Consider the following 113507-nt stretch of genomic DNA (forward strand, 5'->3'; position numbering starts at 1 on the left):
CTTCAGGCCGAGGCGGTCGAAGATCTTGATGTACGCGGCGCGGTGCAGCGCGTACGACTCCGCCAGGCCCTCGTCCGTGGTGTCGAAGGAGTACGAGTCCTTCATCTGGAACTCGCGGCCGCGCAGGATGCCGGAGCGAGGACGCGCCTCGTCGCGGTACTTCGTCTGGATCTGGTAGAGGATCACCGGCAGGTCCTTGTAGGACGTGCACTGGTCCTTGACCAGCTGGGTGAAGATCTCCTCGTGCGTGGGGCCCAGGAGGTAGTCGCCGCCCTTGCGGTCCTGGAGGCGGAACAGCTCGGCGCCGTACTCGCTCCAGCGGCCCGTGGCCTCGTACGGCTCCTTGGGCAGCAGCGCGGGCAGCAGGACCTCCTGCGCGCCGATGGCGTCCATCTCCTCGCGCACCACGCGGGAGACGTTCTCCAGGACCTTCATGCCCAGCGGCAGCCACGACCAGATGCCCGCGGCGTTGCGGCGGACATAACCGGCGCGGACGAGCAGCTTGTGGCTGAGCGTCTCGGCGTCCGCCGGGTCGTCGCGCAGTGTCTTGACCATCAACCGGGACATGCGCTGGACCTGGGCCATGGGGAACTCTCCTGCGGTGAAAAGTGTGATGGCTAGGAGGTTAGCTCCGGGGCGGCTGCCGAAGGAAATCAGTTCGGCCGGGGCAGCGGCAGCGGAGCGCCCATCACGGCGTACGGCTTCGCGGCGCTGGGGAAGTGCACCCGGCGGGCCAGGTCCTGGTAGCCGAGGGTCCGGTAGAGGGACCGGGCCGGGTTCTCCACGTCGATCGCCGACAGGATGGACCGCGGCTGGTCGGCGGCGTCCGTGATGGCGGTGATCAGCGCGCGGCCGATGCCCCGGGACTGGAAGCCGGGGTGGACGTGCAGCTCGGTGATCACGAAGGAGTCGTCGAGCCAGGAGACGTTGCCCTCGCGGACCAGGTAGGGCTGCACGACCGTCGACCACCAGTGCGTACGGTCGTTGGGCATCCCGTACACGAAGCCGGCGAGCCGCCCCTCGGGGGTGAGCGCGCCGTACGCGAGGGCGCCCGGGTTCTGGAGGTGGCGCAGCACGATGTGGCGGCGCACCGCGATCTCGTCCTCGGTGAGCCCGAAGGCGAGGGCCTGTACGGCGAGGGCGTCGTCCACGCGTGCGGCGAGGTCGACCGGCCCGATCACGACGTCGTCCATGCGGTGCTCATCCATGCTCGGACCCTACAAGCGGGGCGCCGCGCTCAGAACAGCACGCTCATGAACGTCCCGGTCTCCTGGAAGCCCACCCGCCGGTAGGCGGCCCTGGCCGGGAGGTTGTAGTCGTTGACGTACAGCGAGACGACCGGCGAGACGTCGGCGAGCGCGTACCGCAGCACGGCGGCCATCCCCGTCTCGGACAGCCCGCGCCCCCGGTACTCGGGCGCGACCCACACGCCCTGGATCTGGCACGCCTGGGGCGTCGCGGCGCCGATCTCCGCCTTGAAGACGACCTTGCCGTCGTCGATGCGGGCGAACGACCGCCCGGCGCCGACCAGTTCGGCGACCCTGGCCTGGTACAGCAGGCCGCCGTCCCCGGCCATCGGGGAGATGCCGACCTCCTCGGTGAACATCGCCACGCACGCGGGCATGATCACTTCCATCTCGTCCTTGCGGATGCGGCGGACGTACGGGTCGGGGGCGACGTCCTCGGACGGCCGGTCGGTGACCATCAGCGGCTGGTTGGGGCGGACGTCGCGGGCGGGGCCCCAGCTGGGTTCGAGGAGCCGCCACAGCCTCGCGGTCGGCTCGGCGGGGCCGACGATGGACGAGCAGCGGCGGCCGGCCCGGCGGGCGCGGTCCGCGAAGGCGCGGATGGCCTCGGGGGTGGCGCAGATGGGGACGAGGTTGGCGCCGGAGTAGCAGAGCGAGCGGAGCCGGCCGTCGGTGTACCAGCCCCACATCTCGCCGCCGAGGCGCCAGGGGTCGAGCCCGGCGACCTGGACGCGGGAGGTGACGAACGCGTTGGCGACCGGCTCGCTCTCCAGGATGGCGAGCGCGGCGCCGAGGTCGCTGGGCTCGAGGACCCGGGTGGTGGTCTGCGTCAACACGAAGGGGCCTCACCATGCGTTCCATACGGGTCCTGGCACTGTACCCGCCGGCCCCCCGAAACGGAGCGGCCCGCCCCCGAAGGCCGGGCGGCGGGCGGTGCGTTTGCGGGCGGTGCGTGGTGGGGCGGGCGCTCGCCGGTCGCGGTTGCGGGTGGTGCGTGGTGCGTGGTGCGGGCGGTGCACCCCGGTGGGGGTGGGGCGGGGCCCCTCCGGGCTCACCTCCTCGCGGTCGGCGGGGCACCCAGCCGGAAAGGGTGCCGTTACTCGCCGCCGATCCGCTGCGGGGGCGACCCTGCACGGCCCCACCCCGGCGCGTCGCCGACGCGGGCCGGTGGGGACAGGGGCACGGCCCCGCCCCGGCCGTCGGCCGACTGCGGCACGGTGGGTGTAGGGGCACGGCCCCACCCCGGTGGTACGCCGACTGCGGGCCGGGAAACGCGAACGCCCCGCGGGAGTCGCGGGGCGTTCGGGGACCGGGGGCGTCAGCTTACGGAGACCTCGGGCTCGCCCGACATCACGCCGTCCTTCTCCATCTGCTCGGCGATCTTCATCGCCTCCTCGATCAGCGTCTCGACGATCTTCGACTCGGGCACCGTCTTGATGACCTCGCCCTTCACGAAGATCTGGCCCTTGCCATTGCCGGACGCCACACCAAGGTCCGCCTCGCGGGCCTCGCCCGGGCCGTTGACGACGCAGCCCATGACCGCGACGCGCAGCGGGACCTCCAGGCCGTCGAGGCCGGCGCTCACCTGGTCGGCGAGCTTGTAGACGTCCACCTGGGCCCGGCCGCAGGAGGGGCAGGAGACGATCTCCAGGCGGCGCTGGCGGAGGTTCAGGGACTCCAGGATCTGGATGCCGACCTTGACCTCCTCCGCCGGCGGGGCGGAGAGGGAGACCCGGATGGTGTCGCCGATGCCCTCGGAGAGCAGCGCGCCGAAGGCGACCGCCGACTTGATGGTGCCCTGGAACGCGGGGCCGGCCTCGGTGACGCCGAGGTGCAGCGGGTAGTCGCACTGGGCGGCGAGCTGGCGGTAGGCGTTGACCATGACGACCGGGTCGTTGTGCTTGACCGAGATCTTGATGTCGCGGAAGCCGTGCTCCTCGAAGAGCGACGCCTCCCAGAGCGCCGACTCGACGAGCGCCTCGGGGGTGGCCTTGCCGTACTTCTCCAGGAGCCGCTTGTCGAGGGAGCCGGCGTTGACCCCGATGCGGATCGGGGTGCCGGTCTCGCCGGCCGCCTTGGCGATCTCCTTGACCTTGTCGTCGAACTGCTTGATGTTGCCGGGGTTGACCCGGACCGCGGCGCAGCCGGCGTCGATCGCGGCGAAGACGTACTTCGGCTGGAAGTGGATGTCCGCGATGACCGGGATCTGCGACTTCCTGGCGATCGTGGGGAGGGCGTCGGCGTCGTCCTGGGTGGGGCAGGCCACGCGGACGATCTGGCAGCCGGAGGCGGTCAGCTCGGCGATCTGCTGGAGCGTGGCGCCGATGTCGGAGGTGCGGGTCGTCGTCATCGACTGCACCGACACGGGCGCGTCTCCGCCGACGGCCACCGAGCCGACCTGGATCTTCCGGCTGACGCGCCGGTCGGCCAGCTTGGTCGGAACGGACGGGATACCGAGAGAAATCGCGGTCATCTGCTGTGCAACCCCAAGGTGTGGATCGAGGTCCCGAGATCGGCGGGCTCCGCCTTCGAGATTACAGGCCCCCGACGACACGGCCGGACACCGCGGGGTGTCCGGCCGTGGTCGTTCACGCGTACGTACGCCGTGGGTCTACGAGATTTTTACCGGGTTGACGATGTCGGCGACCAGGACGAGCAGGGTGAAGCAGATGAAGATGCCCGCCACGACGTAGGCCACCGGCATCAGCTTCGCCACGTCGAACGGGCCCGGGTCGGGGCGCCGGAAGACCTTGGCCACGTTGCGGCGTACGGACTCCCAGAGCGCGCCGGCGATGTGCCCGCCGTCCAGGGGCAGCAGGGGCAGCATGTTGAAGAGGAAGAGGGAGAGATTGAAACCGGCCAGGAGGGTCAGGAAGGTGGCGATGATGTTCTGGGTGGGGATGTCCAGGTTCATCACCTCGCCGCTGATCCGTGCGGCGCCGACGACGCCCACCGGGGAGTCCGCCTTGCGCTCGCCGTCGCCGAAGGCCGCGTTCCACAGGTCGGGGATCTTGGACGGCAGGGCGACGAGCGACTCGGCGCCGTTCTGGATCATGTCGCCCATGCGGTCCACGGACTGGCCGAAGGTGAGCGGGAGGATCTCCGTCCTGGCGGCGAAGCCGAGGTAGCCGGCGGGGACGTACTTGCCCTCGACGACCTCGCCGTCCGCGTCCTTCTGGACGACCTCGTTCTTGATGAGGGTGGGGTGGAGGGTCAGCCGCTCGCCGTCGCGGACGACGGTCAGGTCGGCGGGGCCGATGGTCTCGCGGATGCGCTGGGAGAGGGTGCCCCAGTCGTCGACGGGCCGCCCGTCGAAGGCCACGATCCGGTCGCCGGGCCTGAGGCCGGCGGCGTGGGCCGGGGAGACCGGGTCGCCCTTGGCGCAGGTGTCGCGCTGCTCGCTCTGCTCGATGACGCATTTCTGCACCCCGGCGACCTCGGTGGTCTGGGTGGCGAACCCGAAGGTCATCGCCACCCCGAGGAAGATCACGACCGCGAGGACCAGGTTCATGAACGGGCCGGCGAACATCACGATGACGCGCTTCCACGGCTTGCGCGTGTAGAACAGCCGGGTCTCGTCGCCGGGCTGGAGCTCCTCGTACGCCGCCGACCTGGCGTCCTCGATCATGCCGCGGAACGGGGAGGTCGAGCGGGCCTGGAGGCGGCCGTCGTCGCCGGGCGGGAACATCCCGATCATGCGGATGTAGCCGCCGGCGGGGATGGCCTTGATCCCGTACTCCGTCTCGCCCTTGCGCCGCGACCAGATGGTCGGGCCGAAGCCGACCATGTACTGCGGGACGCGGATGCCGAAGAGCTTGGCCGTGGAGAGGTGGCCGAGCTCGTGCCAGGCGATGGACAGGAGCAGCCCGACCGCGAACAGCGCGATGCCGAGGATCGTCAGCAGAATCGTCATGCGCGCGCCTCCGCGGTCGCCTTCGCCGTCAGTTCACGGGCCCGGGCGCGTGCCCAGGTCTCGGCCTCCAGGACGTCCGCCATGGTGAGGGAGGTTCCCGCGGTGGGGGTTCCGTGCTCGGTGACGACCGCCGTGACGGTGTCCATGATGCCGGTGAAGGGCAGCCGGCCGGCGAGGAACGCCTCGACGCACTCCTCGTTTGCGGCGTTGAACACGGCCGGGGCGGTGCCGCCCAGCTCGCCGACGTGGCGGGCGAGCCCGACCGAGGGGAACGCCTCGGTGTCCAGCGGGAAGAACTCCCAGGTGGACGCCTTCGACCAGTCGAAGGCGGGCGCGGCGTCCGGGACGCGCTCGGGCCAGCCGATGCCGATGGCGATCGGGCCGCGCATGTCGGGCGGCGTCGCCTGGGCGAGGGTGGACCCGTCGGTGTACTCGACCATCGAGTGGACGTACGACTGCGGGTGCACGACCACCTCGATGCGGTCGAAGGGGATGTCGTAGAGCAGGTGCGCCTCGATGACCTCCAGGCCCTTGTTGACGAGCGTGGCGCTGTTCACCGTGATGACCGGGCCCATGGCCCAGGTGGGGTGCGCCAGGGCGTCCTCGCGGGTGACGTGGGCCAGTTCCGCCTTCGTACGGCCGCGGAAGGGGCCGCCGGAGGCGGTGACGACCAGCTTGCGGACGTCGGCGCGGGTGCCGGCGGCCAGCGCCTGGAAGAGCGCGGCGTGCTCGGAGTCCACCGGGATGATCTGGCCCGGTTTGGCGAGCGCCTTGACCAGGGGGCCGCCGACGATGAGCGACTCCTTGTTGGCGAGGGCGAGGGTGCGGCCGGCCTCCAGGGCGGCGAGGGTCGGCGCCAGGCCGATGGAGCCGGTGATGCCGTTGAGCACGGTGTGGCAGGGGGAGGCCGCGAGCTCGGTGGCCGCGTCCGGCCCGGCGAGGATCTCGGGCAGCGGCTCGGAGCCGTACCGCCCGGCCAGCGCCTCCCGCAGCGCGGGCACCGCCTCCTCGCGCGCCACGGCGACCGTGCGCACCCGCAGCCGGTGCGCCTGCTCGGCGAGGAGCCCGGGCCGGCCGCCGGCGGCGGACAGGGCGGTGACGCGGAAGCGGTCGGGGTTGCGCAGCACCAGGTCGATGGCCTGGGTGCCGATGGACCCGGTGGAGCCGAGGACGACGATGTCCCGGCGGCCTTCGGAGGGGTCGAAGGCGATGTGCGGGTCTGCGAGGGGGGCTGGGCTGTCGCTCATGCCCCCCATTCTTGCCGCATCCGCGCCGCGGGCGGACCCCGGAGTCCCTATGCGGGGGACGTGAACTGCTCCCAGTGGGCGTGGAAGTCCGGGAACGTCTTGCGGACGCAGCCGGGGTCGTCGAAAGAGATGCCGGGGGTGCGCAGGCCGGTGACGGCGAACGACATCACGATGCGGTGGTCGCCGTGGGTGGTGATCCGGGCGGGTGCCGGGGTGCCGGGGTGGATCTCGATCCAGTCGGGGCCGGTGGTGGCGGTGATGCCGAGGCTCCGGAGGTTGTCGGCGCACGCCTGGAGGCGGTCGCACTCCTTGACGCGGGTATTGCCGACGTCCTCGATGCGTACGGGGCCGTCGGCGTAGGGCGCGAGGGCGGCGAGGGTGGGCATGGTGTCGGAGATGTCGCGCATGTTCACGGTGAGGCCGTGGAGGCGGCCGGTGCCGCGGACGGTGGTGGCGTCGGCGGTGGTGGTCACCTCGGCGCCCATCCGGCGCAGGACACCGGTGAAGGCGAGGTCGCCCTGGAGGGCGCCGGTGCCGAGGCCGGGGACGGTGACCTCGCGGCCGGTGAGCGCGGCGGCGGCGAAGAAGTAGCTCGCGGTGGAGGCGTCGGGCTCGATGGCGTAGGTGGTGGCGCGGTAGCCGGTGGGCGGGACGGTGAAGACATGGCCGTCGCGGGTGGGTTCGGCGCCGAAGGCGCGCATCATCGCGAGGGTGATCTCGACGTACGGCTGGGAGACCAGTTCGGTGACCGTGATCGTCAGGCCCTCGGCGGTGAGCGGGCCGAGCATCAGCAGGGCGGTGAGGTACTGGGAGGACTGGCCGGCGTCGAGGGTGAGCGTGCCGCCCTTGATGCCGGTGGCGGTGATCCGCAGCGGGTGGTGGCCCTCGGCGTCCTCGTGGTGGACGCCGGCGCCGAGCGCGCGCAGGGCCTCGGTGAGCGGGCCGAGGGGCCGGCGGCGCATCTGGGCGGAGGCGTCGAACCGGTAGTCGCCGTGGCCGGCGGCGGCGAGCGCGGGCAGGAACCGGGCGGTGGTGGCGCCGTCGCGGCAGTAGACGTCGGCGGTGGTGACCGCGGGCCCCGCGGGGCGCCCCTGGACGCGCCAGGCGCCGGGGGCCCGGTCGACGGCGTACCCGAGGGCGGTGAGCCCCTCGGCGAAGCCCTCGGTGTCGTCGGACACCAGCGGGCGCTGGAGCGTGGTGGTGCCGTCGGCCGCGGCGGCGAGGAAGAGGGCGCGGGCGGTGACGGACTTGGAGCCGGGGATGTCGATGGCGGTCACGGCGCCCATCCTGCCGTCCGGGGCGCGGTCGGCCGCGGGGTGTCTCACGGGCTGGGCGGCGCGTGCCCGCCCCGCCGGGCGGGCGGGGCGGGCACGGGGCGCGCGGGGCGGGCGGTCAGCGGATGGGGCGGTGGACGTTCTCCCGGGCGCTGGGGCCGGGGGTGGCGTCGGCGATCCAGGGGGCGTCGCCGCTGGGGTCGATGACGCCCTCCTCCAGCCAGGTGTACGTACCGGACAGGACGCCCTTGACGACCTTGCCGTCGATGTCGTCGGTGTTGGTCCAGAGCCGGCCGAACAGCTCCTCGACCCGGATGCGGGACTGGCGGCAGAAGGCGTCGGCGAGCTGGTACGCCTCGCGGCCGTGGTCCTCGGTGGTGCGCAGCAGTTCGGCGCGTACGCAGGCGGCGCTCATCGCGAAGAGTTCGGCGCCGATGTCGACGATCCGGCCGAGGAAGCCCTGCTTGGTCTCCATGCGGCCCTGCCAGCGGGACATGGCGTAGAAGGTGGAGCGGGCGAGCTTGCGGGAGGTGCGTTCGACGTAGCGGAGGTGGGTGGAGAGGTCGGCGTGCCCGGCGGGGTGGAAGTCGGCGTACGCGCGCGGCAACTGGCCCGGTCCGGCGACGAGTTTGGGGAGCCAGCGGGCGTAGAAGACACCGGCCTGGGCGCCGGCCTTCGCCTTGTCGCCGAGGGTCTTGTCGGGGTCGATGATGTCGCCGGCGACGGCGAGGTGGGCGTCGACGGCCTCGCGGGCGATCAGCAGGTGCATGATCTCGGTGGAGCCCTCGAAGATGCGGTTGATCCGCAGGTCGCGCAGGAGCTGCTCGGCGGGGACGGCCCGCTCGCCGCGGGCGGCGAGGGACTCGGCGGTCTCGTAGCCGCGGCCGCCGCGGATCTGGACCAGCTCGTCGGCGATGAGCCAGGCCATCTCGGAGCCGTAGAGCTTGGCGAGGGCCGCCTCGATGCGGATGTCGTTGCGGTCCTCGTCGGCCATCTGGCTGGCGAGGTCGACGACGGCCTCCAGGGCGAAGGTGGTGGCGGCCATGAAGGAGATCTTGGTGCCGACGGCCTCGTGCCGGGCGACCGGCTTGCCCCACTGCTCGCGGACGGAGGTCCACTCGCGGGCGATCTTCAGGCACCACTTGCCGGCGCCGACGCACATGGCGGGCAGGGAGAGCCGGCCGGTGTTGAGGGTGGTGAGCGCGATCTTGAGGCCGGCGCCCTCGGGGCCGATGCGGTTGGCGGCGGGGACGCGGACCCGGTGGAAGCGGGTGACGCCGTTCTCCAGGCCGCGCAGGCCCATGAAGGCGTTGCGGTTCTCGACGGTGACGCCCTCGGAGCCGGCCTCGACGATGAACGCGGTGATGCCGCCCTTGTGCCCCTCGGACTTCGGTACGCGGGCCATGACGACCATCAGGTCGGCGACCACGCCGTTGGTGGTCCACAGCTTGACGCCGTCGATGACGTACTCGTCGCCGTCCGGTACGGCGGTGGTGGCGAGGCGCGCCGGGTCGGAGCCGACGTCGGGCTCGGTGAGGAGGAACGCGGAGATGTCGGTGCGGGCGAGGCGCGGGAGGTAGGTCTCCTTCTGCTCGTCCGTGCCGAACTGCTTGAGGGGCTGCGGCAGGCCGATCGACTGGTGGGCGGAGAGGAGGGCGCCGACGGCCGGGTTGACGGAGCCGACGAGGGCCAGGGCCTTGTTGTAGTACACCTGGGTGAGGCCGAGGCCGCCGTACTTGGTGTCGATCTTCATGCCGAGGGCGCCGATCTCCTTGAGGCCGTCGATGACGGCGTCGGGGATGCGGGCCTCGCGCTCGATCAGGGCACCGTCGATCTTCGTCTCGCAGAAGTCGCGGAGCTTGGCGAGGAACTCCTCGCCGCGCTGGGCCTGTTCGGTGGCGGGCATCGGGTGCGGGTGGATCAGGTCGAGCCGGAAGCGGCCCAGGAACAGCTCCTTGGCGAAGCTGGGCTTGCGCCAGTCCTGTTCGCGGGCGGCCTCGGCGACCTGGCGGGCCTCGCGCTCGGAGACTTTGGGCTTGGGGTGGGGGCCGGACATGGTGGGCTCACCTCGCCGCGTTCGGGGGCGGCCGGCCGGTGGGTCCTACCGACCGGTACTTCCCCGACCGTATTACCCGATCGGAGCGGGTCCCAAAAGGCGGCCACCGCCTGGTGTGCGGGGGCCGCGGGCCGGTCCGCCGGCCGGTGGGCCCGCGCTGACCTGCGAGGACGCCCGGCGGGCGGGGGGTGGTGCGTTCCCCCGGCCCGGCTCGGCCGCCCGGGCAGGGCCGGGGGGCGGGGCGCGTGCCGGGCGGTGGGGCGGTCGGGCGCGCCCGGGCGGCTCGGTGGGGGCTTCTTGCGGGCGGCGGGCGGTGCGGTGCCGCGAGGACCGGGGCCTTCGTACGCGGTCGTACGCGGCCGCCGGCCGGGCGTCGCCCGCCTCACCGCCCGGTGGGGCGGGGGTCGCCGTCACCGCCCGGTGCGAGCCGGGCGGCGAGGCCGTCGAGGATCCGGTCGAGTCCATAGGCGAAGCGGTCCTCGCGCACCTGTTGCGGGTCCGTCTCTTCGCCCTCGTCGCCCTCTTCGCCGGAGTCCGGGCCGTGGGCCGAGAGCCACTCGCGCTCGGAGACACCACTGCGGGCGATCAGCGAGAGGTACGCGGCCTCGCTGGTGGCGATCCCGACGACGTACGCCATGAGCGCCCCGGCGGCCCGGTCGTCCTCACCCGCGGGGAAACCGGCCGCCCGGAACTGTGCGAGGAGACCCGAGGTCACGCGGACGGCGTTCGGGCCGACGTGGAGCAGCCCGACCTGGCCGAGTTCGGGGCCGACCCAGGTGTGGCGCAGGACCATCGCCCGCAGGTCGGCGGCCACGCGGGAGACCGCCGTGCGCCATGTCCCACGGGTGGCGGCGACCGGCGGGTCCAGCTCGCCGAACACGTCGTCCACGGCCAGCTGGATCAGCTCGTCCCGATTAGCCACGTGCCGGTAGAGGGACGTGGCACCGGCCTCCAGACGGGTGCCGAGCTTGCGCATGCTGAGCGCCTCCACCCCCTCCGCGTCCAGCAGCTCGATCGTCGCGGTCACGATCTGCTCCCGCGTCAGATGCTCCCGCTGCGGGCGTTGCGGACGTGTCCACACCGAGGTGATCGGCTTGGCGTCGTGAGGCATGGGTGGCCCACTCCTGTCGGTCGAGTCTGCGTGCCGGTCGGCCCTGATCGTACCGACACCGTACGCGTATTGCGTACGGCGATCGCAGCTGCGTACAGTGTTCGCATCGGGGGTTGCCGTACGCAGCCGTACGCCATGAGGGGAGTCGACCGTGCTGAACCGCATGAACTATGACGACAAGGGCGACTGGAGCGCCGAGGGACCGTGGGGCGCCCGGAATTCGGCCGGACGGCAGCTGGACCTCGCCCGGTGGCAGGCCCGCCTCGACCGGCTCTGCGCCGTACACCACGTGCCGGGAGCCTCCCTGGCCGTCCTCGCCGGCGGGACCGTCCACGAGCTGGCGAGCGGTGTGCTGCATAGCGGCACGGGCGTGGAGACGACGACCGAGTCGGTCTTCCAGATGGGCTCGATCGCCAAGATCTACACGGCCACCCTGGTCATGCGGCTCGTCGAGGACGGCCTACTGGACCTGGACGCGCCGGTCACGGACGTGCTGCCGGAGTTCTCCGCCGGTGGTCCCGCGGCGACCGCGATGATCACCGTCCGCCGGCTGCTCAGCCACACCAGCGGTCTCACCTGCGACTTCAATTACGACAGCGGGCGGGGGGACGACTGCCTCGCCATGTATGTCGAGGCCGCGAAGGACGTGGCGCTCGACTGCCCGCCCGGCAGCGCGATCTCGTACAGCAGCGTCGGCTACAACGTGCTCGGCCGGATCATCGAGGTGGTGACCGGCAAGGTCTGGGACCAGGCCCTCAAGGACCTGCTCCTGACCCCGCTCGGCCTCACCCGCACCATGACGCTGCCCGAGGAGGCGCTGCGTTTCCGCGCGGCCATGGGACACCTGGGCGAGCCCGGCCAGGAGCCGGACCCGGCGCCGGAGTGGGACATGATGCCGCGATCGGCTGGCCCGTACGGCAGGGTCATCGCCACCGCCGGCGACCTCGCCCGGCTCGCCCGCATGCACCTCGCCGGCGGCGTTGGCGAGGACGGTACCCGCGTGCTCTCCGAGGAGACCGTCGCCCTCATGCAGCGCCGGGTGGTCGACTGCCCCGACAAGTGGACGGTCAGCTCGGACGGTTGGGGCCTGGGCTGGGCCCTGTACGACTGGAACGGCGTCGAGGGCTACGGCCACGACGGCGCCTCCATCGGGCAGTACGCCTACCTGCGCGTGGTGCCCTCGGCCGGCGTCGCCGTCGCGCTGCTCACCAACGGCGGCGGCGCACGTGAGGTGTACACCGCGCTCTACCGCGAGCTCCTCGCCGACCTGGCCGGGGTGACCGTGCCGGAGCCCTTCGCCCCGGCCGCCACGCCGCCCGCGGTGGACTGGGCACCGCTCATCGGCACGTACCGGCGCGAGGGCGTGATCATCACGGTGACCGAGAAGGACGGCCAGGGGCAGGCGCTCTATGAGTTCGTCGACGGCATGAAGGACCTCTCCAAGCCCCTGCGGATCGACCTGCTGCCGGTCACGGAGACGGCCTTCGCCGGCACGGGCGTGGGCTCGGCCTTCAGCACGGACTACACGCCGGTGATCTTCTCCGCCCTGCCCGACGGCACGCGCTGCGTCTACATCGGCATGCGGTGCGCCCCCAGGAACGGCTGACCGGCCGCGCCGGCCGGGCGGTGCGACCACGCGCCGGCCGGGCGGTACGACCACGGGCCGGCCGGGCGCTGCGACCACGGGCCGGGCGGGCGGTGCGACCACGGGCCGGGCGGCCACCCCGTCGGCGTCGCAGCGATGCGGCGGACGCCGCCGGTTCGTGATCCCCTGTTGCCGGGCGGCCCCGCCGGTCCCGCCGGCCGGCCGCGCCCGTCACTCCCCCGGGCCCAGCGCCCGCCGCACCAGGTACCGCAGGTGGTCGTCCACCTCGCGCCGGGCGTCCCCGCCGGCCGCGTCCAGCGCGTCCAGTGCCCGCGCCACGAGCCCGGCCAGCTCCCGCCGCACGTCCGCCCACGCGCCGGGCGCCGCTCCCCCGGGCGGGGCGGCTGCGAGCGCCCCGGAGAGGGCGTCCGCGACCCTCCCCATGTCGCCGCAGAGGGTGAGCAGCCGCAGCAGACGCGGATCACCGGCCGTGCCCGGGCCCTCCCCGGCCGGCCGCGCCCCCCGGTCCCGGAGCCGCGCCTCCAGGACCGCCCGGCCGCTGCGGCCCTGGTCGTCGCCGTGGTCGTCGCCGTCGCCGTCGCCGAGGGAGGCCAGCGCGACCATCGCCGTCACGACGACGTCCGCCAGCTCCTTCCGGGCGTCCTCCCAGGTGTGGGAGGCACCCTTGCGGGGGTTGGCGCCGAGGGCCCCGTGGACGGCCTCGGCGACCTCGCCCAGCTCCTCGGCGACCTTGAGCACCCGCAGCAGCCGGGTGTCGGCGCCCGTGGCCGGCGCCGCCTCCACGTCCAGCCACCCCCGCAGCCGCTCCACCCGGTCCCAGGTCCCACCGTCCACGCCGCCTCCTCGGTTCCGGGGCAGGAGGCCGGCCCTCGTCCGCCCCACGCCCCGATGATGACCGGCGCCGACCCGACCGGGCAGGCGAACGCTGGTCCGGCACCCGGCAGGTCGTCCTCTCCGACGCGACCTTCCACACCTGCGACTTCGCACAACTCCGCGCCGAGGACACCTCGCTGGTACGGGCGGTGCTCGCGTCCCGCCGCGTCACCGGCTCCTCCTGGAGCACGAGCCACCTCCTGGACGTCCGGGTGGTGAACTGCCGCGGCGACATGTCCCTGTGGCGGCACTCCACGTTCAAGGGCGTCGTCTTCGAGCAGTGCAACCTGCGCGCCGCCGACTTCCAGTGGGCGGAGATGCGCGACGTCCTGTTCACGGGCCGCGACCTGAGCAGTGGGCGAGCCGCCGCGGATGCCGTCTTCGGCGGGCTGTTGAACGGGCAAACAACTGTGCCGTTTCGCAAGCCGAGTTGCGGGGTGCGCCGGCGGGGCGAAGAATTTGATCTGGAGTGCCAGTGCACCGTTGAGCCTTTCGCGGTTCCGGTGGCCAAGGGCCCGTTCCCGGGTCACGCCCACAACGGCAGAGCCGTACCCCACAAGCGCATCTGGAATTGTCATGGCCAAACTTGCCCGGCGAAGGATTTCCCGCGTGCTCGGCGCCTCTTGTCTGGCCGCCTCTCTGGCGGTTCCGGTCGGCGTGGGCACCGCTGTCGCCGCACCGGCCGCCGCGCCCGCGCAGGCGGCGTCGGCCGCGCAGCCCGATCCGCCGGACCCGCCGCCGCAGGAGGAGGAGCAGCAGCCCCCGCCGCAGGAGGAGCAGCCGCCGCCTGAGGAGCAGCAACCGCCGCAGGAGGAGCAGCAGCCGCCCCAGGAGGAGCAGCAGCCGGAGCAGCAACCCGAGGAGCAGCAGCCGCCGCAGGAGGAGCAGCAGCAGGAGGACGGGCAGCAGCTGATAACCCCTCAGCAGCAACAGCAGTTGCAGCAGCAGGCCGCGCAGGCACCGGATCAGGTGAAAGCCGACCTGAACGCCGCGCTGGCCGAGGCGCTGAAGGTGATCAACGACCCGAACGCCTCCGCGGAGGACAAGGAGGTCTACGGCTTCATCGTGGCGGACATCAGCAAGACGCTGAACGCCATCGACAGCCCGAACACGTCCGCGGCGGACAAGGCCACGTACACGAAGTTCCTCGCCGGGATCACCGGAGCGCTGAAGCTCGCCCAGGCCCCGAACCAGTCGGCGGACCAGAAGGCGGCGTACCGGGACATCGCCGACGACCTGGCCTACTGGGTGACGCGGATGCAGAGCCCCACCATCTCGGCGGCGGACAAGGAGTACTACAAGACCAAGGTGGAGCTGCTGAGTGACGCCATGATCGCGCTGTCGAAGCCGCAGGGCCCGCCGAAGCCCCCGGAGGAGAAGGCGAAGATCGAGAAGGGCGTGCAGAAGAACCTCGGCGCCCTGAAGGCGAGCCAGAACCCGAACACCAAGCCCAAGGACCCGAAGGACCAGGAGCAGATCAAGCAGGTCATCGAGAAGAACAGCCAGGCGCTGGTGACGGTTCAGGACCCTGACGCGTCGGAGCAGGAGCGCAGCGACGCCCAGCAGACGATCGACGCGCTCGACGGGGCCACGCAGAACTCCCAGTACCAGGAGTTCCTCGAAGAGGTGAAGCGCCTCGGCGCCTCGGGCGAGTGCGTGAGCTCGATCGAGGACCGCACCAACGAGGCGGGCTGGCCGGAGGGTTCGCTCTGGGGCCTGTCCAACTCCGCCTGTCAGGACACGGTCGCCGCCGGTGCCGACGACGACACCAAGTGGGCCCCCGTGTTCGAGTGTGTGGCCAACAAGCCGTTCTCGGAGTGCGTGGCGACGATCCCCAAGGAGTGACGCGAGGAGTGACGCGAGGAGTCACCCAGCGGATCGCCCTCGGTCCGCCGTGGGCACGGAGGGATGAGAAAGGCGGCCGGAGCCCCCGCACAGTGGGCTCCGGCCGCCGGTCGTGGGCCGTACGTGTGACGTACGGTCAGAGAGCGAGGCCCGTGAGGACCAGGACCCGCTCGTAGGTGTAGTCGTCCATCGCGTACCGGACGCCCTCGCGGCCGACGCCGGACTGCTTGGCACCGCCGTACGGCATCTGGTCGGCGCGGTAGGAGGGGACGTCACCGATGATCACGCCGCCGACCTCCAGGGCGCGGTGGGCGCGGAAGGCGGTCTGCAGGTCGTGGGTGAACACACCCGCCTGGAGGCCGAACTTGGAGTCGTTGACCGCGGCGAACGCCTCGGCCTCGCCGTCGACCTTGTGGAGGGTCAGGACCGGGCCGAAGACCTCCTCGCAGGCGAGGGTGGTGCCGGCGGGCAGGTTCTCCAGGACGGTCGGGGCGTACGTGGCGCCCTCGCGCTTGCCGCCGGTGAGGAGCCTGGCGCCGGCCGCGACGGCCTCGTCCACCCAGCTCTCGACGCGCTTGGCGGCGTCCTCGCTGACCAGCGGGCCGACGTCGGTGGCGTCGTCCGACGGGTCGCCGGTGCCCTGGGCCTCGACGGCCGCGGTGACCTTGGCGACCAGGCGGTCGTACACGGAGGCGTCGGCGATGACCCGCTGCACCGAGATGCAGGACTGGCCGCCCTGGTAGTTGGAGAAGGTGGCGATACGGGTCGCCGCCCAGTCCAGGTCCTCCTCGGAGGACCAGTCGCCGAGGACGACGGCGGCGGCGTTGCCGCCCAGCTCCAGGGTGCAGTGCTTGTGCGGCACGGACTCCTGGATGGCGTAGCCGACCTTGTCGGAGCCGGTGAAGGAGATGACCGGCAGGCGCTCGTCCTTGACCAGGGCCGGCATCCGGTCGTTGGTGACCGGCAGGATCGACCAGGAGCCGGCCGGCAGGTCGGTCTCGGCGAGCAGCTCGCCGAGGATCAGGCCGGACAGCGGGGTGGCGGGCGCGGGCTTGAGGATGATGGGGGCGCCGACGGCGATGGCCGGGGCGACCTTGTGGGCGCACAGGTTCAGCGGGAAGTTGAACGGCGCGATGCCGAGGACGACGCCCTTGGGGAAGCGGCGCGTCAGGCCCAGGCGGCCGGTGCCGCCGGCGTCGGTGTCGAGGCGCTGGGCGTCGCCGCCGTTGAAGCGGCGGGCCTCCTCGGCGGCGAACCGGAAGACGGACACGGCCCGGCCGACCTCGCCGCGGGCCCACTTGATCGGCTTGCCGTTCTCGGCGGAGATCAGGAGGGCGATCTCCTCGGTGCGCTCGGCGAGCCGCTTCGACACGTGGTCGAGGGCGGCGGCGCGTACGTGGGCCGGGGTGGCGGCGAACTCGTCGGTCACCGCGTGGGCGGCGGCCACGGCCTCCTCGACCTGGGCCTCGGTGGGCACGCTCACCCGGCCGACGGTGCGGCCGTCCCACGGGGAGGTGACGTCGAAGGCGGTCTCGCCGGTGGCCTCGCGGCCGGCGACCCAGAAGGCGGTGGCAGTCATGAGTGGATCCGGCCCTTTCGAAGCTGTGCGGGGTGGGGGGTTCCTCTGCTCACACGGTAGGGCCGGTCGGGCGCACGGTCGCTTGTCCGGGATGGAGTGGTGCCTCGCGTCAGTTTCGCCGTTCCGTACTGACAATGAGGCACACCCCGGCCACGACGACCGCGCCGCCGAGCGCGATCGGCCAGGTGACGGCCTCGCCGAGGATCAGCGCGCCGAGGGCGACGGCGACGACCGGGTTGACGTACGCGTAGGTGGCGACGAGCGAGAGCGGGGCGCTCTGGAGCAGCCAGGCGTACGCGGTGAAGGCGACCAGCGACCCGAAGACGACGAGGTACGCGAAGGCGGCCCAGGAGCGGCCGGAGATCGCGGCCGCGTCCAGCCCGTGGTGCTCGCCGCGGAGCAGGCCGAGCAGCAGGCAGCCGAGGCCGCCCGCGACCATCTCGTACGCGCTGGCCGTGAAGGGGTTGGCCGGCATCGGTACGCGCGAGGCGGAGAACGAGCCCGCCGACCACAGCACGGAGGCCACGACGACGGTCAGGACGCCGCCGATGCGCACGTCACCGCTGAGGCCGGGGAGGGTGAGTACGGCGAGGCCGGCCAGGCCGAGGAGGACACCGGCGTACGCGCCCGGGCCCGGCCGCTCCCCGAACGCGGTCCGCAGCACGACGACCCAGGCGGGCACGATCGCCACCAGCAGGGCGGCGAGGCCGGACGGGACGGAGGTCTCGGCGAGGACGACGAGCCCGTTGCCGCCGAGCAGCAGGAGCAGGCCGACGACGGCGGCGGAGGTGAGCTGCGCGCGGGTGACCCGGAGGACGCCGAGGCCCTTGCGGGCGGCCAGCAGGGCGGCGAGCAGCACCCCGGCGAGGACGAAGCGGACGCCGGCGGAGAGGAAGGGCGGCATGGTCTCGACGACGACCCGGATGCCGAGGTAGGTGGAGCCCCACACCACGTACACGATCGCCAGCGCGGCCCACACGGCGCCGGTGATACGGCGGGGGGCACTCTTCACGAGGCGGCCGCCCTCCACGAGGCGGCTGCCCTTCACAAGGCGGCCGGCGGGGGCGGGGGCCTGGTCGGAGGCGGGGACTGGGGCCTGGTCGGCGGGTGCTGGGGCTTGGTCGGCGGGTGCTGGGGCTTGGTCGGCGGGGGCTGGGGCGGCGGGGGCCCGGTCGGCGGGGCGGCTTGTCATGCTCCGGAGGCTAGGGAGGGGCGTTCGGGCGCGGCAATGTCTTTACGACGGTGGGATGCCGGTGTCACGAGGCCGGCGCGCCGCCCGTCGCCTTGAGGGCCAGCCACAGCTCCATGCGGACGTCCGGGTCGTCCAGCGAGCGGCCCAGGATCTCCTCCACGCGGCGCATCCGGTACCGCAGGGTGTGCCGGTGGACGCCCAGGTCCGCGGCGGCGGCGTCCCACTGGCCGTGGCGGGAGAGCCAGGCGCGCAGGGACGCGACCAGGTCGCCGCGGCCGGTCGCGTCGTGCTCGTGCAGCGCCCGCAGCATCCCGTCGGCGAACGCCCGTACCGCGTCGTCGGCCAGCAGGGGCAGCACCGACCCGGCCGCCAGTTCCTCGTGTTCGACCAGGGCGCGACCGCGCCGGCGGGCGACCGACAGGGCCTGCTCGGCCTGCTTGTAGGCGGTGCCCGCGGCGATCGGGCCGGTCGGGGCGGACAGCCCGACGACGACCCCGGCCTCCTCCGCCTCCTTCTCGGCGTACGCCCCGCAGGCGTCCGCCACCGCTCCCCCGTCGCCGGCGAGCACCACCAGCCGCTCCTCGCCCTCGGGCACCGTGAGCACCGCCTCGCCGGTACGGGCCGCCGCGGCCTCCAGCGACTCGGCCAGCGCGGGCAGCGGGGCCTCGGCGGCCGGGTCGCGGTCGCCGGCCGCCGGTTCGGCGATCAGCAGCCGGAACGGGGCGTCCAGCAGCTCTCCGTACAGGTCGCCGGCCACCGCCCGGGCGTGGTCCGGCTGCCCGGCGAGCATCATGCGGAGCACCGCCACGCCGAGCCGCTGCTCGGCCGCCTGGAGGGAGCGCGACCGCTCGGTGGTGAGCGTCAGCAGGGCGATGGCCGAGTGGACGGCGTACCGCTCCGCCGTGCCGAGCGGCGCCCCGGTGCCCACCGCCAGCGCGCCGCGCACCCGCCGCCCGCTGCCCAGCGACTGCAGCTCCACCCGGTCGTCGGTGCCGCCGACCACGGCGCTCGCGGGGGCGGCCCGCTCCCGGAGGCGCTGGACGTCGGGGGTGAGCCGGCCGGCCCGGCGCGCCGCCCACTCGGGCGCCGCCGCGAGCACGGCGCCGGACGCGTCGTACAGCGCCGCCCAGCCGTCGACGTGCGCGGCGAGCCGGGCGATCACGGCGGCGGGGCCCTCGGCGAGGGCGGCCCGGGTCATCTCGCGCTGGGCCTCGAAGCCGGCGGTGACGGCGCGGTACTGGTCGGCGGCGACGGCCGCCGAGACCGCTTTGGAGATGGCGAGGAACGGGGTGCGCCGCGGTACCTCCAGGAGGGGGAAGTCCTCGTCGCGGGCGGCGTCCACGAGGGCCTGCGGGGTCTCGTCGTAGTTGACGCCCACGGCGAAGCCGAGGCCGACGACCCCGGCGTCGGACAGCCGCTTGACGTAGCGGCGCATGGCCTCGGGGTTCTCCGCGTCGAGCTTCATCGCGGTGACCATCAGCAGCTCGCCGCCCTCCATGTAGGGGACGGGGTCGGCGAGCTCGCTGACGTGTGCCCAGCGCACGGGGGTGTCGAGGCGGTCCTCCCCGGCGCGGACGGTGAGCTTCAGCGCCGAGTGCTGGACGAGCGAGGCGAGCGTGAGCGGCATGGCGGGGACCGTCGGACTTTCGGAGGCTGCGGCGGCGCCTGGGCGGGGCGCCCGGACACGGGGCGGGGCGGTGTCGGGGGCGGAGCCGGCGGAACTTTGCGCCGTCCCGTAGGAACGACTTCCCTCAATTCTGCCAGGTTGTACGGTGCCGCCTCAGGTGCGCAGGTCCACAAGAAGCGGAGGGACGTGTTCCCCCCGGACGCCCGTCAGGGACAGTACGGCATGCCCGGGCGGGACCGCGTGGGCGAGGTCCGAGGCGGACCAGCGCTGCCGCTCGACCTCCCGGACGGTCACCGCCTCGGCCGTGGCCGCCTTGCCGGTGACCAGGCGGCGCAGGAAGTGCAGGGCCTTGGTGAGCGGCTCGTCGGCGATGATCTGCCGGTTGGTGACGTCCCGGGTCTGGACCCACTCGGTGCCCCAGGTCTCGGCGAACCGGCCGCCGTCCCAGGACGCGATCCCGGCGAACGCCATCCGGCACCCCACCGCGCCCAGCAGGGGCCCGCGCAGGGCCTCGGGCACGTCCTCCAGGGTCCGCAGCGCCAGGACGACGCCGGCGTGGGCGGAGCGCAGCCGCTGGACGGCGCGTACGGAGTCGGCGGTGACGGTGTACGTGGCGTCGTCCAGCACCAGGCAGGCGAACAGCGAGCGGTCCGCGCGGGTCAGCGCCGCCTCGGTGAACTGGGCCATCAGCAGCCGGGCCACGATCCGGGACGCCTCGGCGTGGCCGCGCTCGGGCAGGTCCACCCGGACCCGCAGCGGGTGCTCGACGGCGCGCGGCGAGAACCGGCGCCCCTCCTCGCCAGTGCGGAAGAAGCGGGCAAAGGCGGGCCGGTCGAGGAAGGCGATCCGCTCCGCGAGCAGCACCCCGACCTCGTCGCCGCGCTCGGCCTGCCGGGCCCGGGCGTCCAGCTCGCGCAGCTGGGCGGGGTCGTGGGCGACGGCCGCGCGCAGCTCGGCGAGCGCTCCGGGCGCGCCGCCGAGCAGCTCGCGCAGCTCCGGTACGGCCGGGAAGTGGCCGTGGGCGGCGCGGTAGGGGCCGATGAGCTGGGCCAGGGCGGTGGCGGCACGGCGGCTGTCGGGGACGAGGTCGCCGACGAGGGCCTCGGCGAGCATCCGGGCGGCCTCGTCCGGGTCCTCGGCGCCGCCGTACAGGTCGAGGTCGTGCGTGGAGTCGGGGCGGCCCACGGAGACGATCACGTCGAACGCCTCGTCGGGGGCGAGCGCGGTGCCGTGGGCGGTCACGGCGATGACGGCGGCGCGGTTGGCGAGGGCCTGGAGGCACAGGGACTCCACGACGGGGCGGATCAGCCGGACCGTCTTGCCGGACCCGGCGGGCCCGACGGCCAGCAGGGAGGTGCCGAGCACGGCGGGCTCCAGCGCCACCCCGGTCGTCCGCCGGGCGTACGGGTTGCGGGGGTGGTCGGCGGCGGTGCCGATCCGCACCTGGGCGGTGGCCAGGTCGTGCGCGGCGGTACGGACGGGCAGGTCGCGGACGCCCGAGGGATGGGCACAGGCGGCGGGCCCGTGGGCGCGCACGGCGTCGGTGAACGCGGCGAGCCGGTCCGGGTGGGTGCGTACGCCCTGCCACGCGCGCCGGATGCGGGCGTAGTCCACGTCGCGCAGCGCCCCGGAGCGGGTGGCGTCGGCCAGCCGCGCCGCCGCGTCCCCGAGCCCGGCGTCCCGCAGCTCGGGCCAGTCGACCGGATCGGCGTCCGGGGGCGGCGGCGGGGGCGGGGCGTCCTTCTTTTTGGCGTATCGGCGCCAGATCTCGGGGATGTGGCCGATCCGGGCGAAGAAGACCAGGAACCCGCCGCCGACGATCGCGTAGTAGACGTAGCTGGCGGTGGCCCAGGTGCCGGGCTGGGTGCGCCACTCGTCGGGGGTGAGGACCAGCAGGGGCCACAGCCAGTAGTACCCGAGGTACCCGTTCCACAGGAGGGACCACAGGAGCCAGCCGCTGAGCAGGGCGATCAGGGCGCCGGCGAACAGCCTGCGCGCGGGCACCGCCTCCGGCTCCTCCTTGGGGCGGGGCCGGTGGCCGAGGCGCCAGACACCCGGCTCGGCGGGGGGCCGGGGGGTGCGCAGCCACGCGGCCGTCCCCCCGGCGGCGGGCGCCGGGGCATGCCGGGGCGGAGGCGGCACGGCCGGCTTCCCGACGTGGCTGCGCCGTGCCTCGTACGTACCGTCCGTCTCCATGAACCCCTGCCCCCTGACCAGCCGGGTCGCGCGTGCCTGTGCATCCGTCAATCTAGTGCGTGGACCGCCGTCTTGGCCCGGGAGCCGGGGGCGCGGCTCGTGCCGTGCGCCCGGCGGCACGGGTCACAGGTACTGCGCGACCCAGGGTTCCCGGTCCGCCGCCGCGGCGGCCAGCCGGAGCGCGCCGCGGGCGACCACCGTTTCCGGGTCCTCGATCCGGGCCACGGCACAGGCGTCCCAGAGCTGGGGCAGCGCGTGGGCACCGGCGGTGGCCAGGGCGGCGTCCCAGTAGCCGGGGTAGCCGAGGGTGCCGCCCGCCGTCCGGAGCGTGCCGGGATTGAGGCTGTTGACCAGCGTGGCCATGGCGAGCTCGAGCGCCTCCCCGGCCGCGTCCACGGCCGCGCGGACGGCGGAGTCCCCGGCGGCGAGCGCCGAGTGGATCTCCGCGGGCTCGAGGCCGGTGGCGCGGACGAGGGCGGCCCCGCCGGCCAGGTCGTCGAGCCGGCGGATGCCCCGTGGCGTGGGAAGCGGCATGTACCCGATCTCGCCCGCCCAGCCGCGCGAGCCGCGCAGCACCCGCCCTTCGTGCAGGCAGGCCGAGCCGACGGCCGTCCCGCAGAGGAGGACCGCGACGGTCGGCGTCCCGTCGACCCCGGCGGCCTCCTCCGCCAGGGCACCGCGGATGTCGTTGACCAGGACGCGGGGCACACCGGAGGCGGCGGGTCCGGGCCAGCCGGTCAGCCCGGGCAGGACGTCGCAGACGGTCACACGGCCGTTCTCGACGAGGCCGGGGACGGCGACGCCCAGGGAGGCGGGCGTCAGCCGGTGGTCCGCGAGGAAGCGCCCGACGGCGGTCCGGACGGCCTCGGGCGTGGTTCCGGGTCCGGTGTCGGCGCGGCGGGTCAGAAGTTCGTCCCGGCCGGCCGGGCGGGCGACCATGAGCAGCTTGGTCCCGCCGATGTCGATGCCCACGGCAGCGGACGTCACCTGTCGCCTCCCCGGTGCGCGGTGTGATCGCCACCCTACCGGCGGGCCGCCGTCCCGGCCGGAGGGGCGGGCTATGTCCGTCCCGGACAAGGACACGGCACGAACCACTCCCTAACGGAGCATGCCTGCACCCCTCCCCCGCGCCTAGCCTGCGGAAGAAACACCAGCTGCGTCCGAAAGACCCCACCCCCAGGAGCCCCGCATGACCGAAATCCCGCAGGAGCGCCGCGTCGTCACCGCCATTCCCGGCCCGAAGTCGCAGGAGCTTCAGGCCCGCCGTCTGTCCTCGGTGGCGGGTGGCGTGGGCTCCGTGCTGCCGGTCTTCACCACCCGTGCCGGTGGCGGTGTCATCGAGGACGTCGACGGCAACCGTCTGATCGACTTCGGTTCCGGTATCGCCGTGACCTCCGTGGGTGCCTCCGCCGAGGCCGTCGTGCGCCGGGCGAGCGCCCAGCTGGAGCAGTTCACGCACACCTGCTTCATGGTCACGCCGTACGAGGGGTACGTCGAGGTCTGCGAGGCGCTCGCCGAGCTGACGCCGGGCGACCACGCCAAGAAGTCCGCGCTGTTCAACAGCGGTGCCGAGGCCGTCGAGAACGCGGTCAAGATCGCCCGTTCGTACACCAAGCGCCAGGCCGTCGTCGTCTTCGACCACGGCTACCACGGCCGTACGAACCTGACGATGGCGCTGACCGCCAAGAACATGCCGTACAAGCACGGCTTCGGCCCGTTCGCGCCCGAGGTCTACCGGGTGCCGGTGGCCTACGGCTACCGCTGGCCCACCGGCCCGGAGAACTGCGGCCCCGAGGCCGCCGCCCAGGCCATCGACCAGATCACCAAGCAGATCGGCGCCGAGAACGTCGCCGCGATCATCATCGAGCCGGTGCTGGGCGAGGGCGGCTTCATCGAGCCGGCCAAGGGCTTCCTCCCGGCGATCGTGAAGTTCGCCAACGACAACGGCATCGTCTTCGTCGCGGACGAGATCCAGTCCGGCTTCTGCCGCACCGGCCAGTGGTTCGCCTGTGAGGACGAGGGCGTCGTCCCCGACCTCATCACCACCGCCAAGGGCATCGCGGGCGGCCTGCCGCTCGCCGCCGTCACCGGCCGCGCCGAGATCATGGACTCCGTGCACGGCGGCGGCCTGGGCGGCACCTACGGCGGCAACCCGGTGGCCTGCGCCGGTGCGCTGGGCGCCATCGAGACCATGAAGGAGCTGGACCTCAACGGCAGGGCCAAGCGCATCGAGGAGGTCATGAAGGGCCGCCTCGCCGCGATGCAGGAGAAGTACGAGATCATCGGCGACATCCGCGGCCGCGGCGCCATGATCGCCATCGAGCTGGTCAAGGACCCGGCGACCAAGCAGCCGAACCCGGAGGCCGCCGCCGCGCTCGCCAAGGCGTGCCACGCCGAGGGCGTGCTGGTGCTGACCTGCGGCACCTACGGCAACGTGCTGCGCTTCCTGCCGCCGCTGGTCATCGGCGAGGACCTGCTCAACGAGGGTCTCGACGTCATCGAGAACGCGTTCGCGGGCGTGTGACGCACCGCTTGTGAAGAACCCGTGGGGGGCCCATGGCGGGATGGAGATCCGGCTGTCGGGCCCCCTTTCCCTGCCGTACGGTTTCCGCAGATGAGAGAAACACCCCGCCCGCAGGGGACTGCGGGCGGCTCCGGGACGGAGCCTCCCCAGCCCTGTCCTGGTCGTGCCCTCGCGCACACCGCCGGTGCCTCTGGCTCCGGTTCTCCTCACCGATCGGACAGCCGCCCGCCCCACACCCCCCGGGGCGCGCGGCGCACCGGTCCTGACGGCCGCCCCGGAACCACCCCCCCTGTTCCGGGGCGGCCGGCTTTTCTCTTCCGGCTCCTCTGGGCGCTGCCGGTCCTGTTCGGGCTGATCACCTGGCAGGTCGTCGCCGGCGGCCCCCTCGCCCGCCTGGACGCGCGCGTGAGCCGCGCCCTGGCCGGCCGGGGGCCCACCGGGCTGACCGAGTTCCTCGCCGACCTGGGCGGCCTGCCGGTGGCGCTCCCCGTCCTCGCGGCGGCCATGGCGTACGCGGTATGGCGCGGCCGGCGGGCCCGGGCGCTGTACGCGGGGCTCGCCATGGCCCTCGTACCGGCGCTGGTCGTACCGCTGAAGCTGCTCACCGACCGGCCCGGGCCGCTCACCCCGGAGACCGGCTACTACCCCTCGGGGCACACGGCGACCGCGCTGGTGGCGTACTGCGGGGCGGCGCTGCTGGTGCACCGGCGCCTGGTGCCCGTCGCGCTGCTGCTCACGGCGGCGACGGGCACCGGTCTGGTGCTGCGCGGCTACCACTGGCCGCTGGACGTGCTGGCGAGCGCCTGCCTGTTCGGGTCCCTGGCGCTGGTCAGCTCCACCGGTAGGCGTCGAAGTTCCGGGAGAACTCCCAGCCGCCGAACCGGTCCCAGTTGACCGACCAGGTCATCAGCCCGCGCAGCCCCGGCCAGACGCCATGGGTGCGGTACGTGCCGCAGCCCACCGCCCGGGTCAGGCAGTCGAGCGCCTTGTTCACCTCGGCGGGCGGGGTGTGGCCGTTGCCCGCGTGGGGCGAGGCGGGCATCCCGATGGCGACCTGCTCGGGGCGCAGCGCCGGGAAGAACCGGTTCGCGTCGCCGGCGACGGGGAAGCCCGTGAGGAGCATGTCGGTCATGGCGATGTGGAAGTCGGCGCCGCCCATGGAGTGGTACTGGTTGTCGAGGCCCATGATCGGGCCCGAGTTGTAGTCCTGGACATGCAGCAGGGTGAGGTCGTCGCGCAGGGCGTGGATCACCGGCAGGTAGGCGCCGGCGCGCGGGTCCTGCCCGCCCCAGGGGCCGGAGCCGTAGAACTGGTACCCGAGCTGGACGAAGAAGGTCTCGGGCGCCATGGTCAGGACGAAGTCCGGGCCGTACTTCGCCTTCAGGGTCCGCAGGGCCGAGATCAGATGGACGATGACCGGGCTGGTGGGGTTGCGGAAGTCGGTGTCGCCGGTGTCGAGCGAGAGCGAGTGGCCCTCGAAGTCGATGTCGAGGCCGTCGAGGCCGTACTCGTCGATGATCTTCGAGACGGAGGAGACGAAGGTGTCGCGGGCGGCGGTGGTGGTCAGCCGGACCTGGCCGTTCTGGCCGCCGATGGAGATGAGCACCTTCTTGCCCGCGGCCTGCTTGGCCCGGACGGCGGCCTTGAAGTCGGCGGGGGACTCGACGTTCGGGCATTCGCCGGCCGGGCAGAGGCGGAAGCGGATGTCGCCGGAGGTGACGGAGGTCGGTTCGCCGAAGGCGAGGTTGATGACGTCCCAGGAGTCGGGGACGTCCGCCATGCGGGTGTAGCCGGAGCCGTTGGCGAAGCTGGTGTGGAGGTAGCCGACGAGGGCGTGGGCGGGCAGCCCGTCACCGGGGCCGGGGCCGGGGCCTTCCGGGGCGGTCGTCGCGGTGACGGCCGCCGACCGGGCGGACTCTCCGGCGGCGTTCACGGCGGTGACCTCGAAGCGGTACGGCGTCGAGGGCGCGAGGCCCGTCACGGTCGCCGAGGTGCCGGTCACGGTGAGGGCCCGCTGGGTGCCCCGGTAGACGTGGTAGGAGGTCGCGTCCGGCACCGGGGACCAGGAGAGCGGCACGCTGGTGGGGCCGGGGCGGCCGGCGGTCAGGCCGGCGGGGGCGGCCGGGGGCCGGGCGGGGTCGCCGGCCGGCCCGAGGAGGGAGACGTCGTCGGCGTGGTAGGCGCCGGTCCCGTACCAGCCGTGGGTGTGGACGGTCACCGAGCGGGTGGCCGGGCCGGTGCGGAAGGTCGTGGTCAGCCGCTGCCAGTCGGGGGCGGCCTGGGTCCACGCGGTGGCGTCGGCGGTGCCCGTCCCGGTCGCCCCGAGGTGGACGTAGCTGCCGCGCACCCAGCTGCTCAGGGTGTACGTGGAGTCGGGCCGGACGGCGACCGTCTGGGCGCACTTGGCGTGGTCGCCGCCCGAGGGCGTGGCCTTCAGGGCCCGGGTGCCGGTGCGCACGGGCTCCGGGGCGGAGACGGCCGCCCCGCTGCCGGCCGCGCAGCTCCAGCCGTCCAACCCGGCCTCGAAGCCCCCGTTGCGGGCCAGTTCGGTGTCGGCGGCGGCCCCCACACCGGCGGACGCGGGACCGGCCGCGGGACCGGACGCGGAAAGGGACACGGAATCGGACGCGGGAACGGCCGCGGGAACGGACGCCGGAGCGGCGGTGGCCGCCCCCGCGGCCCCGCCGAGGGTGAGCAGGGCCGCCATGACGAGGGCGAGCGGTCTGGGCGAGGTGCGGTCCACAACTGCCTCCGGGAGTGGGGGAATCGAGGTGGAGCGCCGCACAACTTGGTCCAGACCAATTCAGTTGTCAACCCTCCGGGCGTCCCGCCCCCGCACCATGCCGGCCACCGCCTCGTGCATCGCCAGCTCCAGCAGCCCCGGGTCGTTGAGCGTGCCGCGCCCGTCGGGGAGGACCAGCCAGCGCGCCGCGCCCGTGACGCGGCCCGGGTAGGGGACGGCGATCCAGGTGCCGCGCCCGGCCGCCCGTATCCCGGTGCCGACCCAGCGGGTGGCGGTGCCCGCCGGGACAAAGAAGCCCAGGCGGGCGTCGCCGAAGTCGGCGAGCACCGGGCCCGGCCGGTCGACGAGGCGGCACAGGACGTCGAGCGTGGCGTGGCCGAGCTCGGCCGGAGTGATCAGCACGTCCCAGCGCCGCCCCGCGGGCAGCAGCGCGACCCCGAGGACGCTGCGCTCCCACTCCCACCGGCAGGCACCGGGATCCGGCGCCACCGCCGCCAGCCACTCCACCGCCGCCTTGGCCCCCGAACCAGTCATCGCCGTCCGCCTCCATGTCCGTCTCCGTGACTGCCTCTCCGGGCAGTGCGTTCACGCGGAAGGAGACGACTGGATGCGGGTCATGACGCGAGTACGCCCCTCGCATTGGTGGTGAAGTGGAGTGCGAGGGGCGCACACCCGGCGCATACGGGGTTCGCACGGTACGCGTCGGCGGTGGTCCAGCGGGACCAGCGGCCGGTGGGACCAACCCGTGGGACTAGTGGGACTAACTGTCGAAGCCGAGCCCCAGGCGGTCCATCGTCCGCAGCCACAGGTTCCGCCGGCCGCCGTGGGCGTCGGCGCGGGCCATCGACCACTTGGTGAGCCCGATGCCCGCCCAGGCGAGCGGCTCCGGAGGGAAGGGCAGCGGCTTGGTGCGCACCATCTCCAGCGCGGTGCGCTCGGTCCGCTCCCCCGCCAGCAGGTCCAGCATCACGTCCGCCCCGAACCGGGTCGCGCCCACGCCGAGGCCGGTGAAGCCCGCCGCGTACGCCACCCGGCCCTGGTGCGCCGTGCCGAAGAACGCCGAGAAGCGCGAGCAGGTGTCGATGGCCCCGCCCCAGGCGTGGCTGAAGCGGACGCCCTCCAGCTGCGGGAAGCAGTGGAAGAAGTGCCCGGCGAGCTTCAGGTACGTCTCGGGGCGGTCGTCGTGCTCGGGGCTCACCCGCCCGCCGAAGGGGTAGACGGCGTCGTAACCGCCCCACAGGATCCGGTGGTCGGCGGACAGCCGGAAGTAGTGGAACTGGTTGGCGCTGTCCCCGAGGCCCTGGCGGTTCTTCCAGCCGATGGACTCCAGCTGCGCGTCCGTCAGCGGCTCGGTCATCAGGGCGTAGTCGTAGACCGGGACCGTGTAGGCGCGGACCCGCTTCACCAGGGACGGGAAGACGTTGGTGCCGAGGGCGACCCGCCGGGCGAAGACCCGGCCGTAGGGCGTGCGCACCGCCATCCCGGCGCCCGCCCGGGCCAGTTCCAGGCCGCGGGTGTTCTCGTAGATCCGTACGCCCAGGTCGGCGCAGGCGCGCTTGAGGCCCCAGGCGAGCTTCGCGGGGTGCAGCATGGCGACCCCGCGCCGGTCCCACAGCCCGCCCAGGAAGGTCGGCGAGTTCACCTCGGCCCGTACCTCGTCCCGGTCGAGGAGTTCCAGCCCGCCGGCGAGGCCGAGCCGGCCGGCCTCCTCGTACGTCTCGGTCAGCTCGTCGAGCTGGTGGGACTCGGTCGCCACGTCGATCTCGCCGGTGCGCTCGAAGTCGCAGTCGATGCCGTACGCGGCGACGGCCGCCTCGATGGCGTCCAGGTTGGCCGCGCCCAGCTCCTCCAGGGCGGCCAGTTCGCCGGGCCAGCGGGCGAGACCGTTGCCGAAGCCGTGGGTGAGGGAGGCGGCGCAGAAGCCGCCGTTGCGCCCGGAGGCGGCCCAGCCCGCCTCCCGGCCCTCGATGAGGACGACGTCCCGCCCGGGGTCGCGCTCCTTGGCGAGGAGCGCGGTCCACAGGCCGCTGTAGCCGCCGCCCACGACCAGCAGGTCGCAGTGCTCGGTGCCGGTGAGGGCGGGCAGCGCGGCGGGCTTGCCGGGGTCTTCCAGCCAGAACGGGACGGGCTGGGCGTCCGAGAGTGATCGTGCGGCACTACGCATGGCGGCTGGGGCCATGGTTTTCAGCTCCCTCAGATTCTCATGGTTGTGCGGCGGCGCGCCTGCGCCGGGCGGCCGCGACCTGCCCGGCGACGACCACCAGGACCGCGATGACGAACATCGCCGTGCCGATGACGTTGATCTGCACGGGCGTGCCGCGCTGCGCCGAGCCCCAGACGAACATCGGGAAGGTGACGGTGGAGCCGGCGTTGAAGTTGGTGATGATGAAGTCGTCGAAGGACAGGGCGAAGGCGAGCAGCGCGCCCGCCGCGATGCCGGGGGCGGCGATGGGCAGGGTGACCCGCAGGAAGGTCTGGACGGGACCGGCGTACAGGTCCTTGGCGGCCTCCTCCAGGCGGGGGTCCATCGACAGCACCCGCGCCTTGACCGCCACCACCACGAAGCTCAGGCAGAACATGATGTGGGCGATGAGGACGGTCCAGAAGCCCAGCTCGGCGCCCATGTTGAGGAACAGGGTGAGCAGCGAGGCGGCCATCACGACCTCGGGCATGGACATCGGCAGGAAGATCAGCGAGTTGACCGCGCCGCGCGCCCGGAAGCGGTAGCGGACCAGCGCGAAGGCGATCATGGTGCCGAGGACCGTGGCGCCCAGCGTCGCCCAGGCGGCGATCTGGAGCGACAGCGCGAGCGACCCGCACAGGTCGGCCACCCCGCAGGGATCGCGCCAGGCGTCGGTGGAGAACTCCCGCCACGAGTAGTTGAAGCGCCCCGCCGGCCTGTTGAACGAGAACACCATCACGACGACGTTCGGCAGGAGCAGGTACGCGAGGGTCAGCAGACCCGCGACGACGACGAGGTTCTTGCGGAGCAGGCGCATCAGACCAGGTCCTCCGTTCCGGCCCGGCGGATGTAGACGGTGACCATGATCAGCACGATGGCCATCAGGATGAAGGACAACGCGGCCGCCGTCGGGTAGTCCAGCACCCGCAGGAACTGCGACTGGATGACGTTGCCGACCATTTTCGTGTCCGTGGAGCCCAGGAGTTCGGCGTTGACGTAGTCGCCGCTCGCCGGGATGAAGGTGAGCAGGGTGCCCGAGACCACGCCCGGCATGGACAGCGGGAGGGTCACCTTGCGGAAGGTGGTGGCGGGCGAGGCGTACAGGTCCTGCGCCGCCTCGTGGAGCCGCCCGTCGATGCGCTCCAGGGACGTGTAGAGCGGCAGGATCATGAAGGGCAGGAAGTTGTACGTCAGGCCGCACACCACCGCCATCGGCGTGGCCAGGACGCGGTCGCCCTGGGTCCAGCCCAGCCAGTTGGTGACGTCCAGGACGTGCAGGGCGTCCAGGGCGCCGACGACCGCGCCGCCGTCCGCGAGGATCGTCTTCCACGCCAGCGTACGGATGAGGAAGCTGGTGAAGAACGGCGCGATCACCAGGACCAGGAGCAGGTTCCGCCAGCGGCCCGCCTTGATGGCGATGAGGTACGCGAGCGGGTAGCCGAGCAGCAGGCACAGCACGGTCGCGGTGCCGGCGTACAGCAGGGACCGGACGAACTGCGGCCAGTACTCGCCGAACGCCTCCCAGTAGGTGGCGAAGTGCCAGGTGACCTGGAAGCCCTTCTCCAGGGAGCCGGTCTGCACCGAGGTCGACGCCTGGTAGACCATCGGCAGCGCGAAGAAGACGACCAGCCAGAGGATGCCGGGCAGCAGCAGCCAGTACGGGACCAGCCGCTTGCGGGCGCGGGGCCTGCGCGGGGCGGGCGGTGTGCCCGCGCCGCCCTCGGCGGGCCGCCCGGGCGCCTCGGGGGCGTCGGTGAGGGTCACGCGGCGTCCTCCACCTTCTCCACGCCCGCGGTGATGTCCTGGCCGGCGTCCAGGCCGAAGGTGTGGGCCGGGTTCCAGTGCAGGACGACGTCGGCGCCGGGGGCGAGGCGGGAGTCGCGCTCGACGTTCTGCTCGTACACCTGGAGGCCGGTGCCGGCGGGGCCGTCGACGACGTACTGGGTGGAGACGCCGATGAAGGAGGTGGCGGCGATCCGGCCGGTGACACGGTTGCGGCCGGCGTCGATGGTGTCCGCCTCGTCGGCGTGGGCCAGCGCGATCTTCTCCGGGCGGACGCCGACGAGGAGCTTGCCGCCGGTGCGTATGCCCTCGCCGCACCGGGCGGCCGGGAGCCGGAGCGTGCCGCCGCCCGCTGTGACGGTGACCTCGGCGCCCGCGGCGGTCACCTCGGCCTCGATCAGGTTGGAGGTGCCGAGGAAGTTGGCGACGAAGGTGGTGCGGGGGTTCTCGTAGAGGTCGGCGGGGGCGCCGAGCTGCTCGACCCGCCCGCCGTTCATCACCGCGACCGTGTCGGCCATCGTCATGGCCTCCTCCTGGTCGTGGGTGACATGGACGAAGGTGATGCCCACCTCGGTCTGGATGCGCTTCAGCTCCAGCTGCATCTGGCGCCGCAGCTTGAGGTCGAGCGCGCCGAGCGGCTCGTCCAGGAGCAGCACCTGCGGGTGGTTGATGAGCGCGCGGGCGACCGCGACGCGCTGCTGCTGGCCGCCGGAGAGCTGGTGGGGCTTGTGCCCGGCCTTGTCGCCGAGCTGGACGAGATCGAGCATGTCGCCGACCTGCTTCTTCACCGACTTGATGCCGCGCCGCCGCAGGCCGAAGGCCACGTTCTCGTGGATGTTGAGATGCGGGAAGAGCGCGTACGACTGGAAGACGGTGTTGACCGGCCGCTTGTACGGGGGCAGGTCGGTGACGTCCTTGTCGCCGAGGAACACGGTGCCGGTGCTGGGGTCCTCCAGGCCGGCGATCATGCGCAGGGTGGTGGTCTTGCCGCAGCCGGACGCGCCGAGGAGGGCGAAGAAGGAGCCCTGCGGGACGGTCAGGTCGAGCGGGTGGACGGCGGTGAAGGAGCCGTAGGTCTTGCTGATCCCGGACAGGCGGACGTCGCCACCGGTGTGCGTGCTGTCGGTCATGGGTTGCGGTCCCGGGGGGTCGAGGCGGGCGGGGGCGTCGGCTCAGGCACCGATGAGCTTGGCGAACTTCTCCTCGTAGGCGGACTCTTCCTCGCTGGTGAGGGAGCGGAAGGCGCGGGACTTCGCGGCCATCGCCTTGTCCGGGAGGATCAGGGGGTTCGACGCCAGCGCCGGGTCGATCCTGGCGAGTTCCTCGCGGACGCCGTCGACCGGGCAGACGTAGTTGATGTACGCGGCGAGCCGGGCGGCGTTGGGCGGCTCGTAGTAGTAGTCGATGAGCTTCTCGGCGTTGGTCTTGTGCCGGGACTGGGCGGGGACCAGCAGGTTGTCGCTGGAGGTGATGTAGCCGGCGGACGGGATCGCGAAGGCGATGTCGGGGTTGTCGGCCTGGAGCTGGATGACGTCCCCGGCCCAGGCCAGGCAGGCGGCGATGTCGCCCTTGGCGAGGTCGCCGGTGTAGTCGTTGCCGGTGAAGCGGCGGATCTGCTGGGTGTCGACGGCCTTCTGGAGGCGGCCGATCGCCGCGTCGAAGTCGGCGTCGGTGAACCGGCCCGGGTCCTTGCCCAGGTCGAGGAGGGTCATCCCGACGGAGTCCCGCATCTCGGAGAGGAACGCGACCCGCCCCTTGAGCCGGGGGTCGTCGAGGAGCTGGGTCACGGAGTCGACCTTGCGGCCGCCGGTGGCCTTCCTGTTGTACGCGATGACCGTCGATATACCGGTCCAGGGGTACGAGTGGGACCGGCCCGGGTCCCAGTCGGGGCGCCGGAACTGGGCGGAGAGGTTGGCGTACGCGTGCGGGAGGTTGGCCGGGTCGAGCCGCTGGGCCCAGCCCAGCCGGATGATGCGGGCGGCCAGCCAGTCGGTGACGCAGATCAGGTCGCGGCCGGTGTCCTGGCCGGCGGCGAGCTGCGGCTTGACCTTGCCGAAGAACTCGACGTTGTCGTTGATGTCCTCGGTGTACTTGACCGTGATCCCGGTCCGCCTGGTGAAGCCGTCCAGGGAGGGGCGGGTCTTCTCGTCGTCGCCGATGTCGATGTACTGGGTCCAGTTGGAGAACGCGAGCCGCTTCTCCCGGGCCGAGACGTCGATGGAGGCGGTGCCGTCGCCCTCCCGCTTGGCGGGCGGGATCCCGCAGGCGCTCAGGCCGGCGAGGCCGCCGGCCGTGAGCGCGCCGACGCCCGCGGCGCGCAGCATGGAACGGCGGGTGAGGGCTCCCCGGCCGTTGGTCAGGCTGCGCCGCATCGCGGCGAGCTGTGCCGCGGAGAGGCTGTCGGGCTGGTGCTGCTCCATGCGGTGTGCCTTTCGGTGCGGGCCGTCGAGGGCTATCGGTCCCGGAAGACCGTGCGGTGCCAGTCCTTCCGGGCCACCGCGGTGTTGTCGAACATGACGTGCTTGACCTGCGTGTACTCCTCGAAGGAGTACGCGGACATGTCCTTGCCGTAGCCGGACGCCTTGTAGCCGCCGTGCGGCATCTCGCTGATGATCGGGATGTGGTCGTTGATCCAGACGCAACCCGCCTGGATCTCCCGGGTCGCGCGGTTGGCGCGGTACAGGTCGCGGGTCCAGGCGGAGGCGGCGAGGCCGTACGGCGTGTCGTTGGCGAGGGCCAGGCCCTCGTCGTCGCCGTCGAAGGGCAGGACGACCAGCACCGGGCCGAAGATCTCGGCCTGGACGATCTCGCTGTCCTGCGCGGCGCCGGTGATCAGGGTGGGCCGGTAGTAGGCGCCGTCATTGTGCGGCGCCACACCGCCGGTGACGACGGTGGCGTACCCGCGGGCCCGGTCCACGAAGGCGGCGACGCGGTCCCGCTGGGCGTGGCTGACCAGCGGTCCGAGGTCGGTGTCCTCCTGGAAGGGGTCGCCGATCCGGATGGTCGCCATCAGGTCGGCCACCCCGGAGACGAACGCGTCGTACAGCGGGCGCTGGACGTACGCGCGCGTGGCGGCGGTGCAGTCCTGGCCGGTGTTGATGAGCGCGCCGGCGACCGCGCCGTGCACGGCGGCCTCCAGGTCGGCGTCGTCGAACACGACGAACGGCGCCTTGCCGCCCAGCTCCAGGTGGAGCCGCTTGACGGTGGAGGTGGCGATCTCGGCCACCCGCTTGCCCACGGCGGTGGAGCCGGTGAAGGACGTCATGGCCACGTCCGGGTGGCCCACCAGGTGCTCCCCCGCCTCCCGGCCGGAGCCGGTGACGACGTTGACCACCCCGTCGGGGATGCCCGCGTCGGTGGCGGCCTGCGCGAACATCAGGCTGGTGAGCGGGGTCAGCTCGGCGGGCTTGAGGACGATGGTGTTGCCGGCCGCGATGGCCGGGAGGACCTTCCAGGCCGCCATCTGGAGGGGGTAGTTCCAGGGCGCGATGGAGCCGACGACCCCGATGGGCTCCCGGCGGACGTACGAGGTGTGGTCGCCGCTGTACTCGCCGGCCGACTGGCCCTGGAGGTGGCGGGCCGCCCCGGCGAAGAAGGCGGTGTTGTCGACCGTGCCCGGTACGTCGAACTCGCGCGAGAGCCTGATCGGCTTGCCGCACTGGAGGGACTCGGCGTGCGCGAGGTCCTCGGCGCGTTCGGCCAGACGCGCCGCGAAGCGGTGCATCGCGTCGGAACGCTCGCCCGGTGTGGCGCCCGCCCAGCCGGGCAGCGCGTCCCGGGCGGCGCCCACGGCCGCGTCCACGTCGGCGGTGGAGGCCGGCGCGTAGTCGAGGACCTTTTCCCCGGTGGCGGGGTCGATGACGGTGTGCCCGTGCTCCGAGGTGCCGGCCCGCAGCCGCCCCCCGATGTACTGCGCCCCGGCCGCGAAGCGGTCGAGTCCCTGGAAGCCGTTGCCCATGACGCTCTCCGTTGTCCCGGCTGGAATTGACTGCCGATCCTGGCAGAGGAGAACCTGAGCAACAAGCGATTCCGTGGTTGCCTTTTGGTTAAGCGACGGATTCGGTCGACCATGTGTCGGGTGGGCGGCGGTATATCGGTACGGAGTGTCGGTGGTGGCTGCCAGACTGGCGTGCATGGAAATGGTCCACGCGCTGATCGAGCAGGTCAGCAGGGGTGAGCGGGTGAAGTTCCTGCACTTCTGGGGCCACACGCCGAGGCGGGACGGGACGCTCGGGGCGAGCTGTCTCAGCCAGTGGTGGCCCTCGCCGTTCACGGTCGGCGGTGTGGAGTACGCGACGGCCGAGCACTGGATGATGGCGTCCAAGGCCCGGCTCTTCGGGGACGCGGAGGCGGAGCGGAAGGCGCTCGGCGCGGCGAGCCCCGCGGAGGCGAAGAAGGCGGGGCGCCTGGTGCGCGGCTTCGACGAGACGGTCTGGAAGCGGGAGCGGTTCCGCGTGGTGGTCGAGGGCAGCCGGCACAAGTTCGGCTCCGACCCGGAGCTGGGGGCGTTCCTGCGGGGCACGGGCGAGCGGGTGCTGGTGGAGGCGAGCCCGGTGGACCGCGTGTGGGGCATCGGCCTCGCGGCGGACGACCCCCGGGCGCAGACCCCGGCGCACTGGCGGGGCCTGAACCTCCTGGGCTTCGCCCTGATGAAGGCGCGGGAGTCCCTGCACTGACGGCAGCGGCGGCGCCGGCCCCGGACCGGTGCGCTCCCCCGTTGTGGGCAATCGTCCCGGTGCGGCGCGTTTCCCCGTTGTGGGCAATCGTCCCGCAGGGCGATGGGGGTCCCCCCTGCTCGAGCGAAGCCGAGAGCTTGGGGGAGGGTGGGCACAACGGGGCCCCGCGTTGTGGGCAATCGTCCCGCAGGGCGATGGGGGTCCCCCCTGCTCGAGCGAAGCCGAGAGCTTGGGGGAGGGTGGGCACAACGGACCGGGGCGGTGCCCGTTCTAGGGTGCGCCCCGGTGCGGTGCACCCCGGTGGGGGTGGGGCGGGGCCCCTCCGGGCTCGCCTCCTCGCGGTCGGCGGTTTGCCCTACCGGTCGGGTGACCGTGCGACGCCGCCAACCGCTGCGGGGGCGACCCTGCACGGCCCCACCCCGGCCGTCGGCCGACTGCGGACCGGTGGGTGGGGGCGTCAGGCCCGCGGCTGTGCCACCAGCACCGTGTTGAACGTGCCCTCGTCCCGCGACGGCGAGCCGTCCCTCTCCTGCGTCACCTCCGTGATCATCAGCGCCAGCACCACACCGCCCACCACGATCGCGATCGATCCGAGGATGATCCCGGCCAGCGCCATGCCGTGGTTGTCCGCCTCACCGCGCCGGGCCTTGCCGCGCCCGATGATGCCGAAGATCAGCGCCAGGACGCCCAGCACGATGCCCAGGCCCCAGAGGCAGAACAGGACCACGCCGAGGATGCCGAGCACCAGCGCGGCGATGCCGAGGCCGTTGGACGGGGCCTGCTGCCAGCCGTACGGGGCGTAGCCCGCGTAACCCGGGTAGCCGGCGTGGCCGGGGGGCACGGCCGGGTAGCCGTACATGCCGGGCACCGGGGGCGGCTGGGCCGGGCCGCCCGGGGCCGGCGGGGGCGGCGGCAGGTGGACGCCGGGGCCGCCCGGCATCGTGGGCTGGTCGTGCACGCCGGGGACCGGCGGCACCCCGCGGTCCTGGGGCTCGCGCCGCTCCGGCGGAGCCCACGGGTCGTGCGGATCGCCGTTGCCTGTCATGAGCCCTCCCCGTCGTGTCCGGCCATGCTAACGGCCGACCTACGATGGCTCCCGACCAGCCCGGCGAGCGCACCGCACACGGAGGATCACCCCGATGACCGATCTGCACCCCTTCATCGCGGGGCTGCCCAAGGCCGAACTGCACGTCCACCACGTCGGCTCGGCCTCGCCCCGGATCGTCGCCGAACTGGCGGCCCGCCACCCCGACTCGAAGGTCCCCACCGACCCCGAGGCGCTCGTCGACTACTTCGTCTTCACCGACTTCGCGCACTTCATCGAGGTGTACCTGTCGGTGGTGGACCTGGTGCGCACCCCGGAGGACGTCCGGCTGCTGACGTACGAGGTGGCCCGGGACATGGCGCGGCAGAACATCCGGTACGCGGAGCTGACGATCACGCCGTTCAGCTCCACCCGGCGCGGGATCGACGAGAAGGCGTTCATGGCGGCCATCGAGGACGCCCGGCTCGCCGCCGAGCGGGAGCTGGGGGTGGTCCTGCGCTGGATCTTCGACATCCCCGGCGAGGCCGGGCTGGAGGCGGCCGAGGAGACCGCCCGGCTGGCGGTGGACCTGCGCCCGGAGGGCCTGGTGGGCTTCGGCCTGGGCGGCCCGGAGATCGGCGTACCGCGTCCGCAGTTCAAGCCGTACTTCGACCGGGCCGTCGCCGCCGGGCTGCGCTCCGTCCCGCACGCGGGCGAGACGACCGGTCCGGAGACCGTGTGGGACGCGCTGCGCGAGCTGGGCGCCGAGCGCATCGGGCACGGCACCAGCTCGGTGCGGGACCCGGAGCTGCTGGCCTATCTGGCGGAGCACCGGATCGCCCTGGAGGTGTGCCCGACGTCCAACATCGCCACCCGGGCCGTCGCGCACATCGACGAGCACCCGCTGAGGCGGATGGTGGACGCCGGGGTGGTGGTGACCATCAACTCGGACGACCCGCCGATGTTCGGCACCGACCTCAACAACGAGTACGCCGTGGCGGCCCGGCTGCTGGACCTGGACGAGCGGGGGGTCGCCGCGCTGGCGAAGAACGCGGTGGAGGCGTCGTTCCTCGACCCGGCCGGCAAGGCCAGGATCGCCGCCGAGATCGACGCGTACACCACCGAGTGGCTGCGCGGCTGATGCGCACGGTCCGTGCCGTGGCACACCGGGGCGATCCGTACCGGGTGCGGGAGAACACGCTCGCCTCGCTGCGGTCGGCGCTCGCGCGGGGCGCGGACGCCGTGGAGATCGACGTACGGCTGACGCGGGACGGTGTGCCGGTCCTGCTGCACGACGACACGCTGAAGCGGCTGTGGCGGGTGGAGCGGCCGGTGGCGGACGTGACGCTGGAGCAACTGCGGTCGCTGACCGGCCCGGAGGGCGTGCCGGCGCTGGGCGAGGCGCTGGAGGCGGTGGCCGGGCACCGGGTGATGATCGACCTGCCGGGCGCGACGGAGCGGTCGGTGCGGGCGATCGTGGGCACGGTCCGGGAGTGCGGCGCGGCGGACCGGGTGTACTACTGCTCGGGTGCCTCGGCGATGCTGCTGGTACGGGCGGCCGACCCGGCCGCCGAGATCGCCCTGACGTGGACGACGCTCGCCCCGCCCCGGCCCGTGCTGCTGGAGGCGGTGGCGCCGCGGTGGCTCAACTACCGCTTCGGGCTGGTGCGTCGGGAGCTGACGGAGCGGGTGCACCGGGACGGGCTGCTGGTGTCGGCGTGGACGGCGGACACCCGCCGGACGATGCGCAGGCTGATCGCCGCCGGGGTGGACTCGATCACCACGAACCGTGTGGACGCGCTGAGCGCCGTTCTGAAGGGAAGCCGGACGTGACCCCGGAGAGCACCGGCAGGATCCGCACCGACGTCGCGCACAACGCCCGGGTGTGGAACCACTGGCTGGGCGGCAAGGACAACTACCCGGTGGACCGGGAGGTGGGCGACCAGGTCACGGGGATGTACCCGGGCATCGGTGAAGTCGCCCGCGCGGACCGGGCGTTCCTGGGCCGCGCCGTGACGTATCTGGCCGCCGAGGCGGGCGTACGGCAGTTCCTCGACATCGGTACGGGTCTGCCGACCGCCGACAACACCCATGAGGTGGCGCAGCGGATCGCGCCGGACGCGCGCGTGGTGTACGTCGACAACGACCCGATCGTGCTGACGCACGCGCGTGCGCTGCTCACCGGGTCGCCGGAGGGGGTGACGGAGTACGTCGACGCGGACGCGCGGCGGCCGGAGCGGATCGTGGAGGCGATCCGGCCGGTGCTGGACCTGGGCCGGCCGGTCGCGGTGATGATGCTCGGCATCCTCAACTTCGTACTGGACACGGAGGAGGCGCGGGGGGTGGTGCGGACGCTGATGGCGGCGGTGCCGTCCGGCAGCCACCTGGTGCTGACCCATCCGACGCTGGAGCTGGGCGGCGAGGGCAACGCGGAGGCGATGGAGTTCTGGAACAAGCACGCCACGCCGCCCATCACGGCGCGCGGCCGGGCGGAGTTCGTGTCGTTCCTGGAGGGTCTGGACGTGCTGGAGCCGGGGGTGGTGTCGTGTGCGCGCTGGCGGTCCGAAGAGGGCCCGGAGGTGGCGCAGTTCGGGGCGGTCGCCCGCAAACCGTGACCGTGCGGAGTTCGTGTCGTTCCTGGAGGGTCTGGACGTGCTGGAGCCGGGGGTGGTGTCGTGTGCGCGCTGGCGGTGCGAAGAGGGCCCGGAGGTGGCGCAGTTCGGGGCGGTCGCCCGCAAACCGTGACCGCGCGGGGCGGTTCGCGGCGCCCGGGGGCGCGGCCGGGCGTTGTGCGAAGATCCCCCGGTGCGATCGATCAGCGCTGAAGACCCGGACTGGATAGGCCCGTACCGACTCCTCGGTCTGCTCGGCGAGGGGGGTATGGGCCGCGTCTACCTCGCGCGCAGCGAGGGCGGGCGGACGGTGGCCGTGAAGCTGGTGCTGCGCCGGCTGGCGCGGGACGGCGAGTTCCGGCGGCGGTTCGCCCAGGAGGTGGCGGCGGCGCGGCGGGTCGGCGGCCGGTGGACGGCGCCGGTGCTGGACGCGGACACGGAGGCCGAGGTGCCGTGGGTGGCGACGGGCTACATTCCGGGGCCGTCGCTGTCGGAGGTGGTCGGCGAGGACCACGGGCCGCTGCCGGCCGCGTCGGTGCGGGCCCTGGCGAGCGGGCTGTCGCAGGCGCTGGGGGCGATCCACGAGGCGGGCCTGGTGCACCGCGATCTGAAGCCGTCCAATGTGCTGGTGACGGTGGACGGGCCGCGGGTGATCGACTTCGGGATCGCCCGCGCGCTGGACGCCACCGCGGCGGGGGACGTGCGGACGGGGACGGGCGCGCTGGTCGGCTCGCCGGGGTTCATGTCGCCGGAGCAGGTGCGCGGGGAGCGGGTGACGGCCGCGTCGGACGTGTTCTGCCTGGGCGCGGTGCTGGCGTACGCGGCGACGGGCCGGATGCCGTTCGGCGGTGCGGAGAGCGGTGTCCACGGGCTGCTGTACCGGATCGTGACGGAGGAGCCGGATCTCGAGGGCGTGCCGCCGAGCCTGGCGGGCCTGGTGCGGGCGTGCCTGATCAAGGACCCGGCGGGGCGGCCGTCGGTGGCGGAGCTGATCGAGGCGACCCGGGACGCCGAGCCGGCCGGGGCGTGGCTGCCGGGCGCACTGCTGGCGCAGCTGGGGCGGCGGGCGGCGCGGCTGCTGGACGCGGAGCTGCCGGGGCCGGCCACGCCGCCGGCGCGGCAGCCGCAGCCCTTGACACCGGTGCCGTACGCGCCGGCGGGTTTCGGGGCGCCGCTGCCCTACGCGTACCCGACGCAGCCGGGGCACGCGGGCGGGCCGGGCGTACCGGCCGGGCCCGTGCGGCGGCCCGCCCGGTCCGGGGGCGCGCGGCTGGCGGTGATCGTGCTGAGCATCGTGGTGGGGGCGCCGGTGATGCTGATCCTGCTGCTGATGCTGATCGGGTGGCTGGCGGGCGACGACAAGAAGGACCCGGAGATCGCGACGCTGGAGGGCGCGGTGCCGGACGCCTATCTGGGGGCGTGGGAGGGCGCGGTGGCGGGCGGCCCGGAGGGTGACTTCCAGGGGCGGTTCGACATCGTGCAGGGCGAGAAGGGCGAGATGGTCGCCACGGTGACGTACACCCTGGCGGACGCGGTCTGCCAGAACCGCGCGCCCCTGGTGTCGGCCGACGGGGAGAAGCTGGTGCTCGGCGGGGGCAGCCGGTCGCGGAGCGTCCCGGCAGGCGCGAAGGCCTGTGCCGAGCCGTCGCCGGGGCAGACCCTGGCGGTCCGGCCGGACGGGTCCCTGGGGTGGACGTCCGCGGGGGTGTCGGCGACCCTCCGGCCGGCCGTGGAGAGCAGTGTGGCGGTGCACCCGAAGTTCCTGGGCGACTGGGGCGTCCCGGCGGCGGCCCCGGCCGGCCCGCTGCGGCTGACGATCCGTCAGGGCGACGTGGGGGACGAGGTGGTGACCGCCACGGGCCGGGCCGGCGGCGCGGCGTGCCGGTGGAAGGGCGTCCTGAGCGGGGCGCACGACGACCGGCTGGTGCTGGGCCCGCTCGTACCGGCGACCGCGGGCTGTCCGGCGCGCGGTTCGATGGTGCTCACCCCGGCGGGTGAGGGCCGGCTGTACGCCGACCGGTCGGATCGCCCGGAGGGCGCGGGCCGCGAGGAGCTGGAGCACGTCTCGCCCTGACGGGGAGGGGCGGGTGACGCACGACGGGCGGGCCGGGAGAGTCCCGGCCCGCCCGTGCGGGTGCCGAAGGGGTCAGCCGAGCGAGGTCATCACGTGCTTGATGCGCGTGTAGTCCTCGAAGCCGTACGCCGAGAGGTCCTTGCCGTAGCCGGACTTCTTGAAGCCGCCGTGCGGCATCTCCGCGACCAGCGGGATGTGGGTGTTGATCCAGACGCAGCCGAAGTCCAGCGCCTTGGACATGCGCATGGCGCGCGCGTGGTCCTTGGTCCAGACGGAGGAGGCCAGGGCGTACTCGACGCCGTTGGCGTACTCCAGGGCCTGCTCCTCGTCGCGGAAGGACTGGACGGTGATGACGGGGCCGAAGACCTCGTTCTGGACGATCTCGTCGTCCTGCTTGAGGCCGGAGACGACGGTCGGGGCGTAGAAGTAGCCCTTGTCGCCGACCCGGTGGCCGCCCGTCTCGACCTTGGCGTGGGCGGGGAGGCGGTCGATGAAGCCGGTGACCTGCTTGAGCTGGTTGGCGTTGTTGAGCGGGCCGTAGAGCACGTCCTCCTCGTCCGGCAGGCCGGTCTTGGTCTCGGAGGCGGCCTTGGTGAGGGCGGCGACGAACTCGTCGTGGATGGACTCGTGCACCAGGACGCGGGTGGCGGCGGTGCAGTCCTGGCCGGCGTTGAAGAAGCCGGCGACGGAGATGTCCTCGACGGCCTTGGCGATGTCGGTGTCCTCGAAGACGACGACCGGGGCCTTGCCGCCCAGCTCCAGGTGGACGCGCTTGACGTCCTTGGCGGCGGACTCGGCGACCTGCATGCCGGCGCGTACCGAGCCGGTGATGGAGGCCATGGCCGGGATGCGGTGCTCCACCATGGCGCGGCCGGTGTCGCGGTCGCCGCAGACGACGTTGAAGACGCCCTTGGGGACGATGGAGCCGATGATCTCGGCGATCAGCGTGGTGGAGGCCGGGGTGGTGTCCGACGGCTTGAGGACCACGGTGTTGCCCGCGGCGAGCGCCGGGGCGAACTTCCACACGGCCATCATCATCGGGTAGTTCCACGGCGCGACCTGGGCGCAGACGCCGACCGGCTCGCGGCGGACGATGGAGGTGAGGCCCTCCATGTACTCACCGGCGGACTTGCCCTCCAGCAGGCGCGCGGCGCCCGCGAAGAAGCGGATCTGGTCCACCATCGGGGGGATTTCTTCGGTGCGGACGAGCTCCAGGGGCTTGCCCGTGTTCTCCGACTCGGCGGCGATGAGGTCCTCGGCGCGCTCCTCGAAGGCGTCGGCGATCTTCAGCAGTGCCTTCTGGCGCTCGGCCGGCGTGGTGTCGCGCCAGGCGGGGAAGGCCGCGGCGGCGGCGTCCATGGCGGCGTCGACGTCGGCCTGGCCGGAGAGCGGAGAAGTGGCGTACACCTCGCCGGTGGCCGGGTTGACCACGTCGATGGTCCGTCCGTCGGCGGCGTCCCGGAACTCCCCGTTGATGTAGTTGCGCAGACGACGCAGCTCGGTGGTCACTTGCCACCCCTCCTGTCGGCTCGTGGTTCTAGGTGACTCGGGTGTCCACGTACTGGACACTCCCCACCCTAGTCGCTGATGCGACGATTCCGACAGGCCCGACGCCCTACAACTTCGAATTCAGTGGGATTCGGGCCCATGAACAACGGATTTCCTCGATCCGGGGTTGCGCGAGTGACGAGACTCGGTGCAGAGTGAAGGTGTGGCCAGTCGAAGCGCAGACCCCAGGGCCGGGAACGGATCGTCACCGACGATCGACGCCGTCTCCCTGGCGATCATCGAACAGCTCCAGGAGGACGGTCGCCGTCCGTACGCCGCGATAGGCAAGGCCGTGGGCCTGTCCGAAGCGGCCGTGCGGCAGCGCGTCCAGAAACTCCTCGACCAGGGCGTCATGCAGATCGTCGCCGTGACCGACCCCCTCACCGTCGGCTTCCGCCGTCAGGCGATGGTCGGGATCAACGTCGAGGGTGACGTGGAGCAGGTGGCGGACGCGGTGACGGCCATGGCCGAGTGCGAGTACGTGGTGATGACCGCGGGCTCCTTCGACCTGATGGTGGAGATCGTCTGCGAGGACGACGACCACCTCCTGGATGTGATCAACAAGCGCATCCGCACACTCCCCGGCGTGCGCTCCACCGAGAGCTTCGTCTACCTCAAGCTCAAGAAGCAGACCTATATGTGGGGAACCCGATAGCCGTGAGCAAGGACCTCTCCAAGACCGCCTACGACCACCTGTGGATGCACTTCACCCGCATGTCGTCGTACGAGAACAGCCCCGTCCCGACCATCGTCCGCGGCGAGGGCACCTACATCTTCGACGACAAGGGCAAGCGCTACCTCGACGGCCTCGCCGGCCTGTTCGTGGTCCAGGCCGGCCACGGCCGGACCGAGCTCGCCGAGACCGCCTACAAGCAGGCCAAGGAACTGGCCTTCTTCCCGGTGTGGTCCTACGCCCACCCGAAGGCCGTCGAACTGGCCGAGCGCATCGCGCACCACGCGCCCGGCGACCTGAACAAGGTATTCTTCACCACCGGTGGCGGCGAGGCGGTCGAGACCGCCTGGAAGCTGGCGAAGCAGTACTTCAAGCTGGTGGGCAAGCCCACCAAGCACAAGGTCATCTCCCGCGCGGTCGCCTACCACGGCACCCCGCAGGGCGCCCTGTCCATCACCGGCCTGCCGGGCCTCAAGGCCCCCTTCGAGCCGCTGGTCCCCGGCGCGCACAAGGTGCCGAACACCAACATCTACCGCGCCCCGCTCTTCGGCGACGACCCGGAGGCCTTCGGCCGCTGGGCCGCCGACCAGATCGAGCAGCAGATCCTCTTCGAGGGCCCGGAGACCGTCGCCGCGGTGTTCCTGGAGCCGGTGCAGAACGCCGGCGGCTGCTTCCCGCCGCCGCCCGGGTACTTCCAGCGCGTGCGCGAGATCTGCGACCAGTACGACGTGCTGCTCGTCTCCGACGAGGTCATCTGCGCCTTCGGCCGCCTCGGCACCATGTTCGCGTGCGACAAGTTCGGCTACGTACCGGACATGATCACCTGCGCCAAGGGCATGACCTCGGGCTACTCCCCGATCGGCGCGTGCATCGTCTCCGACCGCCTGGCGGAGCCGTTCTACAAGGCCGACAACACCTTCCTGCACGGCTACACCTTCGGCGGCCACCCGGTCTCCGCGGCCGTCGGCCTCGCCAACCTCGACATCTTCGAGCGCGAGAAGCTCAACCAGCACGTGCTGGACAACGAGGGCAACTTCCGCGCCACGCTGGAGAAGCTCCTCGACCTGCCGATCGTCGGCGACGTCCGCGGCAACGGCTTCTTCTACGGCATCGAGCTGGTGAAGGACAAGGCCACCAAGGAGTCCTTCAACGACGAGGAGACCGAGCGCGTCCTGTACGGGTTCCTCTCCAAGGCCCTGTACGACAACGGCCTGTACTGCCGCGCCGACGACCGCGGCGACCCGGTCGTCCAGCTGGCGCCGCCGCTGGTGTCCGACCAGTCCACGTTCGATGAGATCGAGCAGATCCTCCGGGCCACCCTCACCGAGGCCTGGACGAAGCTTTAAGCGTCAACCGATCGAGCCGATCGTCCGATCGTAGGCTGAACGCGGCCCGGGTCGTGCCCCATCCGAGTGAGATGGGCGGACCCGGGCCGTGTGCTGTCCGGACAGCCGCCCCGCCACTCCCTACGGTTCCTGTGACCGATCCGCCCTACCATCGTTCCCCCGTACGGGGGAAGAACGTACGGGGAAACGACACATCAGAACCGATACCGAGGTGTTCGCCATGGTGGCCCCGCCGGACAACGACGTGCTCTGGGCACGCGCCCTGCACCACTCCCACAACGGCTCCCCCGCGCTCCAAGGCGTCTCCCTCGGCGTGCGCGAGGGCGAGATCCTCGCGGTCAGCGGCCCCCGGGGAAGCGGCAAGACCACACTGCTGCGCTGCCTGTCCGGCCGGCTCGTCCCCCGCGAGGGCGAGGTCTGGTTCAACAGCGCCCCCGTCCACACCATGAGCGCCCTCCAGCGGGAGCGGCTCCGCCGCGAACGGTTCGGCTGGATCGGCTCCCAGCCCGACCTCGTCCCCGAACTGACCGCCTGGGAGAACGCGGCGCTGCCGCTGATGCTGCGCGGCACCTCCCGCCGCGCCGCCAAGTCCGCCGCCCTCGACTGGCTGGAGCGGCTGGACGCCGGCGACTGCGCCCGCAAGCGGCCCGGCGACCTCCCCCGCGCCCGGCGGCAGCGCGTCGCCATCGCCCGCGCCCTGGTCACCATGCCGTCGCTGCTGTTCGCCGACGAACCCACCGCGCCCCTGCACCGCGCGGACGGCGCCCAGGTGCTGCGCACCCTCACCGCCGCCGCGCGCTCGCACCGCATCACCGTGCTCCTTGCCACCCACGACCCGGACGTCGCCGCGCTCGCCGACCGCACCGCCCACCTGGTCGACGGGCGTCGCGTCAACTCCGTGGCCCTGAACGGAGCGGAGGGCCGCGACGCGTGCTCGCTCTCCGTCTAGCCCGCGGCTCCCACCCCCTGGTGCTGCTGCGGCGACTGCTCGTCGCGGCCGCCTCGGCCGGGGTCGGCTTCCTGCTCCTGTCCGCCCTCGGGTACGCGATCGGCCACCCCGGCGAGTCCCGGGCGGCGCTCGTCCGGCTCGCCTGGTGCGCCCTGCCGCTCGCCGCGACCGTGCACCTCGCGGTCGCCGTCGCCCGCACCGACCCGGCCACCCGTCCGCGGCCCGGTCTGTCGGCGATCGGGCTGGGCCCCGCCCGGCTCGCCGCCGTCGCCGCCGCCTCGACCGCCGTGGCCTGCGTCCTCGGCTCCACGACCGCGCTGCTGGTCTTCCTGCACCTGCGCGGCGACCTCACCGGCCTGCCCTTCGACGGGGCGTCCGGCGAACTGCTCGGCGCGGGCCGGCCCCTGCCGGTCGCCGCCGCGCTCACCCTGCTGGCCGTCGTACCGGTCGTCGCCTCCGCGGCGTGCGCCCTGGCGCTGCGCCCGCGCCGCAAGGCCGTCCTGGACGACGACCCCGACACCGACACGCCCGCCGCCGCGGCCCCGCCCGCCGGGCTGCCGTGGGGCGTGGCGCTGGTCGCGCTGGGCGTCGCGGTCGAGACGTACACCGCCCGGGGCGCGAGCGGCGGTGCCGCCGCCCTCCCGCTGCCCGGCGGCCTCGGCGGCGGACCGGCGGGCGTCCTGCTGGGCTGGGCGCTCACCGCGGTGGGCCTCGCCGTCGCCGGACCGGGGCTCACCCACCTCACCGGGCGGCTGCTCCAGGTGTTCCGGCCGGGCGTGACCCGGCTGCTGGCGGGGCGGGCGCTGATGGCCGAGGCGCGGCGGATCGGCCGCCCGCTGGGGGTGGCCTGCGCGGTGGCGTCGGCGACCATCGGGGCGACCACGCTGTACGAGGGCGGCGCGCGGGCGTTCGGCCCGCTGACCGGGCTGGGCGCGGCGCTGGTGGTGACGTGCACCGTCGCGACGCTGCTGACGGCGGCGCTGGAGTCGCGGCAGACCCGGGTGTCCACCAAGGACGCCCTGCTGCGGCTGGGCGCCTCCGCCTCGGTGCTCCGGATGGCGGTGACCCTGCGGGCGGTGGCGCTGCTGGCCGTGTTCGCGCCGCTGACCTGGGCGGTCGCGGAGCTGGCGGCGCTGCCCCTGCGGCCGTAGGGCGGTGCCGTGACGCGGTGCCGGAAGGTTTCGCCCCGCTGGCTATCGTGTCGGCATGGCGCACACACCCCGGCACGGCCACGACCGTGAGATCGAGACGCTCCGGGAGTTCGACGAGGTCGCCGCGCGCGGCAGCCTCGTCGGCTTCCGGCTCCAGTCGGTCGACCTGACGGAGCGTACGGAGGTGCTGCTGGCCCTCCCGGTGACGGCCGCCGTGTTCCTCGGCTGCCGGATGGAGCCGGAGGCGGCGGCGAAGGTGCGGGCCGAGGGGGCGCTCGTCTTCCCGCCCGTACCGCATGTGCCCTTCGACCCGTACCGGGGCCTGCTGTACACGCCGGACGAGCTGTTCGCGGGTCTCGCGGAGCACGGGTACGAGGGGACGCCGGACGCGCTCACCTACGCCTGGTTCGGGCGGACGCGGTCGGACGGGGACATCTTCGGCTCGATGCTGCGGGCCGTGCACGACGACGCCGTCTCCGACGCGCTGGACGAGCACCTCGCCGGGGCGCGGGTGGTGGGGGTGATGGGCGGTCACGCCATGGCGCGCGGCACGGACGCGTACGCCGGTGCCGCCCGCCTCGGCCGGAGCCTGGCCCGCGCGGGGCTGACGGTGGCGACGGGCGGCGGGCCGGGCGCCATGGAGGCCGCGAACCTCGGCGCGTACACCGCCCCCTACGGCGACACCGTGCTGGACGAGGCGCTGCTGCTGCTCGGCAAGGAGCCGTCCTTCGCGCCCTCGGTGGGCGACTGGGCGCGGGCGGCGTTCGAGGTGCGGGCCCGCTGGCCGGAGGGCGGGGCGTCGGTGGGCATACCGACCTGGTTCTACGGCCACGAGCCGCCCAACGTGTTCGCCTCGCACATCGCCAAGTACTTCGCCAACGCCACCCGCGAGGACGGGCTGCTGGCCCGCTGCACCGCGGGCGTCGTGTACCTGCCGGGCGCGGCCGGCACCGTCCAGGAGATCTTCGACAACGCGACGCCCAACTACTACGAGTCGCGGGGCGAGCCCACCCCCATGGTGCTGGTCGACCGGGCCCACTGGACCGAGCGCCTGCCGGCCTGGCCGCTGCTGCGCGCCCTCGCCGAGGGCCGGTCCATGGAGCCGCGCATCGCGCTGGTGGACGGCGTCGAGGAGGCCCCGGAGGCGCTGGCCGGGCTCGCCGGGAGCTAGCCCGCGGGCTCCCGGGTGGTGAGGCGCAGGTGCAGCGCGGCGATCGCCACGATCATCGCCGCCGCCACCAGCAGTACCACCGTCGCCGACCGGCCCGACCGCAGCAGCAGCGCCCCCGCGAGGCCGCCCGCGAACATCGCCAGCATCGCCAGGGCGCGCCGCGTCCCGACCCGCCTGCCGTGGGCGAGGGCCGCGTCGTGCAGGAGCGAGCCGCCGATGAACGCGGTCATCGTCCGGGTGACCAGCGTCGTCGGTACGCCGGGGACGGCCACCCGCATCGCGGTGACGCCGCGGATGCCCATGGCGACCGCGAGGATCGCCGTGCCCGTCACATGCCGGGCGGTGGGCATCCCGCCCGAACGGTCCAGCCCCCACACGGTGAAGGCCGCCACGCACACCAGCAGCGCCTCCACGCACAGGGAGATGCGGAACCAGCGGTGCCGGTGGGCCTGCAGGCGTCTCTCCAGCCCCGCGCCCGCCGCCGTCCCCACGGCGAACCCGGCCAGCGACGCACCCGGGGCGACCAGCGACAGCCCGCCCTCGCCGGCCGCGCCGAACGCGAGGAACAGCACGTCCCCGGTCTGCATGGCGGTGAACGCGGGACCCAGGGCGAGCAGGCTGACCGCCTCGACGAGGCCCGTCGTCACGGTCAGCAGCACGGCGTGCTGCACGAAGCGGTCGGCTGTCGGCTCCACGGCCCCACTGTGTCGGCCCCCCGTCCGGGGCGCGCGCGTACGGAGCCGGATGGCCCACCGGGCGGGCGCCGCCGCGCGGGCCGCCCGATGCTGGGCGCTGAACGGGCCCGGCGCCGCCGCCGGGCCGGAGCGACGCCCAGAGAGGTACGCCGGTATGCGCCCTGCACCCATCCGCCGCGGACGGCCCGTCCGCACCCGGAGGCGGTTCGCCGCCGCCCTGCTCGTGGCGGGAGCCTGCACGGCGGGCCTGCTCGCCGGCCCGCCCGGGGCGGTCGCCGCCGGGGAGCCGGGCCAGGCGGCCCGGGAGGACCGCGACCTGCGCGAGGCCCTGGAGGGCCTGGTCGCCTCGCCGGGCGGCCCGCCCGGGGCGATCGCCCTGCTCCAGCGGGGCCGTGACGTGCGGGTGTACCGGGCGGGGGTGGCCGACGTGGAGTCCGGCCGCCCGCCGCGGCCCGGCGACCACATGCGGCTGGCCAGTGTCTCCAAGGCGTACAGCGGCGCGGTCGCCCTCCAGCTGGTGGAGCGCGGGAAGCTGCGGCTCGACGACACCATCGGCACGCGCCTGCCCCGACTGCCGCGCGCCTGGCACAAGGTGACGCTGCGACAACTGCTGCAGCACACCAGCGGCCTGCCGGACTACACGGAGAGCCCCGAGTTCCAGCAGGCGCTGCTGTCCGACCCGCGCCGGGAGTTCGACCCGCGCCGGCTGATGGACTTCGTCGCCGACGAGCCCCTGATGTTCCGGCCCGGTTCCCGCTTCCGCTACGACAACTCCGACAACATCGTGGTCGCCCTGATGACCGAGGCGGTGACGGGCACCCCGTACGAGGAGCTGCTGCGCCGCCTCGTGTACCGGCCGCTGGACCTGCGCCGGACCAGCCTGCCGCGCGGCTACCTGCTCCCCCGTCCCTACCTGCACGGGTACGACACCGAACCGGGCCGGCCGCCCGAGGACGTCAGCACCACGTTCGGCGCCTCGTCGGTCTGGGCCTCGGGCGGCATCGTCGCCACCCCGGCGGACCTCAACACCTTCATGCGCGCCTACGCGGGCGACCGGCTCCTCTCCCCGGCAGTCCGCAAGCAGCAGACGGTCTGGGTCAACGGCTCCTCGGGCCCGCCCGGACCGGGCCGCAACCAGGCGGGCCTGGCACTGTTCCGGTACACCACCCGCTGCGGTGTGGTGCACGGCCACACGGGCAACTTCTTCGGCTACACCCAGTTCGCCGCCACCACCCCCGACGGCCGGCGGTCGGTCACCGTCTCGATCACCACCCAGACCAACGAGACCACCAAACCGGCGCTGCTGAAGCGGCTGCGGGCCGTCGAGGAGGACTTCGTCTGCGCCCTGCTGAAGCGCTAACGCGGCGCCCCGGGATCCAGCAGCCCGGCGAGGGTGTCGTACGCGCGGTCCCAGGTCCAGGCGTGCCGCACCCAGTCGCGGCCCCGGCCGCCCATGAGGCGGGCGGCCGGGCGGTCCGCCAGCAGCTCCACCAGCCGGGCGGCGACGACACGGGTGTCCCGGCCGTCCACGACACGACCGGTCTCGCCGTCGCGTACGGCGTCCGGCGCGCCGCCCGAGGCGCCGGCGAGGACCGGCAGGCCGGCCGCTGCCGCCTCCAGGTAGACGATGCCGAGGCCCTCCACCTCCAGGCCGCCCCTGCGGGTGCGGCAGGGCATGGCGAAGACGTCGGCGGCGGCGTAGACGTCCGGCATCGCGCTGTGCGGCCGTCCGCCCGCGAAGTCCACCGAGCCGGTGACACCGTGCTCGGCGGCCAGGCGCCGCAGCCTCCTCTCGTACGGGCCCGAGCCCACGAGCAGCAGCCGGGTGCCCGGCACGCGCGCGTGGACCCGGGGCAGGGCCCGTATCAGGGTGTCCTGGCCCTTGCGGGGCACCAGCCGGGCGGCGCACAGCACGACGGGCGGGGCGTCCGGGCCGGGGCGGCGGTCCGGGACCCCGGGCCGGAACGCGCCGGCGTCCACCCCGGGGACGAGCCGCTCCAGCCGGGCCCCGGGGCCGAGCGCGGCGGCGATGGGCGCCCGGGTGGCGGCGGTCAGGAAGGTGACGGCGTCCACGCCCGCGCCGACGCGGCGCAGCAGCCCCCGGGCGCCGGGCGTGCGGGCCCACCAGACCTCGTGGCCGTGGGTGGTGGCGACCAGCCGCCGCACCCCCGCCTCGCGCCGCAGCCGGCCGGCCATCAGCCCGAGGGGCGCGGCGGCGCCGAACCAGACGGTGTCGCAGCCGTGGGCGCGGGCGAGGGCGACCGCCCGGCCGGTGGCGCCGGGCGTGGGCAGCAGCATCCGGGTCCGGTCGCGGACGACGGGGTACGGCAGGGCGGCGTCGTGCGCGGCGGCGCCCGGCTCCGCCGAGGTGTACACCACGACCCGGCCGGGCGGGAAGCGGTCGGTCAGGGCCTTCACGAACGTCTCGATGCCTCCCTGGCGGGGCGGGAAGTCGTTGGTGACCACGAGCGTGCGGTGCATGGGAGCCCCCTGAGGCAGACGAGCAGGACGAAGGGGTGGACGAGGTAGCCGAAGCGGCTGGCCGGCATCAGCGCGACGGCGAGGGTCAGCCCGAGCGCGAGCCGGCGGGCCGCCTCCGGCACCGTCCGGGGTGGGCGCAGGACCAGGGACGCGGCCAGCAGGACGGCGCTCACCGCGAGCAGCCCGGCCGCGGCGACGGTGCCGCCGGGCACGTGCGCGGCGAGGAGCCGGCCGGGGAAGGGGCTGGCGGCGGGCGACGTGGTGCCGGTGAGGCCCAGCGGGAAGGCCAGCACGTGCTCGCGGAAGGCCGAGGGGGCGGCCACCGCCGCGGGCAGCACGGCGCCGCCCGCGACCGCCGCGGCCACGCCCGCGCACCGCCAGGGCGCCCCCGCCGCCCCGCGCCGGCCCCCGCCCCCGGTGTGCGGGGCGCCGCGGGTGGCGGCCAGCAGGGCGACGGCGACCGGCAGCGCGGGCCACGCCGTCCACTTGAGGGCCGCCGCCGCGCCCAGGGCGAGGCCCGCCCCGCCCGCGCGGCCCCGTCCGGCGAGGGCGAGGCCCAGGCACATCAGCCCGGCCACGGGCAGGTCGACACCGCCCACGGCGAGCGGGAGGGCGACCAGCGGGCAGGCCGCGACCGGGGCGAGCAGCCGGGGCGGGACGGTCTTCGCCGCGGCCAGTGCCCCGACGAGCACGGCGCCCGTCCACCACCGGGGGTCGCCGGGCAGCGCCCCGATGACCGCCATCCCCGGCAGGTACGGGTTGTAGTCGGCGAGCCCGGCCGGTTCGGCGGCGTACGGCACCCCGGTCGCCCTCAGCAGGGCGCCCGACCGTTCGACGACGGCCGTCTCCAGCTGGCCCCGCCCGGTGGCGACGAGCAGCAGCAGCGGTACGGCCACCGCGCCCAGCAGGGCCGCGGCGCAGGCCGCCCGGCGGCGGGGCGCGAGCAGCGCCGCTGCCGTGTAGCCGCAGGCCGCCGCGGTGCCCCACACCCGGTGCGGGGCGAGGTCCGACACGGCGGCCAGTACGGCGGCGACCGCGGCGCAGCCGCCCCAGACGGCCCGTGCCGCCCTCGTTCTGATCATGCCGTCGAGGCTAGGAATTCCCGGACTCCCGGGCGTCGTACGGCGATCCGGTCTTCCGGCTCCACCCGTGGCATGAGGTCCGGCGCGGGGATCAACCCGTGCTCCGACGCGCGCGGCGCGGGCACCCGGGACAATCGGAACCATGAACGTGCTCGTCCGAACCGTCCGCGGGGCGGTGGCCTCCCCCGCCTACCCCTGGGTCAGCGGGGCCGCCCTCACCGGCCTGACGGTCCTTGAACTGGCCCTGTTCCCGGGGTCGGTGTGGGTGGCGGGCGCGATCCTGGTGTCGTCGGCGTCGCTGATGTGGCGCCGGGCGCGCCCCGAGGTGGCGCTGCTGACGGTGGCCGCCGCGTTCGTCGGCTTCGGCGCCCATCTGAGCCTGTACCTGGTGACGATGGTGAGCGGGCTGGCGGGGTTCTACACGCTGGGCAGGCACCGGGTGCAGCATCCGGCGGTGCTGGTGGGTGCCGGGGCGCTGGCGTCGCTGGGGGTGAACCTGGTGCACATCCAGAAGTGGGCGGGCCTGCCGCCGGCGGGCAACCCGGCGCCGGCCGTGGCGGACCGGTTCGACCGGGGCCTGTACGCCGAGACGCTGCTGCTGACGGTGGTGGTGCTGGGCGCGGTGTGCGCCGGGGACGCGGTACGCGCGCGTGAGGAGGCGCGGGACGAACGGGCCGCCGCGCAGGAGCGGCTGCTCGCGATGGAGCGGCGGCAGGCGGCGGAGGCGGAACGGGCGGCGATAGCGCGGGAGTTGCACGACGTGGTGGCGCACTCGGTGTCGATGATCGCGGTGCAGGCGGAGAGCGCGACGTACACCACGCCCGGCCTGTCGCCGCAGGCGCGGGAGGCGCTCCAGCAGATCGCGGGCACGGCCCGGGCGTCGATGACCGAACTGCGCCGCCTGCTGGGGGTGTTGCGCACCCGGCCGGACGACCGGGCGGCGACGGCGCCGCAGCCGACGCTGGCGGGGCTGGAGGAGCTGGTGGAGCAGCACCGGGCGGTGGGCGGGCGGGCCGTTCTGCGGGTGTGCGGGACGCGGGTCGCGCTGCCGGCCGGGTGGGAGCTGTCGGCGTACCGCATCGTCCAGGAGGCGCTGACCAATGTGCGGCGCCATGCGCCGGGGGCGCGCACGGAGGTGGTGGTGGAGTACGGGGCGGACCGGCTGACGCTGTGCGTCGCGGACGACGGGCCGGGGCCGCCCGGCCCCCGTGCCGGGGAGGGGGACGGCGCGGGGCACGGTCTGGCCGGGATGCGGGAGCGTGCCGCGCTGCTCGGCGGGTGCGGACCGGGCCGGGGCCGGGCGGGGGTTTCGTGGTGCGGGCGGAGCTGCCGTGGTGATCCGGGCGATCGTCGCCGACGACCAGGCGGTCGTCCGCACCGGGTTCGTGAACCTGCTGGCGACGCAGGACGACATCGAGGTGGTGGGCGAGGCGGCGGACGGGGCGGAGGCGGTCCGGGTGGCCGCCGAGCAGCGGCCGGACGTGGCGCTGCTGGACATCCGGATGCCGCACAGGGACGGCATCTCGGCGGCCCGCGAGATCCTCGCCGCGCCGGGCGGCGCGACCCGGGTGCTGATGCTGACGACGTTCGACCTGGACGAGTACGTGTACGACGCGCTGGTGGCGGGGGCGAGCGGGTTCCTGCTGAAGGACGCCACGTTCCCGGAGCTGCTGCACGCGGTACGGGTGGTGGCGCGGGGCGACGCGCTGCTGGCGCCGGGGGTGACGCGGCGGCTGGTCGCCGAGTTCGCCCGGCAGCGGGCGGGGGTGCTGCCGCCGCGGCCGGTGGACGGTCTGACGGCGCGGGAGGCCGAGGTGCTGGTGCTGATCGCGCGGGGCCTGTCGAACGCGGAGATCGCGGACGCGCTGACCATCACCGATCACACCGTGAAGACCCACATCAACCGGCTGTTCGCCAAGATGGGCCTGCGCGACCGGGCGCAGGCGGTGATCCTGGCGTACGAGCTGGGGCTGGTCCTGCCGGGCGGGCGACCGGGCTGACGCACCGGCGCATCCGGCGTACCCCCGTGCCGCCCACCGTCAGTCCAGGACCACGACCTCGTCCGGGGCGAAGGTCACCCCGATGACCGCGCCCACCTCGGGCGCGTCGCGCAGGGCGCACTCGGCCTCCAGGGGCGGGCCGGTCTCCGGGCGGAGCCGTACCGCCACGTGGTGGCCGCGGAAGGTGCGGCCCTCGACCGTGCACCGCAGCCCTTCGGCGGGGTCGCCGAGCCGTACACCGGCGGGGCGCACCAGGAGGCGGGCGGCGCCCTGGGCGGATCCGGCGGGCACCGGGACCTTGCCCCACGCGGTGTCGGCCGCCTCGCCGGTCACCGTCGCCGCGACCACGTTGTCGAAGCCGAGGAACCGGGCGACGAACTCGGAGGCGGGGCGCTGCCACACCTCCAGCGGCGTACCGCTCTGGGCGATGCGGCCGTCGCGCATCACCACGACCCGGTCGGCGAGCGCGAACGCCTCGCCCTGGTCGTGGGTGACGGCCAGCACGGTGGTGCCGAGCCGCCCGAACAGCTGCCGCAGCTCGACCACGAGCCGCTCCCGCAGCCCCCGGTCGAGCTGGCCGAGCGGTTCGTCGAGCATCAGCAGCCGGGGGCTGGGGGCGAGCGCGCGGGCGAGGGCGACGCGCTGCTGCTCGCCGCCGGACAGGGCGGCGACGGCCCGCCGTTCGGCGCCGGGCAGGCCGACGAGGTCCAGCAGCTCGGCGACCCGGGCGGCCCGCTCCCGGCGGGACGCGCCGCGCATGCGCAACCCGAAGGCGACGTTGCCACCGGCGTCGTGCTGCGGGAACAGCTGGTGGTCCTGGAACATCAGCCCGACGCCGCGCCGGTGCACGGGCACGCCCGCCTGGTCGGCGCCGTCGAGCAGGACCCGCCCGGAGTCCACCGGCTGGAGCCCGGCCACCACCCGCAGCAGGGTCGACTTGCCGCTGCCGCTGGGCCCGAGGACGCACACGGTCTCGTGGTCGGCGACGTCCAGGGACACTGCGTCCAGGGCCGTCCGGGTGCCGAAGCGTACGGTGACGCCGGTCAGGGCGAGCATGGTCACAGCTCCCCGGGGCGGTCGGTACGGATGCGTTCGAGGAGCAGCAGGGACACCGCGCACACCACCATCAGGATCGTCGAGAGGGCCATCGCCTGGCCGTAGTTGAGGTCGCCGGGGCGGCCGAGGAGCCGGGCGACGGCGACCGGCAGGGTCGGGTTGTCGGGGCGGGCGATGAAGACGGTCGCCCCGAACTCGCCGAGGGACACCGCGAACGCGAACCCGGCCGCGACCAGCAGCGCCCGCCGCACCAGCGGCAGGTCCACCTCGCGCCACACCCGCCACGGCGAGGCGCCGAGCACCGCGGCGGCCTCGCGCAGCCGGGCGTCCACCGCGCGCAGCACCGGCAGCATGGTCCGTACGACGAAGGGGACGCCGACCAGGGCCTGGGCGAGCGGCACCAGGATCCACGACGAGCGCAGGTCCAGCGGCGGCTCGTCCAGGGTGATCAGGAAGCCGAAGCCGACGGTGACGGCGGACACCCCGAGCGGCAGCATCAGCAGGGCGTCGAAGCCCCGCACCACCTTCCCGGCGCGCCGGGTGAGGGCCGCCGCGGCGAGGCCGCCGATCACCAGGGCGATCGCGGTGGCGGCCAGGGCGTACTGGAGGGAGTTGCCGATGGCCTCGACGGGCGGGACGAGGAAGGTGCCGCCGCTCGCGCCGGCGTCCTGGAGGGCCCGGTAGTAGCCGAGCCCGCCGCCGAAGGAGCGCTGGACGAGCACCGCGAGCGGCAGCAGGAGCAGCAGCACCACGGTGAGCAGGACGCCGCCGAGCAGCGCCCACTGCCCGGCTCCGCGCGGCGGGCGGGCGGTGAGCGCCGGGTCGACCAGCCGCAGCGCGGTCTCCCGCCGGCGTACCGTCCGGGCGTGGACGGCGAGGATGGCGCCGACGGCGGCGAACTGGACCAGCGTCAGCACCGCGGCGGTCGGCAGGTCGAGGAGCTGCGCGGTCTGCCGGTAGATCTCCGACTCCAGCGTCCGGTAGGCGGGCCCGCCGAGGATCTGCACGATGCCGAAGGAGGTGTACGTGAAGAGGAAGACCATCAGCGCGGCGGCGGCCACGGCGGGGCCGAGCGCGGGCAGGGTCACCCGCCGCCAGGCGCCGAGCCGGGACGCGCCGAGGACCCGGGCGGCCTCCTCCTGCCGGGGGTCGAGCTGCGCCCACAGGCCGCCGACCGTGCGGACGACGACGGCGTAGTTGAAGAAGACGTGCGCGAGGAGGATGGCCCACACGGTGGTGTCGAGCCGGACGCCCCACAGGTCGTCGAGCAGGCCGCCCCGGCCGAGGACAGCGAGGAACGCGGTGCCGGCGACGACGGTCGGCAGGACGAACGGCACGGTGACGACCGCCCGGAGGACCTGCTTGCCGGGGAAGGCGAAGCGGGCGAAGACATACGCCCCGGGGAGCGCGATCAGCAGGGTGAGCGCGGTGGAGGCGAGCGCCTGCCAGGTGGTGAACCACAGCACGTCCAGGATGTCCGGTCGGCCGAGGACCTCCCCGAGCCGCCCGAACTGCCAGGCCCCGTCCTCGGCGCGCAGCCCGCGGCCGGTGATGGCGGCGACGGGGTAGGCGAAGAAGACGGCGAAGAACGCCACGGGCAGGGCCATCAGCCCGGCCCGCAGCGCGCCGCCGCGGGCCCCGGTCCGGCCGGTGCCGGACCGGGGGGCGGTGGGCCGGGCCGTTGCGGGCCGGGTCACTTCAGGACGAGCGGGGTCCATGCCTGGATCCACCCGTCGCGCTTCTGGGCGATCTTCCCGGCGGCGACGGTGTACGGGTCGGCCACCGTGACGCCGTGCCGGGTGAACAGCTCGGGCAGGACGGCGTCCTTCGCGACGGGGTTCACGAACATCTGGAGCGGCATGTCCTCCTGGAACTTCTTGCCGATCAGGAAGTCGATCAGGGCCTTGCCGCCGTCGGGGTTCTTCGCCCCGGTCAGCAGGCCCGCGAACTCGGTCTGGCGGAAGCAGGTGCCGGTGGCCACACCGGTCGGCGCCACGGTGGGCCGCGGGTCGGCGTACAGCACCTCGACGGGCGGGCTGGAGGCGTACGACACGACGAGCGGCCGGTCGCCGCCCGCCTTCCGGCCGCCGGCGGAGCCGGAGAACTCCTGGTTGTAGGCCAGCTCCCAGCTGTCGACGACCTTCACGCCGTTGCCCTTGAGCTTCTTCCAGTAGTCCTGCCAGCCGTCGTCGCCGTACCGGGCGGCGGTACCGAGCAGGAAGCCGAGGCCGGGCGAGGAGCGCTCGGGGTTCTCGACGACGAGGAGGTCCTTGTAGGCGGGCTTCGCGAGGTCGTCGAAGGTCTTCGGCGGCGCCAGCTTCTTGTCCGCGAAGTACTTCTTGTCGTAGTTGACGCAGATGTCGCCGGTGTCGACGGGGGTCACCCGGTGCTCGCCCTTGTCGAGCTGCACGGCGTCGGGGACCCGCTCCAGGCCCTTGGCCTCGTACGGCTCGAACAGGCCGTTGTCCAGCGCGCGGGACAGCAGGGTGTTGTCGACGCCGAAGAAGACGTCGCCCTGCGGGGCGCCCTTGGTGAGGATCGCCTTGTTGACGGCCTCGCCGGCGTCGCCGCTCTTGAGGACCTTGACGGTGTAGCCGGTCTGCCGGGTGAACTCCTTCAGGACGGCCGGGGAGGCGTTGAAGGAGTCGTGGCTGACGAGCGTCACGGTCTTCGGCTTCTTCGCGCCGCCGTCGCCGCCGGCCGAGCCGGAGTCACCGCCGCAGGCGGTGAGCGTGGTGACGCCCAGCGCGGCGGCGAGGGCGCCGACCGCGATCTTCGTGGTGGTGCTCACTGATGTTCCTCCTGGGTGTGACCAGGAAGAGACGCGGCCCTGCCCACCGGATCCGTCCGGCGGGCAGGGCGCAACAGCTCGAGTAACGACCGAACTTCCTACCCAGAATGACCTGGGCGAGGTTCAGAGGGTCTGCGGCCCGCGTGCTGCACGCGGCGACCGCACTCTCAGCGCTGTGGCGCTCCCCTGTCGGAATATGCAGGTGTGTTCGAGCCCAGAGTACAAGCTCACCTCTCGGCGGCCGCCAGCTGTCCACAGGCGCCGTCGATCTCCTGCCCGCGGGTGTCACGGACGGTGACCGGGACGCCATGGGAGGCGATGGCCTCCACGAACGCCTTCTCGTCCTCGGGGCGGGACGCGGTCCACTTGGAGCCGGGCGTCGGGTTGAGCGGGATCAGGTTGACGTGGACGCGCTTGCCCTTGAGCAGCCGGCCCAGGAGGTCGCCGCGCCATGCCTGGTCGTTGATGTCGCGGATCAGGGCGTACTCGATGGAGACGCGGCGGCCCGACTTCTCGGCGTACTCCCAGGCGGCGTCCAGCACCTCGCGGACCTTCCAGCGGGTGTTCACCGGCACGAGGGTGTCGCGCAGCTCGTCGTCGGGGGCGTGCAGCGAGACGGCGAGGCGGCACTTGAAGCCCTCGTCGGCGAAGCGCAGCATGGCCGGGACGAGGCCGACGGTGGAGACGGTGATGCCGCGCTGCGACAGCCCGAGCCCGTCCGGCTCGGGGTCGGTGAGGCGGCGGATCGCGCCGACGACCCGCTTGTAGTTGGCGAGCGGCTCGCCCATGCCCATGAAGACGATGTTGGACAGCCGCGCCGGGCCGCCCGGCACTTCGCCGTCCCGCAGGGCGCGCATGCCGTCCACGATCTGGTGCACGATCTCGGCCGTCGACAGGTTCCGGTCGAGGCCGGCCTGGCCGGTGGCGCAGAACGGGCAGTTCATGCCGCAGCCCGCCTGCGAGGAGATGCACATGGTGACCCGGTCGGGATACCGCATCAGCACCGACTCGACCAGCGTCCCGTCGTGCAGCCGCCACAGCGTCTTGCGGGTGGTGTCGTCGTCGCACGAGATGTGCCGGACGACCGACATCAGGTCGGGCAGCAGCTCGCCCGCCAGCTTCTCCCGGGACGCGGCGGGGATGTCCGTCCACTGCGCCGGGTCGTGCGCGTACCGCGCGAAGTAGTGCTGGGAGAGCTGCTTGGCGCGGAACGGCTTCTCACCGATCGCGGCGACGGCCTCCTTGCGCTCGGCGGGCGTCAGGTCGGCGAGGTGGCGCGGCGGCTTCGTGGCTCCGCGCGGGGCGACGAAGGTGAGCTCTCCCGGGGCGGGGCGTGGCATGACCTGGTACTCCTCAGTAGGACGAGGCCGCGGTACGGGAGCCGGGAGACCTCACCGGATGATCCCCGCGCGGGGCGCGGAGCCGAAAGGGCCCGCCGCGCCGGTGCGGCGAGCCCTTCCAGGGTAACCGGACGGCGCCGCGGCCCGTCCCGCCGGAGATCCGGCGGGCGGCGGCGCCCCTCGGCGGGGTCAGCCCGAGCCGGTGAACACCACCAGCAGCAGCCACACCACCGGGGCGGTCGGCAGCAGGGAGTCCAGCCGGTCCATGATGCCGCCGTGGCCGGGCAGCAGCGTCCCCATGTCCTTGATGCCCAGGTCCCGCTTGATCATGGACTCGCCGAGGTCGCCCAGCGTGGCGCTGGCCGCGACCGCGAGGCCCAGCAGCAGCCCCTGCCACCAGGTGCCGCCGTCGATGGCGAACTCCATGCACAGCGCGCCCGCCGCCATCGCGAACGCCACCGCTCCCAGCAGGCCCTCACGGGTCTTGCCGGGGCTGATGCGCGGCGCCAGCTTCGTCCGGCCGAAACGCCAGCCGACGGCGTACGCGCCGGTGTCGCTGACCACCGTCAGCAGCAGGAACGTCAGCACCCGCCACGGACCGTCGTCCGCGGTGAGCATCATCGCCACGAACGTCGCCAGGAACGGCACGTAGAAGGCGGCGAACACCCCGGCCGTGACGTCCCGCAGATAGTTCTCCGGCGGTTCGGTCATCCGCCACACCAGCACCGCGAGCGCCGTCAGGGCCATGGCGACCCAGGCGCCCTCGGCGCCCCGCACATACCCGGCGACCACCATGGCCGCGCCGCCCACGGCGAGCGGCACCAGCGGCGCCCGGATGCCCTTGCGCTCCTGGAGGCGGGACGTCAGCTCCCACAGGCCGACCACCACGGCGACGGCGATCACCCCGACGAACACGGCCTTGACCACGAACAGCGACGCGACGATCACCGCGCCCAGGCCGACGCCGACCCCTATGGCCGCCCGCAGGTCCCGGCCGGCCCGCTTCTTCTGCCTGCCCCGCGCGCCCGGCTGCTCGGCACCCGGCTGCTCGGCACCGGGCCGCTCGGCGCCCGGCCGCTGCGGGGGCTGCTCCGCGCCGGACCACTCCGGGGGCTGCGGCGCCCCCGGTCCGGGCGGCCCCGGCCGGGGCGCTTCAGGCTGCGCGCCGGGCAGGGGCTCCTGCGCGCCGCCGTCGGGCCGGTGCGGCTGCCGGAACCCCGGCCGCCGCGGCGTCTCGTCGCGGAACGGGGGACCGCTCTGCGGAGCGGTCCCCCGGTCGCGGTCGTCCTGGTCTCCACCGGAGTCTCCGCCGGCGGGAACGTCGGGCACGATGGGCATGGGCCGAGTCTGCTGTGCCTCATGCCCGTCGTAGGCGGGACCCGCCGGGGCCGCCGGGGCGAACCCCGGGTGGTACCCCTGGTCGGGCGGACCCCACTGACCGCCTCTCGGCGGGGCCCCCCAGGATGAGTCGTTCATCAGACCTCGAGCAGCTCGGCTTCCTTGTGCTTGAGCAGCTCGTCCACCTGCGTGACGTACTTCGCGGTGGTGTCGTCGAGCTCCTTCTCCGCGCGGCGGCCCTCGTCCTCGCCGACCTCGCCGTCCTTGACGAGCTTGTCGATCGTCTCCTTGGCCTTGCGGCGCACCGAGCGGATCGAGATCTTCGAGTCCTCCGCCTTGCCCTTGGCCACCTTGATGTACTCGCGGCGGCGCTCCTCGGTCAGCTCCGGGAACACCACACGGATGATGTTGCCGTCGTTGCTCGGGTTGACGCCCAGGTCCGAGTCGCGGATGGCCTGCTCGATGTTGCGCAGCGCGCTCTTGTCGAACGGGGTCACCACGGCCATGCGCGGCTCCGGCACGGAGAACGACGCCAGCTGGTTGATCGGCGTGATCGCGCCGTAGTACTCGGCCACGATCTTGTTGAACATGGCCGGGTGCGCACGTCCCGTACGGATCGCGGCGAAGTCCTCCTTGGCGACCAGGACGGCCTTCTCCATCTTCTCCTCTGCCTCGAGGAGGGTCTCTTCGATCACCACTTGCTCCTGCGTGTCTATGAGTAGGCCCGGCGTACAAAGGGCTGCGGAACCTGCGTCGCGTCTGTTCCCTGCACGGTGTCCGACCGGCAGGGCTTTGTCCATCCCCTCGCGGGGCACCCCGGGAGGCCGGTGCCGGCCGCCCGCGGATCCGGGGCTCAGCTCCTGGTGCCCTGGTCGCTCACGAGAGTGCCGATCTTCTCACCCTTCACGGCCCGGGCGATATTGCCCGCCGCGAGCAGCTCGAAGACGAGGATCGGGAGGTTGTTGTCGCGGCAGAGGGTGATGGCGGTGGCGTCGGCGACCTTGAGGTCGCGGGAGAGCACCTCGCCGTACTCCAGCGCGTCGAACCGCACCGCGTCCGGGTTGGCCTTGGGGTCGGAGTCGTACACCCCGTCCACCCCGTTCTTGCCCATGAGGAGAGCTTCCGCGTCGATCTCCAGGGCACGCTGGGCGGCGGTGGTGTCGGTGGAGAAGTACGGCATGCCCATGCCCGCGCCGAAGATCACGACGCGTCCCTTCTCCAGGTGCCGCACCGCGCGCAGCGGGATGTACGGCTCGGCGACCTGGCCCATGGTGATGGCCGTCTGGACCCGGGAGTCGATGCCCTCCTTCTCCAGGAAGTCCTGGAGGGCGAGGCAGTTCATCACCGTGCCGAGCATGCCCATGTAGTCGGAGCGGGCCCGGTCCATGCCGCGCACCTGCAGCTCCGCGCCGCGGAAGAAGTTGCCGCCGCCGATGACGACCGCGATCTCCGCGCCGTCCCGGACGACCGCCGCGATCTCGCGCGCGATGGCGTGTACGACGTCGGGATCGACGCCGAGGCCGCCCCCGCCGGCGAACGCCTCGCCGGACAGCTTCAGCATGAAGCGGCCGGCCTTTTTACCGGTGTTGTCGTCGCCCTGTGCGGCGCCCTGGTTCATGGAGATCTCCTCGTGCACATACGAAGAAGGCCATTGCCGGTGGGTCTGCTGTCCCTACGGCAATGGCCTCCTCGTCAGATCTGTGGCCGCCGGCGCTCACGCGACCGACCGTCCACTGGGAAAACCCTAGCGGGATCCCGTGTCGAGCGCGTACCGGCTCAGATGCCGACCTTGATGCGGCTGAAGCGCTTCAGGGTGACACCGGCCTCGTCCAGGACCTTCTGGACGGACTTCTTGTTGTCCAGCGCGTACGGCTGACCCAGGAGGGTGGCGTCCTTGAAGAAGCCGTTGAGGCGACCCTCGACGATCTTCGGGAGCGCGGCCTCGGGCTTGCCCTCGGCACGGGTGGTCTCCTCGGCGACACGACGCTCGGCCTCGACGACCTCGGCCGGCACGTCCTCCTTGGAGAGGTACTTCGGGGCGAACGCGGCGATGTGCTGCGCGATGCCCTTGGCGACCTCGGCGTTCTCCTTGTCGAGCTCGACGAGGACACCGATCTGCGGCGGCAGGTCGGGCATCGTGCGGTGCATGTACGCCGCGACGTAACCACCGGAGAACTGCGCGAAGCGGTCCAGGACGATCTTCTCGCCGAGGTTGGCGTTGGCCTCGTCGACGTACGCCTGGACGGTCTTGCCGGCCTCGATCTCGGACGCGAGCAGCGCCTCGATGTCGGCGGGGGACGTCTTGGCGACGTGCTCGGCGAGGGCCTTCGCGACGCTCTGGAACTTCTCGCCCTTGGCGACGAAGTCCGTCTCGCACTTCAGCTCGACGATGACACCCGAGGTGTTGTCGTCGGCGATCACCGAGACGACGGCACCGTTCTCGGCGGAACGGCCCTCGCGCTTGGCGACGCCCTTCTGGCCCTTGATGCGCAGCGCCTCGACGGCCTTGTCGACGTTGCCCTCGGACTCGTCGAGCGCCTTCTTGCAGTCCATCATGCCGGCGCCGGTGAGCTCGCGGAGCTTCTTGACGTCAGCGGCGGTGTAGTTCGCCATGATCTGTGAGTCTCTTTCGAAGTCTGGAAGATCTACGAAGATCTACGGGTGGACGGCGGGAGCGGCACGCGCCCCCGCCGTCGATCCGAACCTGAAGGTCAGGCCTGCTCGGCGTCCGCGGCCGGAGCCTCGGCGGCCGGAGCCTCAGCAGCGGCGGGAGCCTCGGCGGCCGGAGCCTCCGCGGCGGCCTCGGCCGGCTTCTCGGCCTCGTCCGAGTCGGCCTTCTTCTCGCCGCCCTCGAGCAGGTCGCGCTCCCACTCGGCCAGCGGCTCGCCCGCGGCCTTCTCGCCCGGCTTCTGGTCACCGGTCGCGGCACCGGAACGGGCGATGAGGCCCTCGGCGACGGCGTCGGCGATCACGCGGGTGAGCAGGGTGACGGAGCGGATCGCGTCGTCGTTGCCCGGGATCTTGTAGTCGACCTCGTCGGGGTCGCAGTTGGTGTCGAGGATCGCGACGACCGGGATGTGGAGCTTGCGCGCCTCACCGACGGCGATGTGCTCCTTCTTGGTGTCGACGATCCAGACGGCGCTCGGCACCTTCTGCATCTCGCGGATACCGCCGAGGGTCTTCTCCAGCTTGGCCTTCTCGCGCGAGAGGACCAGGAGCTCCTTCTTGGTCAGACCCGAGGCCGCGACGTCGTCGAAGTCGATGGCCTCCAGCTCCTTGAGGCGCTGCAGACGCTTGTAGACGGTCGAGAAGTTGGTGAGCATGCCGCCCAGCCAGCGCTGGTTGACGTACGGCATGCCGACGCGCGTCGCCTGCTCGGCGATGGCCTCCTGGGCCTGCTTCTTCGTACCGACGAACATGATGGAGCCGCCGTGCGCGACGGTCTCCTTGACGAACTCGTAGGCGCGGTCGATGTACGACAGCGACTGGAGCAGGTCGATGATGTAGATGCCGTTGCGCTCGGTGAAGATGAAGCGCTTCATCTTCGGGTTCCAGCGACGGGTCTGGTGACCGAAGTGGACGCCGCTCTCCAGCAGCTCCCGCATCGTGACGACGGCCATGGCCGTATCTCCTTGGTTCTCGGTTGTGTCCTGACGCCCCGACGCGCTGTGCCACGAATGGACCGAAGAGCGCTGCCACGACTCGTGAGGGAGGTGGCGGGGCGTGCGAAGTCGACCCGGGTGGCCCGGGTCGCCAGAAGAAGTGTACGGGACCCCGGCAGCGCCGGGTGACGGCGCTGTCCACAACCGGCCGGTTGTCCACAGGCCCGGACCAAGATCAGCGCGACCCGCCCGGGCCGGGCCACAGTGACTCCATGCACACCACGACCACGATCACGACGACGATCACGACAACGACGACCTGCGGGCTGCTCCTGACGGCGCTCACCGCGCTGGTCCCGGCCACCCCGAACATCCGGGCCTCGGTCACCCCGATCGCCTCGGTCACTCCGGCCACAGGCTCCCGCTGGCCCGTGGGCCCACCGCGCCCCGAGATCGAACGAGGCTGGGAGCCTCCAGCCTCCCCCTACGGGCCGGGCCACCGCGGCGTCGACCTCGCCGCCCCGCCCGGCACCCCGATCCGCGCCCCACTGGCCGGCCGCGTCACCTTCGCCGGCCCCGTCGCGGGCCGGGGCGTCCTGACCCTCACCCACCCCCACACCGGCACCCCGCCCCTGCGCACCACCTACGAACCGGTACGCCCCCTCGTCCCCCCGGGCGCCGACGTCCCGGTCGGCCAAGTGGTGGCCGAAGTGACCGGAGGCCCCACGCACTGCGCCACGGGCTGCCTCCACTGGGGCCTGCGCCGCGCGGACACCTACCTGAACCCACTGAACCTGATCCGCCGGGCACCCTCACGGCTACTGCCGGTGAGCGGGCCGGGGGGCGGGGACGGGGGTGGGGGCGGGGGTGGAGTTCGGGGCGGGATTCGGGGCGGGGGTGGGAGCTGGAGGGAGGTAGGGGCGGAGGTGGGTGCTTGACCGGGGGCGGGTCTTCAGCCAGTGGGCCGGCCAGGGGGCGTGGGTGCCCAGCACGGGGCATCCGGCCAGGAATGGCGGGGCGCGGGTGCCTGGGCAGGCGGGGGGCGCGGGTGCCTGGCCGGGGGGTGGCGGACGTGGGCGCCTAGCCGGGTGGCTGGTTGCGGGTTCCCGGGCAGGCGGGGCGCGGGTGCCTGGGCAGGCGGGGGGCGCGGGTGCCTGGGCAGGCGGGGGGCCCGGTCGGTTGCGGGCAGGGGCGCAGCCAGGGACCGGAGGCGGTGGCACTGCGCTGCCGTATGCGTGGCGGGAGGGGGAGGCGGGGTGGGTGGGGGGGAGGGGGGCGGGGGGGGAGGGCCCCCTCCCTGATGGGACCGGGGCCTGACGCTCAGGTCCCGCGCAGGCAACGGCGCACCACTGCGGGGCCTCCCGTACTCAGCGGGGCGCCCGGGGCGGGCGGCCGACCCTGTGCACCGGCGCTCGGCGGCTTGGCGTACCCGGGGCGTGGGGGCGCGGATGCCTACCCCGCCCGCGAAAGCCCCGCCGCGGAGCGTTACGCGCCGCGTACGCCCCGGAGGGCCATGGAGACGGCCGTCTCGGCGATCTCGGTGGGGTCCTCCGCCGCACCGAGTTCGATCCGGCGCACCGCCGCGTCGACGACGCCCTGGAGCAGCATGGCGGCGAGCCTCGGCTGTGCCTGGCCCAGTTCGGCCAGGGCTTCGACGATCATGGCGACGAGTCCGCCGTGTGCGGCGCGGATCTTTTCGCGGGCCCCGTCGTCCAGTTCACGGGCGGAGATCGCGACGACGGCCCGGTGCCGCCGGTCGCCGACGAGGGCGAGCTGGGTCCGGACGTACGCCTCGACCTTGCCCTCGGGTGTCTGGGCCGCCTGCATGGCGGCTTCGACCTCTGCCGCCCACACGGGGAAGTCGACGGCGCAGAGTTCTTCGACGACGGCCGCGCGGGAGCGGAAGTACTCGTACACGGACGACCGGGCGAGGCCGGTGCGCTCGGCGAGGGCGGGGAAGGTCAGCGCCTCCGTCCCGCCTTCGGACAACAGGGAACGCGCGGCGTCCAGCAGGGCGCCGCGCTGCATGGTCCGGTGCTCGGCCACGGAGGCCGCTCGAATCCTGGGCACGGCTCCACTTTACGACCGCCTGTTCGGCTTCAGCGTCCCGCGTCGGCCAGCTTGGCCCTCAGCTGGAGTACCGACTTGGTGTGGATCTGGCTGACCCGGCTCTCGGTGACGCCCAGGACGTTGCCGATTTCGGCCAGGGTCAGGCCCTCGTAGTAGTAGAGCGTGACGACGGTCTTCTCACGCTCGGGGAGGGTGTTGATGGCGCGGGCGAGCAGCCGTCTGAGCTCCCGGTCCTCGGCGACTTCGACGGGGTCGTCCGCGGCGGTGTCCTCGAGGGTGTCCATGAGGCTGAGCCGGTCGCCGCCCTCGCCTCCGACGTGGAGGAGTTCTTCGAGGGCGACGACGTTCGCCAGGGACAACTGGCTGAAAACGGCGTGCAGTTCCTCCAGGGCGATGCCCATTTCGGAGGCGACCTCGCTCTCCGAGGGGGTGCGCCGCAGGCCGGCCTCCAGGGTGGCGTAGGCGCGTTCCACGGCCCGCGCCTTCTGGCGGACGGAGCGGGGGATCCAGTCGAGGGCGCGCAGTTCGTCGATCATCGCGCCGCGGATGCGGGTGATGGCGTACGTCTCGAACTTGATCGACCGCTCGATGTCGAACTTCTCGATCGCGTCGATGAGGCCGAAGACTCCGGAGGAGACGAAGTCGGCCTGCTCGACGTTGGACGGCAGGCCGACGCTGACCCGGCCGGCGACGTACTTCACCAGGGGCGAGTAGTGCAGGATCAGTTGTTCCCGCAGTCGCTCGTCGCCCGTGTCCTTGTACGACCGCCACAGCTCGTCGACCGACGAGGGCGCGGCCGGGCGCATGGTGCCCCGGGCGGCGGGGGGCACCGCTGCGCGGTCGGACCCGGAGGTGTGCTGGGGCATGCGTCGCCTTGAGCCGTTCTGGGGTGCGAGGGGGGACGGGACGGTGGAGAGGACGAGGGGGCGGGGACGTTAGCGGGGTGCGGAGGGGGTAAGTCTCGCGAGCGTAGCGCGACTGCGGTGTCGCGTTGCGTGAAGGCCACCGGATCGTGACTCCGTGGGAGGGGGCCGTCGGCCGCATCTTCGATACGTGCTCGTGTGGCCGACGGCGGCGGAGCCGGAACCTCGGGTGTCGCCGGGTGAGCTGCGGAGGTCATCGGGGTCAGCCTGTCACCCGAATGCTGCCGGTCAAGGACCGCCTCGCCGGGCATCCGGGCGATGTGTCGCCGAGCGGGTGAGCCGCCAGCGGTCGCCGTGCCGCTCGACGAAGCCCAGTGCGTGGAGTTCGTAGAGCCTGCCGAGTGCTTCGTCGGTGGTGGTGCCGGCGTCGTGGGCGATGTCGTCGGTGCGGGCGGTTGTCCCTCGTGGGGGCATGGCTTCGAGTACGCGTGCGCCGGCCGGGTCGAGGAGGTCGCGGGGCAGTACCGGGCCGCGTCGGGCGGGTGCGAGGTCTCCGATGTCGCCGATCAGTTCGGCGATCTCGGCGGCGTCGGTGACCAGCTCGGCCTCGCCTCTCAGCAGTTCGTGCACTCCGGCCGAGAGTCCGCTGGTGGCCGGTCCGGGGACGCCCATGGTGAACCGGCCGAGCCGCTGTGCCGCCCGGGCGGTGACGAGGGAGCCGCTGCGGTATTCGGCTTCGACGACGACGGTGCCTCGTGTGAGTGCGGCGATGACCCGGTTGCGGAGGATGAACCGGCTGGGGGTGGGGTGGGATCCCGGTGGCAACTCGCCGATGACGAGGCCTTGTTCCGCGATGCGGGCGATGAGCTGGGTGTGGCCGCGCGGGTAGACGACGTCGACTCCGCAGGCGAGTACCGCGACGGTGGCCCCGCCGGAGGCCAGCGCGCCCCGGTGCGCGGCGCCGTCCACGCCGAAGGCGGCGCCGGAGACGACGACCCAGCCGCGTTCGGCGAGGCCGGAGGCGAGGGTGGCCGCCATGTGCGCCCCGTACGGTGTGCAGGCCCGGGCGCCGACGAGGGCGACGGAGCGGAGCGCCCAGCGTCGCAGGTCGGACCGCCCGCGTACCCAGAGGCCGATGGGCCGGGCGTCGCCGAGGTCGTCGAGCTGGGTGGGCCACTCGGGGTCGCCGGGGACGACGAACCGCCCGCCGCAGGCGGCGACGGCTGCGAGGTCCCGTTCGGGATCGGCGCGCGCCGCTCGTTTTCGGTAGCCCTGGAGGCGCAGGTCTCCGACTCCGGTGAGGATGCCGTCCTCGTGGGGTGCGGAGGTCAGGCGGCGGAGCAGTTCCGCGGCGCCCAGTTCGCGCAGCCACCGTCCGCCGTGTTCGTCACCCGGTTCGACGACCCGCGTCAACGCCGCGCGGGCCTGTCGCTCGTGTTCGTTCACCCTCTCGGTCATGCCTCTCCCCCATGGGTCGTCGTTCCCCCTTGATCGGGGCCGCCGTGATCCGGCCCCGTTTCTGCTCACTTCATGGACTTCACGGCCCTACGGGCAGGGGCGCTCCTCGGGCGATGCCGGTGCGGAGTTCCAGTGCCAGGTGGACGTCGTCGGCGTCCGGGCGGTCGCGGCCCGCGAGGTCGGCGATGGTCCAGGCGACCCGGAGGACGCGGTCGAGGCCGCGGGCGGTGAGCAGGCCCCGTTCGATGTCGCGCTCGGCGGCGGCGAGGGCGCCGGGTGCGGCGTGCCAGCGGGTGCGGAGTTCGTGGCCGGGGACCTCGCAGTTGACGTGCCATGGGGTGCCGGTGAGGCGGGTGGCGGCGCGTGCCCGGGCTTCCCGTACTCGTGCGGCGACCGTTTCGGTGGATTCGCCGCGTCCGCCCTGGCCGAGCAGGTCGGCGCGGGTGACCGGTTCCACCTCGACGCGGAGGTCGACCCGGTCGAGCAGGGGTCCCGAGAGCCGGGCCTGGTAGCGGCGGATCACCGATGCGGGGCATTCGCAGCCGGCTCCGGTGAGGGTGTGCCGTCCGCAGGGGCAGGGGTTGGCCGCGAGGATCATGAGGAACCGTGCGGGCAGCCGGACCACGCCTGCGCTGCGGGCCACGACGACGTGTCCGGATTCGAGGGGCTGCCGCAGGGCGTCCAGCGCTTTTCCGGAGAATTCCGGCGCTTCGTCCAGAAAGAGCACGCCGCGATGTGCGAGGGAGACCGCTCCGGGCCTGGGCAGGCCGTTGCCGCCGCCGACGAGGGACTGCATGGTGGCCGAGTGGTGCGGGGCGCAGTACGGCGGCCGGTGCACCAGGGGTTCCCCGGGCGGGAGGATGCCGGCCACCGAGTGGACGGCGGTGACCTCCAGCGCCTCCTGGCGGGTCAGCGGTGGCAGGATGCTCGGCAGCCGTTCGGCCAGCATGGTCTTGCCGGCGCCCGGTGGTCCGGAGAGCAGCAGGTGGTGCCCGCCCGCCGCCGCGACTTCCAGGGCGACGCGCGCCGGCCGCTGCCCGGCGACGTCCGCGAGGTCGGGTCCATCCACGGGGTCGGGGCTCAGTCCGGTGCCCACGCCGGCGCCCGGGACGAACAGTCCGGCCAGGATGGCGTCGGGTCGCCCCTCGTCGTCGGGCTCCTCGTCGGGTACGGGTTCGTCCGCCAGCACGGCGATCAGCTGCCGCAGGGTGCGGACGCCGAGCACGGAGACGCCGGGGACCAGGGCGGCCTCGCCCGCGGTCTGCTCGGGGACGACGACCTGCTGGTAGCCGGCCTCGGCGGCGGCGAGGACCGCCGGCAGGACGCCCCGCACCGGTCGTACCCGTCCGTCGAGGCCCAGCTCGCCGATGAGGACGAGGTCGGCGATGGCCCGGGGGGAGACCCGCTCGGCCGCGCCGAGGACGGCCGCCGCCACAGCGAGGTCGAAACCTGAGCCGCCCTTCGGTACCGAGGCGGGGCTGAGCCCGACCGTGAGCTTCTTCTGCGGCCACTCCGCGCCCGAGTTGACGATCGCCGCCCGCACCCGGTCCCGGCTCTCGATCAGGCTCTTGTCGGGCAGCCCCACCAGGGTGAAGGCCGCGACGCCCGGTTCCAGGTCCGCCTGGACCTCGACGACCACGCCTTCGACGCCGACCAGGGCGACCGAGCACGTCCGTGCGAACCCCATCAGGCCACCCCCCGCACGTGCTCCACGACGGGTGCGCCGCGCCGGGGCAGCAGCACGCCGACGAGGTCGATGCGGATGCCGCCCGGTGGTGCGCCGCCGTGCCGCTCCAGCCAGCAGGCGGCGAGCCGCCGCAGCCGGGCGGCCTTGGCGGGTGTCACGGCCGCCATGGGGTGCTGGAAGCCGCACTCTCTGCGGGTCTTGACCTCGCAGACGACCACCGTGTCACCGTCGCGGGCCACGATGTCGATCTCTCCGGCGCGCCCGCACCGCCAGTTCCTGGCCAGCGTGGCCATCCCGGCCTCACCGAGCCGGCGGACCGCCAGCTCTTCGCCGTACCGCCCGAGTGCCCTCGTCGCGTTCATCCGGCACCACCTCCGTCACCGACTGTGACGGAATGGCGGCAGGCTTGTGGATCTTGGTGGACAACCGGCCCGTTGGGGAAAACTCCGTCCCCCACACGAGGGAATCCCGGCACGGCGCCTCACGGCTGGGCGGCCGGCACAGAACCCGGCGGAGCGCCGAGGCGACGGCACCCCGGAAGCGGAGTCCACCCGGAGGCGACGGCGCCCCCGGGGCCCAGTCCCCCCGGCCGGATCAGCTGCCGGGCAGCTCCAGGTCGCTCTTGTTGAGCTCCTCGATGTTCACGTCCTTGAACGTCAGCACACGCACCTGCTTGACGAACCGCGCCGGCCGGTACATGTCCCAGACCCACGCGTCGGCCATGGACACCTCGAAGAACACCTCGCCCTGCACCGAGTGCACCTGCATCTCGTAGTCATTGGTGAGGTAGAAGCGGCGCTCGGTCTCGATCACGTATTTGAACAGACCGACGACATCGCGGTACTCCCGGTAGAGCTTCAGCTCCATCTCGGTCTCGTACTTCTCGAGGTCCTCGGCGCTCATGGCATGTTCCCCTTCAGCCGTGCGTCCCCCCATTGTGCGCCAGTGTCCCGGGCCCCTAGACGATTTCCGGGGCCAGGACCACCGGCGCGGCAGGGGGTCCCTCGTCGAGCAGCGTGCGCAGCAGCCCGGCGAGTCGTGTCGGGTACACCGTCTCACGGGCCGCCGACAGTTCGGCGGAGGTCCACCACCTCAGCCCCGTGACACTGCGGGTCTCCAGCTCGGTGAGCGCGCCGAGGGCCACCTCGGTACGGGTCGTCCGGGCCAGGTAGTACCACTCGTCCTGGTGCCAGCGCCGTCCCGCGAAGGGGAACGAGCAGATCCGCTGCCACACCACCGGGCCGAGCCGGACGTCGGTGAGGCCGGTCTCCTCGGCCAGCTCGCGCAGGGCGGCCTCCTCCCGGGTCTCGTCGCCCTCCACGCCACCTCCGGGCGTGAACCACCAGGTGTCGGACGGGTCGTCCGGCTCGTACCCGTGCAGCAGCAGGATGCGGTCCTGGGGGTCGAGCAGGACGACCCGGGCCACCCGCCGCAGGGGCGTCTCCTCAGCCACGGGCACCCGCCTCCGCCGCGCCCCGGCCCCCGCCCGAACCCGCTCCCCCGCCCGCTCCGCGGTTCCGGCCCGGCCGGGAGAGGCGGCGCGCGACCGGCCCGTACGCGGCGCCGCCCAGGATCAGCACCATGCCGGCCACCACCGATCCGACGACCAGCTTCACGGGGCCTGGCCGCGACACGCCCCCGGGCAGGGCGGCGAAGCCCTCCGGCCGGTCGACCATCTCGCCGGGCGGCCACGCCACGGCGTCCACCCGTGCGCTCACCGAGCCCCGGGGTACGGCTCCGTGGCCGGCGTCCTGGAGGTGGACGCGGGAGTCCTGGGAGGTGCCGCGCTCGTCACCGAGCAGGAACAGCTTCCCGGCGGGTACGGCGGCGTTGAACTTCGTCAGGGAGGCCGGGCCGGACGAGCGCAGATACGGTTCTTCCACGGGCTTGCCGTTGATCGTCAGCCGGCCGCCGCCGTCGCAGCACGCGACGGTGTCGCCGCCCACGCCGACGACGCGCTTGACCATCGGCAGGTCGCCCCAGGCCGGGTCCTTGAAGACGACGACGTCCCCGCGCCGCACCTCGGCGCCGTCTATCCGCTGTGCCAGCACCCGGTCGCCCGAGTCGACGGTCGGCGCCATCGACTCCGTGGGCACGGTGTACGGCTGGTACTCGACGGCGCCCCAGACGAAGCCGCCGAGGAAGAGCACACAGCCGACGGCCACGGCCAGTCCCGACAGTGCGCTGCCGAGACGGCCGCGGCCGTCGCCCGTCGTATCGTTCCTGCCCATCCCAGCGCTCCCCACCTTCGGAGATCGACGATCCGGGATCGCACCCTACCCGTGGCGCCCTGCCCGGCGGTATGCCCGCCGGAAACCGCCCGGGCCCACGCCCGCCCGAGCCGTCGGGCGCCCTGCGAGCACCCGCCCGGACCTCAGGCGCCGTCGCCCCGGCCGCCCCCGCGCACGTCCGCGCCCGCGTCGCGGCGCCTGCGCCGCCACAGGACCACGGGCAGGGCGGTGGCCAGGCCCAGCGCGCCCGGTCCGGCCAGCTGGGCCACACCGGCCGCAGCCGCGGCACCGGCCGCGTTCAGGCCGGGCTGGTCGAAGGTGTCGGGCACCGGGAGGGTGGACCAGCGGGTGACCGGCCAGGCCACCACGACGGCCCGCCCGACGACCTGGTCGTTGGCGACCGTGCCGCTGCCGGGGAGCTCTTGGTGGTAGCGGGAGTCCAGGCTGTTCTGGCGGTTGTCGCCCATGACCCAGATACGGCCCTCGGGGACCTTGATCGGCCCGAACGGCTCGTCGTCGCAGGGCGTGGAGCCGGGGTGGATGTACGAGGTCTCGTCCAGCGTCTTGCCGTTGACGACGACCTTGCCGCCCTTCTTGCAGCTCACGGTGTCGCCGCCGACCGCGATGACCCGCTTGATCAGGTCCTTCTCCTCGGCGGACGGCATGAGGCCGATGAAGCTGAGGAACTTCTGCATCACGTTCGGCTCGGGGGTGGGCTCACCCTCCAGCCAGCCGCCCGGGTCGTGGAAGACGACGACCTCGCCGCGCTCGGGCTCGGAGCCGAACCACGGGGTCAGCTTGTCGACCAGCACCCGGTCACCGCGCTGCAGCGTGTTCATCATCGAGTCCGAGGGAATCGAGAACGCCTGCACCAGGAACGTCTTGATCAGCAGCGCCAGCAGCAGCGCGATACCGATGAGGAGCGGCAGCTCCTTCCAGAAGGAACGCTGCTTCCTGGGCTCCTCGGGGCCTCCGTCACCGGCGCCGTCGTTCTCGCCCGGACCGTTCGCGGACGGGGGCTCCTCGACGGGGCCGGAAGGAGAAGGCCGTCCGAATCCGCCGGGCCTCTTCTCGGGCTCGTCGTGTCCGGATCGTGCTCCGACCGCCAAATCCCCCACATCCACTCCTCACTCCGTGCAACCGCCTGGCCCACAGCAGGGACAGGCCCACCACTCCCATAACGAGCGGGAGTTCCGCAGGGGTCGGGAACCCGGTCAATCCGTTCACATTCCGGAAGGACACACTATGCGACGCGCCGAGCGCCGTCGCCGCCCCCGCCCGCGCGTCCGGGACGGAGGCGAAGGTGTCCGTCTCCTCCAGTTTGCGCCAGTGGTCGAAGGGCCAGGCGATGACGACCGCGCGTCCGACGACCTCCTGCTCGGAGACGGTGCCCTGGTACTGCTCGTTCAGATGGAAGCGCGAGTCCGCCGAGTTCGACCGGTGGTCGCCCATCACGAAGATCCGGCCGGGCGGCACCCGCACCTCGAAGGGGATGGTGGAGGGGACGTCCCCGGGGTTCAGGTACGGCTCGGTGAGGGGTACGCCGTTGACGGTGACCCGGCGCTCCGCGTCGCAGCACTTCACGGTGTCCCCGCCGACCGCGACGACCCGCTTGATCAGGTCCTGTTCGTCCTCGGAGGGCAGCAGTCCGATGAAGGTGAGGGCCTGCTTCACCTGCTTGACGACGACCGGGTCGTCCTCCCTGGGCTTCTGCTCCTCCTGGAGCCAGCCGCCGGGGTCCTTGAAGACGACGACGTCCCCGCGCTCCGGCCGCGAGCCGAACCACGGGGTGAGCTTGTCCACCAGGACCCGGTCGTCGATCTGGATGGTCTGCTCCATGGAGCCGGACGGGATCACGAACGCCTGCACCAGGAAGGTCTTCAGGACGAGGGCGATGAGCAGCGCCACCGTGATGAGGACGGGTATCTCCTTGACGGCGGTCCGGCGCCGGCGCCGTTTGACCTTGCGGGCGAGTTTGCGGCGCTCCGCGCGGCCCGGGAGGGATCTGCCGCCGTCCGTGGGCCGTGATCCGGTGGGCAGCCGGGTGTCGGCCCGGTGGCTGCCTTGCTTGCCGCGGTTACCCATGGCTCCCGCCCTGCCCCGCCACCGGCTCCCGTACGCCTCGCCCGCCCGGCCCCGCGGCCACCGGCACGCGCGCGTGCCCGGGCGCCGCCACCGACTCCCGTACAGCCCCGTCTCCCGACGCCGACGCCGCCTGCTCCGGTACGTCACGGAAGGCGGCGGCCCGGTGCACGGTCGCCCAGCGGCCGAGGGGCCAGCCGATCCAGTCGGCGCGCCCGATCACCTTGTCGACGGGGACCATGCCGCCGCCCGGGGAGCCGAGGTGGTCGCGGGAGTCGCGCGAGTGGCTGCGGTGGTCCCCCATGACCCAGAGGGTCCCCTCGGGCACAACGATGTCGAAGGGCACCTGGGAGGGTGTGTCGCCGGGGTGCAGGTAGTCCTCGTCCACGGGTACGCCGTTCACCTCGACCCTTCCCCCCTTGTCGCAGCACGTCACGCGGTCGCCACCGACGCCCACGACGCGCTTGACGAAGTCGGTGTCGGCGGGCTCGGTGAGCCCGAGGGCCGCGGCCGCCCCGTGCAGCAGTCCGGCGACCGGGTTGGTCTCCGGCGCCTCCTGGACGAAGGAGCCGGTGCCGTCGAAGACGATCACGTCGCCCCGGCCGGGCCCGGAACCGAAACGGTACGCCAACTTGTTGACCAGTACCCGGTCCCCGGTGCGCAGGGTGGGTTCCATGGAGCGGCTGGGGATCTGGAAGGGCTGGATCACGAAGTGGGCGAACAGCAGCAGGAACACCGCGCACGCGAGGCCGGTCAGCGCGTAGCGCCGCCGGAAGACGGCACAGGCGGCCCGCCGGAAATGCACGGAGCGCGACCGCTCCTCCGCTTCGGAGGGGCGGTCGCGCTCGGTGTGCTGTGCTTCGGTGTCCATCGGTGCCCGATGGTATCCGGCTCCGCTGTGGCGGTCGGTTCCGAAGTCGCGGCGCGACGGGGGTGAGCCGGGGCTCAGTTGTCGCGCTTCTCCTTGATCTTCGCGGCCTTGCCGCGCAGCTCGCGCAGGTAGTAGAGCTTGGCGCGGCGGACGTCACCGCGGGTCACGAGCTCGATCTTCTCGAAGATCGGGCTGTGCACGGGGAAGGTGCGCTCGACGCCGACGGAGAAGGACACCTTGCGGACGGTGAAGGTCTCGCTGATGCCGGAACCCTGGCGGCGGATGACGACACCCTTGAACTGCTGGATACGCGAGCGGTTGCCCTCGATGACGCGAACGTGGACGTTCACGGTGTCACCGGGACGGAAGGCCGGGACGTCGGTCCGCAGGGAGGCGGAGTTGACGGCGTCGAGCACGTGCGACATGTGTGTCTGCTTCCTCGCTGATGCCACAGGTCATCAGCGGTACGTCGAGATGAGATGAAGGGTGCTGATCGCGTCGGACGGGCGTCGTGTCCCCCTGTGGCAGGGGCGCACGCCGGACGTACAGCAGCGGCCTATTCTTCCACGTCCTGCGGCCTGCGCCAAAATCGGCCACCGGGTTCCGGGGCCCAGCCCAGCAGGGAGAGGGTTTCGCGGTCCTTCTTGTCGAAGGCGGCGGCGTCGCAGCGCTCGATGAGGTCGGGGCGGTGGGCGGCGGTGCGCCGCAGCGCCTCGTCCCGGCGCCAGCGGGCGATCTTGCCGTGGTGCCCGCTGAGGAGTACGTCGGGGATGCCGTGGCCGCGCCACTCGGGCGGCTTGGTGTAGACGGGGCCTTCCAGGAGGTTGGCCATGGCGCCGGGGGCGAAGGAGTCGTCGCGGTGGGACTCGGCGTTGCCGAGGACGCCGGGCAGCAGCCGGGCCACGGCTTCGGTGACGACGAGGACGGCGGCCTCGCCGCCGGCCAGGACGTAGTCGCCGATGGAGACCTCGTAGACGGGGAGCCGGGTGGCGTACTCGTCCATGACGCGGCGGTCGATGCCCTCGTAGCGGGCGGGCGTGAAGATCAGCCAGGGGCGCTCGGAGAGTTCGACGGCGAGTTCCTGGGTGAAGGGCCGGCCGCTGGGGGTGGGGACGACGACGACGGGGCCGTGGGCGCCGTTCTCGTACCCGGAGGCGATGACGTCGTCCAGGGCGTCGCCCCAGGGCTCGGTCTTCATGACCATGCCGGGGCCGCCGCCGTAGGGGGTGTCGTCGACGGTGTTGTGCCGGTCGTAGGTCCACTGCCGGAGGTCGTGGACGTGGACGTCGAGGCGGCCGCGGGCGCGGGCCTTGCCGACGAGGGAGACGTTCAGGGGTTCCAGGTACTCGGGGAAGATCGTGACGACGTCGAGCCGCATCAGGCTCCGTCCTCCTCGCGAGAGCCGGCGATCTCGGCGCGGTCGTCGATCAGGCCGGGCGGCGGGGTGATCACGGCCTTCTGCTCGTGGAGGTCGATGTCGGCGACGATCTCCTCGACGAAGGGGATCATGACTTCGGTGCCGTCGGGGCGTTCCACGACGAACAGGTCCTGCGAGGGCAGGTGGGAGATCTCGGTGATGCGGCCGACGGTGGTGCCGTCGGCGAGGACGACGTCCAGGTCGAGGAGCTGGTGGTCGTAGTACTCGTCGGGCTCGTCGGGGCGCTCGTCGGGGTCGACGTCGGCGATGAGCAGGGTGTTGCGCAGCGCCTCGGCGGCGTTGCGGTCGTGCACGCCCGCGAAGCGCAGCAGCAGCCGGCCGCTGTGGACCCGGCCGGTCTCGATGGTCAGCGGTCCGGCGGAGGCCGGGTCGGTGGCCAGTACGGCACCGGGCGCGAGCCGCAGTTCGGGCTCGTCGGTGCGCACCTCGACGGTGACCTCGCCCTTGATGCCGTGGGCGCGGCCGATCCGTGCGACTACCAGCTGCACGTCCTCATCTCTCCTGTTCCTGTGCCTGTACGGCTTCCTGTGCCGGTACGACGACGGGCCGGGGTGGGCCGAAGCCCTCCCCGGCCCGCGCCGGCGCATTCAAGCAACTACTGCCAACTTGGCTCAGCGAACCTGGTCCACGTCGACGAGGTCGACCCGGATGCCCCGGCCGCCGATGGCACCCACGACGGTCCGCAGGGCGCGAGCGGTGCGGCCGTTGCGGCCGATCACCTTGCCGAGGTCCTCCGGGTGGACCCGGACTTCCAGCACGCGCCCGCGGCGCAGGTTGCGCGAGGCGACCTGCACGTCGTCGGGGTTGTCGACGATGCCCTTCACGAGGTGCTCGAGAGCCTCCTCGAGCATGCTCAGGCCTCGGTCGACTCGGTGGAGGCGGCCTCGGTCTCGGCCTCGTCCGCCTTCTTGTCGGCCTTCTTGGCCTTCGGGGTGATGGCCTCACCCTTGTTGTCGTCACCCTCGAGCGCCTTGGCGAACTCGTCGAAGGTGCGACGCTTCTCTTCCTTGGTCGCCGGGGCGAGCAGCGGCTTCTCGGGGGCCGGGAGGCCCTTCACCTTCTGCCAGTCGCCGGTGAGCTTCAGGATGGCGAGGACCGGCTCGGTCGGCTGGGCGCCGACGGACAGCCAGTACTGGGCGCGCTCCGAGTCGACCTCGATGCGCGACGGGTTCTGCACCGGGTGGTACAGACCGATCTCCTCGATGGCCCGGCCGTCACGGCGGGTACGGGAGTCGGCGACGACGATGCGGTAGTGAGGCGAACGGATCTTGCCCAGACGCTTCAGCTTGATCTTGACTGCCACGGGTGTGGTGTCTCCTGGTCTTGACGTGGTTGGGCACGACGGGATGCCGCGTGGGGTTGCGGTACTCGAGTGCCCGATGGACGCGTCAGCCGGAGGAGAGAGGGGTCCTGTTCGACTGTCGAGTACAGCTAGCCATTGTGCCACACCACGCGGGGTCAGCCTGCCGCGGCCACCGCTTCCGGGATGCGGAAGGGCTTGCCGCAGCCGCCGCAGACGATGGGCGCCTGGGCGAGGACCGACGGCACCACCCGGACGTTGCGACCGCAGTCGCAGACGGCCTTGACCCGTACGCCGCCGCCGGAGGAGCCGTGCCGGGCGGCCGGCCCGCGGAAGGAGCGCTTGGTGTCCGCCGTCGTGGCGGCCAGGTGCGCCTTGAGGGCGCGCTGGAGCCGCTCGATCGTCGGGCGGTAGCGGCGCTTGGCCTCGGGGCTGAGCGTGACCAGTGAGAAGCCGCTGCTGGGGTGCGGCTCCTCGGAGTGGTCGAGGCCCATCTCCTCGGCGATCGCCAGGAATCTGCGGTTGTGGTAGCGGCCGGCGCGCGAGGTGTCGCGGACGCCCCGGGCGGCGGCGATGCCGTGGACCGCCTCGTGGAGGAGTCGTTCGAAGGAGAGCTCGGCGCCACACGCGGACGACGACTCTCCGATCAGGGATTCGGGCGCGGCGAGATCGGGCAGCTCGGGGTGGTGCCGCTGAATGTCGGCCCACGCCTGTGCCAGCTCTGCGGCGAGAACAGGTGGTGTCGTGCTCACGTCGTGAACAACGAGCCGGAGTGCCCCCGGGTTCCATTCCGGGGCATCCCAAATAATTTGCACGTACCCGTCAGTTGGCGGTGTTGTGCCGCGACAGCGGCCCACTGCGCTGATCTGCACAGAAGCCGCACAGCTCGCAACAAGGTGGTACGTAGCGGCGCGTACGCCCCGGCGCGAGCACGGCCCCGCGCGCCGGTGCCGGTTCGGGGGCGTACGACGGGCCCGGGGGCGACAGTACCGGGACCGCGCCCGGGGCGCGGCACCGCCCCGGTCGTGCGCCCCCGGCCGGCGTACGCCCGGGTCACGGCGGGCGTTCGGCCGGAATGCGCCTTCTGGCATGGCGGGATTCACCGACCGCCCCCACTATGGAGGTGGTTCGCGCCGCGCTCGGGGGCGCACGACCGGGGCACGCAAGCATTGCTCCCCGACCCCTGGACACCGGGGCCGGATGCGGAGTTCCCTGGCTACGGGGAGTGCGAGCGCACGCACACGGGGGCTGTCAATCAGGGCAGAGACGCACAGATGGACCTCTCGGCGGATTGGGGCGCTTTCGATGACACCTATGCTCGTCCAGCACCACCCCCACCCGGCCTCCGCGCCTCCGGCTTCGGACGCGCCCGGCCGAGCCCGCGACTGGGCGGAGATCCAGGAACGGATGCTGGTCCCGCTGTACGAGGCGGTGTACCAGCACCTGGAGGTCGGTACCGGAACGCGGCTCCTGGGCCTCGGCTGCGGCTCGGGCCTCGCCCTGCTGATGGCCGCCGCCCGCGGGGCCCAGGTGACGGGTGTCGACACCGACCACGCGCGCGTGGACCTCGCCCGTGAGCGGCTGCTGCCCGGCACGGACGGGCACGGCGCGGCGCACCGCGGTGACACGCGCCTGCTGTACGGCGGGCCCTCCGACGCCGGTGACCCCACCCGTCCGGCGTACAACCTGGTCACGGCCTTCCAGCCGATCGGCTGCACCGCGGGCGACTCGGACGGGCTGGCGCCCGCGCTCGCGGAGGCGGTGCCTCTGGCGGAGCGCGGGAGCGCGGTGGTCCTGGCCGGCTGGGGCCCGCCGGAGCGGTGCGCCACCTCGGCGGTCCTTCGGGTGGCGGGCCGGCTGACCGAGCGGCTGCGCTCGGGCGCGACCTGGCGTCCGGCCCTCCGGGACGACCTGGAGGAGGTGGCCGCGCGGGCCGGGCTGCGGCCGGACGGCTCGGGCCGGGTGGCGTGCCCCTTCGGGTACGCGGACATGGAGAGCGCGGTGCGCGGGCTGCTGTCGACCGGGCTGTTCGACCCGGCGGTGGCCGCGTCGGACCAGGCGACGGTGGAGAAGGAGATCATCGAGGCGCTCCACCCCCATGTCCGGCACGACGGGACGGTGTGGATGCCCAACGTGTTCCGCTACCTGGTCGCCCGGACCCCCTGACGGGTCATTCCTTGCCGAGGCGGGGCACGCCGGCGGTCCGGTACGCCTCTTCCTCCTCCAGCGTCTCGTTCTCCAGGAGCGCCGCCGCCAGGGCGTCCAGCCGGGCGCGGTGCTCCTGGAGCTGCCGGCAGGCGCTCTCGTAGCACTCGTCGACGATGCGGCGCATCTCCTCGGCGACGGTGTCGAGGGTCGCGGGCGCGGCCGACAGCCCGTACGCCTGCTGGGCGTCGCCGGGGATGGCGCTGAGCCGTCCGACCCGCTCGCTCATGCCCCAGCGGCCCGCCATGCCGCGCGCGATGTTGCTGACCTGCTCCAGGTCGTTCTCCGAGCCGGTGGTGATGACGCCGAACACGACCTGCTCGGCCGCCATACCGCCGAGCGCGCCGATGATCCGGCCGCGCAGGTAGTCCTCGGTGTACGCGTACTTGTCGGCGTCCGGCGTCGACAGGGTGACGCCCAGGGCCCGGCCGCGCGGAACGATGGTGACCTTGCGGACCGGGTCGGCGCCGGGCTGCAGCATGCCGAGCAGCGCGTGGCCGCTCTCGTGGTACGCGGTACGGCGCCGCTCCTCCAGCGGCATGACGAGCGCGCGTTCCGCCCCGAGCTGGACCTTCTCCAGCGCCTCGGACAGGTCGGCGCGGGTGACCTCGTGCCGGCGCCGCTTGACCGCGAGGAGGGCGGCCTCGTTGGCGAGGTTGGCCAGTTCGGCGCCGGTCATGCCGGGTGTCGTACGGGCGACCTGGACGAGGTCGACGTCCTTGGCGAGCGGGATGTCCCGGGTGTGGATGCGGAGGATGGCCTCCCGGCCGCCCCGGTCGGGCGGGCTGACGTGGACGATCCGGTCGAACCGGCCGGGCCGGGTCAGCGCGGGGTCGAGGACGTCGGCGCGGTTGGTGGCGGCGATGACGATGACGCCCTCGGAGCCGGAGAAGCCGTCCATCTCGGTGAGGATCTGGTTCAGGGTCTGCTCGCGCTCGTCGTGCCCGCCGACGGCGGCGCCGCCGCCCCGGGCGCGGCCGATGGTGTCGATCTCGTCGATGAAGATGATCGCGGGGGCGACCTTGCGGGCCTCGTTGAACAGCTCCCGTACGCGTGACGCGCCGACGCCCACGATCATCTCGATGAACTCGGAGGCGGACGCCGAGAAGAACGGCACGCCCGCCTCACCGGCCACGGCCCGCGCCAGCAGCGTCTTGCCGGTGCCGGGCGGGCCCGCCAGCAGGACGCCGCGCGGCATCTTGGCGCCCATCCGGCGGTACGCCTGCGGGTTCTTCAGGAAGTCGACGACGTCGTTCAGCTCGCCCTCCACCTCGTCGATCCCCGCGACGTCCGCGAACGTGGTCCGCTGGTGGGCCTCCAGCTCGACGGGTTTGGGCGGGGCCTTGCGGCCCAGCATGCCCCCGGCGCCGAACCCGCCTCCCCGCATCCGCCGGGCGATGATCAGCCAGAGGGCGAGGAGCAGCAGGATCGGCGCGAGCGAGAGCAGCAGGTTGGCGAGGAGGCTGGGCCGCTCGACGACCGGTTCCGCCGTCACGGTGACCTTCTGCCGGGTCAGCTCGGCCCACAGGTCGTCGTCGGCGAAGGCGGGCCGCTGGGTGGTGAAGCGGTTTTTGTTCTTCAGCTCGCCCTCGATGGCGTCGCCCTTGGAGTAGATCTTGGCGACGTTGCCGTCGGCGACCTCGCGGCTGAAGTCGGTGTACGAGAGGGTCCGTCCGTCGCCGTCGTCGAAGTACGCCAGGGCGAGGTTGGTCAGGCCGAAGACGGCGAGCGCGGCGAGGAGGAGCCAGACCCAGTTGCCGGGCATCCTGCGGCGCGGGGGCGGGGGCGGCGGTGCGCCCTCGGAACGCCAGGGCTGGTCGGTGCGGTCGCGCGGGGGTACGGAATTGGCCACGAGGCCATCATGCGCAAGCGGGGCGTCGGGGGCATACCGGACACCCCGTCGGGCGCGGTGCCTCCACCCCCCGGAGCGCCCGTGCCCACCACCCACTGTCCCGCAGTCGGCCGACGGCCGGGGTGGGGCCGTGCAGGGTCGCCCCCGCAGCGGTTGGCGGCGTCGCACGGTCACCCGACCGGTAGGGCAACCCGCCGACCGCGAGGAGGTGAGCCCGGAGGGGCTACACCCCCACCCACCGGCAGGTTCCGAGGGCACCGCCCTCGTGGGCACCCTTCGCAAGGGGCACCGCCCCGGGTGGCACCCGTTGTGCCCACCCTCCCCCAAGCTCTCGGCTTCGCTCGAGCAGGGGGGACCCCCATCGCCCTGCGGGACGACTGCCCACAACGGGGGAGGGACGCGCCGCACCGGCACCGTTGTGCCCGCCCTCCCCCATCGCCCTGCGGGACGATTGCCCACAACGGGTGGGGGGCGCCGCCCGCACCGGCTGGCGCGCCGCCCGCGCTCTCTGCCTCAGCCCATGAACTTCTTGAACTCGTCCGGGAGCTCGAAGTCCTTGCCCGGCTCGCCCGCCGGGAGGCCGAACGCGCCGCCCTGCTGGGCCTGTTCGCGGCGGGCCGCGGCGGCCTGCTCCTCGGCCTTGCGCTTCATCGGGTTGCCGCTCTTGCGCTTGCCCTTGGCCTGCTTCTGCTGCTTCTTCTGCCGGCCGGGCCCACCGCCCATGCCCGGGATGCCCGGCATCCCGGGCATCCCGCCGCCCTGCGCCATGCGGGACATCATCTTCCGCGCCTCGAAGAACCGCTCCACCAGCGACTTGACCGCGCTGACGTCGACACCGGAACCGCGGGCGATACGCGCCCGGCGCGAGCCGTTGATGATCGTCGGGTCCTGGCGCTCACCCGGCGTCATCGACTTGATGATCGCGGCGGTGCGGTCGACGTCCCGCTCGTCGATGTTGTTGATCTGGTCCTTCATCTGGGCCATGCCGGGGAGCATGCCGAGCAGCTTGGAGATGGAGCCCATCTTCCGGACCTGCTCCATCTGGGCCAGGAAGTCGTCGAGCGTGAAGTCCTTGCCCTTGCTGCTCGCCAGCTTGGAGGCCATCTTGGCGGCCTCTTCCTGGCTGAAGGTCTGCTCGGCCTTCTCGATCAGCGAGAGCACGTCGCCCATGCCGAGGATGCGGGACGCCATGCGGTCCGGGTGGAACGCGTCGAAGTCGTCCAGCTTCTCGCCGTTGGAGGCGAACATGATCTGGCGGCCGGTGACGTGCGCGATCGACAGGGCGGCACCACCGCGGGCGTCGCCGTCGAGCTTGGACAGCACCACGCCGTCGAAGCCGACGCCGTCGCGGAAGGCCTCGGCCGTGTTGACGGCGTCCTGACCGATCATGGCGTCGACGACGAAGAGGACCTCGTCGGGGCTGACGGCGTCGCGGATGTCCGCGGCCTGCTGCATCAGCTCCTGGTCGATGCCGAGGCGGCCGGCGGTGTCGACGATGACGATGTCGTACTGCTTGGTGCGCGCGTACTCGATGGAGTCCTTGGCGACCTGGACCGGGTCACCGACACCGTTGCCCGGCTCCGGCGCGTACACGCCGACGCCCGCCCGGTCGGCGACGACCGACAGCTGGTTGACGGCGTTGGGGCGCTGGAGGTCGCAGGCGACGAGCAGCGGCGAGTGGCCCTGGCCCTTGAGCCAGAGGCCGAGCTTTCCGGCGAGGGTGGTCTTACCGGCACCCTGGAGACCGGCGAGCATGATCACCGTCGGGGCGGTCTTGGCGAACCGCAGCCGGCGGGTCTCGCCGCCGAGGATGCCGATGAGCTCCTCGTTGACGATCTTGATGACCTGCTGGGCGGGGTTCAGCGCCTGCGAGACCTCGGCCCCGAGCGCCCGCTCCTTGACCTGCTTGATGAAGGCCCGGACGACGGGCAGCGCGACGTCGGCCTCGAGCAGGGCGATGCGGATCTCGCGGGCGGTGGCGTCGATGTCCGCCTCGGACAGGCGCCCCTTGCCCCGGAGGTTCTTGAAAGTCGCTGCAAGGCGGTCGGAGAGGGTGTCGAACACGGCGGTCGCGGATCCTCGGGTGTCGGGGGCAGGCGGATGGTCGTCCCCCAGGGTATCCGCCCGGCCCGGCTGTGGTCTGCCCGCTACCGGTCGCGGTGCTCGCGGAGGCCGGACTCCAGCGTACGGGCGAGATCGGCGGCCTCCTCCGGGGGCAGCGGGGCCCCCGAGGCGCCGGTGACGTAGAACGCGTCGACCGCGTTGGCGCCCAGCGTCGAGACATGGGCGCTGCGGACCCGTACGGCGGCCGTTTCGAGGGCGAGCCCGATGCGGTGCAGGAGCCCGGGGGCGTCCTGGGCGCGGACCTCGATGACGGTGGCCCGCGCGGAGCCGGCGGGTGCGACCGTGACCCGGGGCGGGGGCGCCGCCGCGCCTCGCCGCCGGGGGTAGGCCGCCTCGCGCTCCCTGAGGCGGGCGCGGATGTCCAGGGACCCGTCGAGGGCCCGGAGCAGGTCCGCGCGGAGCCGGGCGGCCTGGGGCAGCGAGCCGTACTCGGCCGCGACGCGCCAGTTGAGGACGAGCACCGATGCGGTACCGAACCCAGAACCGGCCCCAGCCGCCTCCCCCACACCGGCCTCCCCGAAACCGGCCACCTCCCCCACACCGGCCTCCCCGGAACCGGCCGGCAGCCCCACACCGACCTCCCCCACCCCGGACCCCCCGGACCCCCCAGAACCGGCCCCGGCCCCGACCCCGGCCCCACCCCACTCCCCCGCACCGACGGCGCGCAGGTCGGCGGAGCGGACGGTGAGCCGGTGCAGGGCGAGGACCCCGGCGACGGCGGGCAGGACGCCCGGCCGGTCCGGCAGGGCGATCAGCAGCTCGGCGCCCACCGGCTCCGGTGCGGGCTCCGGCGAGTCGGCGTGGCCCGCCTGCTCCGTACGCAGCGCCAGGACGGCCTCGCCGGTGCGCAGCGCCTCGACGGCGAGACGTTCCTCCTCGATGCCGGGGGCCGAGGGGGCGGCGGGCGGGGTGTCGCCGGCGAGGACGGCCGCGACCCGTTTGACGAGGTCGGCGACGAGCGAGGCGCGCCAGGAGGACCAGGCGGCGGGGCCGGTGGCGAGGGCGTCGGCCTCGGTGAGGGCGTGCAGGAGTTCCAGGGTGGAGGTGGAGCCGACGGTGGCGGCGACGGCTTCGACGGTCGCCGGGTCGTCGAGGTCGCGGCGGGTGGCGGTGTCGATGAGCAGCAGGTGGTGGCGTACGAGGGTGGCGACGACGTCCGCGTCCCGGCGGCCGAAGCCGATCCGGGCGGCGGTGTCGCGGGCGATGGTCTCGCCGGCCACCGAGTGGTCGCCGGGCCATCCCTTGCCGATGTCGTGGAGGAGGGCGGCGACCAGGAGGAGGTCGGGGCGGCCGACGCGGCGGGTGAGAGCGGCGGCGCGTACGGCGGTCTCGACGAGGTGCCGGTCGACGGTCCAGGTGTGGACGGGGTTGCGCTGGGGGCGGCAGTGGACGCGCTCCCAGTCGGGCAGGAGGCGGGTGACGAGGCCCTCCGACTCCAGGGCTTCCCAGACGGGGACGGTGGGCTCGCCCGCGCCGAGGAGGGTGACGAGTTCCTCGCGGGCCGCGGCGGGCCAGGGGGTGGGCAGGGGCGCGGCGGCGGTGGCGAGGCGGCGTACGGCGTGCGGGGAGAGGGGCAGGCCGTGCTGGGCCGCGGCGGCGGCGGCGCGGAGCGGGAGGACGGGGTCGCGGTCGGGGCGGGCGGTGCGGGCGAGGACGGCCTCGCCGTCCATCTCGACGACGCCGTCGGCGAGCGGGGCGCGTTCGGGCCGGGCCCTGCCGCCGGCGAGCATGGCGCGCAGCCGGGGGCGGGCGGAGCGGGCGCGCAGGACGCGGCCGACCTCGCGCCAGGTGACGTCGGAGGCGTACGTGAGGGTGTGCGCGGCCTCGTAGACCTGGCGGAGCAGGGCGTCGGGGCCGAGGACGCCGAGGGCGCCGGCGACCTGGTCCTGTTCCTGGAGGGCGAGGCGGTCGGTGGCGCGGCCGGTGACGAGGTGGAGGGCGTCGCGGGTGTCGAGGAGGGTGCGGCGGGCCTCGGCGAGCCCTTCGCGGGGGGCGTCGGCGAGCCAGGAGGCGGCGACGGCGCGCAGGGCGGTGGCGTCGCGCAGTCCGCCGCGGGCCTCCTTGAGGTCGGGTTCGAGGAGGAAGCGGAGTTCGCCGTGGCGTTCGGCGCGTTCGCGGCAGAGTTCGCCGAGTTCGGGGAGGCGGCGGGGGGCGTGGTTGCGCCAGTCGGCGAGGACGGTGCTGCGCAGGGCGGTGACGAGTCCGGCGTCGCCGGCGACGGTGCGGGCGTCGAGGAGGCCGAGCTGGACCTTGAGGTCGTCGGCGGCGGCCTTGCGGGCCTCGGCGGGGGTGCGGACGGAGTGGTCGAGGGCGAGGCCCTGGTCCCAGACGGGGTACCAGAGGCGGTCGGCGAGGGCGGCGACGGCGGCGGGTTCGGCGGTGCCGTCGTGCAGGAGGAGCAGGTCGAGGTCGCTGCGGGGGGACAGTTCGCCGCGCCCGTAGCCGCCGACGGCGACGAGGGCGGTGCCGCGGGGCGGGGCGGCGGCGGTGTGGAGGGCGGCCAGCCAGGTGTCGGTGAGGCGGGCGAGGGCGGCGCGGCGCGGCGGCCCGGACCGCGCCTCCTCGGTCAGGAGGCGCAGCCGGGCCGCCGCGTGGTCGCCGGGTCCCGAGTCCTCGCCGGTCACTTCGGTGCTCGTCACCCAAGGGCTCCTTTACGGTGCGTCGGAACGCTGGCGGCGTATGGCCGCTTACAGGCGGCGTATGGCCGCTTACAGTGCGTCGGGGCCGCGCTCGCCGGTGCGGACGCGTACGGCGGTGTCGACGGGGACGCTCCACACCTTCCCGTCCCCGATCTTGCCGGTACGGGCGGCCTTGACGACCAGGTCGATGAGCTGTTCGGCGTCCTCGTCCTCGACAAGCACCTCGATGCGGACCTTGGGGACGAGGTCGACGGTGTACTCGGCGCCCCGGTAGACCTCGGTGTGGCCGCGCTGGCGTCCGTATCCGCTGGCTTCGGTGACGGTCAGGCCCTGGACGCCGAACGCCTGGAGGGCCTCCTTGATCTCGTCGAGCCGGTGCGGCTTGACCACCGCGGTGATGAGCTTCATGCGTCCACCTTCTTGTCCGTCGCCTTGCCGCCGGGCGCCTTCGTGCCGGGCGCGTCACTGCCGGGCGCTTTCTCGTTCCCCGCCCGCGCGGTGTCCGCCGTGTCGTCGCCGACCGGGGGAAGGGCGCCGGTGAGGGTCCTGCGGGATCCGGCGCCGCCGCCGGCGCCGCTGAAGTCGTACGCGGTCTCGGCGTGCTCGACCTGGTCGATGCCCCGGACCTCGTCGTCCTCGCTGACCCGCATGCCCATGGTCTTGTCGATGACGAGGGCGAGGAGGGCGGAGGCGACGAGGGAGTAGGCGAAGACGGCGACGACGCCGGTCGCCTGCTTGCCGAGCTGCTCCAGGCCGCCGCCGTAGAAGAGGCCCTTGGCGTCGGACTGGACGCCGCCGGTGGCGAAGAAGCCGACGAGGAGGGAGCCGATGACCCCGCCGACGAGGTGGACGCCGATGACGTCGAGGGAGTCGTCGTAGCCGAAGCGGTACTTCAGGCCGACGGCCATGGCGCACAGCAGGCCGGCGATCGCGCCGATGGCGATGGCGCCGAGCGGGGAGCAGGAGCCGCCGGCGGGGGTGATGGCGACGAGGCCGGCGACGGCGCCGGAGGCGGCGCCGAGGGTGGTGAAGGCGCCGTGGCGGATCTTCTCGTACGCGAGCCAGGCGAGCATCGCGGCGGCGGTGGCGACCTGGGTGTTGACGAACATCACCGCGCCGACGCCGTCGTCGTTGCCGAGCCAGGAGCCGGCGTTGAAGCCGAACCAGCCGAACCAGAGGAGCCCGGCGCCGAGCATCACCAGCGGGAGGCTGTGCGGGCGCATCGGGTCCTTCTTGAAGCCGACGCGCTTGCCGATGACGAGGATCACGCCGAGGGCGGCGGCGCCGGCGTTGATGTGGACGGCGGTGCCGCCCGCGAAGTCGATGACGCCCATCTCGAAGAGCCAGCCGCCGGAGCCCCATACCCAGTGGGCGACGGGGAAGTAGACGACGGTGGCCCAGAGGGCGACGAAGAGCGCCCAGGCGGTGAACTTCACCCGGTCGGCGAGGGCGCCGCTGATCAGCGCGGGGGTGATGATCGCGAACATCAGCTGGAAGACGGCGAAGACGTACACGGGGACGGTGTAGCCGTCCCACAGTTCGGTGATCCCGATGCCGCTGAGGCCGACGTAGTCGGACGACCAGCCGATGAGGGATCCCGAGTCGGTGCCGAAGGCGATGCTGAAGCCGTAGAGGACCCAGAGGATCGTGACGATCCCCAGGCTGATGAAGCTCATCATCAGCATGTTGAGGGTGGATTTCACCCGGACCATGCCTCCGTAGAAGAAGGCGAGGGCCGGTGTCATCAGCATCACCAGGGCGGAGCAGATGAGCATGAACCCGGTGTTGGCGGCAGACAGCGCGGGTGCGTCTGCGGCAAGGGTCGTGATGCCTTGGGGCATCGGCGTCTCCTCGTCGTCGGTACGGCCGGTGCGGGGGCCGAGCCGGGGCTCGCGCGGCCGGCTGGCGTGGCCATGAGGGGTGGCCGGTTATGAGCCAGAGATTCGCGCAGCGCGGTTTCGGTCGATGCCGCTCGATGTTTCGCCGCAGTGACGAAGAGGGCCGGTGTGTTACGCCACCATGAACCACGGGGTCACGGACATGTAACGGCAGTACCCTCCGGCCACGTCAAGGGACCGGCCGCGACTGTCACCCTGTTGACCTGGCAATGGGGGAGCCGAGTCGGGCTGTACGGGGTGACGGTCGCGGCCGGGGCCGGTGGGGGTGCCGGGTGGCACCGGGGAGGTCAGACCGCTTCGGCGGCCTCCGGGAGCTGGGCGGTGAGCCGGTCGGTGAGGCTGGCGACCTCCGGTACGTCGCCGAAGTCGCGGGCGGCCGTGTCGACGGTCTTGCGCAGGCGGGTGTTGACCCGCTCGGAGCGGATCCGCCGGGCGACGCCGAGGGCGGACTCGGCCAGCTTGGTGGCCTGTTCCGGTTCGCGCTTGAGCAGGTGGACGGTGGCCATGCCGACGAGGTTGAGCGCGTAGGACCGCTGGTGGTCCTCGTCCTTGGAGAACAGCTCCACGGCCTTTTCCATCACGGGCTCGGCGAGGGAGGCGTAGGTGGGGCTGCGGCCCGCGACATAGGCGAGGTCGCGGTAGGAGTGGGCGTTCTCGCCGTTCAGCTCGGCCTCGGAGAAGAAGCGGATCCAGTCGGGCTCGGGCTCGCCGTCCAGGCCGGCGTCGGCGAAGGTGTCCTCGGCCATGCGCACGGCCCGCTTGCACTTGCTGGGCTGGCCCATGTTGGCGTAGGCGCGGGCCTCCATCGCATACAGCATGGCCTGGGTGCGGGCGGTGGCGCAGTCCCGGCTGCCGTACTGGGCGAGGTGGATGAGCTCCAGCGCGTCGTCGGGCCGCCCGAGGTGGATCATCTGGCGGCTCATGGAGGACAGGATGTACGAGCCGAGGGGCTTGTCGCCGGCCTCCTTGGCAGCGTGCAGGGCGAGGACGAAGTACTTCTGGGCGGTGGGCTGGAGGCCCACGTCGTAGCTCATCCAGCCGGCCAGTTCGGCCAGCTCGGCGGCGCAGCTGAACAGGCGCCGGGCGGTCGGGCCGGGCTGGGGCTCCTGGAGCAGGTCGGTGACCTCGTGGAGCTGGCCGACGACCGCCTTGCGGCGCAGTCCGCCGCCGCACTGGGCGTCCCACTGGCGGAACATCACCGTGGTGGACTCCAGCAGGTCCAGCTCGGCGCGGGAGAGCCGGGTGGGGCGGCGCGGGGCGGGCACCTCGGCGCGGGCCGGTTCGGCGGCCGGGGTGGGGACGAGCCAGCGCTGCATGGGCTCGATGAGGGCGGGGCCGGCGGCCAGCGCGAGGGAGGTGCCGAGGAAGCCGCGCCGGGCGAGCATCAGGTCGCTGCGGGAGAAGTCGCTGAGCAGGGCGACGGTCTGGGGGCCCGCCCAGGGGAGGTCGACACCGGACACCGAGGGTGACTGGTGGGCGGTGCGCAGGCCGAGGTCCTCGATGGCGACGACGCTGCCGAAGCGCTCGGAGAACAGCTCGGACAGGATGCGCGGGATCGGCTCGCGCGGCTGCTCGCCGTCGAGCCAGCGCCGGACACGGGAGGTGTCGGTGCTGATGTGGTGTGCGCCCATCTGGCGCGCCCGGCGGTTCACCTGTCGCGCCAGCTCGCCCTTGGACCAGCCGCTGCGCACGAACCACGAGCCCAGCTGCTCGTTCGGGCGCTTCCCGGCATGCGTACCGTCTGCGCCACTGCCGCCCACTGCTTGGCCCCCATCCGCCGGATCACGTCGCTCGAACCCGTACCAGAATGCCGTCAATCACGGCCGCCCGTCCGCGAGTTGCACCCTTCGAACAGGAAACCGGCTTGCCTCCGGCATACCCGTCCGCGCGGTTCGTACCCGTCGGAACCCCGGTGTTCGTGCACTGAAAGTAATCCTACGATCACCCGTCCGGCGAGGCCGTTTCCATAAACGCCACCATTCGCCACCCCTTTGAATGAACTCCCCCGGCGCCGGGCGCGATTCACTTGACATGACGACGACACGGCGACGACCCGGGCGCGGCGGACGGTCGCACGGCCGGTTGTGCGGCCCGGTGCGCACCACCCGGCGCGCACCGGGGCGACGCCGGCCGCGGCGGCAGTGCTACACACCGTCACGGAAGCGTTTCGGGCCGTGACCACGGGCGAGTTCCACCGTTGGAGGGGACATGGGCTTCACGATCGGCGGCACCCGCATCCTGTCCGGCTCGCGGCGGCGGGGTGCCCGTGCCGCGGAGAGCACCGTGGTGGCGGAGTACACGGGCCTGTGGGGCTGGGACGTGGTCCCGGGGGCCCGCGCCGCGTCGGGCCGCTGCTCCTGCGGAGACTCCGGGTGTACGGCGCCGGGAGCGCATCCGCTGGCCTTCGCGCCCGAGGTGCCCGCGGGGTCGACGCTCGACCGGGCGGCCGAGGTGTGGTCGGAGTTCCCGGGCGCGGCGCTGCTGCTGCCGGTCGGGCGGGCGTTCGACGTGCTGGAGGTCGCCGAGCAGGCCGGGCGGCCGGCGCTGGTGCGGCTGGAGCGGATGGGTCTGCCGCTGGGCCCGGTGTGCGTGACGCCGACGGGGCGGGCGCAGTTCTTCGTGGCGCCCGGGGCGGCGGCGGAGCTGCCGCGGCTGCTGTACCGGATGGGCTGGGACGACGCCGATCTGGACCTGCGCTGCCTGGGTCCGGGCGCCCACATCACGGCGCCCCCCTCGGACCACGCGGGCCTGGGGCCGTCGCGGTGGCTGCGCGCCCCGGGGCCGGACACCGGCGCCCCGCCGCAGGCCCGGCTGCTGCTGGGCACCCTGGCGTACCTGTGCCACCGGTCGGGCGGCTGACCGGCCGCCGGTGACCCCGGTGACGCGACGACCGGGGCGGCACCTCGTGGTCGAGGTGCCGCCCCGGTCGGCTGTGTCGCGACGTAACCGGCGGAGCCGGCGTACCGGCGTGGCCGCCGGCTCCGGCGTACCGGCTGAGTCCGATCAGTGCGTCGAAGCCGGCGTACCGGCTCAGTCCCCGATCAGGGCGTCGACGAACGCCTCCGGCTCGAAGGGCGCCAGGTCGTCCGGGCCCTCGCCCAGGCCGATCAGCTTCACCGGGACGCCCAGCTCGCGCTGGACCGCCACGACGATGCCGCCCTTGGCGGTGCCGTCCAGCTTGGTGAGCACGATGCCGGTGATGTCGACGACCTCGGCGAAGACGCGCGCCTGCACCAGGCCGTTCTGGCCGGTGGTGGCGTCGAGGACGAGCAGGATCTCGTCCAGCGGGCCGTGCTTCTCCACGACGCGCTTGACCTTGCCCAGCTCGTCCATGAGGCCGGTCTTGGTGTGCAGGCGGCCGGCGGTGTCGATGAGCACGACGTCGGCGCCCTCGGCGATGCCCTCCTTGACCGCGTCGTAGGCGACGGAGGCCGGGTCGCCCGCCTCCGGGCCGCGCACGGTGCGGGCGCCGACCCGCTCGCCCCAGGTCTGGAGCTGGTCCGCCGCCGCCGCGCGGAAGGTGTCGGCCGCGCCGAGTACGACCGACTTGCCGTCGGCGACGAGCACCCGCGCCAGCTTGCCGGTGGTGGTGGTCTTGCCGGTGCCGTTGACACCGACGACCATCACGACGCCCGGGGTGTCGAGGTCGCTCTCGGTGTGGACGGTGCGGTCGAGGTCGGTGCCGACGAGGGTCAGCAGCTCCTCGCGCAGCAGGCCGCGCAGCTCCTCCGGGGTCCGGGTGCCGAGCACCCGGACGCGCTCGCGCAGCCGCTCGACGAGTTCCTGGGTAGGGGCGACGCCGACGTCGGCGGTGAGGAGGGTGTCCTCGATCTCCTCCCAGGTGTCCTCGTCGAGGTGCTCGCGCGACAGCAGGGTGAGCAGGCCCTTGCCCAGGCTGTTCTGCGAGCGGGCGAGCCGGGCGCGCAGCCGGATGAGGCGACCGGCGGTGGGTTCCGGGACCTCGATCTCGGGGGCGGGCGGGGCCGCGACGAGCGGGTCCTCCACCGCGGCGGGGGCCTCCAGGGCCTCTTCGGCCGTGGGGAGGTCCACCTCCTCGATGGTGCGGCGCGGTTCCTCCCGCGGTGTCTCCGCCTCCTCGCCGACGTGCGGCTCGGCGGGCGGAGCGGTGATGGTCGGCGGGGCCGGCGGCGCCTCGGGCGGCGGCAGCTTCTTCTTTCTGCGGCTGCCGACCACGAGACCGCTGATCGCGCCGATCGCGACCAGGGCGATGACTACAGCAAGGATGAGGATTTCCATAACCCGTCCAGTATCGGCCACGACCGCCCGCGTGAGCGGTCTCGGAGCATGCACCGGGGACCATGGCCCCTGTTTGGACCTCTTTGGGGAGGAACGTACGATGCCGAAGTCCCCCTCCTCCCCCGCCCGGAGCCTTTCCATGCCCCACGCCACCGAGACCGACGGCGCGATAGAGACCCGCGGTCTCGAACCCGTCCCCGACGCCGAACGCACCGGCCACGTCCGGGAGCTGTTCCCGACCTGGGTCGCCGCCAACATCAGTGTGCTGCTGCTCACGATGGGTGCCGGACTGATCGTCTTCAACGGACTGAACATCTGGCAGGTGCTGGTGGTGGCGGTCGCCGCGCCGGTCCTGTCGTACGGGATCGTCGGGCTGATCTCGATCGCCGGCAAGCGGGGCGGCTCGCCCGGTATGGCGCTGTCCCGCGCGGTGTTCGGCCAGCGCGGGAACCTCTTCCCCGGGACGCTGATCTGGGTGGCCCGGTGGGGCTGGGAGACGATCAACGCGGTCACCGGCGCGTACGCCGTGCTCACCGTGCTCGACCTGCTGTTCGGCATCGAGAGCAGCACCCCGCTGATCATCGTGACGCTGCTGCTGTTCGTGGCGGCGACGTTCCTGGTGTCGGGGCTCGGCATCAACGCGCTGCGGGTGTGCAGCACCTGGTCGACGTACCTCTTCGGCGCGTTCTCGGTGCTGGTGCTGGTGTATCTGGTGGCCAATACGGACTGGTCCGCGGTCTTCGCGAAGCCGGCCGGTTCGACGGCGATGCTGATCGCGGGTATCGGCACGATCGCGGCGGGCGGCATCAGCTGGGTGCCCTCCGGCCCGGACTTCACCCGCTATCTGCCGCGTACGGCGTCGTCGCGCGCGATGGTCGGTTCCACGATCGGCGGCGCCGGGATCGTGGTGCTGCCGATGGTGCTGATGGGCGCGGTGATGGCGGTGTCGACGCCGAGCCTGGCGTCCGCGCAGGACCCGGTGTCGTTCATCGGTGAGCTGCTGCCGGCGTGGATCTCGGTGCCGTACCTGGTGATCGCCCTGATCGGCATGCTGCTGATCAACTCGATGTCGATGTACTCGGCCGGGTTCACCGCGCAGACGCTGGGGATCCGGGTGCCGCGCACCTGGGCGGTGAGCGTGAACGCGGTGATCTCGCTGGTGTTCGGCTTCCTGCTGATGGTGGTGGCGACCAGCTTCATCGGTTCGTTCATCTCGTTCCTGACGCTGCTGGCGGTGGCGTTCTCGGCGTGGATCGGGGTCTTCGGCGTCGACATGCTGCGGCGCCGGTCGTACGACGCCGAGGCGCTGATGGACACCACGCGGACGAGCGCCTACTGGTACCGGGGCGGTTTCGCGTGGCAGGCGATGACGGCGTGGGCGGTGGCGCTGGTGGTGGGGCTGCTGTTCACCAAGGTCGACTGGTTCGCGGGGCCGCTCGCCGGTTCGTGGATCGGCGCCAACGGCCTGGGCTGGCTGGTGACGATCGTGGTGGCGGCCGTGCTGTACGCGGTGCTGCCGCGCGCCGCCGCCGATGCCGCTGCCGGGGGCGCCGGGTCCGCCGGGGCTGCCGGCGGCGAGGAGCGGGAGCCGGTCGCCGCCTCCGTGTGACGCCGTCTCCGTGAGCCGCCGCGCGGCGCACGGCCCCGGGAAGACGTACTGCCCCGGTCCGGACCGTCGGGGTCCGGGCCGGGGCAGTGTCGTGCCCGAGGAGAGGGGCAGCGGGGTATTAGCCCATCTCCTCCAACGCCTTGCCCTTGGTCTCCTTCACGTACCGCAGTACGAAGGGGATGGAGAGCACGGCGAAGACCGTGTAGATGATGTACGTGCCGGACAGGTTCCAGTCCGCCAGGGACGGGAAGCTCGCGGTGATGGCCCAGTTGGCGATCCACTGCGCGGAGGCGGCGACGCCCAGGGCGGCGGCGCGGATCTTGTTGGGGAACATCTCGCCGAGGAAGACCCAGACCACCACGCCCCAGGAGAGGGCGAAGAAGAGCACGAAGGCGTGGGCGGCGATCAGGGCGACCACGCCCTGGGTCTCCGGCAGCTTGCCGTCGACGAGGTCGGCGGAGAAGGCCCAGGCCTCGAAGGCGAGGGCGACCGCCATACCGGCCGAGCCGACGAGGGCGAGCGGCTTGCGGCCGACCCGGTCGACCAGGACCATCGCGATCACGGTGCCGATGATGTTGATGATCGACGTGGTGAACGAGTAGAAGAAGGAGCTCGACGGGTCGATGCCGACCGACTGCCACAGCGTCGAGGAGTAGTAGAAGGCGACGTTGATGCCGACGAGCTGCTGGAAGACGGACAGGCCGATGCCGACCCAGACGATCGGCAGGAAGCCGAAGCGGCTGCCGAGCAGGTCGCGGAAGGTCGACTTGTGCTCGCGGCGCATGGCGGTCTCGATCTCGGCCAGGCGGGCGTCGAGGTCGACGCCCTTGCCCTCGACCTCGGAGAGGACCTCCTTGGCCTTGTCCTTGCGGCCGACGGAGATGAGGAAGCGGGGCGACTCGGGGATCGCGAAGGAGAGCAGGCCGTAGAGCACGGCCGGGATCACCATGACGCCGAGCATCCACTGCCAGGCTTCCAGGCCGGCCAGCTCACCGCGCTGGTCTCCGCCGGCCATGTTGAGGATGGCCCAGTTGACCAGCTGGGAGACGGCGATGCCGATGACGATGGCGGCCTGCTGGAAGGAGCCGAGCCGGCCGCGGTAGGCGGCGGGCGCGACCTCGGCGATGTAGGCGGGGCCGATGACCGAGGCCATGCCGATGGCGAAGCCGCCGACCACGCGCCAGGCGGCGAGGTCCCACAGCGCGAAGGGGAGCGCGGAGCCGACGGCGCTGATGGTGAACAGGACGGCGGCGATCTGCATGCAGCGGATGCGGCCGATGCGGTCGGCGATGCGTCCGGCGGTCGCCGCGCCGATGGCACAGCCGATCAGGGCGATGGCGATGACCTGGGCGAGGGTGCCGGAGCCGATGTCGTACCGGTCGCGGACGGCCTCGACGGCGCCGTTGATGACGGAGCTGTCGTAGCCGAAGAGAAATCCGCCCATCGCGGCGGCGGCCGTGATGAAGATGACATGGCCGAGGTGGTCGGGGTGGGCCTCCCTGGCCCCCGACGGCGACGGCTGCGCTGTGCTGGTCACGTGAACTCCTGGCGCCCGGCGCCGTCGCCGGGCATGGGGGGCGAGCCCTTCCAGTGGCGCACAACTTCACGCCGCCCACCACTTGAAGGTAAAAGCAACGCTGGGAAGACTATTCCTTCAAGTTTCGAAGTCAAGAGGCTGAAGGGCATCAATTCTGCCCGGAAGCACCCGGCCGCGGCGTGTCACCTTGCCAGCCCCTGGTCGGCTTGTGTTCAGAACTTGAAACAGACGCAGCGGTACGGCCCCCGCCACCCGGGCGGGCGGCGCGGGCGCTCAGCGGAGGCGCTGGCTGATGACCTTGGACACCCCGTCGCCCTGCATGGACACCCCGTACAGCGCGTCCGCGACCTCCATCGTCCGCTTCTGGTGGGTGATCACGATCAGCTGGGAGCTCTCCTGGAGCTCCTGCATGATCTTGATCAGCCGCTGGAGGTTGGTGTCGTCGAGCGCCGCCTCGACCTCGTCCATGACGTAGAACGGGCTCGGCCGCGCCTTGAAGATCGACACCAGCATCGCCACGGCCGTCAGCGACCTCTCGCCACCGGACAGCAGCGAGAGCCGCTTGACCTTCTTGCCCGGCGGGCGGGCCTCGACGTCCACACCCGTGGTGAGCATGTTGCCGGGGTCGGTCAGGACGAGCCGTCCCTCGCCGCCCGGGAAGAGCCGGGAGAAGACCCCCTCGAACTCCCGGGCGGTGTCCCGGTACGCCTCGGTGAAGACCTGCTCGACGCGTTCGTCCACCTCCTTCACCACCTGAAGGAGGTCGGCCCGCGTCTTCTTCAGGTCCTCGAGCTGCTCGGAGAGGAACTGGTGGCGCTCCTCCAGCGCCGCGAACTCCTCCAGCGCCAGCGGATTCACCTTCCCGAGCTGCTGGTACGCCCGTTCGGCCGACCTCAGTCGTTTCTCCTGCTCCGCGCGGACGAAACGTCCCGGCCGGTTGCGCGGGTGCTCCGGGTCCTCCGGCAGTTCCTCCCCCTCGGCCGGCGGCGACGGCGGCACCGGCTGGTCCGGCCCGTACTCCGCGACCAGCGCGGTGGGCTCCACGCCCAGCTCCTCCAGCGCCCGGGTCTCCAGCTGCTCGATGCGCAGCCGCTTCTCGGCGCCCAGCACCTCGCCCCGGTGCACCGAGTCCGTCAGCTTGTCCAGCTCGCCCTTCAGGTCCCGCCCGGTGGCACGCGCCGCGGCGAGGTCCCGCTCGCGGGCCGCCTTCGCCGCCTCGGCCGCCGACCGCTCGCCGTCGGCCCGTACGAGGGACACCTCGACGTGCGCCAGGAGCTGGCGGGCCCCGGAGGCCACCGCGGCGGCGACCTCCGCCTCGTGGCGCAGCCGGGCCCGGCGATGCTCGGCACGCGCGCGTGCCTCCCGTTCGGCGCGGGCGGCCCGGTCGAGCCCGTCGGCGCGGCCGGCCAGGCCCTTGACCCGCTCCTCGTGCGTACGGACCTGGAGGCGGGCCTCCATCTCGGTCTGGCGGGCGTTCGCCCCGTCGGCGGCCAGCCGGTCGCGCACCGAGGTGTCGGGCTCCTCCTCCACCTCGGTCTCCTCGGCGACCGCCAGCCGCTCCGCCAGCTCCTCCGCCTCGGCGGTGGCCTTCTCCAGCGCCTCCTGCGCCCGTGCGGCGGCCGCGGTGGTGCGTTCCGCCTCGCCCGCGGCGCCCCGCGCCTGCCCGGCGAGCCGCCCGAGCGCCTGGGCGACGGAGGACTTCTCCCGGTCGGCCGCCCGGCGCCGCTCGGCCAGCTCCTCCACGTGGCCAGCGAGGGTACGGCGCCGCTCGGCGGCCCCGGCCTCGGCGGCGGCCAGCTCCTCGCACCGCACGGCGAGCCGGGCCAGCTCGGCGGCGGCCTCGTCCACGGCGGCCTGCACCTCCAGGAGGCTGGGCGCCCCGGCCGACCCGCCGTGCGCGAGGTGCGCCCCGAGGAGATCGCCCTCGGCGGTGACGGCGACCAGCCCGGGCCGGGCGTACACCAGCTCCTCGGCCTCCTCCAGATCGCCGACCACCACGACGTCCCGCAGCAGCCGCCGCACGGCGGGCATCAGCTCCGCGGGCCCGTGCACCAGGTCCGCCGCCCAGGTCCGGCCCGCCTCACGGACACGCCCCCCGGGCCCCGCCGCCCCGTCCGGTTCCTCGGGTGCGCCGCCGAGCAGCAGGGCGGCGCGCCCCGCGTCCTGCTTGCGCAGCAGCCGGAGCGCCTCGGCGGCCGTCGCCGGGTCCCGTACGGCGACCGCGTCGGCGGCGGCTCCCAGGGCCGCGGCGACCGGCACCTCGTACCCGGGCGCCACGGTCAGCAGTCCGGCGGCCGGGCCGAGCAGGCCGGTGAGCCGGTCGGCGGCGCCCAGCAGCGCCCCGGTGCCGTCCTTGCGCCGCAGGCCCAGGGCGAGCGCCTCGTGCCGGGCGGAGAGGGCGGCGCGCTCGCGTTCCGCGGCGGTGGCGGCCTCCCGGGCGGCGCCGTGGGCGGCCTCGGCCGCGGCCAGCTCGCGCCGGGCCGCCTCGTGCCGCTCGGCCAGCTCGGCGTCGCCGGCGTCCAGCCCGTCGACCTCCGCCTTGAGCGCCTCGTACTCCTCCTGCGCGGCGACGGCCCGGTCGCGTGCCTCGTCGCGGGCGGCGGCCAGCCGGTCGATCTCGGCGCGCGCGGAGGCGGCCCGCGACCGGGCGGCGCCCACCTGCCCGCTCAGCCGGGCCAGGCCCTCGCGCCGGTCGGCGATCGCCCGGGCCACGTCCTTGAGCCGCCGCTCCTCCGCGGCCAGGTGCCGTTCCAGTTCGGCGCGGTGGGAGACGGTGTCCTCCAGCGCCCGCCGGGCCGCCTCCAGCGCGGCCTCCAGTTCCGCCTCCTGCTCCCGGACACGGGCCGCCTCCCGCTCCAGGTCCTCGGGGTCGCGCCCGCGCCGCTCCTCCACCGGCGGCGCGGTGGCGCTGCGCACGCGCGCGTCCGCCAGCGAGACGGTGCCGCGGACGCGTTCGGCGAGCTGCGACAGCTCGTACCAGGTCTGCTGGGCGCGCTGGAGCCGGGGCGCCAGGCGCCGGACCTCGTCCTCCAGCGCGGCCTCCCGGGCGAGGGCGGCGTTCAGTTCGGCCTCGGCCCGCTCCTTGCGCTCCTTCAGGGCGGCCTCGTCGGCGATCTCCGCGTTCAGCGCCTCCTGGAGGCGTACGAGGTCGTCGGCGAGGAGCCGCAGCCGGGCGTCGCGCAGGTCGGCCTGGATGACGGCGGCCCGGCGTGCCACGGCGGCCTGCCGGCCCAGCGGCTTGAGCTGGCGGCGCAGTTCGTCGGTGAGGTCCTGGACGCGGGCGAGGTTGGCCCGCATCGCGTCCAGCTTCCGCAGCGCCTTCTCCTTGCGCTTGCGGTGCTTGAGGACGCCGGCGGCCTCCTCGATGAACGCCCGGCGGCCCATCGGGTCGGCGTGCAGGACGGAGTCGAGCTGGCCCTGGCCGACGATGACGTGCATCTCCCGGCCGATGCCGGAGTCGCTGAGGAGGTCCTGGATGTCGAGGAGCCGGCAGGTGTCGCCGTTGATCTGGTATTCGCTGCTGCCGCCCCGGAACATGATCCGGGTGATGGTGACTTCGGCGTAGTCGATGGGCAGCGCGCCGTCGGAGTTGTCGATCGTGAGGGAGACCTCGGCGCGGCCGAGCGGTGGCCGCCCGGTCGTCCCGGCGAAGATGACGTCCTCCATCTTGCCGCCGCGCAATGACTTGGCTCCCTGTTCTCCCATGACCCAGGAGAGGGCGTCCACCACATTGGACTTTCCCGAGCCGTTGGGCCCCACGACGCAGGTGATTCCCGGTTCGAACCGCAGGGTGGTGGCGGAGGCGAACGATTTGAAACCACGCAGGGTCAGGGCCTTGAGGTGCACGCCCCCGGACTCTACCTGCCGCTTCCCGTTTGACCCATGAACGCGAAGGGCACATCACTGGTTAAGGATCAGCGGGGCCCGGTGGAACGCCGGGTGGCCGGCCGGGGAAGGGAAAAGAAAGAAGGGACGCCGAAGCGTCCCTTGCATGTCTCGCGAGAGTGTTTCTCACCTTGCCCGTGGCCGTAGGTGCACCGGTCCGGGCCGTGCCGAAGGGGCTGGGATCAGGTGAGCGCAGGCTCCGCCTTGGGTACGTCGATGTCGATGCCGTCGAGCAGCGCCTCGCTGTGTGCGGCGGCAGCGTTCAGCGCGTCGTTCTCGGACTGAATCCGTACGAGCTCGGACTCGAGATCCTGGACGCGCTGCTGAAGCCGTCGCATCTCGGCGAGGAGTCGCGGGTCGGAACCGCCGACATAACCGAGAAGCGCCTTTGCCATGACTTTTGGTCCTCCACACTGAGTGACCGACCGAAGCGGTGTGGGTCGTGAGGGATTGAGGCACCCGCGGTGCCCGGCGATGCGTCGTGCCGCTGCGGTTCTCACCGCCGAACAACTGGGGTGCGCGGGGCTTCCAGCGTCTCACCAAAAAGTTTGACGGTCAACACGATCACGCCCCGTATCAAGGGGCAACCGGGGGCCGCGGCCGCGTCAGGTGCGGCGGCGCCTCTCTCGTCGGTGCCCGGGGGCGTGCGTACGGACCCGGGAAATCCTCCGGATCATTCGTATCGCGCAGCCTTCCACGCGGAGCCCTCTCTTGGCAACCACCAGGTCATTTGTCCGGCACGCACATGCCGACGGCAGATGCGGGCCGGTGGTCGGCCGGAAACGCATCCGGATTCACCCCCCGGAATTCCAAGATCGTCAGCGGATGGCGAAGCCTTCGTAACCTCCGCGCGGGGTGTCCCATATCTCAGTCACTCCGTCCACGGATCCGGGTGTGTCGTCGGAGCGGAGCCAGTCCAGCAGACGGTGGCAATTCTCACGGGGCCCCTCGGCCACCACCTGTACTCGGCCGTCGTCCAGATTGAGGGCGAAGCCGGTGAGGCCGCCGATCTCCAGGGCGTTCGCCCTGGTGAACCAGCGGAAGCCCACTCCCTGTACTCGGCCGCGTACCCAGGCGGTGAGCCGTGCGTCGTCGTTCATGGCTGCACGCTAACCGGCCGGTTCCCCGCGAAGCACGTCTCCCCCACGCGTCATGGCGTACAGTCCCGACGACATGAGCCTCACCCGTTCGGGCGAGTGACCGGATGACCGAGACGTCCTGACCAGGCGTCGAAGCAGGAAGGCACAGGACATGGGACGCCACCGGAAGAAGCGGGTCTCCGTACCCGTCCGCACCGGGCTGCTCGGCGCCTCCGCCGCGGTGGCGGTCGGCACCGTCGCCGTGGCCTCCGGCCTGCTGCCCGGCGGTGACACCTTCACCGTCGGTGACAGCGGTACGAGCGAGCGGGTACGGGCCGGGAGCGTGCCCGAGCTGAACGCGCAGGGCGGCGCCAGCGCCGGCCCCGAGCGGCCCTCCACGGCCGCGAGCCGCGGCGCCGACCGGGGCCCGCTCGCCCCCTCCACGTCGCCCTCGCCCGCGCCGGCCAAGCCCTCCTCGTCCGCGCCGCCGAAGAAGACGAAGGCCCCGGCTCCGGCCACCAGCGCGCCGGAGAAGAAGGAGACGGCCTCCCGGAGCGCGGCGCCCACCCGCACGGCCACCGCGAAGCCCAAGCCCCCGGCGCCCACGCCCGAGCGCACCACCGAGCGGCCCCCGGCACCGTCCGTCCCGGCCGTCCCCACCTCGCCGTCCGACTCGGGCCGCGAGGCGGCGGCCGAGGCCGCGGTGCTCGCCCTGGTCAACACCGAGCGCGCCAAGGTCGGGTGCAGCCCGGTGCAGGCCTCCCGGGGCCTGGCGTCGCTGGCGGGCGCGTACAGCAGGGACATGGCCGAGCGCGGCTTCTTCTCGCACACCGACCCCGACGGCGCCTCCCCGTGGGACCGGGCCGCCAAGGCCGGGGTCCAGGGCCTGGCGGCGGAGAACATCGCCCGCGGGCAGGCGGACGCCGAGGCGGTGATGGAGTCCTGGATGAACAGCGACGGCCACCGCGCGAACATCCTCAACTGCGACTACACCCGGCTCGGAGTCGGCGTCCACTTCGCCGACGGCGGCCCCTGGTGGACCCAGAACTTCGGCTTCTGAGCCGTCCCGTCCGGCACGGCCCCTCCGCCCGCGCGCATGCGGGAGGGCGTGACGGGTAGCCGCTGTGCACCACGCAGACGGGAGGGGAACCGCATGGTGTACGGACAGTTCCTGGCCAAGGGCGCCGGAGAGGGCACCCCGCCCTTCTGGATCATCGCCCTCGCCCTGATCGCCGTCGTCGGCGTGGCGTTTCTCGTGAGCAAGGCCCGTAAGCGGTAGCGCCGGCTCTGCTCTACGGGGCGACCGGCGGGGCCGGGCGCGGGGGGCGCTGGCAACGGGGGCAGAAGTAGCTGGAGCGGTTCATCCAGGGGCGGCGGCGCATCGCGGTGCCGCACCGGCGGCAGGGCTCGCCCTCGCGGCCGTACGCGTCCAGGGACCGGTCGAAGTAGCCGGACTCGCCGTTGACGTTGACGTACAGGCTGTCGAAGCTGGTGCCACCCTGGGCGAGCGCCGCCGTCATCACGTCGCGGACGTGCCCGAGCAGCTCGGCCGACCGGGGCCGGGTGAGCGTCGCGGTGGGCCGGTCGTAGTGGAGGCGGGCGCGCCACAGTGCCTCGTCGGCGTAGATGTTGCCGACGCCGCTGATCAGCGACTGGTCGAGCAGGGCGCGTTTGACCGTCGTACGGCGCAGGCGCAGCGCCGTGTGGAAGGCGAGGTCGTCGAAGCCGGGGTCGAGCGGGTCGCGGGCGATGTGCGCGATGGCGAGAGGCAGGCCCTCGGGGGTGTTCTCGTGGAGGGAGAGCCCGCCGAAGGTGCGCTGGTCGACGAAGCGCAGCTCGGTGCCGAGCGAGTCGCCGAACCGGACGCGGATCCGCAGGTGCTTCTCGTCGGGCGCCGTCTCCGGCTGCACCAGGAGCTGGCCGCTCATGCCGAGGTGCCCGAGGACGGACAGGTCGGCGTCCTCCAATGGCAGCCACAGGTACTTGCCGCGCCGCCTGGCCACGCCGAAGCGGTGCCCCCTGAGGCGGGCGGCGAAGTCCTCGCCGCCGGCCAGGTGCCGCCGTACCGCGCGCGGGTGCAGGACCTGGACGTCGGCGACGGTACGGCCGCTGACCCAGCGCTCCAGGCCGCGCCGGACGACTTCGACCTCGGGCAGCTCGGGCACGGCGCTCCTCCGGGGGGGTCGCGGGATCATGGGAAACCCCGCCGCACCGGAGTGCGACGGGGTGGGAAGCGATTCAGCTCAGGCCGTGGCCTGTGAGGCTTCGGAGACCGAAGAGGTGTCGGCGGCCTCTTCGGAGCCCTCGCCACCGGTGCCCGCGTCCGCGCCGGACTCGGCCGCGGCCTTGGCCGCCGCCTCCCGCTCGTCCGCGGCGGCCCGGATGGCCCGCCAGGCGGACTCCGCCGCCTGCTGCTCCGCTTCCTTCTTGCTGCGGCCGGTGCCGGTGCCGTACGAGACACCACCGACGCGGGCAGCAGCAGTGAAGGTCTTCTCGTGGTCCGGTCCGGTCTCGGTGACCAGGTACTCCGGAACGCCGAGGCCCTCGGCCGCGGTCAGCTCCTGGAGGCTGGTCTTCCAGTCCAGGCCGGCGCCGAGGTTCGAGGACTTCTCGATCAGCGGGTCGAAGAGCCGGTGCACCAGCTCGGACGCCGCTTCGAGGCCCTGGTCGAGATAGACCGCGCCGATCACCGCTTCCAGGGTGTCGGCGAGGATGGATGCCTTGTCCCGGCCTCCGGTGCCCTCTTCGCCCCGGCCGAGCCGGATGAAGGAGCCCAGGTCGAGGCCGCGGCCGACCTCCGCCAGCGCACGCGAGTTGACCACCGCGGCCCGCAGCTTGGCCAGCTGGCCCTCGGGCAGGTCGGGGTGGGTGCGGTACAGCGTGTCGGTGACCACCAGGCCGAGCACGGAGTCCCCGAGGAACTCCAGCCGCTCGTTGGTGGGCAGACCGCCGTTCTCGTACGCGAAGGAGCGGTGGGTCAGCGCGCGCACCAGAAGGGCGGACTCGAGCCGATACCCGAGCCGCCCTTCCAGAAGCGTGTGGGACGAGGCCGTGTTCTCCGCCTGCTTCTTGGCGTCTTCCGCCGTTTTCTGGCCAGACACGGTACCTCTCACCAGCCCGCTCAGACCGAGAGGACCTGGCGCTTGTTGTACGTGCCGCAGCTCGGGCACGCGATGTGCTGCTGCTTCGGCTCCTGGCAACGCTCGCACGAAACCAGGGTGGGGACCGCAGCCTTCCACTGCGACCGGCGGTGGCGCGTGTTGCTGCGCGACATCTTCCGCTTCGGAACAGCCACGGCTACTTCTCCTGCTTCTCGGCGGCGCGTGCAGATTCGGGCCCGTCGCCGCTCATGTTGTCCTTCTCGCCGGTCCCGAGTGAATCGGCGAGTCCCTGCAATGCCGCCCAACGCATGTCGACGGCGTCGTGGTGGTGGTCCGGGTCGTCGTTCAGGTTGGCGCCGCACTCGGCGCACAGTCCCGCACAGTCCTCCCGGCACACCGGCTGCATCGGCAGTGCGAGCACCGCCGCATCGCGCAGCACGGGCTCGAGGTCGAACATGCCGTCCTCGAGGGGGATGATGTCCTCGTCCTCCTCGGCATCGTCGCCCGAGGCCGCGTGGCGGCCCCGGTCGTCAATGTCGGGGTACGAGAACATCTCCTGGAAGTCCGCCGCCACATCCTGGCGCAGCGGCTCCAGACACCTTACGCACTCCCCCTCGGCCGACGCACGGGCGGTGCCTGTGACAAGCACCCCTTCCATGACCGACTCGAGGCGGAGGTCCAGCTCGACGGGCGATCCCTGGGGAACGCCGATCACTCCGTCGATGCCGAGGTCCGCAGGGGCCTCGACGGTGCGGGAGATCCGCTGGAGGGCACCGGGACGCCGGCCCAGCTCGTGCGTGTCGAACACGAGGGGGTTGCGGTGGTCGAGGCGCGTACTCAGGGTTCTTCCTGCTTTCGGATCGTCTGGGGCGGCCCGGGCTTCCGGCTCGGGGCCGGTGCGGGCACGCGTGATCGCGGACGTACTCGCGACCGAAGAGCCAGGATACTGGACGCTTCGCCCTGGGCCCAATCCGGGCCGTCAGTGCCCCTGACCGTGGCCCTGCTCGTACTGCCGCAGCTGCTCCAGGTCGATCATGCTGGTGTCGAAGAAGCTGGTCTCGTCGAGAGCGGCGGTCTGCTGCGGAGGCTGCTGCTGCCCGTAGGGGTACGGCTGCTGGGCGGGGTAGCCCTGGCCCTGGTCGTAGCCCTGGTAGGCGTACGGGTCGGGCTGGTAGGCGGCGTAGGCGTCCTGGGCCGGGTAGGCGGCGTACGGGTCGGGCTGGCGGTCCGGGACCGGCGCGGGCTCCGCCGGCGCGGCGAGGCCGGCCAGGTAGTCGGCGTCGCTGGTGTGCTGCCGGGCGGTGCCCGCCGCGTCCTGGGCGGCCATGTGGGCGCCGAGGTCGTCGGTGGCGATCCGGCCGTGCAGCTTCTGCCGGCCGCGGCCGACCGCCTCCAGCGTCTTGGTGAGCACCGCCTCGAAGGCGCCGATCTTGGCGTCGACGTACTCGTCCGCGCGCCGGATCAGGGTCTGCGGGTCGGCGGTGTACTCGGGGGCGTCCTCGTCCGCGTACCCCTGCTCGTCGAGGCCCGGGCCCCGGCCGAGGAGCTTCTCGCGGCCCCGGTCGACGGAGCCGATGGTCTTGGTGAGGACGACCTCGAAGTTGGCGAGCTTGGAGTCGACGTAGTCGTCGGCCTCGGCGCGGATCTCGTCGGCCTCGCGGCGGGCCTCGGCGAGGATGCGGTCGGCCTCCTCCTGGGACCGGCGGGCGACCTGGGTGTCGGAGATCAGCGAGCCCCGCTCGGCGTGGGCGGCCTCGATGATCCGCTCGGCCTCCTGGCGGGCCTGCTCGACCAGCTGCTCACGGCCGCCGATCAGCTCCTGGGCCTGGGCCAGCGAGCCCGGCAGGGCCTGGCGCAGCTCGTCGAGCATCGCGAGCAGCTCGGCGCGGTTGACCACGCAGGAGGCCGACATGGGCATGGAACGGGCGCTCGCGACCGTCCCGACGATCTCGTCGAGCTTCTTGTGCACGTCCACCGTGTGCTCGCCACTCTCTACCGCAGGATTGGAGACGGACGGGACGACTGTACGGCCAGTCGGAGGCGTCCGGACACCGGGTGACGGACAGTCAGCCGGTCACTTCTCGCCCAGCCTCTTCACCAGCGCCTCGTGGACGGCCGGCGGCAGCAGGTGGGAGACGTCCCCGCCCCAGGCGGCGACCTCCTTGACCAGCGAGGAGGACAGGAAGCTGTAGGTCGGGTTGGTGGGCACGAAGAGCGTCTCCACGCCCGACAGCCCGTTGTTCATCTGGGCCATCTGCAGCTCGTAGTCGAAGTCGCTGACGGCCCGCAGCCCCTTGACGATGGCGGGGATGTCCCGTTCCTTGCAGAAGTCGACGAGCAGGCCGTGGTGGGACTCGACCCGGACGTTGCCGTACTCACGGGTCACCCGGCGGATGAGGTCCATCCGCTCCTCGACCGTGAACAGGCCCTTCTTCGACTGGTTGATCATCACCGCCACGTGCACCACGTCGTACAGCTTGGAGGCGCGGGCGATGATGTCGAGGTGCCCGTTGGTGATGGGGTCGAACGACCCCGGACAGACTGCGCGGCGCAACTGAAGTCCCTCGCTCTCCGAACCGGTCATCGTGCGTCTTCGCACGTAGAGGCGGCGCGACCGTACCAAAACGTTCCCTCGCCGTAGCGGCGGGACCGCAGCGGTGCGAAGCCGTCCGGCCAGGTGAACTCCCCGCCCCTGGTGCTGCGCTCCACGGTGACGAGCGCGTCGTCGGCGAGCCAGCCCCCGGTGCGGAGTGTGATCAGGATCTCTCCAAGATCGTCGTCCGTGACGGCGTACGGCGGGTCGAGGAAGACCACGTCGTACGGGTCGGAGGGCGCCGGTCCCGCCACGATCTGCTCGGCCTTCCCGGCGCGGACCTCGGCGCCCGGCAGGCCGAGCGCCCGGACGTTGTCGCGGACCGTGCGGGCGGCCCGCTGGTCGGCCTCCACGAGCAGGGCGTGCCCGGCGCCCCGGGACAGCGCCTCCAGGCCGACGGCGCCGGACCCGGCGTACAGGTCGGCGATCCGGATGCCGTCGAGGCTCCCGAGGAGCGCCTGCCAGGTGGAGAACAGCCCTTCACGCGCCCGGTCGGAGGTGGGGCGGGTGCCGTTGCCCGGCGGCACGGCCAGGCGGCGTCCGCCGGCCGCGCCGGCGATCACGCGGGTCATCTGTGGTCCTTCCGGTGCTGATGACTCCACGATATGGGCTCAGCCCTTGTCCAGATACCGCTCCCGCTCCTTGTCGAGGAGGGCGTCCAGCGCGGTGCGCAGCTCCGGGTGGCCGGTCAGCTCGGGGTCGGCGGCGACGACGGCCACCGCCTCCTCGCGGGCGGCGGCGATGACCTCCTCGTCGTCGATGACGGCGAGCATGCGCAGGCTGGAGCGCACCCCGGACTGGGCCTGGCCGAGGACGTCGCCCTCACGGCGCTGTTCGAGGTCGATGCGGGACAGCTCGAAGCCGTCGAGTGTGGCGGCCACGGCGCCGAGCCGCTGCCGGGCGGGGCTCGCCTCCGGCGCCTCGGTGACCAGCAGGCACAACCCGGGGGCGGAGCCCCGGCCGACCCGGCCGCGCAGCTGGTGGAGCTGGGAGACGCCGAACCGGTCGGCGTCCATGATGACCATGGCCGTGGCGTTGGGGACGTTGACCCCGACCTCGATGACCGTCGTGGCGACCAGGACGTGCGTCTCGCCCTTGGCGAAGCGGCGCATCACGGCGTCCTTGTCGTCGGGCGCCATCCTGCCGTGCAGCACCTCGACCCGGAGCCCGGCAAGGGGCCCCCGGGCGAGCTGCTCGGCGACGTCGAGCACCGCCAGCGGCGGCCGCTTGTCGCCCTCCGCGTCCTTGGCCTTCTTCTTCTCGTCCTCCTCGTCCCCGATCCGGGGGCACACCACATACGCCTGGTGGCCGTTCTCCACCTCCTCGCGGACCCGCTCCCAGGCGCGGGCCAGGAAGTGCGGCTTGTCGGCGGCGGGCACGACATGGCTGGCGATCGGCGAGCGGCCGGCGGGCAGCTGGTCGAGGACGGACGTCTCCAGGTCGCCGAAGACGGTCATGGCGACCGTGCGCGGGATGGGGGTGGCGGTCATGACCAGCAGGTGGGGCGGCTGCTTGCCCTTGCCGCGCAGGGCGTCGCGCTGCTCGACGCCGAAGCGGTGCTGCTCGTCCACGACGACCAGCCCGAGGTCGTGGAACCGCACCTTGTCCTCGATCAGGACGTGCGTGCCGATGACGATGCCCGCCTCGCCGGTCACCAGGTCCAGCAGGGCCTGCCGCCGGGCGGCGGCCCCCATGGACCCGGTCAGCAGCACCACTTTGGTGGCGTGCTCGGTGCCGCCGAGCATCCCGCCCTCGGCCAGCTCGCCCATCATCTCGGTGACGGAACGGTGGTGCTGCTGGGCGAGGACCTCGGTGGGCGCGAGCATCGCGGCCTGGCCGCCCGCGTCGACCACCGCGAGCATCGCCCGCAGCGCCACCATGGTCTTTCCCGAACCCACCTCGCCCTGGAGCAGCCGGTGCATGGGGTGCTCGGTCGCCAGGTCGCCGAAGATCTCCTCCGACACCTTCTGCTGCCCCTCGGTGAGGGTGAACGGCAGCCGGGCGTCGAACGCGTCGAGCAGCCCGCCCGGCACGGGCCGGCGCGCCACCGCGGGCAGCTGCGTGTCGGCGTACCGGCGCCGCGCCAGCGCGACCTGGAGGACGAACGCCTCGTCCCACTTGAGCCGGTCGCGGGCGTCGGCGATGTCGGCCTTGGTGCGCGGGCGGTGGACCTTGCGCAGCGCGTCGGGCAGCCCGATGAGCCCGCGCCCCTCCCGCAGCCCGGCGGGCAGCGGGTCGAGCGCCTCCAGGGCGCTGGGCAGCACCGCGTCGACCGCCTTGGCGATCTTCCAGGACTCCAGCTTGGTGGTGGCGGGGTAGATCGGGATGAGCGCGCCGGCCCAGCTGTCCACGGCGCCGTCCTCCTCGCCCTTGAGCAGCTCGTAGGCGGGGTGGGCGAGCTGGGTCTTGCGGTTGAACACCGAGACCTTGCCGGCGAACATCGCGCGCGTGCCGGGCAGCAGGTCCTTGTGCGGCTTGTGGACGCCCTTGCCGAAGAAGACCAGCTGGAGGCGTCCGCTGCCGTCGGTGATGGTCACCTCCAGGCGCTGGCCGCGCCCCCGGGCACCGTTGAACGTCAGCACCCGGGCGTCCGCGACCCGTGCCACCACCGTCACGTGCTCGTCCAGCGGCAGGTCGGCGAGGGTGGTGAGCTCACCGCGCTCGGCGTACCGCCGGGGGTAGTGGTGGAGGAGGTCGCCGACGGTGTGCAGGTCGAGGTGCTCGGCCATCACCTTGGCGGTGGCGGCGCCGAGCTGCTTCTTCAGTGGTTCGTCGAGAGCGGACACGTCCCCATTGCACACCACGCCACCGACAACGCCCGGCAGCCCTCCCGCCGGCCCGCAGTCGGCGTACCACCGGGGTGGGGCCGTGCCTCTCCCCCACCGGCCCGCAGTCGGCGACGCGCCGGGGAAGGGCCGTGCCCCTCGCCCCACCGGCCCGCAGTCGGCCGACGGCCGGGGTGGGGCCGTGCAGGGTCGCCCCCGCAGCGGTTGGCGGCATCGCACGGTCACCCGACCGGTAGGGCACCCCGCCGACCGCGAGGAGGTGAGCCCGGAGGGGCCACACCCCCCACCCACCGGCACCGCACCGGGGCGCACCCCAGGAACAGGCACCGCCCCGGGTGCGTTGTGCCCACCCTCCCCCAAGCTCTCGGCTTCGCTCGAGCAGGGGGGACCCCCATCGCCCCAGCGGAACGAATGCCCACAACGCGGGGGGACGCACCGCACCGGAACGAATGCCCACAATGGGGGGACGCACCGCACTGGGGGAGATCCGGTTACTCCACGCCGATCAGGAGCAGTGGGGCTTTGGGGCCGCCCGGGTAGGTCGTGGTGTCCACCGCGAGGTGCGTTTCGCGGACGTGGGTCTCCAGGCGCGCCGCCAGGTCCGGTGGGGCGTCCTCGGCGATCACCAGCGTGACCAGCTCGCCGCCCGCCGAGAGCATCCGGTCCAGCACCGTCTGTGCCGTGGCCGCGACGTCCTGGCCGATCACGGCGACGTCGCCGTCGATCAGGCCCAGGACGTCGCCGGCCTGGCACACGCCCGCCGAGGTGAACGACTGGCGCTCGGCGACGGCCAGTTCGCCGTACCGGGTGGCGCCGGCCGCCGCGGTCATGGCGACGACGTCCTCGTCGAAGCGCCGGTCCGGCTCGTGGACGGCGAGCGCGGCGATGCCCTGGACGGCGGCGCGCGTGGGGACGAGGGCGACCCGGATCCCCTCCGCCCGCGCCTGCTCGGCCGCGGCGGCCGCGGCATGCCGCAGGGCGGCGTCGTTCGGCAGCAGGACGACCTCGCGCGCGTGGGCGCGCCGTACGGCGTCGAGGAGCTCGCCGCTGGCGGGCGGTTCGCCGGGCCGGGCGAGCACGGTGGTGGCGCCCGCCTCGGCGCACAGGCGGGCGAGCCCCTCGCCGGGCAGGACGGCCACCACCGCGCGGCCCGCGCGCTCCTCGGGCGCCGCGCCGCCCGGGCCGGACGTGCCGAAGTGGGTGATCCGGATGCGGTGCGGGCGTCCCGCCTCGACGCCCGCCTCCACGGCCGCGCCGGCGTCGTCGACGTGGACGTGGACGTTCCACAGCCCGTCGCCGCCCACCACGACGAGGGAGTCGCCGAGGGCGTCGAGCCGGTCACGGAGCCGGGCGACGGCGGTGTCCCCGGCCTCCAGCAGGTAGATGACCTCGTAGGCGGGCCCGGCCTCGGCGCAGGGTTCCACGGCGGGGGCGGCCCCCAAGGCCCCCGAGGCTCCCGAGGCTCCCGAGGCCCCCGAGGCTCCCCGGGGCGCGCGGGGCGTCCGGGCGGGCGCCTCCCCGGTGACGGCCTGGACGAGCGCGGCGAGCACGGTGACGAGCCCCCGTCCGCCGGCGTCCACGACACCGGCGCGTTCCAGGACGGCGAGCTGGCCGGGGGTGGCCTCCAGGGCGGCGCGGGCGCCGGCGTGCGCGGCGCGGGCGACGGCCACGACGTCCTCACCGCCCGCGGACGCGGACGCGGCGGCGGAGGCGACGCTCAGGATGGTGCCCTCGACGGGGTGGGCGACGGCCTCGCGGGCGGAGGCGGCGGCCCGCCGCAGCGCCCTGGCCAGGTGGGGGCCGTCGCAGCCGGTGGCGAGGACCTCGCTCATGCCGCGGAGCAGTTGCGACAGGATGGTGCCGGAGTTGCCGCGGGCGCCGAGGAGGGCGCCGTGCGCCATGGCGCGTACGGTGTCGGCGAAGTCGGGGGCCTCGATGGCGGCGAAGACGGCCTCGACGGCCTGGGAGGCGGACTCGACGGTGAGGTAGAGGTTGGTGCCGGTGTCCCCGTCCGCGACCGGGTAGACGTTGATCGCGTCGATCTCCTCGCGCTCCCGGCCGAGCGCGTCCAGCGCCAGTGAGCACCAGCTGCGGACCACTGCGGAATCGAGCGCCTGCGGCAGGGTCTGCGGCACCTGGTGTCCTCCTTGAGCAGCGCTGACTGCTCCGCAGCGTAGACCCCGTACCGGTGCCGGGGCCCGGGCGGGGGCGGGACGATCCGTGGTAGTTTCGTTGAACCGAGGCAGTCGTTGTATGCTGCTCCGGTTGCCCGATGAGAGTCGGGCCATTCCCCCGGCAACGCCACTTCAGTCAACCGACCTGATTCCGGCTCGCCGGATTTCACTGTAAGTGCATCTGAAGTCTTTGGAGTGACCCGTGGCTGCCAACTGCGACGTCTGCGGCAAGGGGCCGGGCTTCGGCAACAACATCTCGCACTCGCACCGCCGTACGTCTCGTCGCTGGAACCCGAACATCCAGCGCGTGCGTGCCGTGGTCAGTGGGACGCCGAAGCGGCTCAACGCCTGCACCTCGTGCATCAAGGCCGGCAAGGTCTCGCGCTAACGCCGACGACGGTTCGTCGTAGCGCAGCCTCTGCGGTTGCCTTGAAAGCCGGTCCACCTCGGTGGACCGGCTTTTTGCCGTACCCATGGTCCTGTCCGCGGGGCCGGACACCCGGCCCCCGCGGACGGCACATCGTCTAGCGCTGCCGCCAGCCGTGGTCCACCGGGCCGATCCCGCCGCCCAGGGCGAAGCCGGCGGCGATGGCGCCCGTGACGTACTCCTTGGCCGCCCGGACCGCGTCGGGGACCGTGAGGCCCTTGCCGAGGCCGGCCGCGACGGCGGAGGCGAGTGTGCAGCCCGTGCCGTGGGTGTGGCGGTTGTCGTGGCGGGGGGCGCGCAGCCAGTGCTCCTGCGTGCCGTCGGTCAGCAGGTCGACCGCGTCCCCGGCGAGGTGCCCGCCCTTGATGAGCGCCCAGCGGGGGCCGTGCTCCAGGACCGCGTCCGCGGCCCGGCGCAGGTCGTCCTCGTCCTTGACGGTCACGCCGGTGAGCTGGGCCACTTCGTCCAGGTTGGGGGTGGCCACCGTGGCGAGGGGCAGCAGTCGGCGGCGTACGGAGTCGAGGGCGGAGGCGGCCAGCAGCGCGTCGCCGTGCTTGGACACCCCGACGGGGTCGACGACGACGGGTGCGTCCGTGCCGGCCAGCAGGTCGGCGACGGTCTCCACGAGGGGCGCGGAGGCCAGCATGCCGGTCTTGACGGCCTGGACACCGATGTCGTCGACGACGCTGCGGTACTGGGCGCGTACGGCCTCGGCGGGCAGTTCCCAGGCGCCTT

The 113507-nt window shown here is 73.1% G+C and carries 98 protein-coding genes, 4 pseudogenes and 1 riboswitch (2 of these 103 cut by a window edge); of the genes and pseudogenes, 26 read left to right on the top strand and 76 right to left on the bottom strand.

The features are described 5' to 3' along the window. From ACF08D_RS30075 to ACF08D_RS30115, 9 genes are all read right to left on the bottom strand, one after another. Positions 1-585: the 5' end (the start) of a proline--tRNA ligase gene (locus ACF08D_RS30075; protein ID WP_392227196.1), read on the bottom strand. The gene continues 1110 nt to the left of window position 1, outside the view; 585 of the gene's 1695 nt are visible here — the first part of the coding sequence; its start codon is at positions 583-585; the stop codon falls past the left edge of the window. A gap of 68 nt (positions 586-653) precedes the next feature. After that, positions 654-1193: a GNAT family N-acetyltransferase gene (locus ACF08D_RS30080; RefSeq protein ID WP_392227432.1), complete on the bottom strand. Its 540-nt coding sequence runs from the start codon at positions 1191-1193 to the stop codon at positions 654-656. 44 nt (positions 1194-1237) lie between these two features. Further along, positions 1238-2083, bottom strand: a complete 846-nt coding sequence (locus ACF08D_RS30085; protein ID WP_392227198.1) for a GNAT family N-acetyltransferase — start codon at positions 2081-2083, stop codon at positions 1238-1240. A gap of 482 nt (positions 2084-2565) precedes the next feature. Beyond that, a complete protein-coding gene (ispG, locus tag ACF08D_RS30090; protein WP_392227200.1) occupies positions 2566-3720 on the bottom strand; it encodes a flavodoxin-dependent (E)-4-hydroxy-3-methylbut-2-enyl-diphosphate synthase in 1155 nt (384 codons plus the stop codon). Positions 3721-3858: 138 nt separating this feature from the next. Further along, positions 3859-5160, bottom strand: coding sequence for a M50 family metallopeptidase (locus ACF08D_RS30095; RefSeq protein ID WP_392227202.1), 1302 nt, complete (start codon positions 5158-5160; stop codon positions 3859-3861). After that, positions 5157-6407, bottom strand: coding sequence for a 1-deoxy-D-xylulose-5-phosphate reductoisomerase (gene dxr / locus ACF08D_RS30100; RefSeq protein WP_392227204.1), 1251 nt, complete (start codon positions 6405-6407; stop codon positions 5157-5159). The genes ACF08D_RS30095 and dxr overlap by 4 nt, the downstream gene beginning before the upstream one ends. 47 nt (positions 6408-6454) lie before the next feature. Further along, positions 6455-7684, bottom strand: a complete 1230-nt coding sequence (gene aroA, locus ACF08D_RS30105; protein ID WP_392227206.1) for a 3-phosphoshikimate 1-carboxyvinyltransferase — start codon at positions 7682-7684, stop codon at positions 6455-6457. Positions 7685-7799: 115 nt separating this feature from the next. After that, positions 7800-9737 carry an acyl-CoA dehydrogenase family protein gene (locus tag ACF08D_RS30110; protein WP_392227208.1) on the bottom strand — a complete coding sequence of 646 codons (1938 nt, stop codon included), beginning with the start codon at positions 9735-9737 and terminating at the stop codon, positions 7800-7802. A gap of 382 nt (positions 9738-10119) precedes the next feature. Then, the gene (locus tag ACF08D_RS30115) at positions 10120-10848 is read right to left on the bottom strand and encodes a TetR/AcrR family transcriptional regulator (RefSeq protein ID WP_392227210.1); all 729 of its coding nucleotides are present in this window, start codon (positions 10846-10848) and stop codon (positions 10120-10122) included. Positions 10849-11011: 163 nt separating this feature from the next. Between ACF08D_RS30115 and ACF08D_RS30120 the strand changes: the two genes are divergently transcribed. Continuing rightward, the gene (locus ACF08D_RS30120; RefSeq protein ID WP_392227434.1) at positions 11012-12454 is read left to right on the top strand and encodes a serine hydrolase; all 1443 of its coding nucleotides are present in this window, start codon (positions 11012-11014) and stop codon (positions 12452-12454) included. 582 nt (positions 12455-13036) lie between these two features. Here the strand turns inward: ACF08D_RS30120 and ACF08D_RS30125 are convergent. Next, positions 13037-13288 (bottom strand): annotated as a pseudogene (locus ACF08D_RS30125) (MazG-like family protein); the annotation flags it as partial. Between the two features lie 272 nt (positions 13289-13560). Here ACF08D_RS30125 and ACF08D_RS30130 point away from each other — a divergent pair. Both ACF08D_RS30130 and ACF08D_RS30135 read left to right on the top strand, forming a co-directional pair. Then, positions 13561-13656 (top strand): annotated as a pseudogene (locus ACF08D_RS30130) (pentapeptide repeat-containing protein); the annotation flags it as partial. A gap of 280 nt (positions 13657-13936) precedes the next feature. After that, complete coding sequence (locus tag ACF08D_RS30135) at positions 13937-15172, top strand: hypothetical protein (RefSeq protein WP_392227458.1); 1236 nt, start codon at positions 13937-13939, stop codon at positions 15170-15172. Positions 15173-15308: 136 nt separating this feature from the next. Here ACF08D_RS30135 and ACF08D_RS30140 read toward each other — a convergent pair whose 3' ends face one another. From ACF08D_RS30140 to ACF08D_RS30160, 5 genes are all read right to left on the bottom strand, one after another. Continuing rightward, positions 15309-16751, bottom strand: coding sequence for an aldehyde dehydrogenase family protein (locus ACF08D_RS30140; protein WP_392227212.1), 1443 nt, complete (start codon positions 16749-16751; stop codon positions 15309-15311). Between the two features lie 109 nt (positions 16752-16860). Continuing rightward, positions 16861-17763, bottom strand: a complete 903-nt coding sequence (locus tag ACF08D_RS30145; RefSeq protein ID WP_392227214.1) for an EamA family transporter — start codon at positions 17761-17763, stop codon at positions 16861-16863. 244 nt (positions 17764-18007) lie between these two features. Continuing rightward, entirely contained in the window at positions 18008-19570 is a 1563-nt protein-coding gene (locus ACF08D_RS30150; protein ID WP_392227216.1) for a PucR family transcriptional regulator, read from the bottom strand. A gap of 153 nt (positions 19571-19723) precedes the next feature. Further along, complete coding sequence (locus ACF08D_RS30155; RefSeq protein ID WP_392227218.1) at positions 19724-21766, bottom strand: ATP-binding protein; 2043 nt, start codon at positions 21764-21766, stop codon at positions 19724-19726. 123 nt (positions 21767-21889) lie between these two features. Continuing rightward, positions 21890-22753 carry an ROK family protein gene (locus ACF08D_RS30160; protein ID WP_392227220.1) on the bottom strand — a complete coding sequence of 288 codons (864 nt, stop codon included), beginning with the start codon at positions 22751-22753 and terminating at the stop codon, positions 21890-21892. Positions 22754-22955: 202 nt separating this feature from the next. On the opposite strand from ACF08D_RS30160, the gene gabT reads away from it, so the two are divergent. Next, positions 22956-24290, top strand: a complete 1335-nt coding sequence (gabT, locus tag ACF08D_RS30165; RefSeq protein ID WP_392227222.1) for a 4-aminobutyrate--2-oxoglutarate transaminase — start codon at positions 22956-22958, stop codon at positions 24288-24290. A gap of 90 nt (positions 24291-24380) precedes the next feature. Next, positions 24381-25184, top strand: a complete 804-nt coding sequence (locus tag ACF08D_RS30170; protein ID WP_392227224.1) for a phosphatase PAP2 family protein — start codon at positions 24381-24383, stop codon at positions 25182-25184. On the opposite strand, the gene ACF08D_RS30175 is transcribed toward ACF08D_RS30170, so the two are convergent. The 8 genes from ACF08D_RS30175 to ACF08D_RS30210 form a co-directional block, all read right to left on the bottom strand. Beyond that, on the bottom strand, positions 25120-26997 hold the full coding sequence (locus ACF08D_RS30175; protein ID WP_392227436.1) for a chitinase: 1878 nt from the start codon (positions 26995-26997) through the stop codon (positions 25120-25122). The two genes, ACF08D_RS30170 and ACF08D_RS30175, sit on opposite strands and share 65 nt — an antisense overlap. A 96-nt stretch (positions 26998-27093) precedes the next feature. Further along, entirely contained in the window at positions 27094-27567 is a 474-nt protein-coding gene (locus tag ACF08D_RS30180) for a hypothetical protein (protein ID WP_392227226.1), read from the bottom strand. A 226-nt stretch (positions 27568-27793) separates the two neighbouring features. Next, a complete protein-coding gene (locus tag ACF08D_RS30185) occupies positions 27794-29212 on the bottom strand; it encodes an NAD(P)/FAD-dependent oxidoreductase (protein WP_392227228.1) in 1419 nt (472 codons plus the stop codon). 22 nt (positions 29213-29234) lie between these two features. Next, entirely contained in the window at positions 29235-30032 is a 798-nt protein-coding gene (locus ACF08D_RS30190) for an ABC transporter permease (protein ID WP_392227229.1), read from the bottom strand. Next, positions 30032-30979, bottom strand: coding sequence for an ABC transporter permease (locus ACF08D_RS30195; protein ID WP_392227230.1), 948 nt, complete (start codon positions 30977-30979; stop codon positions 30032-30034). Before ACF08D_RS30195 ends, ACF08D_RS30190 begins: the two co-directional genes overlap by 1 nt. Next, a complete protein-coding gene (locus tag ACF08D_RS30200) occupies positions 30976-32127 on the bottom strand; it encodes an ABC transporter ATP-binding protein (protein ID WP_392227232.1) in 1152 nt (383 codons plus the stop codon). The genes ACF08D_RS30195 and ACF08D_RS30200 overlap by 4 nt, the downstream gene beginning before the upstream one ends. Before the next feature lie 42 nt (positions 32128-32169). Beyond that, positions 32170-33417, bottom strand: a complete 1248-nt coding sequence (locus tag ACF08D_RS30205; RefSeq protein ID WP_392227233.1) for a spermidine/putrescine ABC transporter substrate-binding protein — start codon at positions 33415-33417, stop codon at positions 32170-32172. A 32-nt stretch (positions 33418-33449) separates the two neighbouring features. Then, positions 33450-34955: a gamma-aminobutyraldehyde dehydrogenase gene (locus ACF08D_RS30210; protein ID WP_392227235.1), complete on the bottom strand. Its 1506-nt coding sequence runs from the start codon at positions 34953-34955 to the stop codon at positions 33450-33452. A gap of 175 nt (positions 34956-35130) precedes the next feature. On the opposite strand from ACF08D_RS30210, the gene ACF08D_RS30215 reads away from it, so the two are divergent. Further along, complete coding sequence (locus ACF08D_RS30215) at positions 35131-35673, top strand: NADAR family protein (RefSeq protein ID WP_392227236.1); 543 nt, start codon at positions 35131-35133, stop codon at positions 35671-35673. A 457-nt stretch (positions 35674-36130) separates the two neighbouring features. Here the strand turns inward: ACF08D_RS30215 and ACF08D_RS30220 are convergent, their stop codons facing one another. Further along, entirely contained in the window at positions 36131-36718 is a 588-nt protein-coding gene (locus ACF08D_RS30220; RefSeq protein ID WP_392227238.1) for a DUF4190 domain-containing protein, read from the bottom strand. 94 nt (positions 36719-36812) lie between these two features. Here ACF08D_RS30220 and ACF08D_RS30225 point away from each other — a divergent pair, with 94 nt between their 5' ends. From ACF08D_RS30225 to ACF08D_RS30245, 5 genes and pseudogenes are all read left to right on the top strand, one after another. Continuing rightward, complete coding sequence (locus ACF08D_RS30225; RefSeq protein WP_392227240.1) at positions 36813-37838, top strand: adenosine deaminase; 1026 nt, start codon at positions 36813-36815, stop codon at positions 37836-37838. Continuing rightward, on the top strand, positions 37838-38530 hold the full coding sequence (locus ACF08D_RS30230) for a glycerophosphodiester phosphodiesterase (protein WP_392227241.1): 693 nt from the start codon (positions 37838-37840) through the stop codon (positions 38528-38530). The genes ACF08D_RS30225 and ACF08D_RS30230 overlap by 1 nt, the downstream gene beginning before the upstream one ends. Beyond that, positions 38527-39312, top strand: coding sequence for an SAM-dependent methyltransferase (locus tag ACF08D_RS30235; protein ID WP_392227243.1), 786 nt, complete (start codon positions 38527-38529; stop codon positions 39310-39312). The genes ACF08D_RS30230 and ACF08D_RS30235 overlap by 4 nt, the downstream gene beginning before the upstream one ends. A gap of 1 nt (position 39313) precedes the next feature. Further along, positions 39314-39442: pseudogene (locus ACF08D_RS30240) on the top strand (SAM-dependent methyltransferase); the annotation flags it as partial. A gap of 60 nt (positions 39443-39502) precedes the next feature. Continuing rightward, positions 39503-41383, top strand: coding sequence for a protein kinase (locus tag ACF08D_RS30245; protein ID WP_392227245.1), 1881 nt, complete (start codon positions 39503-39505; stop codon positions 41381-41383). A 72-nt stretch (positions 41384-41455) separates the two neighbouring features. Here the strand turns inward: ACF08D_RS30245 and ACF08D_RS30250 are convergent, their stop codons facing one another. After that, positions 41456-42892 (bottom strand): gamma-aminobutyraldehyde dehydrogenase, encoded by a 1437-nt coding sequence (locus ACF08D_RS30250; protein ID WP_392227247.1) that lies wholly within the window; start codon positions 42890-42892, stop codon positions 41456-41458. Between the two features lie 187 nt (positions 42893-43079). Between ACF08D_RS30250 and ACF08D_RS30255 the strand changes: the two genes are divergently transcribed. The 5 genes from ACF08D_RS30255 to ACF08D_RS30275 all read left to right on the top strand — a co-directional run bounded on the left by ACF08D_RS30255 (position 43080) and on the right by ACF08D_RS30275 (position 48221). Beyond that, positions 43080-43586: an Lrp/AsnC family transcriptional regulator gene (locus ACF08D_RS30255; RefSeq protein WP_392227249.1), complete on the top strand. Its 507-nt coding sequence runs from the start codon at positions 43080-43082 to the stop codon at positions 43584-43586. Beyond that, complete coding sequence (locus ACF08D_RS30260; RefSeq protein ID WP_392227250.1) at positions 43571-44950, top strand: aspartate aminotransferase family protein; 1380 nt, start codon at positions 43571-43573, stop codon at positions 44948-44950. The genes ACF08D_RS30255 and ACF08D_RS30260 overlap by 16 nt, the downstream gene beginning before the upstream one ends. Positions 44951-45170: 220 nt before the next feature. Next, positions 45171-45899 (top strand): ABC transporter ATP-binding protein, encoded by a 729-nt coding sequence (locus ACF08D_RS30265; protein ID WP_392227252.1) that lies wholly within the window; start codon positions 45171-45173, stop codon positions 45897-45899. Beyond that, positions 45881-47050 (top strand): hypothetical protein, encoded by a 1170-nt coding sequence (locus ACF08D_RS30270; protein ID WP_392227254.1) that lies wholly within the window; start codon positions 45881-45883, stop codon positions 47048-47050. The genes ACF08D_RS30265 and ACF08D_RS30270 overlap by 19 nt, the downstream gene beginning before the upstream one ends. A gap of 55 nt (positions 47051-47105) precedes the next feature. After that, positions 47106-48221: an LOG family protein gene (locus ACF08D_RS30275; RefSeq protein WP_392227256.1), complete on the top strand. Its 1116-nt coding sequence runs from the start codon at positions 47106-47108 to the stop codon at positions 48219-48221. Here ACF08D_RS30275 and ACF08D_RS30280 read toward each other — a convergent pair. Then, a complete protein-coding gene (locus tag ACF08D_RS30280) occupies positions 48218-48916 on the bottom strand; it encodes a YoaK family protein (RefSeq protein ID WP_392227258.1) in 699 nt (232 codons plus the stop codon). The two genes, ACF08D_RS30275 and ACF08D_RS30280, sit on opposite strands and share 4 nt — an antisense overlap. 154 nt (positions 48917-49070) lie before the next feature. Between ACF08D_RS30280 and ACF08D_RS30285 the strand changes: the two genes are divergently transcribed. Then, a complete protein-coding gene (locus ACF08D_RS30285) occupies positions 49071-50276 on the top strand; it encodes a serine hydrolase domain-containing protein (protein WP_392227260.1) in 1206 nt (401 codons plus the stop codon). Here the strand turns inward: ACF08D_RS30285 and ACF08D_RS30290 are convergent. Next, the gene (locus tag ACF08D_RS30290) at positions 50273-51397 is read right to left on the bottom strand and encodes a glycosyltransferase family 4 protein (protein ID WP_392227262.1); all 1125 of its coding nucleotides are present in this window, start codon (positions 51395-51397) and stop codon (positions 50273-50275) included. The two genes, ACF08D_RS30285 and ACF08D_RS30290, sit on opposite strands and share 4 nt — an antisense overlap. Then, a complete protein-coding gene (locus ACF08D_RS30295; RefSeq protein WP_392227264.1) occupies positions 51331-52479 on the bottom strand; it encodes a glycosyltransferase 87 family protein in 1149 nt (382 codons plus the stop codon). The genes ACF08D_RS30290 and ACF08D_RS30295 overlap by 67 nt, the downstream gene beginning before the upstream one ends. 142 nt (positions 52480-52621) lie before the next feature. Here ACF08D_RS30295 and ACF08D_RS30300 point away from each other — a divergent pair. Further along, positions 52622-53817, top strand: a pseudogene (locus ACF08D_RS30300) (sensor histidine kinase). Then, positions 53811-54479: a response regulator gene (locus ACF08D_RS30305; protein WP_392227266.1), complete on the top strand. Its 669-nt coding sequence runs from the start codon at positions 53811-53813 to the stop codon at positions 54477-54479. The pseudogene ACF08D_RS30300 and the gene ACF08D_RS30305 overlap by 7 nt, the downstream one beginning before the upstream one ends. Before the next feature lie 39 nt (positions 54480-54518). Here ACF08D_RS30305 and ACF08D_RS30310 read toward each other — a convergent pair whose 3' ends face one another. The 10 genes from ACF08D_RS30310 to ACF08D_RS30355 form a co-directional block, all read right to left on the bottom strand. Then, positions 54519-55535: an ABC transporter ATP-binding protein gene (locus ACF08D_RS30310; protein ID WP_392227268.1), complete on the bottom strand. Its 1017-nt coding sequence runs from the start codon at positions 55533-55535 to the stop codon at positions 54519-54521. Between the two features lie 2 nt (positions 55536-55537). Then, on the bottom strand, positions 55538-57142 hold the full coding sequence (locus tag ACF08D_RS30315) for an ABC transporter permease (RefSeq protein ID WP_392227438.1): 1605 nt from the start codon (positions 57140-57142) through the stop codon (positions 55538-55540). Positions 57143-57228: 86 nt separating this feature from the next. Continuing rightward, a complete protein-coding gene (locus ACF08D_RS30320) occupies positions 57229-58326 on the bottom strand; it encodes a thiamine ABC transporter substrate binding subunit (protein WP_392227270.1) in 1098 nt (365 codons plus the stop codon). Between the two features lie 77 nt (positions 58327-58403). Continuing rightward, positions 58404-58524, bottom strand: a riboswitch (TPP riboswitch). A 29-nt stretch (positions 58525-58553) separates the two neighbouring features. Next, positions 58554-59666 carry a 23S rRNA (adenine(2503)-C(2))-methyltransferase RlmN gene (gene rlmN / locus ACF08D_RS30325; RefSeq protein ID WP_392227271.1) on the bottom strand — a complete coding sequence of 371 codons (1113 nt, stop codon included), beginning with the start codon at positions 59664-59666 and terminating at the stop codon, positions 58554-58556. A 189-nt stretch (positions 59667-59855) separates the two neighbouring features. Further along, complete coding sequence (locus tag ACF08D_RS30330) at positions 59856-61142, bottom strand: phosphatidate cytidylyltransferase (protein WP_392227273.1); 1287 nt, start codon at positions 61140-61142, stop codon at positions 59856-59858. Continuing rightward, positions 61142-61699, bottom strand: coding sequence for a ribosome recycling factor (frr, locus tag ACF08D_RS30335; RefSeq protein WP_392227275.1), 558 nt, complete (start codon positions 61697-61699; stop codon positions 61142-61144). Before frr ends, ACF08D_RS30330 begins: the two co-directional genes overlap by 1 nt. 158 nt (positions 61700-61857) lie before the next feature. After that, on the bottom strand, positions 61858-62622 hold the full coding sequence (pyrH, locus tag ACF08D_RS30340) for a UMP kinase (protein WP_392227277.1): 765 nt from the start codon (positions 62620-62622) through the stop codon (positions 61858-61860). A 158-nt stretch (positions 62623-62780) separates the two neighbouring features. Beyond that, positions 62781-63617 carry a translation elongation factor Ts gene (gene tsf, locus ACF08D_RS30345; RefSeq protein ID WP_392227279.1) on the bottom strand — a complete coding sequence of 279 codons (837 nt, stop codon included), beginning with the start codon at positions 63615-63617 and terminating at the stop codon, positions 62781-62783. Positions 63618-63715: 98 nt separating this feature from the next. Continuing rightward, positions 63716-64624 (bottom strand): 30S ribosomal protein S2, encoded by a 909-nt coding sequence (rpsB, locus tag ACF08D_RS30350; protein ID WP_392227281.1) that lies wholly within the window; start codon positions 64622-64624, stop codon positions 63716-63718. Between the two features lie 217 nt (positions 64625-64841). Then, the gene (locus tag ACF08D_RS30355) at positions 64842-65012 is read right to left on the bottom strand and encodes a hypothetical protein (RefSeq protein ID WP_392227460.1); all 171 of its coding nucleotides are present in this window, start codon (positions 65010-65012) and stop codon (positions 64842-64844) included. 25 nt (positions 65013-65037) lie between these two features. Here ACF08D_RS30355 and ACF08D_RS30360 point away from each other — a divergent pair, with 25 nt between their 5' ends. Next, positions 65038-65544, top strand: a complete 507-nt coding sequence (locus ACF08D_RS30360; RefSeq protein ID WP_392227440.1) for a M23 family metallopeptidase — start codon at positions 65038-65040, stop codon at positions 65542-65544. Between the two features lie 547 nt (positions 65545-66091). Here ACF08D_RS30360 and ACF08D_RS30365 read toward each other — a convergent pair. The 17 genes from ACF08D_RS30365 to ACF08D_RS30445 all read right to left on the bottom strand — a co-directional run bounded on the left by ACF08D_RS30365 (position 66092) and on the right by ACF08D_RS30445 (position 79358). Further along, complete coding sequence (locus ACF08D_RS30365; RefSeq protein WP_392227442.1) at positions 66092-66652, bottom strand: TetR/AcrR family transcriptional regulator; 561 nt, start codon at positions 66650-66652, stop codon at positions 66092-66094. A 53-nt stretch (positions 66653-66705) separates the two neighbouring features. Next, on the bottom strand, positions 66706-67542 hold the full coding sequence (gene whiG, locus ACF08D_RS30370; RefSeq protein ID WP_392227283.1) for an RNA polymerase sigma factor WhiG: 837 nt from the start codon (positions 67540-67542) through the stop codon (positions 66706-66708). A 285-nt stretch (positions 67543-67827) separates the two neighbouring features. Continuing rightward, positions 67828-68997 carry a DNA-processing protein DprA gene (gene dprA / locus ACF08D_RS30375; protein ID WP_392227285.1) on the bottom strand — a complete coding sequence of 390 codons (1170 nt, stop codon included), beginning with the start codon at positions 68995-68997 and terminating at the stop codon, positions 67828-67830. A 79-nt stretch (positions 68998-69076) separates the two neighbouring features. Continuing rightward, complete coding sequence (locus ACF08D_RS30380) at positions 69077-70684, bottom strand: YifB family Mg chelatase-like AAA ATPase (RefSeq protein WP_392227287.1); 1608 nt, start codon at positions 70682-70684, stop codon at positions 69077-69079. Beyond that, on the bottom strand, positions 70684-71046 hold the full coding sequence (locus ACF08D_RS30385; RefSeq protein WP_392227289.1) for a YraN family protein: 363 nt from the start codon (positions 71044-71046) through the stop codon (positions 70684-70686). Before ACF08D_RS30385 ends, ACF08D_RS30380 begins: the two co-directional genes overlap by 1 nt. A 232-nt stretch (positions 71047-71278) precedes the next feature. Continuing rightward, the gene (locus ACF08D_RS30390; protein WP_005311352.1) at positions 71279-71587 is read right to left on the bottom strand and encodes a DUF2469 domain-containing protein; all 309 of its coding nucleotides are present in this window, start codon (positions 71585-71587) and stop codon (positions 71279-71281) included. A gap of 55 nt (positions 71588-71642) precedes the next feature. Continuing rightward, positions 71643-72143, bottom strand: coding sequence for an NUDIX hydrolase (locus ACF08D_RS30395; RefSeq protein WP_392227291.1), 501 nt, complete (start codon positions 72141-72143; stop codon positions 71643-71645). After that, positions 72130-72915, bottom strand: coding sequence for a signal peptidase I (gene lepB / locus ACF08D_RS30400; RefSeq protein WP_392227293.1), 786 nt, complete (start codon positions 72913-72915; stop codon positions 72130-72132). The genes ACF08D_RS30395 and lepB (ACF08D_RS30400) overlap by 14 nt, the downstream gene beginning before the upstream one ends. A gap of 143 nt (positions 72916-73058) precedes the next feature. Beyond that, positions 73059-73844, bottom strand: a complete 786-nt coding sequence (gene lepB, locus ACF08D_RS30405) for a signal peptidase I (RefSeq protein WP_392227444.1) — start codon at positions 73842-73844, stop codon at positions 73059-73061. A 46-nt stretch (positions 73845-73890) separates the two neighbouring features. Continuing rightward, complete coding sequence (gene lepB, locus ACF08D_RS30410; protein WP_392227295.1) at positions 73891-75000, bottom strand: signal peptidase I; 1110 nt, start codon at positions 74998-75000, stop codon at positions 73891-73893. Further along, on the bottom strand, positions 74993-75868 hold the full coding sequence (gene lepB, locus ACF08D_RS30415; RefSeq protein ID WP_392227296.1) for a signal peptidase I: 876 nt from the start codon (positions 75866-75868) through the stop codon (positions 74993-74995). Before lepB (ACF08D_RS30415) ends, lepB (ACF08D_RS30410) begins: the two co-directional genes overlap by 8 nt. 74 nt (positions 75869-75942) lie before the next feature. Beyond that, positions 75943-76293 carry a 50S ribosomal protein L19 gene (rplS, locus tag ACF08D_RS30420; protein ID WP_392227298.1) on the bottom strand — a complete coding sequence of 117 codons (351 nt, stop codon included), beginning with the start codon at positions 76291-76293 and terminating at the stop codon, positions 75943-75945. 131 nt (positions 76294-76424) lie between these two features. Continuing rightward, on the bottom strand, positions 76425-77246 hold the full coding sequence (gene trmD / locus ACF08D_RS30425) for a tRNA (guanosine(37)-N1)-methyltransferase TrmD (RefSeq protein ID WP_392227300.1): 822 nt from the start codon (positions 77244-77246) through the stop codon (positions 76425-76427). After that, positions 77246-77794, bottom strand: a complete 549-nt coding sequence (gene rimM, locus ACF08D_RS30430; protein ID WP_392227302.1) for a ribosome maturation factor RimM — start codon at positions 77792-77794, stop codon at positions 77246-77248. The genes trmD and rimM overlap by 1 nt, the downstream gene beginning before the upstream one ends. 123 nt (positions 77795-77917) lie before the next feature. Continuing rightward, a complete protein-coding gene (locus ACF08D_RS30435; protein ID WP_030206382.1) occupies positions 77918-78157 on the bottom strand; it encodes an RNA-binding protein in 240 nt (79 codons plus the stop codon). Positions 78158-78159: 2 nt separating this feature from the next. Continuing rightward, on the bottom strand, positions 78160-78609 hold the full coding sequence (gene rpsP / locus ACF08D_RS30440; RefSeq protein ID WP_392227304.1) for a 30S ribosomal protein S16: 450 nt from the start codon (positions 78607-78609) through the stop codon (positions 78160-78162). A 155-nt stretch (positions 78610-78764) separates the two neighbouring features. Further along, positions 78765-79358, bottom strand: a complete 594-nt coding sequence (locus tag ACF08D_RS30445) for a hypothetical protein (protein WP_392227306.1) — start codon at positions 79356-79358, stop codon at positions 78765-78767. Between the two features lie 553 nt (positions 79359-79911). On the opposite strand from ACF08D_RS30445, the gene ACF08D_RS30450 reads away from it, so the two are divergent. Continuing rightward, on the top strand, positions 79912-80772 hold the full coding sequence (locus ACF08D_RS30450; RefSeq protein ID WP_392227308.1) for a methyltransferase domain-containing protein: 861 nt from the start codon (positions 79912-79914) through the stop codon (positions 80770-80772). A gap of 4 nt (positions 80773-80776) precedes the next feature. On the opposite strand, the gene ftsH is transcribed toward ACF08D_RS30450, so the two are convergent. The 6 genes from ftsH to ACF08D_RS30480 all read right to left on the bottom strand — a co-directional run bounded on the left by ftsH (position 80777) and on the right by ACF08D_RS30480 (position 91084). Then, the gene (gene ftsH, locus ACF08D_RS30455; RefSeq protein ID WP_392227310.1) at positions 80777-82663 is read right to left on the bottom strand and encodes an ATP-dependent zinc metalloprotease FtsH; all 1887 of its coding nucleotides are present in this window, start codon (positions 82661-82663) and stop codon (positions 80777-80779) included. 513 nt (positions 82664-83176) lie between these two features. After that, a complete protein-coding gene (gene ffh, locus ACF08D_RS30460) occupies positions 83177-84727 on the bottom strand; it encodes a signal recognition particle protein (protein WP_392227312.1) in 1551 nt (516 codons plus the stop codon). Between the two features lie 83 nt (positions 84728-84810). Next, entirely contained in the window at positions 84811-87426 is a 2616-nt protein-coding gene (locus ACF08D_RS30465; protein WP_392227314.1) for a [protein-PII] uridylyltransferase, read from the bottom strand. 69 nt (positions 87427-87495) lie between these two features. Then, positions 87496-87834, bottom strand: coding sequence for a P-II family nitrogen regulator (locus ACF08D_RS30470; protein ID WP_392227316.1), 339 nt, complete (start codon positions 87832-87834; stop codon positions 87496-87498). After that, positions 87831-89267, bottom strand: a complete 1437-nt coding sequence (locus ACF08D_RS30475) for an ammonium transporter (protein WP_392227318.1) — start codon at positions 89265-89267, stop codon at positions 87831-87833. The genes ACF08D_RS30470 and ACF08D_RS30475 overlap by 4 nt, the downstream gene beginning before the upstream one ends. Positions 89268-89611: 344 nt before the next feature. Further along, on the bottom strand, positions 89612-91084 hold the full coding sequence (locus ACF08D_RS30480) for a hypothetical protein (RefSeq protein WP_392227320.1): 1473 nt from the start codon (positions 91082-91084) through the stop codon (positions 89612-89614). Positions 91085-91532: 448 nt separating this feature from the next. Between ACF08D_RS30480 and ACF08D_RS30485 the strand changes: the two genes are divergently transcribed. Continuing rightward, complete coding sequence (locus tag ACF08D_RS30485; RefSeq protein ID WP_392227322.1) at positions 91533-92183, top strand: bifunctional DNA primase/polymerase; 651 nt, start codon at positions 91533-91535, stop codon at positions 92181-92183. Positions 92184-92354: 171 nt separating this feature from the next. Here ACF08D_RS30485 and ftsY read toward each other — a convergent pair whose 3' ends face one another. Next, complete coding sequence (ftsY, locus tag ACF08D_RS30490) at positions 92355-93581, bottom strand: signal recognition particle-docking protein FtsY (RefSeq protein ID WP_392227323.1); 1227 nt, start codon at positions 93579-93581, stop codon at positions 92355-92357. Positions 93582-93720: 139 nt separating this feature from the next. Between ftsY and ACF08D_RS30495 the strand changes: the two genes are divergently transcribed. After that, complete coding sequence (locus tag ACF08D_RS30495) at positions 93721-95190, top strand: cytosine permease (protein WP_392227325.1); 1470 nt, start codon at positions 93721-93723, stop codon at positions 95188-95190. A 118-nt stretch (positions 95191-95308) separates the two neighbouring features. On the opposite strand, the gene ACF08D_RS30500 is transcribed toward ACF08D_RS30495, so the two are convergent. The 4 genes from ACF08D_RS30500 to ACF08D_RS30515 form a co-directional block, all read right to left on the bottom strand. Then, positions 95309-96727 carry a sugar porter family MFS transporter gene (locus ACF08D_RS30500; protein WP_392227327.1) on the bottom strand — a complete coding sequence of 473 codons (1419 nt, stop codon included), beginning with the start codon at positions 96725-96727 and terminating at the stop codon, positions 95309-95311. Positions 96728-97000: 273 nt separating this feature from the next. Next, on the bottom strand, positions 97001-100573 hold the full coding sequence (gene smc, locus ACF08D_RS30505) for a chromosome segregation protein SMC (RefSeq protein ID WP_392227329.1): 3573 nt from the start codon (positions 100571-100573) through the stop codon (positions 97001-97003). A gap of 221 nt (positions 100574-100794) precedes the next feature. Then, positions 100795-101007, bottom strand: coding sequence for a hypothetical protein (locus ACF08D_RS30510; protein ID WP_392227331.1), 213 nt, complete (start codon positions 101005-101007; stop codon positions 100795-100797). 423 nt (positions 101008-101430) lie between these two features. Further along, a complete protein-coding gene (locus ACF08D_RS30515) occupies positions 101431-101712 on the bottom strand; it encodes an acylphosphatase (protein WP_392227333.1) in 282 nt (93 codons plus the stop codon). Between the two features lie 151 nt (positions 101713-101863). Here ACF08D_RS30515 and ACF08D_RS30520 point away from each other — a divergent pair, with 151 nt between their 5' ends. Then, positions 101864-102751 carry a CAP domain-containing protein gene (locus tag ACF08D_RS30520; protein ID WP_392227335.1) on the top strand — a complete coding sequence of 296 codons (888 nt, stop codon included), beginning with the start codon at positions 101864-101866 and terminating at the stop codon, positions 102749-102751. Positions 102752-102844: 93 nt separating this feature from the next. Further along, the gene (locus tag ACF08D_RS30525; RefSeq protein WP_392227337.1) at positions 102845-102970 is read left to right on the top strand and encodes a hypothetical protein; all 126 of its coding nucleotides are present in this window, start codon (positions 102845-102847) and stop codon (positions 102968-102970) included. Positions 102971-102983: 13 nt separating this feature from the next. Here the strand turns inward: ACF08D_RS30525 and mutM are convergent, their stop codons facing one another. The 9 genes from mutM to ACF08D_RS30570 form a co-directional block, all read right to left on the bottom strand. Beyond that, positions 102984-103856: a bifunctional DNA-formamidopyrimidine glycosylase/DNA-(apurinic or apyrimidinic site) lyase gene (gene mutM / locus ACF08D_RS30530; RefSeq protein WP_392227339.1), complete on the bottom strand. Its 873-nt coding sequence runs from the start codon at positions 103854-103856 to the stop codon at positions 102984-102986. A 78-nt stretch (positions 103857-103934) separates the two neighbouring features. Next, positions 103935-104804, bottom strand: a complete 870-nt coding sequence (rnc, locus tag ACF08D_RS30535; RefSeq protein ID WP_392227340.1) for a ribonuclease III — start codon at positions 104802-104804, stop codon at positions 103935-103937. 8 nt (positions 104805-104812) lie between these two features. Beyond that, positions 104813-104986 (bottom strand): 50S ribosomal protein L32, encoded by a 174-nt coding sequence (gene rpmF / locus ACF08D_RS30540; RefSeq protein WP_030496967.1) that lies wholly within the window; start codon positions 104984-104986, stop codon positions 104813-104815. A 2-nt stretch (positions 104987-104988) separates the two neighbouring features. Then, a complete protein-coding gene (locus tag ACF08D_RS30545; protein WP_392227446.1) occupies positions 104989-105633 on the bottom strand; it encodes a YceD family protein in 645 nt (214 codons plus the stop codon). Between the two features lie 138 nt (positions 105634-105771). Next, on the bottom strand, positions 105772-106767 hold the full coding sequence (locus tag ACF08D_RS30550) for an ATP synthase F0 subunit B (RefSeq protein WP_392227342.1): 996 nt from the start codon (positions 106765-106767) through the stop codon (positions 105772-105774). Between the two features lie 99 nt (positions 106768-106866). Continuing rightward, the gene (coaD, locus tag ACF08D_RS30555) at positions 106867-107346 is read right to left on the bottom strand and encodes a pantetheine-phosphate adenylyltransferase (RefSeq protein ID WP_392227448.1); all 480 of its coding nucleotides are present in this window, start codon (positions 107344-107346) and stop codon (positions 106867-106869) included. Between the two features lie 26 nt (positions 107347-107372). Continuing rightward, positions 107373-107957: a 16S rRNA (guanine(966)-N(2))-methyltransferase RsmD gene (rsmD, locus tag ACF08D_RS30560; protein ID WP_392227344.1), complete on the bottom strand. Its 585-nt coding sequence runs from the start codon at positions 107955-107957 to the stop codon at positions 107373-107375. 39 nt (positions 107958-107996) lie between these two features. Continuing rightward, complete coding sequence (gene recG / locus ACF08D_RS30565; protein WP_392227450.1) at positions 107997-110114, bottom strand: ATP-dependent DNA helicase RecG; 2118 nt, start codon at positions 110112-110114, stop codon at positions 107997-107999. A gap of 548 nt (positions 110115-110662) precedes the next feature. Continuing rightward, entirely contained in the window at positions 110663-112306 is a 1644-nt protein-coding gene (locus tag ACF08D_RS30570) for a DAK2 domain-containing protein (protein ID WP_392227346.1), read from the bottom strand. Positions 112307-112547: 241 nt separating this feature from the next. Here ACF08D_RS30570 and rpmB point away from each other — a divergent pair, with 241 nt between their 5' ends. Continuing rightward, positions 112548-112733, top strand: coding sequence for a 50S ribosomal protein L28 (gene rpmB / locus ACF08D_RS30575; protein WP_064070327.1), 186 nt, complete (start codon positions 112548-112550; stop codon positions 112731-112733). A 136-nt stretch (positions 112734-112869) separates the two neighbouring features. Here rpmB and thiD read toward each other — a convergent pair whose 3' ends face one another. After that, positions 112870-113507: the 3' portion of a bifunctional hydroxymethylpyrimidine kinase/phosphomethylpyrimidine kinase gene (thiD, locus tag ACF08D_RS30580; RefSeq protein ID WP_392227348.1), read on the bottom strand. It continues 157 nt past the right edge of the window; the window shows 638 of its 795 coding nt (coding positions 158-795); the start codon falls outside the window, past its right edge — the gene reads right to left on this strand; the stop codon is at positions 112870-112872.

This window comes from Streptomyces sp. NPDC015131 (assembly GCF_043079975.1).
Lineage (GTDB): Bacteria > Actinomycetota > Actinomycetes > Streptomycetales > Streptomycetaceae > Streptomyces.

Excerpts from the sequence above, each read along its gene's own strand:
- ACF08D_RS30080 (WP_392227432.1), bottom strand. The coding sequence starts at position 1,193 with ATGGACGACGTCGTGATCGGGCCGGTCGACCTCGCCGCACGCGTGGAC.
- ispG (WP_392227200.1), bottom strand. The coding sequence starts at position 3,720 with ATGACCGCGATTTCTCTCGGTATCCCGTCCGTTCCGACCAAGCTGGCC.
- ACF08D_RS30095 (WP_392227202.1), bottom strand. The coding sequence starts at position 5,160 with ATGACGATTCTGCTGACGATCCTCGGCATCGCGCTGTTCGCGGTCGGG.
- dxr (WP_392227204.1), bottom strand. The coding sequence starts at position 6,407 with ATGAGCGACAGCCCAGCCCCCCTCGCAGACCCGCACATCGCCTTCGAC.
- ACF08D_RS30110 (WP_392227208.1), bottom strand. The coding sequence starts at position 9,737 with ATGTCCGGCCCCCACCCCAAGCCCAAAGTCTCCGAGCGCGAGGCCCGC.
- ACF08D_RS30115 (WP_392227210.1), bottom strand. The coding sequence starts at position 10,848 with ATGCCTCACGACGCCAAGCCGATCACCTCGGTGTGGACACGTCCGCAA.
- ACF08D_RS30120 (WP_392227434.1), top strand. The coding sequence starts at position 11,012 with ATGAACTATGACGACAAGGGCGACTGGAGCGCCGAGGGACCGTGGGGC.
- ACF08D_RS30140 (WP_392227212.1), bottom strand. The coding sequence starts at position 16,751 with ATGACTGCCACCGCCTTCTGGGTCGCCGGCCGCGAGGCCACCGGCGAG.
- ACF08D_RS30150 (WP_392227216.1), bottom strand. The coding sequence starts at position 19,570 with ATGCCGCTCACGCTCGCCTCGCTCGTCCAGCACTCGGCGCTGAAGCTC.
- ACF08D_RS30155 (WP_392227218.1), bottom strand. The coding sequence starts at position 21,766 with ATGGAGACGGACGGTACGTACGAGGCACGGCGCAGCCACGTCGGGAAG.
- gabT (WP_392227222.1), top strand. The coding sequence starts at position 22,956 with ATGACCGAAATCCCGCAGGAGCGCCGCGTCGTCACCGCCATTCCCGGC.
- ACF08D_RS30170 (WP_392227224.1), top strand. The coding sequence starts at position 24,381 with ATGAGAGAAACACCCCGCCCGCAGGGGACTGCGGGCGGCTCCGGGACG.
- ACF08D_RS30175 (WP_392227436.1), bottom strand. The coding sequence starts at position 26,997 with ATGGCGGCCCTGCTCACCCTCGGCGGGGCCGCGGGGGCGGCCACCGCC.
- ACF08D_RS30180 (WP_392227226.1), bottom strand. The coding sequence starts at position 27,567 with ATGACTGGTTCGGGGGCCAAGGCGGCGGTGGAGTGGCTGGCGGCGGTG.
- ACF08D_RS30185 (WP_392227228.1), bottom strand. The coding sequence starts at position 29,212 with ATGGCCCCAGCCGCCATGCGTAGTGCCGCACGATCACTCTCGGACGCC.
- ACF08D_RS30190 (WP_392227229.1), bottom strand. The coding sequence starts at position 30,032 with ATGCGCCTGCTCCGCAAGAACCTCGTCGTCGTCGCGGGTCTGCTGACC.
- ACF08D_RS30200 (WP_392227232.1), bottom strand. The coding sequence starts at position 32,127 with ATGACCGACAGCACGCACACCGGTGGCGACGTCCGCCTGTCCGGGATC.
- ACF08D_RS30205 (WP_392227233.1), bottom strand. The coding sequence starts at position 33,417 with ATGGAGCAGCACCAGCCCGACAGCCTCTCCGCGGCACAGCTCGCCGCG.
- ACF08D_RS30210 (WP_392227235.1), bottom strand. The coding sequence starts at position 34,955 with ATGGGCAACGGCTTCCAGGGACTCGACCGCTTCGCGGCCGGGGCGCAG.
- ACF08D_RS30215 (WP_392227236.1), top strand. The coding sequence starts at position 35,131 with ATGGAAATGGTCCACGCGCTGATCGAGCAGGTCAGCAGGGGTGAGCGG.
- ACF08D_RS30220 (WP_392227238.1), bottom strand. The coding sequence starts at position 36,718 with ATGACAGGCAACGGCGATCCGCACGACCCGTGGGCTCCGCCGGAGCGG.
- ACF08D_RS30225 (WP_392227240.1), top strand. The coding sequence starts at position 36,813 with ATGACCGATCTGCACCCCTTCATCGCGGGGCTGCCCAAGGCCGAACTG.
- ACF08D_RS30230 (WP_392227241.1), top strand. The coding sequence starts at position 37,838 with ATGCGCACGGTCCGTGCCGTGGCACACCGGGGCGATCCGTACCGGGTG.
- ACF08D_RS30265 (WP_392227252.1), top strand. The coding sequence starts at position 45,171 with ATGGTGGCCCCGCCGGACAACGACGTGCTCTGGGCACGCGCCCTGCAC.
- ACF08D_RS30275 (WP_392227256.1), top strand. The coding sequence starts at position 47,106 with ATGGCGCACACACCCCGGCACGGCCACGACCGTGAGATCGAGACGCTC.
- ACF08D_RS30285 (WP_392227260.1), top strand. The coding sequence starts at position 49,071 with ATGCGCCCTGCACCCATCCGCCGCGGACGGCCCGTCCGCACCCGGAGG.
- ACF08D_RS30290 (WP_392227262.1), bottom strand. The coding sequence starts at position 51,397 with ATGCACCGCACGCTCGTGGTCACCAACGACTTCCCGCCCCGCCAGGGA.
- ACF08D_RS30295 (WP_392227264.1), bottom strand. The coding sequence starts at position 52,479 with ATGATCAGAACGAGGGCGGCACGGGCCGTCTGGGGCGGCTGCGCCGCG.
- ACF08D_RS30310 (WP_392227268.1), bottom strand. The coding sequence starts at position 55,535 with ATGCTCGCCCTGACCGGCGTCACCGTACGCTTCGGCACCCGGACGGCC.
- ACF08D_RS30315 (WP_392227438.1), bottom strand. The coding sequence starts at position 57,142 with ATGGCCCTGCCCGTGGCGTTCTTCGCCGTCTTCTTCGCCTACCCCGTC.
- rlmN (WP_392227271.1), bottom strand. The coding sequence starts at position 59,666 with ATGCCACGCCCCGCCCCGGGAGAGCTCACCTTCGTCGCCCCGCGCGGA.
- ACF08D_RS30330 (WP_392227273.1), bottom strand. The coding sequence starts at position 61,142 with ATGAACGACTCATCCTGGGGGGCCCCGCCGAGAGGCGGTCAGTGGGGT.
- pyrH (WP_392227277.1), bottom strand. The coding sequence starts at position 62,622 with ATGAACCAGGGCGCCGCACAGGGCGACGACAACACCGGTAAAAAGGCC.
- tsf (WP_392227279.1), bottom strand. The coding sequence starts at position 63,617 with ATGGCGAACTACACCGCCGCTGACGTCAAGAAGCTCCGCGAGCTCACC.
- rpsB (WP_392227281.1), bottom strand. The coding sequence starts at position 64,624 with ATGGCCGTCGTCACGATGCGGGAGCTGCTGGAGAGCGGCGTCCACTTC.
- whiG (WP_392227283.1), bottom strand. The coding sequence starts at position 67,542 with ATGCCCCAGCACACCTCCGGGTCCGACCGCGCAGCGGTGCCCCCCGCC.
- dprA (WP_392227285.1), bottom strand. The coding sequence starts at position 68,997 with ATGACCGAGAGGGTGAACGAACACGAGCGACAGGCCCGCGCGGCGTTG.
- ACF08D_RS30380 (WP_392227287.1), bottom strand. The coding sequence starts at position 70,684 with ATGGGGTTCGCACGGACGTGCTCGGTCGCCCTGGTCGGCGTCGAAGGC.
- ACF08D_RS30385 (WP_392227289.1), bottom strand. The coding sequence starts at position 71,046 with ATGAACGCGACGAGGGCACTCGGGCGGTACGGCGAAGAGCTGGCGGTC.
- ACF08D_RS30390 (WP_005311352.1), bottom strand. The coding sequence starts at position 71,587 with ATGAGCGCCGAGGACCTCGAGAAGTACGAGACCGAGATGGAGCTGAAG.
- lepB (WP_392227293.1), bottom strand. The coding sequence starts at position 72,915 with ATGGGCAGGAACGATACGACGGGCGACGGCCGCGGCCGTCTCGGCAGC.
- lepB (WP_392227295.1), bottom strand. The coding sequence starts at position 75,000 with ATGGGTAACCGCGGCAAGCAAGGCAGCCACCGGGCCGACACCCGGCTG.
- lepB (WP_392227296.1), bottom strand. The coding sequence starts at position 75,868 with ATGGACACCGAAGCACAGCACACCGAGCGCGACCGCCCCTCCGAAGCG.
- rplS (WP_392227298.1), bottom strand. The coding sequence starts at position 76,293 with ATGTCGCACGTGCTCGACGCCGTCAACTCCGCCTCCCTGCGGACCGAC.
- trmD (WP_392227300.1), bottom strand. The coding sequence starts at position 77,246 with ATGCGGCTCGACGTCGTCACGATCTTCCCCGAGTACCTGGAACCCCTG.
- ACF08D_RS30435 (WP_030206382.1), bottom strand. The coding sequence starts at position 78,157 with ATGCTCGAGGAGGCTCTCGAGCACCTCGTGAAGGGCATCGTCGACAAC.
- ACF08D_RS30450 (WP_392227308.1), top strand. The coding sequence starts at position 79,912 with ATGACACCTATGCTCGTCCAGCACCACCCCCACCCGGCCTCCGCGCCT.
- ACF08D_RS30470 (WP_392227316.1), bottom strand. The coding sequence starts at position 87,834 with ATGAAGCTCATCACCGCGGTGGTCAAGCCGCACCGGCTCGACGAGATC.
- ACF08D_RS30475 (WP_392227318.1), bottom strand. The coding sequence starts at position 89,267 with ATGCCCCAAGGCATCACGACCCTTGCCGCAGACGCACCCGCGCTGTCT.
- ACF08D_RS30485 (WP_392227322.1), top strand. The coding sequence starts at position 91,533 with ATGGGCTTCACGATCGGCGGCACCCGCATCCTGTCCGGCTCGCGGCGG.
- ftsY (WP_392227323.1), bottom strand. The coding sequence starts at position 93,581 with ATGGAAATCCTCATCCTTGCTGTAGTCATCGCCCTGGTCGCGATCGGC.
- ACF08D_RS30495 (WP_392227325.1), top strand. The coding sequence starts at position 93,721 with ATGCCCCACGCCACCGAGACCGACGGCGCGATAGAGACCCGCGGTCTC.
- ACF08D_RS30510 (WP_392227331.1), bottom strand. The coding sequence starts at position 101,007 with ATGGCAAAGGCGCTTCTCGGTTATGTCGGCGGTTCCGACCCGCGACTC.
- ACF08D_RS30515 (WP_392227333.1), bottom strand. The coding sequence starts at position 101,712 with ATGAACGACGACGCACGGCTCACCGCCTGGGTACGCGGCCGAGTACAG.
- ACF08D_RS30520 (WP_392227335.1), top strand. The coding sequence starts at position 101,864 with ATGGGACGCCACCGGAAGAAGCGGGTCTCCGTACCCGTCCGCACCGGG.
- ACF08D_RS30525 (WP_392227337.1), top strand. The coding sequence starts at position 102,845 with ATGGTGTACGGACAGTTCCTGGCCAAGGGCGCCGGAGAGGGCACCCCG.
- rsmD (WP_392227344.1), bottom strand. The coding sequence starts at position 107,957 with ATGACCCGCGTGATCGCCGGCGCGGCCGGCGGACGCCGCCTGGCCGTG.
- recG (WP_392227450.1), bottom strand. The coding sequence starts at position 110,114 with ATGGCCGAGCACCTCGACCTGCACACCGTCGGCGACCTCCTCCACCAC.